Origin of the sequence: Clostridium chauvoei, from assembly GCF_002327185.1 — a bacterium.
GTDB classification, from domain to species: Bacteria; Bacillota; Clostridia; order Clostridiales; family Clostridiaceae; genus Clostridium; species Clostridium chauvoei.
On record NZ_CP018624.1, the window covers coordinates 922,745 to 1,038,087 of the forward strand.

Genomic DNA, 115,343 nt, shown 5'->3' on the forward strand with positions numbered 1-115,343 from the left:
GAAATTACAATAAAGAGGTTTATAGATTATTATATTAGTAAAGTAATTTTAGAAAGAATTTTGAGGTGTAATTATGGATAATAATAATAAAGAAAGTAAAATATTAAAGCTTTCAGTAATAAGTACAATGTTTTTTGCAGTTTTAGGAGTAACATGGGGTTGACTGATAAAATCTGAAATGATAATGTTTGATGGGTTATATTCCTTTATAAGTGTAATATTATCATTAGCAGCTTTAGCAGTATGTAATATCATAAAAAAGAGAGATAATAAGGATTTTCCTTTCGGTAAATATATATTAGAGCCGTTAGTTATAAGCGTTAATTCAATAGTTTTAATTATAATGTGTTTATACTCACTAAATGGAGCCTATAAAGCTTTAATTTCAGGTGGAAATTCAATAAATGCAGGATCAGCTATTATATATTCGATTATATCAGTTGTTGGATGTGGATTGTTTTATTTAGTTATAAAAAAAGTTGGAGATGAAACTAATTCAGAGCTTATAAAATCTCAAAGTATGCAATGGCTTATGGATGGAGTAATAAGTGCAGGGGTATTAATAGGTTTTATTGTTGTAGAAATAATATTAAAAACTTCATTAGCACCATTAGCAAGATATATAGATCCTATTATGGTTATAATAACATCTGTAGTTTTCTTAAAAACACCTATAAATATATTAAAGTGTAGTTTTAAAGAGATTATTGGTGCGAAAATTCCAGAGGAAATTAGTGTGGAAGTAGAAAAGCAAGTTCAAGTTATAAAGAAAGAATATAATTTTATACAAGCAGTTACTAAAGTTTTAAAAATAGGAAGAAGTGTAAAAATAGAAGTTAACTTTATATTAAGTGATGAAAATATAGATATTTCTTTAGAAGATATGAATAGTATTAAAGCTAAGCTTTATGAAGATATAGATAGTGAGAACTACTTTAAGGATATGAAAGTTTTATTTAGTACTAATAAAACAGTTATAAAGATGGCATAAAAAGAAAGCTCTAATAGTATAATAAAATATCATTAAACTATAGGGGTGAAGTTGTGTCTATAAAAGAAATTGAATATAGGTTACCAGATGATCTTATAGAAATTTTGGAGAAAATATTTACTAGATGTCAGTTAGATACAATTTACAAAAGTTATGAAAATGGAAGAAATACTACATTTAGAGTTAATAAGCTTAAAGGAAATACTAAAGAAGTTATGGATGAACTAAATAGGTATAAAATAAAGGCAGTTAACTATGCTAAATTAAATAATACTTTTATCATAAAAGGTAGTAAGGAGAGTAGTTTAAGGAAACTTAAGATATATGATGACGGAAAAATATATCTACAAAATATTTCCTCTATGCTACCTCCTTTATTTTTAGATATAAAAGAAGGACAAACTATATTGGATATGTGTGCAGCACCAGGTGGAAAAAGCCTTCTTATGGCAGATATAACCTCAAATAAAGCTACTATATTTGCAAATGATATAAATGAGATAAGGAGAGAGAGATTAAGTTATAATGCCTTAAAACAAGGAGCTAAATCAATTATTGTATTAGGAACAGATGGACGCACTATAGGAAAACGTTTAAATAATTATTTTGACAGAGTACTTTTAGATGCTCCATGTTCTGGTGAAGGAACTATTCATATTAGAAATTCTAAAAGATTTAGTGGATGGTCGGAGAAAAAAGTAAAACATTGTGTTAAATTACAAAAACAATTAATAGAAAGTGGATATAATGCGTTAAAAGATAATGGAGTAATGGTATATTCAACTTGTACATTAAATCCATTTGAAAATGAAGAAATTGTAGAATATATATTAAATAAACATAGTGATTTAAAGATAGAAAAGGTTTCTTTAGATATACCTAATTCAATAAATGGATTGACTAAATATAGAGAAAAAATTTATAGAGAAGAAGTTAAAAACACTATAAGAATTATTCCAAATGAAAATATGGAAGGATTTTTTATTGCTAAGTTTAGAAAAAATAAAATTGATTAAAAAAATAAGATTAGTAAAGCTTTTATACTTTACTAATCTTATTTTTAATAATGAACATGAATTAAATGAAATTTAATATTAGAATTACTCCAACCTAAATCATAAGGAACCAATAGTCTATCAGTATTATGACAGGTTACAAGTGGATAGCCTTTAGAATCAAAGCCTGTTACAGTAGATATATGGGTTATTCTACCTTTTTTCTCATAGGCTACAAAATCACCAGGTCGCATATTAAAAGCTGCTTTATATATTTGATTATAGCTTCCTTTAGCTATATAAGAAGCTCTTCCACTACCTAACATATAGTTTTTAAACCCTTGAGCATTTAACCAAGCTTTAGTACCATCATTTCCAGCATAATTCCAAGCACCATTCTTTTTAAAGCCACCACCTTCATGAAGAATTTGAGAGGCGAAATTTGCACAATCACCACCATCAGGATTATGATTTTTATACTTAGAATTATATTTAAAAGTAAATTCTTCATTTTCAGAAACACCACAATATGTATGAGCATAATTAATTGCGTTTTTTAATCTTTCATTAGGGTTAAAGTCAGGTGCTATTTTTGATACAATATAGTCTTTAATTTCATCAGATTTTATATTATCCATATCTAAAGAGTCAGCAAAGGGGTCTGTATACCATTCTTTTGTTATTATGTATCTATCTCCATCTTTTTTTAAGTTTAAATAGTGATTAGTACCTAATCTAAAATGATTTAAAAGATCAGGAGTATCTAAATAAGAATAATTAAAGTCTGTTGCAACATCACATATTATTCCAAAAACATTAGGTTCTTTTTCAACAACTTTTCTTATTTTAACAGTAGATTTTAAATCTTTAAATTGTACTGATTGTTTTTCGGACCAATTTATTAAATATTGAGTCTTTTTAGCTTCACTTTCATAAGCCCAAAGACTAACTTTTATATTTAAATCATAAAAATTCTTCAAAAGTTCACAGTCACCACAAACTATTGCGGCATTCCTATCTGCGAATAACTTTTCTAAAAGTCCTTTAAACTCAGTTTTTACTTCTTCAGAAGTTCCACAATCTAAAGAGTTATCCAAGATTTTGATTTCTTCAGTAGTAAAAGTAGAGTCTTTTATATTAGTATCTGCCATAATTTTGGAAATTGGTGATAAAACTAGTATTGAAACTATTAAATAGGATAAAAGTTTAAACTTTTTAGCCACATTATTTGCACTCCTTTATTTTTAAATTTTTCCCATGAGATTAGTTTGTACAAAAATCAACTATATTATATATATTTAAAATAAAAAATAATAAAAAAATCACAATAAAACTCTAGATTGAATAATATATTATGTTATTAATAATTATGGAGTTTTTATGTTTAGAAAATTAAATTGTTTATATGATACAGCTAAGGAGATTGAGTTTGATAATAGTTCAAAATTAGTATTTATATCAGATGTTCATAGAGGAGATTGTACTTATTATGATGCACAATTACCAAATAAAAATTTATATAAAGCCGCATTGTACCACTATTATAAAAAGGGGTTTACATATGTGGAAGTAGGGGATGGAGAAGAACTTTGGAAAAATAAAAATTGCAATGATATTTCATATTGTTATGAAGATATTTTTAAAATACTTAATAAGTTTAAGGAAAATAATAGAATTTTTATGATTTATGGAAATCATGATATAATAAAAAAAAGAGGGAATTTTTATGCTAAGCAATATAAAGCTTTAAAAAAAGTTGGAGCTGATTATGGAAAAGAATTTCTCATTTTTATAAAAGAGTTAAAGTTTTATGAAGCTTTAAACTTTAAATACATGCCTATAAATGAAAAGTTTTTAGTTACCCATGGTCATCAAGTAGATTTTATTAATTCATCTCTTTGGATGTTATCTAGATTTTTAGTAAGATATGTTTGGAAATTTTTAAATGGATTAGCAGGGTTTAAAGACCCAACTAGTCCAGCTAAAAGTAATACTAAAGGAAATAAGGTTGATAGAAAACTTGAAAGATGGGCAAAAGAAAATGGGAAAATGATTCTTTGTGGTCATACTCATAATAGTAGATTACCAGGAAAATACGAGCCGCCATATTTAAATGATGGATGTTGTGTATTACCATATGCTATGACATCTATAGAAATTGAAAATGGGAAAGTATCATTAATTAAATGGGGTGTAGAGGTACAAGAAGAAGGGAATTTATGTGTAAAAAGAAGAGTAATTTATGGACCTTTAAATGTAGAGGAATATCTACTATGGGCACGAAAAGAACGAGATAGAATGCTTAGGGAAGCTGAAAGTGAAAAAAATAAAAAAAGAAAGTAGGAATTAGAAAAATGACAACAATTGATTTACATTGTGACACAGCCAGCAGATTATTATATGAAAATTTAAATTTAAAGGAAAGTATTTGCAAGGTAGATATACAAAAACTTAAAAAATCTAAAGCATTAGCACAAGTTTTTGCAAATTTTATAGAACTTAATATAGTAGATGATCCATATAAAGAATTTATAAAAATGTATAATAATCTTATAAAAGAGATAGATAAGAATTCAAAGGATATAACTTTAGTTAGAAATTTACAAGAGTTAGAAGAAGCTAATAAAATAGGGAAAATAGGAGCTTTTTTAGCTATTGAAGAAGGAGAGGTACTTCAAGGAAAAGTAGAAAGAGTTAAAGAAATTTATGAACTTGGAATAAGATTTTTAACTTTAACGTGGAATTTTAAAAATAGTATAGGGTACCCAAATAAAGATTTTAAATATAAAGATATGGGTTTAACAGAGAGAGGAAAAGAAATAGTTTGCGAAATGGAGAGATTAGGTATAATACCAGATTGCTCACATTTATCAGATGGAGGATTTTATGACTTAGTTGAAATATGTAAAAAACCATTTATAGCAACACATTCAAATGCTAGAGCAATTACCAATCATTCAAGAAATCTAACAGATGATATGATAGTTAAGCTTTCAAATAAAGGCGGAGTAATGGGATTAAATTTCTGTGCACCATTTTTAGGAGAAAAAGATATACCCAAAATAGAAGATATGATAGCACATATAAAGCATATAAAAAATATAGGGGGAATAGATGTTTTAGCTATAGGAACTGATTTTGATGGTATAGAAAATGAAGTAGAAATTAAAAATATAGGAGAAATGGGGATTCTTGCAGAAGCTCTAATTAGAGAAGGCTTTAAGGAAAGTGAAATAGATAAAATATTTTACGGAAATGTAAAAAGAGTATTAAAAGAATGTTTATAATATAGGAGAAAAAAATGGGAAACTTACAAGGAAAAGTGGCTTTAGTTACTGGGGCTTCAAGAGGGATAGGTAAAGCAATAGCTATTGAATTAGCAAAAGAAGGAGCTTCAGTTATAATAAATTATTCAAAGGATGATAATGGAGCAGAGGTAACATTAGCAGAAATAATAGCAAAAGGTGGATATGGAAAACTTTTAAAAGGTGATATATCTTCTTTTGAAACAGCTAGAAACATAATAGACCAAATTATTGAGAGTTTTGGAAAGATAGATATAGTTGTAAATAATGCAGGTAGATCAACTATCGGATTATTCATGGATTCGTCTTTTGAAGATATAAATAATTTAATAGGAACTAATCTTCTAGGAGCAATGTATTTAAGTAAACATGCACTTCCACATATGATAAGAAGAGGCCAAGGAAATATAATAAATATCTCATCTATGTGGGGAGAAGTTGGAGCATCTTGTGAAGTAGTTTATTCAACAACTAAAGGTGGAATAAATTTATTTACTAAAGCTTTAGCTAAAGAAGTTGCACCTATGGGAGTTAGAGTAAATGCTATAGCACCAGGAGTTATTGATACAGATATGAATTCTTTTTTAGGGGTAGATGAAAAAAAAGAATTAGAAGAAGAAATACCTTCAGGTAGATTTGGAAAAACATCAGAAATAGCTAAAGCAGTAATATTTTTATGTAATGACCAATGTAATTATTTAACTGGTCAAATAATAAGAATTGATGGGGGATTAATATAAAAATAGTCCCTAAAAGTATAATTGTATATGTATATTATATTGATAAATAAAAAGGTGGATATATTACAATGATACATAATGTAGAAAAAGACTTGGGGAAGGACTATAAAGGGAATATTAATCAATTAATAGAGGAATATATGCCTTTTATTATTAAGGCTATATCAGAGACAACAGGAAGATATGTATCTTTAGAAAATAGTGAAGAAAAAAGAGGTTACTAATAAAAAAAATATCCTTACGATTTACTGTAACAGAAAAAGTAATAAAAAGAAGTAAGAAGTTTATTACTACAGTAGTGATTATTTATTATAAAAATTTTAGAAATCTAAAATTATGGATAAAAGGATAGGAGGATATTTATGTTTAAAGGACTTGTAATGGAGATAAAGAATAATACTGCTATAGTTATGAAGGATGATGGAAGTATTATAAAAATTAAATACAAAGATGGTATTAATGTTGGAGATAAGATAATTTTTTTAAAGGAAGATATTATAGATATTAAAAATTATGGATATAAAAAAATTTTAAGTATTGCCGCGTTATTTATGGTAGCTATTTTATTATATTTAAACTTTAAACCTACAGATTTATATGCTGTAGTTAGTTTAGATGTTAATCCAAGTATCGATTTAAAGTTAGATAAAAATTAAAATATAATTGAAGTAAAGGGTATTAATGATGACGGAAAAATTATTGATTTTAAAGATATAAAAGGTAAAAATATAAATGATGGGATGCTAGAAATAAAACATAAATTAATAGAAAAGAATTATATTTCTAAAAATAAAACAATACTCTTTGGATTTGCTTTTAATAGTAATTCTGATGATATAGAATATGAAGATAAAGTAAAAATGATTATAAAAAATAACTTTAATGATAATAAGATTGCCTTTTTAAAAGGAGATAGCAATAGTATAAATAATGCTGATAATAAAGGTATATCTTTAGGAAGATATGAAGCATCTTTAGATTTTCATGATGATAAGTTAGAAGATATGATAGAAAATCTATCTGTAGAAGAAATATTAAATGCAATAAAAAATAAAGATAAGTATATATTCTGGAATAGTGATATTGAAGAAGAGCTTAAAGATGAATTAGAAGATAAAAACGACGTTGATGATAATAATGATGATTTAGAACATAATGAAAATGATGATTTAGATTAATAACTTTAGACAGGAAATAAAATTTATTTCCTGTTTTTTTTATAAAAATATATAAAAAGGTACCTAAATTTATTTTCATATAGGTATTATATATTGAAAGTTAGTAACATGAAAAATTAGGAGGAATAATATTATGAAAAAAGGATTAATAGCTTTAATTTTAGGTACAATAATTATTGGTGGAGGAACAGTAGGAGTAAATGCTTTATCAAATAATGATTTTAGAAAAGAAATAGAAAACAAAAGTTATTCAGACGATATAGATGATAAGTTAGAAGATGAAATGGAAAGAAAAGCATTAGAAGAAATAAAAGATAGATTAGGAATAAAAGATAATGAGTGGAGAACATATGATGAATTAGAAGATATAATTGAAAATAAATTAGGTATTGAGGATATTGAAGATTTAATAGAAAAAGAATTAGGTTTAGATAATAATGATGACATAGATGATATAGATTAAGATAGATAGCTATAAATTTGGGTTTTATTACTTGGATTTATAGCTTTTAAATTTTAAAAATAAATATAATATATTATTTCAGAGATACTATTTAGTATAAAGTTTTATAGTATGGAGGATATTATATGGAGCAAGAAAATATAAATAATAAAATTTTTAGAAAATATATTATAGATTATCTAGGAAAATATCATTTTTATGATGAAGAGGAGTTTAAAAAATCAAGAGATGATTGGGAATATATTTTAGATAATTTAAAGGAAAGTAACAGATTTGATTATAATGGATCATCCTTTACTTTTACTAAGTTTGGAAGCATATCAGAAGGAAAAACAGAAAAAGATGTAAGCATAGAGGTTGAAGATAATAATATAAATGTAAAAATAAATAATGAAACTGTACATTTAGATTTAATATATAAATTAGAAGTTAAAAAATTGGAAGATCATTTTAGAATTGCTACTAGAATAAGTGAAAAAGGAGACTCCATTTCTTGTTTATTATATATTAATTTAGAAGAGGGAGAAGATTTTATAGATTCATTAAATTATATAAAAAAATTACAACAAGAATATGCAAAACCTAGATAATAAATGTCTTAAAAATGAGAATAAAAGAGAATTTTATTAATCGTAACATTTACATTGCCTAAAAATAAGATATAATAGGATATTTTAATATTGAATATTTATTTTTAGGGAGTATAATAATTCTATTACATAAAGATTAGGGGGATTAACTTAATGAAAAGAATAAAAGGAGTACTTAGCTCTATAATAATAGCTATGGTTTCAATAACATTAATTTCTTGTTCAGGCCCTATAAATGCACCAGAGGAAAAGCCTAAAAAAGAAGAAGCATCAAGTGATGCAGCTATATTTGAAAAGGTAAATGAAGTAATAGATAGTAAAAAAATATCTGAAAAAAAAGAAGAAATTAAAAATAAACTTAATGAAAATCAAAATGAAACTAAAGATATTATAAATATTGATGATATTGATGAATTAAAGAGTACGTTGAAAGATACAAAAAAAAGTGTAGATAAATTAAAAACTTTTAATGATAAAGAAAAAATTGAAGCTAACATAAATAACATAACTAATAACATTGATACTTTAAAAGAAAAAGTACAAAAAGATGGGAAAATAGATAGCAATATAAAAAGTGAAGTTGATGATTTAAAAAAATCAATTGAAGAAGTAACATCTAAGTTAGATAAAGAAAAAATTGATACTAATAAGTTAAATGAAATAAAAAATAAATTAGAAGATATAACCAATTAGTAAAAGCTATAGATCTTTAATAGGTCTATAGCTTTTTATTTTAATTAGAAAAGTTGATTAAATAACTTTTACATAGTACTATGAAGTATAGACGTTAAGAGAAGGAAGGAATTTATAATGGGAAAAATATTAGTTTTAGCAGAAAAACCAAGTGTAGGTAGAGATATTGCTAAGGTTTTAAAGTGTAATCAAAATAAAGGTTCATATATTGAAGGAAATAAATATATAATAACATGGGCATTAGGTCATTTAGTAGGTCTTCAAGATCCAGAAGGATATGATAATAAGTATAAAACTTGGAGTATGGATACGTTACCTATGTTGCCTAAATATATGAAATTAACAGTTCTTAAAAAGACAGGAAAGCAATTTAATGAAGTAAAAAAGGTTATGACTAGAGGAGATGTAGATGAAATAATTATAGCAACAGATGCTGGAAGAGAAGGGGAACTTGTAGCACGTTGGATTATAGAAAAGATAGGATGTAAAAAGCCAATTAAGAGATTATGGATATCATCTCAAACTAATAAAGCTATTTTAGATGGATTTAATAATTTAAAGCCAGGAAAAGCCTATGAAAATCTTTATAAAGCAGCAGTATGTAGAGCAGAAGCAGATTGGATTGTTGGTCTTAATGTAACAAGAGCGTTAACATGTAAATATAATGCACAACTTTCAGCAGGAAGAGTACAATCACCAACTTTAGCAATGATAGTAGAAAGAGAAGAAGAAATAAAGAGCTTTAAACCTAAAGAATATCATACTATAAATGCAAAGTCAGATAAGTGTAATTTTACTTGGGTTAATAAAGATAATAATGGAAGAATTTTTGACTTAGAATTTAGTAAAAAGGTTGAAAATAAACTTAAAGGTTCAAATATAAATATAGTAAATGTTAATAGTAAGGATAAAAAAGCTTATCCTAAACCACTTTATGATTTAACAGAACTTCAAAGAGACTGTAATAGACTTTGGGGATTTTCTGCAAAACAAACTTTAAATGTAATGCAAAGATTATATGAAAATTATAAGGTTTTAACATATCCAAGAACAGATTCAAGATATATAACTACAGATATAGTAGGAACTTTAAAAGATAGAATAAAAGCAGTAGGTATTGGAGAATATAGAGCAATTTGTGAAAATCTTTTAAGAAAAGATATTAAAGGAAACAAGAGTTTTGTAGATAATTCAAAAGTATCTGATCACCACGCTATAATTCCAACGGAAGAAAGAGGAAACTTAGCTCTTTTAAGTTCAGATGAAAGAAAAGTTTATGATTTAGTAGTAAAAAGATTTTTAAGTCATCTTATGTCAGCATATATTTATATAGAAACTACTTTAGAAGGAGAAGTAAACGGAGAAAGACTTCTAGCTAAAGGAAAAATAGAAAAGGATAAGGGATGGAAAAAGCTTTACGATAAAGTAGCTGAAGATGAATCTTCAGATGATATAAAAGAACAAACTCTTCCTGTTATAAATAAAGGAGAAGTTTTAAAGATTAAAAATATAGAAGTCAAAAAGAACTTTACAACGCCACCAGCTAGATTTAATGAAGCTACATTACTTTCAGCAATGGAAAATCCACAAAAGTATGTTAATGTAGATAAAGCCTCAGCTAAAACATTAAACGAAACAGGTGGACTTGGAACGGTTGCAACAAGAGCTGATATTATAGAAAAGTTATTTAATTCCTTTGTTATAGAAAAGAAAGGAAAGGATATATATCCAACTTCAAAAGGAAAGCAACTTATAGAATTAGTTCCAAGGGATTTAAAATCTCCATTATTAACTGCTAAATGGGAAAAAAGATTAGATGAAATAAGTAAAGGTAAATCAAACTCAAATGATTTTATGAAAGAAATGAGAAATTATTCAATCACTCTTGTTAATGACGTAAAATCAGCTAATAGTAAATTTGTTCATGATAATAAGACAGGAAAGAAATGTCCTAATTGTGGTAAATATCTTCTTGAAGTTAAAGGGAAAAATGGAATAATGAATGTTTGCCAAGATAGAGAGTGTGGATATAGAGAAAGTGTAAGTAGAAATACTAATGCAAGATGTCCTGAATGCAAGAAGAAGTTAGAGCTTAGAGGGCATGGTGAAGGTCAAATATATGTATGTCCAAATAATAATTGTACTTTTAGAGAAAAAGCATCAGTATTTAATAAAAGATTTGATAAAAAATCAGATAAAATGAATAAAAGAGAAGTTAATAATATAATGAAAAAAATGAAAAAAGATGCAGAAGAGGATATAAATAATCCGTTTGCAGAACTTTTAAAAGGATTAAAATAAATTTATATTGACAGATGAGTTTTACTAATGTAATATTAGTTAGTCAATGAAATATAGAATTTGTTAGGTGAGGCTCCTATAAAGAAATACGTTGCTACCCAGAAAAATCTAGAGATTCCAATGGGTTAACAGAAATCATCGCGAAGGTGATTTTTAATGTAACTGACGATTGTCTACGCTCTATAGTGCTAAAGCTCTACGAAATAGAAGGATTGTATAAGACTTTTTGTGTAGAGCAAAAAGTCTTTTTTAATTTTTAAAGAAAAAGGAGATGGTATTAATGGACTCGTATCTGGAGAGAAATTTGGATTTTAATAATTATTGGGGAGAATCTATTTATACCATGTATAATTTATTATCCCTAAATTAAGGGAGGAAAATTATGAAATTAGAAATGAGTAAAGACGAGTTAAGAAGATTTTTATTACATGCACCTCAAGATAAAATTATGAACTATATAGAAGAAATACATCCTGTAGATATATTAGATATATTAAGAGAAGATATAGAAGAGAGAAAAGATATATTAAATAGATTATCAGAAAAATTTATAGCAGCTATTATAGATGAAGCTGATGCAGAAGAAAAATATGACATACTTATGGAGTTTTCAGAAAATAAGCAAAAAAATATAGTTGAAGCAATGTCATCAGATGAATTAACAGATTTGCTTGGAATATTAGATGAGAGTCAAGCGAATAAAATTTTAGCTAAAATGACTGATGAAGACGCAAGGATGGTACGTCAACTTCTAAGTTACGATCCTGATACAGCTGCAGGTATAATGGCTACTGAATTTATATCAATAAAAGAAAATATGACAGTAAGAGAAACTTTTAAATATTTACAATTAACAGCTAAGGATACAGAAAATATATATGATTTATATGTAATAAATTCTTTAGATAAGTTAAAAGGTGTAGTTTCTTTAAAGGATATAGCTACAAGCAATTTTGATACTTTAATTTCAGATATAGTACAAGAAAATTTAGAGAGTATTCCTTATAATATGGATAAGGAGGAAGTAGGACATAGATTTGAAAAGTATGGTTATTTAACAATGCCAGTTGTAGATAGCTTTAATAGACTTTTAGGAATAATAACAGTAGATGATGTAATGCAAATTTTAAGGGATGAAAATACAGAAGATATACATCGTCTTGGTGGAGTTGCAGAAGGAGAAAAGATTAACGGAACTTTGGAGGAATCTATAAAGAGTAGATTACCATGGCTTTTTATAAATCTTTTAACTGCTATTTTAGCATCATCAATAGTAGGAATATTTGAAGGAACTATTGAAAAAGTAGTTTCACTTGCAACATTTATGCCTATAGTTGCAGGAATGGGTGGAAATGCAGGAACTCAAACATTAACAATTATAGTTAGAGGATTAGCCCTTGGAGAATTAAATTATAAAAATGTAAAGCGTGTATTATTTAAAGAGATAGGTGTGGGTGCAGTTACAGGTTTAGTTATAGGATTGATAATTGCAATTTTAGGTTATTTCTGGGAAGGAAAAATTATATTTGGAGTTGTAATAGGTATAGCTATGCTTTTAAATATGATTGTTGCAACTATTTCAGGTTTCTTAGTTCCAATTATATTAAAGAAACTTAAGGTGGATCCAGCTTTAGCTTCATCAGTATTTGTTACTACATTTACAGATGTTTTAGGATTTTTCTTCTTCCTAGGATTAGCAACAATATTTATACATCAATTGATGTAAATTATTTAGTATTTACAATAGAAAAAATATATAGTACAATATATAAATATTATATAGGTGATGGAGTTCACCATTAAATGCTTAAGAAGCTAATGACTCCTACTCTTTTTAAAAAGGGTAGGAGTCTATTTTTTTTAGATAAAATAATACAATAGAAGGAGATAAATATATGACATTTTTAATTTCAATTTTAAGTTTAATAATTATTGGAGTATTAGCATCTTATAGTGGAAAATTAGTAGAAAAAATAAAGCTACCATCATTAATAGGAATGATGATAATAGGGATGGTTATAGGGCCAACATTTTTAAATTTAGTACCTGTGGAGGTAATAAATATTTCTCCTATTATAAAAGATATTGCATTAGTAACTGTTCTTTTTATAGGAGGTCTTGGAATAAGTTTAAGTCAAATGAAAGAAATAGGAAGACCAGCTATTTTGTTAAGTATAATTCCAGCTACTTTAGAGGGACTTACAATAGCATTTTTATCTACGTATTTATTAGATTTTACTTTCATACAAGGAGCTATTTTAGGTTTTATAATTGCAGCTGTAAGTCCAGCTGTGTTAGTTCCATCTATGATTTCATTAATTGATAGAAAACTTGGTGAAGATAAAGCTATTCCTCAAATGTTATTAGTAGGTGCTTCTGCTGATGATACAATAGCAATTACATTATTTACAACATTTTTAGGTGTATATGTACAAGGCCTAGATGGGAAAAATATTTCTATAATGAAACAAATAAGCATGATTCCAATTACTATAGGATTAAGTATTTTTATAGGATGGTTTTTGGCTAAAATAACAACATATTTATTAAAGTACATAAATAGAAAATCTATAAAGGTTTTATTTGCCTATGCTTTATGTATTGCAATGAGGGTAATAGAAAAAAAGTTTGAAATTCAATTATTTAATTCGCTACTTACAATAATGATTTATGGCTTTTTCTTAAGAAATTATGTGGAAGAAGTATCAAGGGATATAATTAAGGTAATGAATAAAATATGGTCTATAGGGAAAATATATTTATTTGCATTTGTTGGAATGGCTATAAATCCAAGTTTAGTAGGAGAGTTTTTTGTTATTGGGATAGTTCTATTAATTTTTTCTTTAAGCATTAGGTCTATAGGAGTATTAATTTCGCTTTTAGGAACCAATCTTAATAAAAAAGAAAAACTTTTTTGTATTATAGCTTATTTACCTAAAGCAACAGTACAATCAGCAAAAGCAGGAATTCCACTTCAAATGGGTGTAGTAGGAGGAGAAATAATGCAAGCTATAGCAATTTTAAGTGTTTTAATAACTGCACCTATAGGAGCAATTGGAATTAAATTAACTTCTGGAAAGTGGTTAAGCAAAGGACAGAAAATGATTACAATTAAAATAAATATATAAAATTTATACTAATTAAGGAAAAAAAGATATAAAATGGTATACAAATTTTAAAAGTGTGATAAAATATATAAGTATTTAATTTTTGATAAAAAGAGAAATAGGAGTGGTATGGTTTATGAAAAATAATAATTTATCTTTTCAATGTAATAAGTGTGGACATATTTTAAATAGTACAGGAAAAAATAGTTTAGTTATGTGTCCAGAGTGCAAAAATATAAAGAAGGTAGAGAATATTAATTATGTGGAAGGGTAAAAAGCAAGTAGTAGATTTAAACTTTTAAATCTACTACTACTTTTTTATAGAATATCTTTAGCTTTATCAAGAGAAAAAGAGAATTTAACACCAAAATCTGTATTTTTTATAAAATACTCACTTTTATGATTTAAAAGTATCCTTTTAACTATAGCAAGACCTAATCCATTACTATTATCAGATCTATTTCGTGATTTATCTAATCTATAGAATTTAGTATAAATATTTTCAAGTTCATCTTCAGGAATATGGCAACCTGTATTTTCAATAGAAATAAAATACTTATTTTTTTCTGTATCTTCAATAATGGAAATTATAACTCTTTCATTATTTGGACTATATTTAAATGCATTAGTCAATAAATTAGTTATAACATGCTCTAATTGAAATACATCACCAAGTACATAGGCATATTCAAGTTTATTATTGAAAATAACTTCTATAGATTTAGAATTAAAGTCTAAGGATAATTTTTTTATTGTCTTTTGGATTAATCTTATTATATTAAACTCTTCAAAGTTGAGTTCAATAGTATCAGACTCTAACCTAGAAAGCTCTAACATATTGGAAACTAGTTGACTCATTTTTTTAGATTCGTCTATTATAGTATCTAAATAAATTAAAGCATTTTCTCCAGTTGCAACACCATCTTTTAAACCTTCTGCATAGCCAGCTATAATTCCAATAGGAGTTTTTAGTTCATGAGAAACACCAGCTACAAAGTCTTTTCTTAGAGTCTCTAATTTTCTTTCCTTTTCTATATCCTTTTCTAATTGAAGATTTTTTTGTTTTAAATCCTCTAATGCACTATTAAGATTTGAAGATAAGAAATTTAGAGTTTTTCCAAGATTACCAATTTCATCATCAGAGTTAACTGTACATTTAGCACTAAAATCCATGGAAGACATCTTTTTAGCTACTTTATTTATTTTAAGAAGTGGCTTAGTAATTAAGTTTGCATAAATTGAAGATAAAATTATTCCAATTATAATAAATCCAATAGCAAGATATTTATAAAAATCTTTTATTACTAATGCTGCTTCTTGAATAGGTTGAATTGAAGAAACAGATATAATAATAGAATCATTTTTATATTTTAATGACATAGGAGAAATAATTCCTATTTTTTTTAGTCCACTACTTTTATTTTCAAATACGGTAGATTTAGTTTTTCCTGAAGATAAAACATCATAAATTAATTCTTTATTATTAAGAAGTTCAGAACAAAATTGAGTTAATGTTTGTAAATCATCTATTCCCTTTCTATAATCAGATAAATAGCTAAGATCACCATTTACAGAAAATATAGCAATTCTAGAGTTGTTTTCTTGCTCATATCTAGCTAAAGCAGAATTTAAAGTTTCGTCACTATATATTTGGAAAGAATACATTTCTTTAAACTTATTAACTTCATTACCTAAATCTCGAGTTTTATGTTTTAAGTAGTATTGTTCAAAAAACATTACTTGAAAGAGTACACTAGAAAATATAACTACAATGATTAAACCAAAAGTAATAGTAAATAGTTTTTTTGAAATACTTTTATTCATTTTTTGCTTCAAAACGATAACCACTTCCTCTAACAGTAACTATAAAATTAGATTTATCACCTAGTTTTTCTCTAAGTCTTTTAATATTAGTATCAACAGTTCTAATATCACCATAATAATCAAGGCCCCAAACATGATCTAAAATATTATCTCTAGATAGTGCTATACCTTCGTTATCAGCAAGATAAGTAATAAGCTCAAATTCTTTAGGTGAAAGATTTATTATATTACCATCTATTTTAACTTCATGTGATAGTTTATTTATTATTAAACCATTAAAATCCTTATTGATAGTATCTTCAACTTCAGAAGTTCTTTTTAGTAATGCTTTAACTTTTGCTATAAGAACTTTAGGGGAGAAAGGTTTTGTTATATAGTCATCAGCACCCATTTCATATCCAAATAGTTTATCTTCTTCTTCACCCTTAGCAGTAAGAAGTATTACAGGAACATTAGAAGCTTCACGTATAGTTTCTAAAACTGTTATACCATCAATTTTAGGCATCATTATATCTAAAATTACCAAATCTATTTTATTATTAGAAAAAGCTTGAATACCTTCATCACCATCACTAGCCTCTATTATGTGAAATCCTTCCTTAAGGAAATAATCTCTAAGTAAAAATCTAATTCTTAATTCATCTTCAACAATTAAAATGTTTTTAATCATACTATCCTCCTATAAGTGTAGATATTATCATTATAAATCTCAAAGTAAAAAGGGTAAAGAGTCATTAAAAGTAATATTATCTATAAGATAGTAAATAGTTAAAGTTATTTATATATAAACAAAAATTTTATAAAGAGAAATCTGTTTATAAAGTATAAGAAATAATATATAATCATAATATTAGTTAAAGAGTAAGGGAATAGGTGCAAAGATATATGTTAAAACTGAATTTTGATGTTAAAAGACATTTTTTAGATAATGGTTTAGAGGTAATTACCATAAAAAAGGATACAAAAATAGCAGCGATAAATGTAGGAATAAAAATAGGAGCTCTTTATGAAAGAGAAAATGAAAAGGGGATATCCCATTTCATTGAACACATGCTTTTTAAAGGAACTAAAAATAGAAATAATGAAGAGGTTAATGAGGAACTGGAATTTTTAGGTGGAGAATATAATGCATACACAGATTATGCAGTTACTGTATATACCATAAGTTGTTTAGAAGAAGAAATAAAAAATGGAATAGAACTATTAGGAGATATGATAATATCATCAACATTTAGTGAAGAAGAAATTGAAAAGGAAAGAGGCGTAATATTAGCAGAAATAAGAACTAGTAAAGATGATATAGAAGATTTTAGTTTTAAAAGAGCAAATGAAGTTGCTTTTAATAAAAGTCCTTTACGTTATGATATTGCAGGGTTAGAAAAGACAGTTAAAAGTTATAATAGAGATAATTTAGTGAATTTTTATAACAAACATTATGTAGCTAATAATTCGGTAGTTACAATAGTATCATCCTTTGAGCATGAAGAGGCTCTTTTAGAAGTGAAAAAAACCTTTGGCAAATGGAAAACAGGGGATATTGAAAAAATAACCGTAATAGAAGAAAAAAATAAAAAAGTAAAAAAAATAACAAATAAAAAGAATATAGAGCAAAGTACTATAGTATATTTATATACTTTTTATGGTTTAGATAGAAATCTTGAATTACCTTTTAGGATTTTAAATCATAGATTAGGTGAAAGTGCAAATTCCTTATTATTTAGGGAGGTAAGAGAGAAAAGAGGACTTGCTTATGACATATATACTAATTTAGATATGACAAAAGGAGTAAAAACTTTTTCTATATATACAGCAGTAAGCGAAGATGATATAGATAATGCTTTAGAAGCTATTGATGAGACTATTTTAGGCGTTAAAAATGGAAATATAGAAATCGGAGAGAGAGATTTAACTCTTATGAAAAAAATTCATAAGACAGCAGTAATAACAACTCTTGAAGATCCAGCAGAACTTTGTAACTATATGTTACATCAAGCTTTAGATAAAGAAGATTTATATGAATTTGTTAAAGATATGGATAGATTAAATGAACTAGATATAAATAAAATATATAAGGTAGCAAATAAAGTTTTAGAAAACCCTACAATTCATATTTTAAAATCATAATAAGGTGGGAATAATTATGAATGTTATAACAAAAATTGAGGTGCAAAAGAAAAATAAAGATAGGGTAAATATATATATAAATGAAGATTATGCTTTTTCATTAAGTGCAGAGCTTGTATATAAAGAAGGACTAAAAGTAAAGCAAAGCATTGATATAGATAAAATTAAAAAAGTAGCACTAGAAGATGATTATATGAAGTGTAAGAATTCCGCTTTAAGAATAGTTGAAAAAAATTATAAGACTAAAAAAGAAATTATAGATAAATTAACTTTAAAGGGTTATGATGAAAATACTATAAATAGAACAATTGAATTCTTAAAAGAATATAATTTTATAAATGATGAAAATTACGCTAGAATGTATGTTAATGATAAAATTAAAAATCATGGAGCAAATAAGATAAAATATGATCTTATTAGAAAAGGTATAAGTGAAGACTTAATAAAAAATCAAATTTCTAACATTGATGAAAATGCAGAAAGAGAAGTAGCATATTCACTAGCATTAAAAAAATATAATTTACTTATAAAAAGAGAACAGGATAATTATAAATTATCGCAAAAATTATATAGATTTTTACTATCTAAAGGTTATAGTTATGATGTTACATCAGAAATAGTTAAAAAGGTAACTAGTAACGAAGAAATATATTAAGGAGGGGTTAAATGAGTACGTATTTATCCTATGGACTGTGTCTTTTAATAATGATATGGGCAGTTAAGGGTAGTACTATTACATCATTTCAAGAGAGAGATGCTAAATATGCTTTAAATAGGTTAATTTATTACTTTTCCATATTTATTTCGCTTTTAGTTATAATATTAAACTTAGATAAGTTAATTATAAAAATACTAGAGATAGGAAATAAGGAAATATTAAAAAATTTTAATGTCAATTTATTTAACATTATCTGTTTAGCTATTTGTTTCTTTTTAATACAATTTTTAATATATCAAAGTTTAAAATTTTTATGTAGACCCTTTATTGGAGGATATTCAAAGGTTTTAAAGGGTGGAAAGTTAAAGACATTAGCTTTTTCTACAGTATTTGGAATGTTAAAAGGTTTTGTTATAATATTAATAGTATTTATAGCTATAGTAACCTTTAATAATACAATAACTAGAGGAACCAAAATAACTATTTTTGATAATTTAAAAGCATATGCTAGATTAGAAGGTTTGATTTCTATAAATAAGCCTGTACTCTCTAATAATGATGTATCTAATTATTCCGTAGGAAACTCTAATTTTATAATTTATTATAATGGAGTTACTTTAGAAGAAGGAATAAAGTCTACAGAAAAAATTGATAATAAGGCTCTAGAATTAACTTATGATGCAAAGTCGGATAGAGAAATAGCAAAGAATATATATTCATGGATAGGTAGTAACATAGAATATGATGTATATAAAGCAGAGAAAGCTTTAAATAATGAAGGAAAATATAAAAGTGGAGCTATAGAAGCATTTGAAAGCAGGACGGGAATATGTTTTGATTATGCTTGTCTTTATGTAGCAATGGCTAGAAAAGTTGGTTTAAAAGTTAGACTTATTACAGGTCAAGGATTTGATGGAAAAAGCTTTGGACCACACGCATGGAACGAAGTATATTTATCTGATGAAGACAAATGGATAAAAGTTGATTCAACATTTTACAAGTCGGGAGATTACTTTGATACTGAAGGTTTTGATAAAGAGCATATAAAAGAATCAGTAGCAGGAGAATGGTAAAAAGAGAGACAGTAGATAGTTTTGTGTAAAAATAAAACTATATACTGTTTTTTTGTATTAACAGTTGGAAGTTTTGGAATAATATACTATATAAATTAGGAGGAATTATTATGACAAGAAAAATTGATACCAACTTTGATTACAATGAGGAAATTAAAAGATGTAAAACAATCGATGATGTAATGGGTAAAAACGGATTAATACAAAGATTAGTTAAAGATGTCCTTGAAAATATATTAGAAGGTGAAATGGAAGAACATCTAGGAAGAAATAAATATGAACGTGTAGAAGCAGTTGATCAAACTAAGAAGAACTACAGGAATGGTTATAGTCGCAAGAATTTAAGAAGTTCCTTCGGTGACGTCGACCTAGACGTACCCCGTGATAGAAATGCTGAATTTGAGCCACAAATTATAAAAAAATATGAAACTGTGTGTACTGAGTTAGATAAAAAGATTATATCTTTATATGCTAAAGGTATGTCAACATCTGATATTCAGGCTGAAATTGAAGACTTATATGGAATAACTATATCACCATCGATGGTATCTAAAATAACTGATAAAGTGCTTGCTAGCGCCGCCGAATGGCAAAATAGAGTATTAGATAAAATATATCCAATAGTTTATTTAGATGCTATGTACTTTAAAGTTAGAAGTAATGGAAAGATAGTTAACAAGGCTGTCTATATATGCTTAGGATACACTATGGAAGGATATAAAGATATTTTAGGTATATGGGTTGATGAAGCAGAAGGTGCTAAATTCTGGTTAGGAATTTGCAATGATTTAAAAAATAGAGGTGTAAAAGAAATTTTAATTGCTTGTATGGATGGATTAAAAGGTCTTCCACAAGCTATAAAAACAGTATTTCCATCAGTAAATATTCAAACATGTATTGTTCATCAAATAAGAAATTCAATAAAATACATAGCTTCAAAAGATAAAAAAGCATTTATGAAAGATTTGAAGGAGGTTTATAAGGCTACAACAGAGGAACTTGCGTTAGCACAGCTAGATAATTTAAAGGAGAGATGGGGAGATAAATATGGAATAGTAATAGATTCCTGGTATAACAATTGGAGTAACCTTTCAACATTTTTTGACTTCTCTCCAACTATAAGAAAGATGATTTATACTACAAATATCTTAGAGGGTTTTAATCGTCAAATACGTAAATTCACTAAAGTTAGAGTCATATTCCCAACTGATGAATCTTTAAATAAGTGTGTTTACTTAGCAACAATGGAGATACTAGAAAAATGGACTCAACCTATACATAATTGGGGTGCTACGCTAGCGGAGCTATCAATAATATTTGAAGATCAATTAAAAGATGAATTAGCTTAAAAGCTTGTACTTTTTATAAATTATATGCATACTATTAGATTTTTTTGAAATACTAAAAAAGGTAATAAGAAACATTATTAGTATTTCTTAAATATAAAAAAATATTACTGGAAATGAAAATTTCCAGTAATGTTAAAATAATAAAAATGATAATTACACAGAATTATCTATTCTCTCAAAAAAGAACCTATATGAATAGACTCTCTTTTATAAGTGTCTATCTTATAGGTTCCATTTTATTTTATAAGGCTTTCTTTTTTTTAGATATAATTAAATTAATAGCTTTTTCACAGTCTATATCGCTATCATCTAAAGACCATGCTATATTAAAATATATTAAAGCTTTATTAGATTCTTGTTTCATAGCATAACAATATGCTAGATTAAAAAAGTATTTACTTTCTTTTTGAATTTCTAAAGCTCCTTTTATCATAGAAATAGCATTATCGAAATCTTTCAATTTTATATAGCAAACTCCACAGTTATAGAAGGAGCAAGCTGTATTATCATATTTATCAATAGATTTTTTATAACAACTAATAGCATTTTTATAATCTTTTAAATTGTAAAATTTATTACCTTCATTAAAATAATCCACCATTTACCTCCAAATATAGGGAAAAATATTTTGTATATTTTAATTATAGACTGTATATTTAAAATATATTCAATAAAAAGTATATATAAATAAAGAAAATATAATAACTTTATTAAGTATTATATTTTTAAAACTTTAGATATCTTCAAAAGTAAAGGGTTTCGACAAAGTTTTCAAATTTCCCTTTATTTTTTACTCTTTCTCTAATATAATATAATTATATGTTTATTAATGTAACGGAATTTAACGAGCAGGAGAGATAGTATGATAAATAAAAATCCTTATAGATTATTATTAGGAGCCTCTATAGTAGATATTATAGGTTTTAGTAGAAAAAAATATAGTCCTAAGGATTCTATTCCAGGAAATATAAAAATATCTTTAGGCGGTGTATGTAGAAATATTGCAGAAAATTTAGCTAGAGTTAATGTTAATACTGAATTCATTTCTATATTAGGAGATGATGAACAAGGAAGAAACATATTAGATAACGCAAGAAAAATTGGATATAATATGAATAATTCTTTAATATTAAAGGATGAATATACACCTACATATATGGCTATTTTGAATGAAGATGGAGAAATGGAATCAGCGATAGTTGATATGGATAGCATAGAGAAAATGGATACTTCTTTTATTGATTCTAAAGCTGATATAATAAAGAATGCAGAATATACTATATTAGATGCAGATAATCCAGAGTTAATGAAGTATATTTTAGAAAAATTTCATGGCCAAACGAAATTTATTTTAGATCCAGTTTCAGCTAGTAAAGCAGCTAAAGTAAAACACTTAATTAAATATTTCCATACAATAAAACCTAATAGATTAGAAACAGAAATGTTATGTGGATTTAAAATTAATGGAACTGAAGATTTAAAAAAGGCTGGAGAATATTTTAACAGTTTAGGAGTTGAAAATATTTTTATAAGTCTTGATGAAGATGGAATTTATTATAAAAGTCCTAAAGAAGAAGGAAGAATAGCATCTTCTAAAGTTAAAGTTAAAAATGTAACAGGTGCAGGAGATTCTTTTGTTGCAGGTATTGGATATGGATATATGAATGGAATTTCTTTAAAAGAAACTGTAAAATATGCAATTACTATGTCAGTAATTACTATATCTCATGAAGAAAATATAAATCCTGATATGAGTGAATCTTATGTAAATGAGTTTATTGATACAATACAATGGAGAGAAAACTTTTAAAAGTGGCGAAAGCCACTTTTTTACTTTATTTCTTTACATTAAATAAAATAAATAAAGAGATTTAGCACAAAATATATATGAAAGAAATTTATAAATGAGGTGATATATAATGAGTGCTAAAAGTAAAAATAGTCATAAAAAGCATGTAAATCATAATCCGCAAGTAGAAAGTGTTAAAGCATGTTTTGGAGAGCCAAAAGCAAAAGAACATGATAAAAAAGACTTTAAGATTTAGGGAGTGAAAAATAATGAATAATAATAAAAATAGACTAAAAGATAGACCAAAATCTAATGCGGAAGAGAGAAAAATGCATCCTAAAGATAATTCAGATTTAGGGATAATAAATGGAGAAAAGATAGGAGCTCATGCTCAATCAAAAAATCCACATAAAACATATGAATGGTTAAACAATTAATTAATATAGAATATTGACAAATACTATATTATATTATACTATATCCTTACAAAATCTAATATTTTTAAAAGCAGTGAAAAAGAGGAGTAAGGAATATTACATATTAAAGAGAAGAAGGTCTAGGCTGAAAACCTTCCATATAAAATATCCTGAAGGTAGCTTTTGAGTATCTTTGTTGAAACTAAGTAGGCAAAGACGGCTTTCTTAGTCGTTATTATATAAAGAGCCCAAAATTATAATATAAATTTGGGAAAAAAGGTGGTACCGCGAGTCTTCGTCCTTTTGTGATGAAGGCTCTTTTTATTTTACTTAAAATTAATATTTAAATTAATATATGAACCTTCAACCATATTATTAATTTACATAATTATAAGTTAATTATATGAACACTTCAAATTAAATACCATTACTCTTTATAATATATAAAAAGCTTCTATTAGCTGTTTTAAAGTTAGACAAGGAGGAGAAAAATGACAGAAAACAAGAACTTATCCACAACATATAATCCTAAAGAATTTGAAGAAAGAATTTATAAAACTTGGGAAGAAAAAAAATATTTCACTCCTGTAGTTGATAAAAATAAGAAGCCTTTTTCAATAGTTATGCCACCACCAAATATAACAGGAAAACTTCATTTAGGTCATGCATTAGATAATACATTACAAGATATGTTAATAAGATTTAAGAGAATGCAAGGTTACTGTACGCTGTGGCTTCCAGGTCAAGATCATGCAAGTATAGCTACTGAAGTTAAGGTTGAAAATGAACTTCTTAAAAAAGGTTTAGTTAAAAAAGAAATGGGCAGAGAAGCCTTCTTAGAAAAAGTATGGGAATGGACTGATGAATACAGAGAAAGAATAAGAACTCAGCTTAAGAAAATGGGATGTTCAGCAGATTTTACTAGAGAAGCATTTACAATGGATGAAAATCTAGATAAAGCTGTTAAGCATGTATTTGTTAAGTTATATAATGAAGGTCTTATTTATCAAGGAAATAGAATAACTAACTGGTGTCCAAAGTGTACAACAGCTTTATCAGATGCAGAAATAGAATATCAAGAACAAGAAGGTAACTTCTGGCACATAAACTATCCATTAGTTGATGGAAGTGGATATTTAGAAATTGCAACTACAAGACCAGAAACATTACTTGGAGATACAGCTGTAGCAGTTAATCCAAATGATGAAAGATTTAAAGATTTAATTGGAAAAAAATTAAGATTACCATTAACAGATAGAGAAATTCCAATAGTTGCTGATGAATATGTAGATATAGAATTTGGAACAGGAGCTGTTAAGATAACACCTGCTCATGATCCTAATGACTATGAAGTTGGTAAGAGACATGGTTTAAAAGAAATAAAAATAATGGATGACCATGGTGTTATTAATGAATTAGGTGGAAAATACCAAGGTTTAGATAGATATGAAGCTAGACGTCAAATGGTTAAGGATTTAGAAGATGAAGGATTATTAGTTAAAGTTAAACCTCATGTTCACAATGTAGGAACTCATGATAGATGTGGTACTGTAATAGAACCAATTATATCTAAACAATGGTATGTTAAAATGGAATCTTTAGCAAAACCAGCTCTTGACGTTGTAAAGAATAAAGAAACTAAATTTGTTCCAGAAAGATTTGAAAAAACATATTTCAATTGGATGGAAAATATTCAAGATTGGTGTATATCAAGACAATTATGGTGGGGACATAGAATTCCAGTTTGGTACTGTAATGAATGTCAAGAGATAATAGTATCAGAAGAAACACCTTGTAGTTGTCCAAAATGTTCATCAAAGAATTTAAGACAAGAAACAGATGTTTTAGATACATGGTTCTCATCAGCTTTATGGCCTTTCTCAACATTAGGTTGGCCAAATAAAACAGAAGATTTAGAGTATTTCTATCCAACAAATGTATTAGTAACAGGCTATGATATAATATTCTTCTGGGTAGCTAGAATGGTATTCTCAGGTCTTCATAATATGGGAGAAACACCTTTTGATACAGTATTAATTCATGGAATCATAAGAGATTCACAAGGTAGAAAAATGAGTAAATCTCTTGGTAATGGGGTAGACCCACTAGAAGTTATAGAAACTTATGGAGCAGATGCTTTAAGATTTATGTTAGTTACAGGAAATGCTCCAGGAAATGATATAAGATATTTCCCAGAAAGAGTTGAAGCTGCAAGAAACTTTGCAAATAAAATCTGGAATGCATCAAGATTTGTTATGATGAACTTAGATAGAGAAACCATGGATAAATACAAAGATGACAAAGATTATAGTTTAGCAGATAAATGGATATTGTCACATTTAAACACATTAGTTAAAGAAGTAACAGAAAATATGGATAAATACGAATTAGGAATTGCTCTTCAAAAGGTTTATGACTTTATGTGGACTGAATTCTGTGATTGGTATATAGAACTTGTTAAACCAGTATTATATGGAGAAGATGAAAAACAAAAAGGTATAGTTTATAATGTACTTTATAATGTTCTTAGCACAGGACTTAAGTTACTTCATCCTGTAATGCCATTTATTACAGAAGAAATATATACTACTTTAACAGATGGAGAAACAATAACAATTTCAGCTTGGCCAGAATTTAATGGAGCGATAAAGGATGATAAGGCAGAAAAAGATATGTCATATATCATAGAAGCTATCAAGGGATTAAGAAATGTAAGAGCTGAAATGAATGTACCACCATCAAGAAAAGCTAAGGTAATTAGTTATATAACAGAAGAAGCTAAGGATGCTTTTGTGGCAGGCGCAAGTTATATTGAAAAATTAGCTTCAGCATCAGAGGTTACATTTATACAAGATAAATCAGAAGTTCCAGCAAATGCAGTATCTTTAGTTGTTAAAGGTGGAGAATTATTTATGCCACTTTTAGATTTAGTAGATAAAGAAAAGGAACTAGAAAGATTAAATAAAGAAATGAAGAAGCTTAAAGGGGAAGTAGAAAGAATAGATAAAAAACTTTCAAACCAAGGCTTCGTAGCTAAAGCTCCAGAAGCAGTAATTAATGGAGAAAAAGAGAAGAGAATAAAATATCAAGAAATGCTTGATGCAGTTTTAGTAAGAATTGATGCATTAAAATAATAATTTATATTTAATATGGCAAAACGCTATACAACAATATTTTTGCCAAGTTATTTTAAAGTTAAAAAAATTATTTAAATGATTTAAACGCTATACAACAAATTGAAAAATTGTTTAGATAAATTTAAAAAATGCAAATATTTTTTGACAGAATAAAGACATTTATGTATTTTTATGATATTATATTTATAAATGATATTTAAGATGAAAGAATGATAAAAGGCACTAAGGGCTCTAGTTTTACTAGAGCCCTTAGTGTATTTAAAATTACATAGGGATAAATTTTTATTAAGGAGTAAAATTAGTATTTATATTAGGAATAAAAATAGTATATAATTTATTTTATAGAAAATTTAAAGCGAGGTTTAATATGAAATATGAAGAAGCAATGAAATATATAACGGAAGTAGGTAATTTTGGTTCGAATTATGGCTTAGATAGAACATATAAATTATTAGAATTTCTAGGGAATCCTCAAAAGGAGTTAAAATTAATTCATATAGCAGGAACTAATGGAAAAGGTTCAACTACGGCAATGATTAGTAAAATACTAGTTGGACATGGATATAAGGTTGGCATGTATACATCACCATTTTTAGAAGAATTTGAGGAACGAATTCAAATAAATGGAGAAAATATTCCTAAAAATACTTTGTCTAAACTTATGGATGAAGTTAAAGCAGCAGTGGACAGAGTAATAAAAGAAGGTTATAATCATCCTACTGAATTTGAAATAATAACTTGTTTAATGTATTTATATTTTTATAGAGAAAAAATTGATTTTGGTATAATTGAAGTTGGGCTTGGGGGAAGATTGGATTCTACTAATGTTATAACACCAATACTTTCAATTATAACATCTATTAGTTTTGATCATGTTAATCTTCTAGGTAATTCTCTACAAAATATAGCTAAAGAAAAGGCAGGGATAATCAAAGAGAATATTCCGGTAGTTATATATCCTCAGGAAAAGGTAGTATTTGAAGTTATTAAAAATAAATGTATGGAACTTAATGCACCACTATATACTATATTTGAAGAAGATTATAAATTAGTAGATATAATAAAAGAGAGAGAACATTATCAAGTAATAAATGTAAAATTAGAAAATGAAAATTTTAATATTGATTTACCGTTGTTAGGAGAACATCAAATATTAAATTTAGCTATAGTTATTAAAGCTCTAGAAATATTAAAAAGAAAGTATATGTTAAAAATTTCCAAGGAAATAATAAAGACTTCTTTAAAAGATATTACTTGGAAAGGTAGATTAGAGGTTATGAGAGATAATCCATTAATTGTAATAGATGGAGCTCATAATATACAAGGTATAACTACTTTAAAAAAGAATATAGAAAAGTACTTTACATATAAAAATTTATACTTGATTTTAGGAATATTGGCAGATAAAGATATAGAAGAAATGGTAAAGGTAATAGTACCTATGGCCAAAAAAATATATGCAGTAACTCCAAATTCAACAAGAGCTGAATTGAGTGAGGATTTAAGAAGAGAAGTTATAAAATATAATTCTAATTGTATGTCTTATGAAGATTATAATAATGCTTTAAAAGAAGCTTTAAAGGAATCTAATAAAGAGGATTTAATAATAGCCTCAGGATCTTTATATATGATAGGTGATATGAGAAAACTTATTAGAAATATCTTATAGGTTATTTGCTAAATATTAGGTAATATAATATTAAATGTCCAAAAATGTTAAAAATAATTTAAAACCCCATTTATTTATAAACTATAATATGATAACATTAAATTGATATAAAAAAAGGAGGTCTTTTATTATGGCGACACATTTACACATCATGGCAAATGAGGGAGATATAGCAGAAACAGTATTACTTCCAGGGGATCCATTAAGAGCAAAATTTATAGCAGAAACATATTTAGAAAATCCAGTATGTTATAATACTGTTAGAGGGATGTATGGATATACAGGAACTTACAAAGGAAAAAAAGTTTCCGTACAAGGAACAGGAATGGGATTACCATCACATTCTATTTATGTAAATGAATTAATTAGATTTTATGGTGCTAAAAGACTTATTAGAATAGGGTCAGCAGGTTCTATGAATGAAAATGTTAATGTTAGAGATATAGTTTTAGCTCAAAGTGCTTCAACTAATTCAGGGATAAATAAAAGAAGATTTAAGGGTATGGATTATGCTCCAACAGCCAATTTTGAACTTTTATTAGAAGCTTATAATAAGGGAAAAGAAAAGGGTTTAGATATAAAGGTAGGTAATGTTTTATCATCTGATCTTTTTTATGATGACACAGATGTTGGCATTAAGCTTTGGGCTGATTATGGATGTTTAGCAGTTGAAATGGAATCAGCTGAATTATATACAGTAGCTGCTAAATACGGAGTAGAAGCTTTATCAATTTTAACAATTTCAGACCATATATTTAAGGGGATTGAAACAACTCCAGAAGAAAGACAAAAAAGTTTTACAGATATGATGGAAATTGCCCTTGAATTAGCGAAATAATATTATATAAAGACAGCCTTCAGGTTGTCTTTTTTATTAGATAAAAGGTAAAATCAAAATTCATATTACACTTTATGGAAATATATTTGTAAAAGAAAAAGTGAATACTATAAATAAAGAATATATTTAAATAAGAGGTGAATTAAATGATTGATATGTGTTTATTAGGTTCTGGTGGAGGTATGCCTATGCCTTGGAGAAATCTATCTTCAACACTAATAAGCTATAAGGGAAGAAAAATATTAATAGATTGTGGAGAAGGCACCCAAGTATCTATGAAAATGGTTGGATGGGGCTTTAAAACTATAGATATAATATGCATAACCCATGTTCACGGAGATCATATAATAGGGTTACCCGGATTATTATCAACTATAGGAAATAGTGGTAAAACATCTAAACTTACAATTATAGGTCCAAGAGGAATTACAAAAGTAGTAAATGGACTTAGAGTGATAGTGGAGTATTTACCATATAATTTAGAAATCATAGAAGACCCTTCCATGGTAAATTTTAAATTAAAAAAAGATGGATTAGAGTCAGATAATACAGAAGGAAACATAATATTACATACTTTAAATTTAGATCATTCAAGTCCTTGCATAGGATATAAATTTATCTTTAAGAGAAATAGAAAGTTTGATTTAAAAAAAGCAATGGAAAATGATATTCCAAAAGTTTTATGAAGTAAACTTCAAAAAGAAGAAGATGTATCATATGATGGGAAAAAATATAATAGCAACATGGTTTTAGGAGAGGAAAGAAGAGGAATCTATTTAAGTGTTATAACTGATACTAGACCTATAGAAAGTATAAAAAAATTTATAAAAGATAGTGATTTATTTATATGTGAAGGAACTTATGGAAAAGATGAGGATATAGAAAAGGCTATAAAAAATAAACATATGACCTTTAGAGAGGCTGCTAATTTGGCTAAAGAAGCTAAGGTTAAAAAAATGTTATTAACTCATTTTACACCTGCTATGCTAGAGCCTGCTGAATACTTAGAAAATGCAAAGGAAGTATTTGAAAATACAATAATTGGTGAAGATAGAATGATATTTAATTTGAATTTTGAAGAAGATAAGAATTTTCAGCAGAAATAATAAAAAAATATTATAATGACATTTATTATGTAGTTAATTAGGAAAATATCCCCTTCGATGAGGACTTGTTTTGAAAAAAGAAGTTATGATATAATGGAAAAAAATGGAATAGAGAGAAGGGGAAGTGTGATTAGAAAAACTAAAGGTATATTAGTTAAAGATAAGTGGTGGAATTACTTATTTATAGTTATGCTAATTATAGCTGTTTTATGTACTATAAATTATTTTAGATATGATATTATGAATATTTATAAGGTTAGTTATAGGAAAATGTATCAAAAAAATTTAGCAGAAGATAAGTTAAATGAGATAAGAAATAACCTTAATATTCAAGATATAGATTATGAATGGGGAGAGGAATTAAACTATGTAAATGTTCCTAAAAAAATAATATATCATCATGCTGCGGCTAATGGATTTACAGCCGAAAGCATACATGAATCTCATAAGAAAAAAGGATGGGGAGGAATAGGATATCATTATTATATTAGAAAAGATGGAACTATATATAGTGGAAGACCAGAAACAGCAGAAGGAGCTCATACAAAAGGAAAAAACAAAGAGTCTATTGGCATATGCTTAGAAGGTAATTTTGAGGAAGATAGATTAAGTTTAGAACAGTTAGAAAGCCTTTATGAGTTATCAGTATATATAGGGTTAAAATACGATATATATGAAATCGTTGGGCATAGGGATCAGTGGAATACTCTTTGTCCAGGAAAAAACTTTCCAGTAGAATCTATAGCTAAAAAAGTTGTTAATGGTATTAGAGATTTTGATGTAGAAGAAAATAAGATTATACCAATTTTAGAATAAAACTTAGTTTATAAGTTTATTTAACTAGAATTAAATTGACATAAAGTATATAATGAAATGTAATATAAAAATCAAAGGAGAAAAATAATGAATAATTTTAATGAACTTAAATTAAATTCAGATATAGTAAAGGCTTTAGAAAAACAACAAATAAATATTCCAACAGATATACAAATGAGAGCTATACCATCATTACTTGAAAATAAAGATTTAATTGGAGAAGCACATACAGGAAGTGGGAAAACTTTAGCATATTTATTACCTATCTTTGAAAAGGTTAATAGTGAAAAAAGAGAGATGCAAAGTATAATTCTAGCTCCAACTCACGAACTAGTTAAGCAAATAGAAGAACAAATTAAGCTTTTAGCAAATAATTCAGGATATCCTATAACATCATTAGCTATAATGGGAGATGTTAATATTGATAGACAAATTAAAAAAATTAAAGAAACAAAACCACATATAATTGTTGGTTCTCCAGGAAGAGTACTAGATCTTATAAGAAAGAAAAAAATCACTGCACATACTATAAAAACTATAGTAATAGATGAAGGTGATAATTTATTAGATAAAAACAACTCAAAAGTTATATTAGATATAGTAAAGTCTACTATGAGAGATAGACAGCTTATGGTTTTCTCTGCTACAATAAGCGAAAATACTATGAAGGTAGCAAAAGGATTAATGGAAGATCCTATAATAATTAAAGAAAGTAAAGTTCCTCAATTAAATCCTAACCTTACACATATGTATGTAGAAGGGGATAGAAGAGATAAGTTTGAAATATTAAGAAAACTTATAGCTGCAATAAACCCTAAAAAATCTATAGTATTTGTAAATAATAGTATAGATATAGACATAATAACTCAAAAGCTAAATTATCATGGAAAACCAGCTTTCAATATTTCATCACATATATCAAAAGAAGCTAGACAAAAATCACTTCAGGATTTTAGAAGTGGAAAAATAAATATATTAGTATCATCAGATCTTTCAGCAAGAGGATTAGATATTCCAGATGTTACACATATATTTAATTTAGATTTCCCTGTTAATGCAAATGATTATCTACATAGAGCAGGTAGAACTGCAAGAGGAGAAAGTGAAGGGGTAGCTATATCAATAGCAACAGGAAAGGACTTAGCTGGTATAAGAGTTTATGAAAGAGAATTTAATATAAAGATACATCCAATGAAGATTTACAATGGAAAACTTATGGATATAAAATAATAAAAATCCACCTATTTTTAAATAGGTGGATTTTATTGCTTTAAAATATATTATAAGTTTTTAAGCTCTTCTAAAGCTTTAGCTAATTGATCAGGGCAAGAAGTATCCTTATTTCCACATTTTATACCTTTTAACTTAGCGATGGCAGAATCTATTTCCATTCCTTTTACTAAACTTGAAATTCCAAATAAATTTCCAGGACAACCTCTTACAAATTCAACATTTTTTATTTTGTTATCTTCAACATCTATATGAATTTCAGTTGAACATACCCCACTTGTTTTATATACAAACATATATTATCCCTCCAAAAAAGTATTTCCTTATTTATTATATATATTTTGTCAGTATAAATGAAGCCTAAATGTGGAAATTTGAATTAAAACATAAAAAAGTGTCCCATTTAATAACTATTTTCATACATTATAAGTATATATCAAGTGTTTAAATACCCTTATATTAAAAGAATTTTTCTTTTCTAAAAGGAGGTGCAAAATGAATTCTGTAGTAGTATGTAATACTGGAAGTGATTCTATCTCAAAAATAAATATTTCAGATTTATCACTAGAAAATTTGTCCTTAGATTTTGAGGAGAAACCTATAGGGCCACATGGTATATATGCAGTAAATAATAAAATATATACAGCTAATAATTATAATAACTCTATATCTATAATAAATGGTAATACATTTAAGGAAGAAAAATCTATATATATAGGACCATATCCTAATGACATAGTAACTTTAAAAGATAAACTTTATATAACTTGTGGAGAAGGGAATACTTTGATTGTTTATGATGGTGTAGGAGAAAAAATATTATTTGAAGTTCCAGTTGGTAAATGGCCACATAATATAGCTATTTATAAAGAAGCTCAGATGCTATTTGTATCAAATTTAGAAGGAAATTCTTTATCAGTTATTGATGGTATTGATAATAAGGTTATAAAAACAATTTCTACTTTAGAATACCCAACGAAGGTTATAGTATCTAAAGATAAAAGTAAACTTTATGTTTGTGAAAGCTATATAGGGGAAGACACTTGTGGTTATATAGAAATATTTTCAACTAGAGATTTAATGCCAATAAAAAGAATAAAAGTAGGTAAATCTCCTTTAGATATGTGTGATGATGGGAAAAATTTATTTGTATCTAATTTTAGTGAAGGAACTATAAGTATTGTAGATACAGAAGCATTAAAAGAAGTTAAGAAAATATATATAGGTAGTATGCCAAAGGGGATATTAAAGTATGATGATAATCTATTTATTGGAGATTATTTAAAAGGAAGATTTATTTCATTAGATTTAAAAACTGAAAAAATAAAAGCCATAACAATAGGGAAAGAACCTAATGCTATGACTTTATATTAATCTTCATCACTAAATAGTGTATTGATAATAGTTGTATAAATTTTAGAAGGATCTTCTTTCCATCTATTGCAAAGAGAAACAGCTTGCTTTTTAGAAGGAACAGAAACCTTTAATTCCATTAGAAGAATATCATCTTCTAATGCTTTTAAATCCACTAAAAAAGAGTCGTTTTTACCAAGGGTATAGTCACTATGAATAGTAAGTTCTCTCTTTATTGAATCAATAATAGTTAGAAGATAGTCGTCGATTATCTTCTTTTTTATTGGAGAAATTCTATCTATAAAAAAGGATAGAACATTATCACCTTTTTCGGTTATATTAATAAGATTCTTATCATTCACTAATACATATTTTAAAAAATCAGATGATATAAGTTCACTTATATATTGTTGAAGAGTAAAATAATTTATAAAATTGTTTTCAAGTATTATTTCCGTTAATTGTGTATTTGTAATTGGACGTTTTAAAGATTTAATAACATATAATACAAGAAGTTTGTTTTCAGCTAATTCAGTTGAATTTTCGTACATTTTTAAACCTCCATTTTAGAAAGTGTCTATCTAATTATATCATAAAATTTATAAAGTGGAATAATATAGTCATGAATATTATCGTAAAGGAATATAAATTTAATAACATTATATATAAGAGGTAAGGAGAAGTGAGGAGAAGAAATCGTGTAATTATAACAATTGGGCTATTAGCTATAACTGTTGTAACATCTATTTTTTTTAGACAAAATGAAAATTTAGTATTTGCATTTTTAGAAAAGGAACAGCCTATTTTTAGAGTGAATAGAGAGGATAAAGCAGTTTCATTAACTTTTGACGTGAATTGGGCTGAAGAAGAGTACTTACAGGACATATTAAATGTACTTGAAAAATACAATGTAAAAGCTACATTTTTTGTTATGGGAAAATGGGTAAATTATCCAGAGGGAAATAAGGAAAAATTGATAAAGATAAATGAAGGAGGGCATGAAATAGGTAATCATAGTTATGTGCATCCTATGTTTCCTAAAATAGATGATGCTAGAATTAAAGAAGAACTTGAAAAAACAGATCAAATAATAAAAGATACTATAGGTGTTGAACCTACTAAATTATTTAGGTTTCCAAGCGGAGATTATAATGGGAAAAGTTATAATACAGTATCAAACTTAGGTTATATACCAATTCAATGGGATGTTGATTCAGTAGATTGGAAACAAAGCAACGCAGATACAGAGTATCAAAGAGTGATGAAAAAAGTAAAACCAGGATCAATAATATTATTTCATAATAATGCGAAATACACACCAGGTAACTTAGAAAAAATAATTCCTGAACTTCAAAATCAAGGATATAAATTTTTACCTATAAGTGAACTTATTTATAATGAAGAATATTACATTAATGAAGAAGGAGAACAAAGAAAAAAATAAATACTGAAAAAATATTGAAAAAAGAGCATGTATTGTATTATAATGGAAATGTACCGTGTGGGGATTATATGGTGGAATCGATTAAAATTTAAATACTAAGGGAGAGAGGGGTTATGATGGACAACTTGATGTTAAATAACAAGATTTATTTAGAAGGAAAAGTAGTTTCAGAATTAGAATTTAGTCATGAAATGTATGGAGAGGGTTTCTATACATTTTCAGTAGAAGTAATGAGATTAAGTGATTCAGTAGATATTTTAAATATAACTGTTTCAGAAAGATTAATTTCAAACATGGATTTATCAATTGATAAGGAAATTATTATTGAAGGACAGCTAAGATCATACAATAAGTTTGTAGATGGTTCTAATAAGCTTATATTAACAGTATTTGCAAGAAATATAGAACCATGTATTGAAAGGAGTAAAAACCCAAATGAGATATTCTTAGATGGGTATATTTGTAAAGAGCCAGTTTATAGAACAACTCCTTTTGGTAGGGAGATTGCAGATGTGTTATTAGCTGTTAATAGAGCTTATAATAAATCAGACTATATTCCTACTATAGCTTGGGGAAGAAATTCAAGGTTCTGTCAAACTCTTGAGGTTGGAGACAATATTAGAGTTTGGGGAAGATTACAAAGTAGAGAATATCAAAAAAAGATTAACGATACAGAAGTAATTAAAAAGGTTGCCTATGAAGTTTCAATTTCTAAAATGGAAAGGGTTGTTGCTGAAGAACAATCTGAAACAGAAGAAATTATAGGTGAAGAAGGCGCTATGTAAAATTTTTTAATAAATGAAGCCAAGCTTATGCTTGGCTTCATTTATTTTATTTAATATTATAAATCAAGCCATTAATTGTGCTAATATCTTAGAATGATATGAAGGAATAATGAAAAAAATGCAATTGTCAGAAAAAAACTTGAAAATTTCATGATGAAAATATTTTAAAATTAAACAAATATTGTATGTGAAATACGGACAAATCTTAATAAATGTCCATATTTTATAAAATATATAATAATAATCCAGTTATTAAAAACGAAAAAATTATAATAATAAGAAAAATGAAAGATGCATAAATATTCCTGCATAAACCTTCTAAAAAAGCAAGTGTAAGCGTTTACTAATAAAATGGCGTTATTTTAACAAATTAAAAATAAAAAGGTATTCATATTGATATATTGTTAAAATAGACTTATAAAAATTAATAGAGTTCATTGACAAAAAATAATAATATACTATAATTAATAATAACTACAAAATGTAAGTAGATGGAAACAATGAATGGGGGTTATAAACAAATGGTAAAGTACATAGGTAAAAGAATTTTAACTAGTATTTTGACAATATGGGTCGTTATCACCTTAACCTTTTTCCTAATTCGTATGATGCCAGGGGGACCTTTTAATACTGACAAAATGACGCCAGAAATAAAGGCCAACTTAAATGCTAAATATGGATTAGACAAGCCTATAGGTGAGCAGTACACAATTTATATGAAAAATCTTTTAAAAGGTGACTTTGGTGAATCAATGATTTTCAAAGGAAGACAAGTAAAGAATACAATTAAGTATTCAGCACCAAAATCTGCAAAGGTTGGAGCAGTTGCAATACTTGTTTCATTAGCAGTAGGAGTATGTTTAGGTATTATATCAGCACTTAATGCAGGGAAGTGGCCAGATAGATTGTGCATGATTTTAGCCACATTAGGTATAACTATACCAAGTTTTGTAATAGGTGCAGTGCTTATATATATCTTTACTGTTAAACTTAAACTATTACCAGCTACGGGGTTAAGTAGTTGGAAAAATTACGTAATGCCAGTTATTGCATTATCATTATCATCAATGGCATTTATAACAAGATTAACAAGAAGTAAATTAATAGACGTTTTAAAATCAGACTATATAAGAACAGCTAAAGCGAAAGGATTAAGTGGAAGAACAGTTATCTTTAAGCATGCTTTAAGAAATTCACTAATCCCTATAGTTACTTATTTAGGACCTTTAGTTGCAGGTGTATTAACAGGAAGTTTCGTTATAGAAAAGATATTCCTTATACCTGGACTTGGAAATGAATTTACATTAACAGTTTTAAATAGAGACTATAGTGCACTTCTAGGGGTACTAGTATTTTATAGTACATTAATAGTAGTAGCAAACTTAATAGTAGATATATTATATGTAATAATAGATCCAAGAATAAAATTAGAAGGCTAAAAGGGGGTAAATTTATGGAAAACAATTTTGATATGGACAAAGCACTTTTTACTCCTCTAAGCGAAGATGAAAAACAATTTGAGCAGGTAGTAAGACCAAGTGTTGGTTATTGGAAAGATGCATGGACAAGGCTTAAAAGAAATAAAGTAGCACTAATTTCTTTAGTAGTAATTATTTTAATAATTATAGCAGCAGCAGTAGTACCTAGTATGTCAAAGTTTGCATATGATGCAACAGACTTAGCAAAAACAAATGTAAGACCAAATGGGACTAATTGGTTTGGTACAGATGCTTTAGGTAGAGATTTATTTGTAAGAGTAATGTATGGTGCTAGATATTCACTGATTATTGCTTTTGCAGCAACAGTTATTAACTTAGTAATAGGTGTAATTTATGGTGGAGTTGCAGGCTTTATAGGTGGAAGAGTAGATAATTTAATGATGAGAATAGTAGATGTTCTTTATTCAATACCTACTCTTATATATGTAGTTTTAATTATGGCTGCATTTTATGATCCAACTAGTGGTAAAAGTGGAATATCTACTATTATATTAGCTCTTTCTATATCATACTGGGTAGGAATGGCTAGAATAGTTAGAGGAGATATTCTTCAATTAAAGCAACAAGAATTCGTTTTAGCTGCTAAAACATTGGGAGCTTCAAAAGTCAGAATATTGTTTAAACATTTAATACCAAACTGTATAGGATCAATTATAGTTACAATGACACTTTTAGTACCACAAGCGGTATTTACAGAAGCTTTTTTAAGCTTTATAGGACTTGGAATAAATCCTCCACTTGCATCTTTAGGAACACTAGCAAATGATGCAATGGGAGCTATATATGTTCATCCATATCAGTTAATATTCCCAGCAGCAGCAATATGTTTAATAATATTATCATTTAACTTACTAGGTGATGGATTAACAGAAGCATTAGATCCAAAGCATAAAAGATAGGGGGAGAATAGACAATGAGTAAATTATTAGAAGTAAAAGAATTAAGAACCTCCTTTTCAACACATGCTGGTGAAGTACAAGCAGTAAGAGGAGTTACATTTCACTTAGATAGAGGGGAAGCATTAGGAATAGTTGGTGAATCAGGTTGTGGTAAATCTGTAACTATGATGTCTATAATGAGATTACTATCAGATAACGGAAAACTTGTTAGTGGTGAAATACATTTTGATGAAAAAGATATTTCATCAGCAACAGAAAGAGAAATGGAAACAATAAGAGGTAATGACATAGGTATGATATTCCAAGATCCTATGACATCTTTAAATCCAGTTTTTACTGTTGGGGATCAGCTTATAGAACCTCTTATAAAACATAGAAAGTTAAGTAAAAAAGAAGCTAAAGAGAAAGCTATAAAAATGCTTGATTTAGTTGGAATACCTAGTCCTGAAAGCAGAATGAAACAATATCCTCATGAGTTTTCAGGTGGTATGAGACAAAGAGTTATGATAGCTATGAGTTTAATATGTGAACCAAAGCTAATAATAGCTGATGAACCAACTACAGCTTTAGATGTTACAATTCAAGCACAAATATTAGATTTAATGAAGGGTTTAAAAGAAAAGCTAAATACTTCTATTATATTAATAACACATGATTTAGGAGTAGTTGCAGATCTTTGTACAAGAATTAATGTTATGTATGGTGGAGTAATTGTAGAGACGGGAACAACAGAAGATATTTTCTATAGAGGAAAGCATCCATATACATGGGGACTTTTAAATAGTGTTCCAAATCCAAAGAGTGATATTAAAGAAAAATTACAACCGATAGAAGGTCAACCACCAGATCTTTTAAAACCACCTGTTGGATGTCCTTTTGCTGCAAGATGTAAATATGCAATGAAGGTGTGTTTAGAAAATCAACCTCCTTTATTTCAAGTAGGTGAAGGTCATAAGACAGCATGCTGGTTATGCCATGAAAATGCACCAAAGGTAGAATCACCTATTAGGAGGGAAGAATAATGGAAGATAAAAAAGTACTTTTAGAGGTAAAAGATCTTTGTAAGTACTTCCCTGTAAATAAAGGAGTATTTGCTAAGAAAAGTTATGTAAAAGCAGTAGATAGAGTATCTTTTACTATAAATAAAGGAGAGACTTTAGGTTTAGTTGGTGAATCAGGTTGTGGAAAAACTACAACAGGAAGAACTGTATTAAACTTATATGAAGCAACAGCAGGACAAATTATATTTGATGGTAAGGATATTACTAAATATTCACCAAAAGAAATGCTTCCTTTAAGAAAGAGGATGCAAATGATTTTCCAAGATCCATATGCTTCTTTAAATCCAAGAATGACAGTTGGAGACATTATAGGAGAAGCTATAGATATTCATGGACTTATGAAGGGTGAAAAAAGAACTGAAAGAATAAGATATCTTTTAAACAAAGTTGGTTTAAATGGAGATCATATAAATAGATATGCTCATGAATTTTCAGGTGGGCAAAGACAAAGAATAGGTATAGCAAGAGCTTTAGCAGTTGAACCAGACTTTATAGTTTGTGATGAGCCTATTTCAGCCCTTGATGTATCCATTCAAGCACAAGTAATAAATATGTTAGAGGAGTTACAAGAAGAATTTGGATTAACTTATCTTTTTATAGCTCATGACCTTTCAATGGTTAAACACATATCAACTCATATTGGTGTTATGTATTTAGGTAGAATGGTTGAAAAAGGACCAAGTAATGATGTTTATTCAAATCCTAAGCATCCATATACTAAGGCTCTTTTATCAGCAGTGCCAATACCAGATCCAGATGTTGCAAAATCAAATAAAAGAATAGTATTAGAAGGTGACATTCCATCTCCAATAGATCCACCTCCAGGGTGTAGATTTAAAGGAAGATGTAGATATGCAAAACCTATATGTGGAGAAGTAGATCCAGAACTTAAAGAAATAGAACCAGGTCACTTCGTAGCATGTCATCTTTTTGATTAGTTATAATTTGCTAAGAGCAAATGATATAAACATTAAATAAAGGGGGATAATACAATGAAATCAAGCAAACTTAAAAAGATTTGTGCTGTTGCTCTAACATTTGCGTTAGGAATGACAGTGCTTGCAGGCTGTAGTGGCAATAAAGCTGATGCTGGCCAAACTTTAATCTATAACTTAGGAGCAGACCCGAAAACTATCGATCCAGCATTAAATGAGGCTGTAGATGGTTCAACAATTATAGTTAATACTTTTGAAGGTCTTTGTAGATTAGATGAAAATGAAAAGGCAATTCCGGGGGTTGCAAAGGAATGGAAGATTTCAGATGATGGGAAAGTATATACTTTTAATTTAAGAGATGATGCTAAATGGTCAGATGGTCAAGCTGTAACTGCTAAAGATTTTGAATATGCTTGGAAAAGAGCATTAGATCCAAAAACAGCAGCAGCCTATGCATACCAATTATACTATATTAAAGGTGCAGAAGCTTTTAATACAGGGAAAGGTAGTGCAGATGATTTAGGAATTAAAGTTATTGATGATAAAACATTAGAAGTAACATTAGAAAATTCTACTCCGTACTTCTTAGAACTTATGGCATTTGCAACTTATATGCCTGTAAGACAAGATATAATCGAAGCTAATGGAGATACATGGACACAATCACCAGAAACTTATGTTTCAAATGGACCTTTCAAAATGCAAGAATGGGCTATGAAAGAAAAAATAGTTCTTGGAAAGAACGAAAATTATTGGAATAAAGATTCAGTTAAATTAGATACTCTTGATATTAGATTAGGAACTGATGAAGTATCAGCTTATGCTGAATTAAAAGCAGGAAACTTCCATATGACTGATACAATTCCAGTTGAAGAAATGGAACAAGCTAAAACAGATGGATTATATCAACAATATCCAAATCTTGCAACTTACTTCTTCTGCTTTAATGTTGGAAATAATGTAGATAAAATTGATCCAGCAATAGAAAAAGCATTAGGAAATAAGAAGGTAAGACAAGCTCTATCTATAGCTATTGATAGACAATCAATCGTTGATAATATTACTAAAGCTGGTCAAGTACCTGCATATAGCTTTGTACCAGAAGGTATTGAAGTAGTTGCTGGAAAAGATTTTGCAGATAAGAAATACTATGATGTAAAAGGTGATTTAGAAAAGGCAAAAGCTTTACTTGTTGAAGCTGGATATCCAAATGGAGAAGGTTTCCCTAAGATGACTATATTAATAAATTCAGAAGGAACTGGACACAAAAATATTGCTCAATATCTTCAAGATACTTGGAAGAAGATAGGAATTGATGTTGAAATACAAAACCAAGAATGGCAAGTATTCCAAAGTACAAGAAATGAAGGTAACTTCCAAATTGCTAGACATGGTTGGTCAGGAGATTATGTTGATCCAATGACATTCTTAGATATGTGGACTTCAGCAAGCGGAAGTAATGATGTTGGACTTAAAAATGCTGAATATGATGAAACTATAAAGTTAGCTAAGGGTGAAGCAGATCCAGCTAAAAGAGCTGAGTTATTCAGAAAAGCTGAAGATATCCTTATGGATGAAGCAGCAGTAATTCCACTTTATTACTATACTAAAGTAAAAGGTGTTGATCCTAAGGTTAAAGGATTTAGAGTTTCAACATTAGGTCAAGTTTACTTTGATGAAGCATATGTAGAAGCTAAATAGAAACTAAAAAAGAGCCAATTATCGGCTCTTTTTTATTGGATTAATTAATATGTTGGCTTTGATGACCTTCTCTTTTTATAGAATGTTTTTTAGCATTTTTATTGTGATTTTCAGCTTCTGCTGTAATAGGAGTTTGATAATTACATTTTTCCATTCTTGCTTTTTTATTGTCAGGTTGACTATCCTTTGGCATAAAAATACCTCCTTTAATTTATTTTGTACAAAAGTAGTATTCTCAATATTTTTTTATAATATAACTTGAAAAAAATTGGAGCAGCTAATTTTAAGCTGCTCCAATTTTAAGATTTTATAGTCCTAAAACATCATCCATATTATAAAGTCCAGGTTCTTTTATATAACCCATATAGGAGCAAGCCTTTAATGCACCTATTGCAAAAACTTCTCTTGAAATTGCTTTATGGTTAAGTTCTAGTACTTCACCAGTTCCAGCAAAAATAACATCATGATCTCCAACTATAGAGCCACCTCTTATAGCATGAATACCTATTTCATTTTTTTCTCTTTTTTTATGACCATATCGTCCATTTATAAAGAAAGTATCTTCAATTATAGAATCTTTAATTGTATCAGCTAATAAAATAGCAGTACCACTTGGAGAATCAAGTTTTTGATTGTGATGTTTTTCTATAATTTCTATATCATAATTTTCATATAATAATGGTGTTACTTTTCTTAATAATGAATTTATAAGATTAATTCCAAGAGACATATTAGCAGATCTAAATAATGGTAAACTTTTGCTTTTAGTATCTATAAGCTTTAAATCATCTTCATTATAACCAGTAGAACACAAAATTAAAGGTTTTTTAGTTTTATCTGTTAATTTTAATAAGTCTTTAAGAGCATCAGCTCTAGAAAAGTCTAGTAAAACATCATAATCTATAGACAAATCATCTACTGATTTGAAAACAGGGTATGGATAATTGCTAGGGTATTTATCTATACCACCTATAATCTCTAAATTATTAAATTCTTTTGCGCATTCAGTGATAACTTTACCCATTTTACCACTGCATCCATTTAAAATAACTTTTATCATAAAAACTCCTTATAGTAATTTATAAAATTTTAGTGATTCTTTTAAAATTTCTTCATTTTTAGTATCCATTTCACATAAAGGTAATCTAAATGGTCCAACTTTCATTCCCATTAAATTTAAAGCTGTTTTAACAGGAACAGGATTAGTTTCTATAAAAAGATTGTTACATAAATCTAAAGTATCTAATTGAAGCTTTAACGCCTCTTTAACATTACCATTAAGATAAGCATGTGTCATTTTATGAACCGTATTTGGAAGCACATTAGCAAGGACTGAGATTACTCCAATAGCACCTAAAGAGAGAATAGGGATAATTTGATCATCATTACCTGAATAGATATCTATATTATCACCACATAAAGCTTTCATTTTAGCTATTTGGCTAATGTTTCCGCTAGCTTCTTTTATTGCTGTTACGTTTTTAAATTTTGAAAGTTCTAGAAGCTGATTAGGAGTTATATTAACACCAGTTCTAGATGGAACATTATAAAGTATAATAGGAAGATTTACAGCATCATTAATTGCTTTAAAATGCTTAATTAGCCCTTTGTTAGTGGTTTTATTATAATATGGTGTAATAACTAAAATAGAATCAACACCAACCTTTTCTGCATATTTACTCATTTCTATAGCAGCAGCAGTATTGTTACTACCAGTACCAGTTATAACTGGAATACGTTTATTAACTATATCAACGGTAAATTTAATAGTTTCTTTTTTTTCTTTTTCAGTCATAGTGGTAGCTTCACCTGTAGTACCACATATAACAATAGCATCTGTACCTTCAGATATATGCCATTCTAGTAATTCTTTAAGTTTTTCAAAATTAACTCCATTATTATTAAATGGGGTTACTATAGCTACGGCAGAGCCTTTAAAAATTGCCATCTAAAAACCTCCTAAGATTAAATTTAAAAAATTTTACTTATCTTTTATAAGTAATTCTGCGATTTGTATTGCATTAAGTGCGGCACCTTTTCTGATGTTATCGGCAACTACCCATAAGTTAATACCATTTTCAATACTAAAATCTCTTCTTATTCTTCCAACAAAAACATTATCTTGTCCAGAAACTACAAGAGGAGTTGGATATTTTAATTCATTTACATTGTCATATACAGTAAGACCTTTAGCATTTTCAAATAATTTTAAAACATCTTCTAATTTATAGTCAGTATTTAACTCAATATTAATACTTTCACTATGACTATTTAAAACAGGAACTCTAACTGTTGTTGCAGTAATTTTTAAATCAGGTTCGTGAAATATTTTTCTTGTTTCTTCAATCATTTTAACTTCTTCTTTTGTATAACCATTTTCCAAAAACACATCGATATGAGGAAGACAGTTACCAGCTATAGGATAAGGAAATTTTTTTGGAGAAACTCCATTTAATCCATCTTTTAAGTCGGCTATTCCTTGCATTCCAGCTCCAGATACAGCTTGATAAGTAGAGTAAACTATTCTTTTTATTCCATAGTTATCTAGAAGAACTTTTAAAGGTACCATAGCTTGGATAGTAGAACAGTTTGGATTAGCTATAATTCCTTTATGCAATTTAATATCTTCAGGATTAACTTCAGGTACAACTAGTGGAACATCTTTATTCATTCTCCAAGCGCTGGAATTATCTATTACAACGGCACCATAAGAAACGAATTTTGGAGCAAATTCTAAACTTACACTTCCACCAGCTGAAAATAGAGCAAAGTCAATTTTTTTATTTTTAATATTTTCTTCACAAGTTTCCTCAACTAGTATTTTTTTATCTCTAAATTTAAGAGTTGAGCCTGCAGATTTTTTTGAAGCAAAAAGATATAAATTTTTTATTGGAAAATTTCTTTCCTCTAAAATCTCTAAAAACTTTCTACCTACATTACCGGTAGCCCCTACAATTGCAATGTTATACATAACACATTCCCCCTATACTCAATTGCATAAATATTACAATTTATCTATGTTATTACTATAGATAAATATTTGAAAAAATACAATACTTTACTAATAGTATATACAAAAAACAACAATAGTTAAAATAAATTAGAAGAAAAATTGAAAAAAGTTATATGTATAATAGATATTCTTTTGGGGAAAATATTAATATTAATTTTTTAGGGGGTATTTATTATGAGCAAAACACCATTAAAGAAAATAATAAAATCTAAATTAAAATCAAATAAAGAATTATCAGAAGCTGAAATTCTTAGAGAAAAAATAAAATATGAAATAGCGGATGAATTAGGATTAAAAGATAAGGTTGACGAATATGGTTGGGGTAGTCTTACAGCAGAGGAAACAGGGCGTATTGGTGGTATTATGACTAAAAGAAAAAAACAACTTAAAATTCCAACTAATGATGAAATACTTGGAAGAAAATAATTATTTGACTAAAGTAAAATTTACCTTTAATATAATTGTAGAAATTTATATAATATAAGAACAAAATAGTTCACGGGGGAGAGATATGGCATACGGAGAATTTGCTAAAATATATGATGAACTAATTAATGAAGATATTAATTATGATAAAATGGTTAATAGAATTATTGAAGTTTGTAAGAAGTATGATGTAGACTTTATTAATTATTTAGATGTTGCATGTGGAACAGGTAATGTTACTGTAAGGTTAGCAAAATATTTTAAAAAAAATTATGCAGTAGATCTTTCAGAAGATATGTTAAGAGAGGCTTTTGAAAAGTTTAAAGATAATAGAATAAGATGTAAAGTTATATGTCAAGACATGGCTGAACTTAGTTTAAACAAAAAGTTTAACTTAATAACCTCTGTATTAGATTCAACTAACTACATAATAGAAGAAGATCAATTAAGAAATTACTTCGAGGGTGTTAAAGAACATTTAAATGATGATGGAATCTTTATATTTGATATAAACTCATATTATAAGCTTTCACAGATATTAGGAAACAATATTTACACCTATAGTGAGGAGGAAGTGTTTTATACATGGGAAAACACTTTTGAAGATGATTTATTAAGTATGTTCTTAACTTTTTTTGTTAAGCAGGGAGAGCTTTATGAAAGATTTGAAGAAGAACATTTAGAAAGAGCTTATAAAGAGGTATATTTAGAAAGAATATTAGAAGAAGTAGGCTTAAAGGTTTTAGAAAAATTTGAAGGGTACTCTGATAAAACAGTATCTGATAATAGTGAAAGAATAATGTATATAGTAAAAAAAGAATTAAAGTAATATTTAAGATTTAAATGTTTGGAGGTAAATTTTATGGATAAAATTATAAGAGCAACAGCTAAAGCTGGAATGATAAGAATTATAGCAGGAGAAACTACTGCTTTAGTAGATGAAGGAAGCAGAATTCACGAATGTACACCTGTTGCTGCAGCGGCATTAGGAAGAATGTTAACAGCTGGAGCATTAATGGGAATAACTTTAAAATCAGAAAAAGAGGTTATGTCTTTAAAGATCAATGGTGGTGGAGAAGCTAAAGGTATAACTATAACTTCATATGAAGGAGCAAGGGTTAAGGGGTTTATAGGAAACCCTTATGGAGATTTACCTTTAAATTCAAAAGGAAAACTTGATGTAGGTGGTTATATAGGAAGAGAAGGAGACTTTATAGTTATAAAAGATTTAGGCATGAAGGATCCTTATGTTGGTCAAGTTCCAATATTAACAGGAGAAATTGCAGAAGACTTAGCGTATTATTTTACTGTCTCTGAGCAAACACCTTCAGCAGTTTCTTTAGGAGTATTAGTAGATAAAGATTTATCTATAAAAGTAGCAGGTGGGTTTATAATTCAAATGATGCCTAATGCTGATGAATTATTAGCTGATTTAATTACATATAGATTAGAAGAAATTCCGTCAATAACTAAAATGTTAGAAGAGCATGGAAGTATAGAAAAAGTTTTAGAATTTATTTTTGAAGGAATGGATTTGAAAATTCTAGAGGAAGTTGAGCCTAAATATACTTGTGATTGTTCAAGAGATAGAGTAGAAAAAGCTCTAATATCAATTGGAGAAAAAGAATTAACTGAAATATATAATGAAGGAAAAGAAGAAGAAATAAAATGTCATTTCTGTAATAAAGCTTATAAATTTTCTAATAGTGAAATAGGAGAAATTTTAAATAAAGCAAAAAATAAATAATTTTACAAAAAATAGGTGCTAGAATTGATTTTCAGAATCAATTCTAGCTTTTTTTTATTTGTTTTTAAATAATAGTTAAAAATAAATACTATTATTTACATAAAGGAAATGTTAAAGAAAAAAAAGAATGTAACCGTTGGCAAGTGGTGTTTGGTGAAATTATATTGCTTTAAGAGTATTTTAGCAGACTTTTTTATTCCGTATGATGTGATATAATTTGAAAACATAAAAAAGGTGTCGAAAAATGTCTTAGGTAAAATGAAAGCAATGTACTTGATTTTAAAATGCGTCTTATAGGAAAAATGTATAATTAATAGAAAAAATAGGAAAAATTAACAACGAGTAATTAAATCTGAAATTATGCAAGATATAGAGGTTTTGATAATAAAGAAATACATGGTAAAATATGTAAGTAACTTCGAAACTTTTATCCATATAAGATTAAAAAAGGAGTTGTAATTATATTATGCTACAGAATTTAGGTATGCTAAGTGTTGTAATGTTTTTATTAAATTTATCGCCTCAAAATATTAACGTTACATTAGATAAGATTCAAGATAAAAATCCAAGAGTAATATCAGAGATGTCAGCGAAAGTTGAAACTATAAAAGAAGAAAGTAAAAAAGCTAATTACAAAGACATAACAGTTTATATAACATATTATACAAATATTGATGACGAATTACAGGGTGGTCATAATGATAGAAAAGGAGTACCTTTAATAGCTCATAGTGAGAATGTGATAGCTATGCCATCAAATGTACCATACGGTTCTTATTTAGATATAGAAGGTATGGGAGAATATAAAGTTGTAGACACAGGGGGAGCTATAGTGTGGCTAGATGATAATACATGTAAAGTTGATGTATTTATACCTGATGTTAGTTATGAATGGATATATACAAACACTGAGAATGAAGTCAGAAAAGCAAGGTTATATTTAAATGAGGAAAAATAAAATATATACATAGTGTATATTAAAAATAGAAAATCAGCATGAATCTGGACTTTTCCTATCTATTAGATAAGAAAAGTTCAAAGGATGCTGATTTTTTATTTTAAACTTAATGACTAAAATTTATTAATGTATAATAAAAAGCAAGTAACTTAATTTGAAATAAAGGTTACTTGCTTTTTATATGGAGGCGCCACCCAGATTTGAACTGGGGATAAAGGTTTTGCAGACCTCTGCCTTACCGCTTGGCTATAGCGCCTTAATCTTATTAAGTTTTGTTTATATTATATCATATGCAGTTATTTAAGTTTTGATACCTAATTTTAATAATTTTAAATATTAAAAGAAATAATAATACTATAAAATATGAGGAGGATTGAAAATGAGTGACAAAAAAGTGTTTTATGAAATAGATAAAGTTTTAACTTCCAAAGGAGAACCATCTAAATTTTTAAATGAAATAAGAGTAAAAAAAGAGTTTAGGGAAAGTAAATTTGATATATTAAATAAGTTAGAAAATATAGAACAGGAAAAGAAGTTTCATCCTGAAGGAAATGTTTGGAATCATACATGTATGGTTACAGATAAAGGGGCTGAACTTTATAAGTTTGCAGAAGACAGTAGAAGCTTTATCTGGGCAACACTTTTACATGATGTAGGAAAAGTAACCAATACTAAATGGATTAGAGGTAGATGGAGATCATATGATCATGATACCGCTGGAGCTAACATAGTAAAAGATTTATTGAAAAGTGTTTCAGAAGATAAGGTTTTTAATTCTAAGGTAGAAGAACTTGTAAGGTTTCATATGCATCATATATATATAGATAAAAATTTACCTTTTGGAAATATTGAAGCACTTATTAATACTAACAGAGTAAGAGATATAATTCTTATTTTTACTTGCGATAAGTTAGGGCGAGGTAATCAAAGCACAAAAGATAAAGAGAAAATATTTTTTGAACTTACATCTATATTAGACAAAATAGAAGGGAAAGCTAAAAAAGAATATAAAGATATAAGAGATATGCTATTAAAGATAAAAGAAAAAGAGTGTAGCTTTAAATAATATTTTCATTAAGATTTATTATCAACTTTTATGCTTGAATTACGTACTATATAAGGTAGTTAGAGTATTAAAAGACTACCTCTATCATTTAATTTACCATTAGATAAATATATTGGTTTAACATTATATTTATCTAAAAATTTCTTTACTTCTGAACCGTATAAATAATTATCTAGATTTCCGAAAAAAGCCATACAGTTATCAGAAATCATTCCACCTACCCCTCCAATGAAGCCGTAATTTAAGCCAGGGAGTAAGATATCGCCAGGTGGGACTAGAAGAACGTCAAATTTATTAGAAATAAGTTCTTTATATATTGATATATCGCTAGTGATTATAGCTTTTTCATTTACTGGAAGGCAGGAACATTTAGTATAGCCTTGATTAACGTGTATTACTTTTTTTGTTTCTTGAAGCTTTAGCAGTATAGGATCTGTATATTTTAAGTTATGGATAAAATAATTATCTAATATTAATGAGTTTATAATAATATCTTTAGGATATTTATTAGAAAGTGAATTGATAGTTTCAATGTAATTAATATTGTTTTCTTGAAGTTGTAACTTAAAAGACTCATCTATATCTTTATGGATGATAACTTCTTTTTTAGTTTTATTTAAGATATTTAATTGAATATCAACATGACCATCTATAGCTGGATATAGAGAAGTACACTTTGGTATTTCTATACAAGTAAAGCCAAGTTTTTTTAGGTTTTGTTTTTCTGTTTGTGTAGTTCTGTAATCTATAAAGCAAAACATATTATTACTCCTTACGTATATTATATTTCAATTTTAAGCTATTTATAATTTAAAATAAACTATTTCAAGTAGAAAATAATTTTGAATAGAGTAAAAATTTTAATACATACTAATATTAAGAAGGGAGTGTAATCCATGATCGTACTAAAGCTTGTATACAATGATGACTTAGACTTTATTAGAGAGATTCAGGATTTAAGGGCTATTCTTAAGAAGAAAGATGTAACAATTGGAGTTGTAGAAAGTGTTCAAGTAAATACACACATTGTTAAAATCCTTTGTGATGACCATGATTATAGTGATAAAGTAAAAAACATTATTAATTTATATATAAGTAATATACTATATAGAATTGTTATAGAAAAATACAAAGAAAGAGAAATGTTTGATTTTTTAATAGATAATTATTTCTTTTTAAAACAAGAAGAGTTATTGGAAGTAGAAAATCAAATAATGAAGGTTTTACTATGTGAAGAATCTATAAATGATGAAAATCTTGTATATTGTATGAATAAAATGAATTCAGTAATAGAAAAGATTAAAGATTGCTTAGAAGAGAATTTAGAAATAAACATTGATGGATTTATTACTTTTAGAATGAAAGAATTACGAGGAGATATAGAAGAAATTATAGATAAAGTAATAGAAAATTATATGGTAGAAAAGGAATATAAAGAATTTGTAAAGTTACTAAAATACTTTGTTGAAATTCAAGAAAGTAAACTTGAAGAAGTTAATATTTTTGTAAAAGAAGGTGGAGGTTATTCTATAACAGATCATTTTGGAAATAACATATTCGATGAATTTTTAAAGGAATTATCTGAATGTAAAATAGATACAGATGCAAAGATGGAGGATATAATTATAAGTGGACTTATAACTAATGCTCCAAAAAGAATAATAATACACAAAAAAGAAAATTGTATTAATAAAGAGTTTTTAGAAACTATAGTAAATGTCTTTACAGATAGAGTAAGATATTGTGATGGCTGTAATATATGTAGTGTTGAAAAAATAAAATTTTAAAAAGTGTTGACAAAGAAAAATAATGATGATAGAATAATACTTGTCAAGAAGAAACACAGCCGTTTCTCACCTTACGGCGAAGCTTAGTAAGGTAATTATCTGTAGAGTAACAACTGGATTGTTAATCCGGTATGATATAGGATAATAAGGACGGCGTATGCCGTCCTTTTTATTATACAGTGTTTTTTCATTGGTACACTTTATCGGAGGTGAATAATATTAATAAAAATTATTCTGTTAATGAAAATATAAGAGAGAGAGAAGTAAGAGTTATAGATGCAGATGGAAGTCAATTAGGCGTTATAGCTACTACGGAAGCTCTTAAGATTGCAGAAGAGAAAGAGTTAGATTTAGTAATGATTTCTCCAAGTGCTAAGCCACCAGTATGTAAAGTTATGGATTTAGGTAAATTTATATATGAGCAATCTAAAAAAGAAAAAGAAGCCAAAAAGAAACAAAAAATTACTAATGTTAAAGAAGTAAGATGTAGTCTTAACATTGAAGAACACGACATAGCAATTAAAGCTAAAAATGCTAGAAAGTTCCTATTAGACGGGGATAAGGTTAAAGTTACTGTCAGATTCAGAGGTAGAGAAGCAGAATTAGGACATTTAGGAAAGAAAATCCTTGATAATTTTGCATCAAAACTTGAAGAAGTTTGTATAGTTGAAAAACCAGCTAAACAAGAAGGTAGAAATATGACAATGATTTTAGGCCCTAAAAAAGCATAATCTGAGAGGAGGATTTTTATCATGCCAAAAATGAAGACACATAGAGGTGCAGCAAAAAGATTTAAGAAGACAGGTACTGGAAGACTTAAAAGAGCTAAAGCTTTCAAGAGCCATATCTTAACAAAGAAAAGCGCTAAGAGAAAGAGAAACTTAAGAAAAACTGCTTATGTTTCAACAACTCAAGAAAAAGCAATGAAGAAATTATTACCATATCTATAATATAGGTTTACAGGAGGATTAAAATATGGCAAGAGTTAAAAGAGCAGTAAACGCTCGTAAGAATCACAAAAAAGTTTTAAAGCTTGCAAAAGGATATTACGGTGGAAAAAGCAGATTATTTAAGACTGCTAATGAATCAGTAATCAGAGCTTTAAGAAATGCTTACGTTGGAAGAAGATTAAAGAAGAGAGATTTTAGAAGACTTTGGATAGCAAGAATAAATGCTGCTACAAGAATGAATGGTCTTTCATACTCAAAATTCATAAATGGAATCAAATTAGCTGGAATTGATATGAACAGAAAGATGTTATCAGAAATAGCTATAAATGATCCAAAGGCATTTGCTGATTTAGTAGAAGTAGCTAAGAGCCAATTAAATAAGTAATATAAATGCGACCTTTGGGTCGCATTTTTTGTTAATATTTTTAATGATAGAAAATTCAAAAATAAACTTATACTTTTCCAGAAATGGTGTATAATAGTTAAGGAAGTTATAAAATAATATTACATAATACCTTTGAGGTGAGTATATGCAGTTCAAATTGAAAAAAGAAATAAAACTAAATGGAGTCCAGATTTTAGCACTAGGATTTTTAACAGTTATTTTTTTAGGTGCTATTATCTTATCACTACCTATTTCATCAGCAAATAGAGAAAGTACTAGTTTTTTAGATTCTTTATTTACATCTACATCAGCAGTATGTGTTACAGGTCTTGTAACATTAAATACAAGTGCTCATTGGAGTGTCTTTGGGCAAACTGTAATAATGATGTTAATTGAAATTGGAGGGTTAGGGTTTATGTCCTTTACCACCCTTATTGCTATTGTAATAGGAAAGAGAATTACATTAAGAGAAAGATTAGTAATGCAAGAAGCAATGAATACATTTAGCATTCAAGGGCTTGTTAGCATGGTAAGATATGTTTTTGGATTTACTTTTGCAGTACAACTTTTTGGAGCACTTTTAATGTCAACGCAATTTATACCTAAGTATGGACTAAAAACAGGAATATTTTACAGTATATTCCATTCAATTTCAGCTTTTTGTAATGCTGGTTTTGACTTGTTTGGTAATAGTTTAGTTGGATATTCAGACAATATTGTAATAATATTAGTTATAAGTGCGTTAATTATAATAGGTGGTATTGGATTTACAGTATGGCTTGAGATATATCACTATAAAAGTGGTAAAAGGTTAACAGTTCATGCAAAGATTGTAATACTAATGTCAGTAGTTCTTGTATTTGGTGGAGCGATTTTAATGTTTATATTTGAATGTAGGAATCCTGAAACCTTAGCTGGGATGAACTTTAAAGATAAAGTATTAAATGCATTTTTTGCATCTGTAACACCAAGAACAGCAGGATTTAATAGTATTTCAATTAATGGAATGACTATGGCTGGTAAGTTTTTAACTATATTACTTATGTTTATTGGGGGTTCACCAGGTTCTACAGCAGGAGGATTAAAAACATCAACATTTGGTATAATTATATTAACCGTAATTTCTGTAATAAAAGGAAGAGAAGATACAGAAGTATTTGGAAGGCGTTTTGCCAAAGAGTTAGTATATAAAGCCTTTGCATTATTATTTATAGGTGTTGGACTAATAATAGTAGTAACCATGATGTTATCTTATACAGAAGTAGGAGCAACATTTATGGATTTACTATATGAAACAACATCAGCTTTTGGAACAGTAGGGTTAACTACTGGATTAACTCCAAATTTAAGTAACATAGGAAAGGTGTTAATTATGTTAATGATGTACTTTGGAAGAGTAGGTCCATTAACAGTAGCGCTAGCACTAACAAGAAAAAGAAAGAAAACTGGATATAAATATCCAGAAGGAAAGATTTTAATTGGTTAGGGGAGAAAAAATATGGCAAATAAACAATTTGTAGTATTAGGTTTAGGTAGATTTGGTCATTCAGTAGCTAAAACTTTATATGCTTTAGGTAATGATGTATTAGCGATAGATATGGATGAAGATTTAGTTCAAGAAATTTCAGATAGTGTAACTCATGCAGTTCAATTAGATGCAACTGATGAAAATGCTTTAAGATCTTTAGGAATTAGAAATTTTGATGTAGCAGTAGTAACAATAGGTTCAAACATTCAAGCTAGTGTAATGGCAACATTACTAGTAAAAGAATTAGGCGTTAAATATATAATAGCAAAAGGTCATAGTGATTTACACGCTAAAGTTTTATATAAAATAGGTGCAGATAGAGTTGTATTACCTGAAAAAGATATGGGGGTAAGAGTTGCACATAATCTAGTATCTGCAAGCATATTAGACTATATAGAACTTTCTCCAGATTATAGTATCATGGAAATACAAGCGTTAGATGAGTGGGATGGAAAAACTCTTGATGAGTTAAGACTTAGAAGTAAGTATGGAATAAATGTAATGGCTATAAAAAATGGTGATGAAATTAATTTAACACCATCTGCAGATGATAGAGTTAATGCTAAAGATGTAATAGTCGCTATTGGATCAGCTGAAGACTTAAGTAAATTAGAAGGCGTAATTGTTAAATTAAATTAACGAGGTGCAAATTGATTTATATAGAAAGTAAAGATAATGCTTTATTTAAAGCAACTAAGAAATTAAAAGAAAAGAAAAATAGAATTAAAGAAGGTAAATATATAATTGAAGGCTTTAGGTTAATAGAAGAAGCTTTTAAGGCAAATTTACAAGTTGAATATATTATTTTATCAGAAGATTCTAAAGAAAAGTTAAATGAATACTTAGAAGAATATATAGATAAAGATAGTAAAATATATGTTGTTAATAATAATTTAATAATGCAACTTACATCTACGGAACATCCACAAGGTGTTGTTGCAGTTGTAAAAAATAGAGAATTACCTCAAGAAATAAAGGGAGATTTCTATCTTTTATGTGACAAGGTTCAAGATCCAGGAAATCTAGGAACTATAATAAGAACAGCTCATGCTGCAGGAGTAGATGGAATAATATTAACTAAGGGCACCGTTGACATATATAATGACAAAACTATAAGATCAACAATGGGATCTATATTTTATGTGCCAATAGTATATGAGGATGAAGATTTAACATTTTTAAAAAAGCTAAAGGATAATGGATTTAAACTTGTAGCAACATCCTTAGAGGAATCTAAGGACTTCTTTAAGGAAGATTTAAAAGGAAAGATAATTTTATCTGTAGGAAATGAAGGAAATGGAATAAGTGATGAAATTTTTTCAAAAGCAGATAAAAAAGTTAAAATTCCTATGCCAGGTGGAGCAGAATCTTTAAACGTGGCAATTGCTACATCTATTATATTATTTGAAAAAGTTAGACAAAATCTACAATAGTTTATTATATAAAAAGTTTCTATTGAATTTAATTAGCTTTATTTGTATAATAAGTTGTAAATAAATATGTAAAGACAGTGAATGAGAGAGTAGATATAATAAATTTTTCAGGGAGAAATGGTCTTAGACTGAAAGCCATTTTAAAAGGAATTATATTGAAGTTCCCTCAGGAGTCCTAGCTATGAAATTATAGTAGTTGCTAGCGGTAGTACCGTTATTTAAATTAAGTTGGGTTTTAAATATTATAAATTTAAAACCAATTAGGGTGGTAACGCGGATACTCCGTCCCTTTATAGGGATGGAGTTTTTTTATACGCAAAATTAATTATTAAAACTGTTTTTAGTATTAATTAATAAATAAGGAGGACATAAAAATGCAAGAAAAACTAATAGCAATTAAAGAAGCTGCATTTAAAGAATTACAAGAAGTTAATAATAGTGCAGCACTTGAAGAAATTAGAGTTAAGTATTTAGGTAAAAAAGGAGAATTAACTACTATATTAAGAGGCATGGGAGCTTTATCAGCTGAAGAAAGACCAGTTGTAGGTAAGCTTGTAAATGTAGTTAAAAAAGAAGTAGAAGATAAAATTGAAGATACTTCAAGACAAATTAAAGAAAAGGAAAAGAATGCTAAGCTGGCATCAGAGGTAATAGATATATCTCTTCCAGGTAAGAAAAATGTTATAGGTAAAAGACATCCATTAGATTTAACACTAGAAAGTATGAAGAATATCTTTATATCAATGGGCTTTACAGTAGAAGAGGGGCCAGAAGTAGAGTTAGACCATTATAATTTTGAAGCTTTAAATATACCAAAGAATCATCCTGCAAGAAGTGAACAAGATACTTTTTACATAAATGATAGTTTAGTATTAAGAACTCAAACTTCACCAGTTCAAATAAGAGTTATGGAAGATCAAAAACCACCAATAAAGATGATAGCACCAGGTAAAGTATATAGATCAGATGCTGTTGATGCAACACACTCTCCAATTTTTTATCAAATGGAAGGTCTAGTTATAGACAAAGGAGTAACTTTTGCAGATCTTAAAGGAACTTTAGAATTATTTGCAAAGAAAATGTTTGGAGATAAAGTTAAAACTAAGTTTAGACCACATCATTTCCCATTTACAGAACCATCAGCAGAAATGGATGCTACATGTTTCGTATGTCAAGGTGAAGGATGTAGAGTATGCAAAGGTAGTGGATGGATAGAACTACTAGGATGCGGTATGGTTCATCCTCAAGTTTTAAGAAATTGTGGAATAGATCCTGAAGTGTACAGTGGATTTGCTTTTGGATTTGGTGTAGATAGAATGGTTATGCTTAAATATGGAATAGATGATATTAGATTATTATATGAAAGTGATATGAGATTCTTAAATCAATTTTAGTAGGAGGTAAAAGAGATGAAAGTACCATTTAATTGGTTAAAAGATTACGTAGAAGTAAATATAGATGCAAAAGAATTAGGAGATAAATTAACTTTATCAGGTTCAGCAGTAGAAGAGGTAATAATACAAGGAGATACAATAAAAAATGTTGTAACTTGTAAACTTGTAGAAATAACTCAACATCCAGATGCAGATAAGTTAAAGATATGTCAAGTTGATATAGGAGCTGAAGAGCCTATACAAATAGTTACAGCAGCAACTAATATGAAGGAACAGGATATAGTACCTGTAGCTCTTCATAAGTCAATACTTGCTGATGGAACAGAAATTAAAAAAGGTAAATTAAGAGGTATAGTTTCAAATGGTATGTTCTGTTCAGAAGAAGAACTTGGAATAGCTGGAGATGAACCAGTACATGGATTAATGATTTTACCACAAGATGCACCTATAGGAATGGATATTAAAGAATATTTAGGACTTAATAAGGCGATATTAGATTTTGAGATAACATCAAATAGACCTGATTGTTTAAGTATTTTAGGTATGGCAAGAGAAACAGCTGCTACAATAAGATCAACTTATAAGATGCCAAACTTTACTTATACTGTTAAAAATTCAGCTAACATTAATGATGAATTAAAAGTAGAAGTTAAAGATGAATTATGTAAAAGATATATGGCAAGAGGAGTTAAGAATGTAAAAGTAGCTCCATCACCATCATGGATGCAAGAAAGACTTTTAGAAGCTGGAGTTAGACCTATAAACAACATAGTTGACATAACTAATTTTGTTATGCTTGAACTAGGGGAACCAATGCATGCTTTTGATAAGAGAGAAATAAAAAGCAATAAAATAGTTGTTTCTAGAGCTAATGCAGGAGAAAAATTTACAACTTTAGATGAAATAGAAAGAGAATTAGATGAAAGTTTTTTATGTATAAAGGATGATAATAATACAATAGCTTTAGCTGGAATAATGGGTGGATTAAACTCAGAAATAAAAGAAGATACTACAGAAGTTGTATTTGAATGTGCAAACTTTGATGGTACTAATATAAGAGTTAATTCAAAGAAATTAAATTTAAGAACTGAAAGTTCATCAAGATTTGAAAAAGATATAGATCCAAATTTAGCTGCTTTAGCTTTAGATAGAGCTTGTGCTTTAATTGAAGAATTAGAGTGCGGTGAAATAATGGAAGGCACAATTGATTTATATAATAATAAAAAAGAAGTTGAAGGTATAACAGTAGATTCAAATTGGATAAATACTTTTTTAGGAACTGATATATCTAAAGAAGAAATGAAAAGATGTTTAGATTCATTAGATTTAGATACAGTTATTGAAGGCGAAAATTTAGTTGTAACTATTCCAACCTTTAGAATTGATATAGCAATTAAAGAAGATATTGCAGAAGAAATAGCAAGAATATATGGATATGACAATATTCCTACAACTATATTTAAGGTTTCAACAGAAAGAGAGCCAAAATATAAGGAGGAATTATTAACAGAAAATGTAATAGACACTATGATTTCAAGTGGACTTAATCAATCAATAAGCTATTCCTTTGTTTCACCAAAGGTTTTTGATAAAATTAAATTACCTGTAGATAGTGAACTTAGAAATGTAGTTAAAATTAAAAATCCTCTTGGGGAAGATTACTCAGTAATGAGAACTACAACTATTCATTCAATGATGGAATGTTTAGGTAGAAACTATTCAAGAAATAATGATTATGTAAGATTATTTGAAGTTGGAAAGGTATATATTCCAAATGAAGATGAAACTAAATTACCTAAAGAGAAAAATATATTAACTATAGGTATATATGGTGAATGTGATTATCTAGATCTTAAGGGAATAGTAGAAAATGTTATAGATAGACTTGGGGTAATTAAAGCTTCATATGTAAGAGAAGCAGAAAATACAAGTTACCATCCAGGAAAGACAGCTGCATTAATGGTAGGTAAAGTTAAAGCCGGTGTTTTAGGAGAAATTCATCCAGATGTAACTGAAGAGTATGGGGTAGATGTAGATTGTTATGTAGCTGAATTAGATTTAGATGTGTTATTTAATAATTCAGAAATTACAAAAAGCTATAAACCACTTCCAAAATTCCCAGCAGTAACAAGGGATATCGCATTATTAGTTAATGATGAAACTTTAGTTCAAGAAATTGAAGATACTATAAGAAAAGCTGGTGGAAACTTAGTTGAAAAAGTTAAACTATTTGATATCTATAAGGGTAGTCAAATACCAGAAGGCAAAAAGAGTATTGCTTATGCAATAGCATATAGAGATGAGAAAAAGACATTAACTGATAAAGATGTAAATAAAGTTCATGATAAAATATTAAGAAGCCTTGAGTATAAATTAGGTGCAACTTTAAGATAATTAAAGAATAAAAGGAGTTTAATTGAAAGATAATTAAACTCCTTTTTAATTATTAAATAAAGTGATTTTACATTCTTAAATTTTCTTAAATAGTAATTTCATATATATTGGTTTTATGGTAAAATATAATAAGCTACAGTTTAAAATGTTTATGAGGTGTAATATGAATACGGTAACGATTAAGATAAATGGAGTAGAATATAATTTAAAAGGAAGAGAAAACCAAGAATACTTAGTGCAAGTTGCAAAATACGTAGATGGAAAAGTAAAAGATATTATGTCAAATAATAAAAAACTTAGTTCTACTGCAGCTGCTACCCTTGCTTCTTTAAACATTGCAGATGAATTGTTTAAAGCTGATATAGAAATAGAAGCTTTAATTAAGGAACGTAATACTAATGAAGAAAAAAAGATAATTTTTAGTGAACGAGTAAAAGAAATAAAAAATGAATGTGATAAGATAATAAGTGAAAAAGATAAAGAAATTGAAAAATTAAAAGAGATAATATCTTTAATGAAAGAAAAAGCAGAAGAGGAAGTAAAAAAAGCACAAGATAGTAATGAATATAAAGAAAAGTTTGAAAAACTTGGACAAGAAGTTACTATAATGGAAGAAGAAATAAAGAAAAATCTTAAAATGAAACAATTACTTGAACAAAGAAATAAAGAAATAAAATTCCAACTTCAAAATTCAAAGTATAAAATTTTAGATTTAGAAAATAAACTTATAGAGGCTCAAATATCTTTAGCAAAAGAAAGAAAAGATAAGAATGTGTTACTTAAGTAAAAAAGCAACTAAAGATTTGATTTAAAAAGGTAGAAAATTGAATTTCTACCTTTTTATTTATTTTATAACATCATTTCCTAGAAATCGTAAATTGTTGCAGTATCTTTTTCTAATTCGTTAACCTTAATTTGTATAGGTTTAATCTTAGATGCATCAGTAGCTTCTATTAATATAAGTTTTTCATTATTATTAGCAGTATTTTCTTCTGTATTTGCAGAAATTAAAAGTTTTGAATCTTCAATTTTAAAGTCTAAATCAATAAAAGCATTACTTTTTCCATTAAAATATAAATATTGTTTATACTCTTCAGCAATTTGAAATCCATATATTCCACGATTAGTAGATTTATTTTCAAGCAAACCTTTTAAAGAAGAGTCTGTTAAAGTATCTAAATTAATTTCTTTTATTAATAACCCATCCTTAGAAAAGTCTTTTAAAATAGTTTCGGTTTGAATCCTGCTTTTCTTTTCAGAAATTATAGAGGAGTTTTTTGAACAAGCTACAGATAGGAATAATAAAGTAATTAAAATAAAGCTAAGCAAACTTGAATTAATTAGTTTCTTCATGATAACCTCCAAATTAATTAATTTTAATAAATATAATAGCTTATGGATTAATTATACATAATTTTAAAAATAAGTAAAGTAATTATAAGAAAAGCTATGTTAATGTATGATAACATAGAAAAAAACTTTATTTTGTGTTATATATAATTAGTAGAAGTTAAAAATACCAATAAAATTATAGAGTACATTAAATAGGAGAATTTTTATGAATAGAGTTGAAATTTTAGCACCTGCTGGAAGTATGGAGAGTTTATTTGCAGCAATTAATAAAGGTGCTGATGCAGTTTATTTAGGTGGAAATAAGTTTTCAGCTAGAGCGTATGCCTCAAACTTTGATAATGATAACATGATAAAGGCTATAGATTATGCTCATAGCTATGGAGTAAAAGTTTATGTAACGATAAATACAATACTTAAAGAAAATGAAATAGAAGAAGCAGTAAGATATGTAGGTTTTTTATATGAAATAGGGGTAGATGCTATAATAATTCAAGATTTAGGTCTTGTTAAAAGAGTTAAAGAAGATTATCCAGATATGGAGCTTCATGCCTCTACTCAAATGACTATACATAATGGCGAAGGAGTACTATTTTTTAAAGAGAAGGGATTTCAAAGAATAGTTCTATCAAGAGAACTATCTATAGATGAAGTTAAACATATTTCAAAGGATCTTTGTATAGAGACAGAGATATTTGTACATGGAGCTCTTTGTATATCTTATTCAGGACAGTGCCTAATGAGTTCGATGATAGGTGGTAGAAGTGGAAATAGAGGTAGATGTGCTCAGCCTTGCAGAATGGAATATACATTAAAAGGCAATATATCAGGTGAAAAGAAAGCCTACATTTTAAGCCCTAAGGATACATGTACAATAGAAGATATGGAAGAAATAATAGAATCAGGTACATCTTCTTTAAAAATTGAGGGAAGAATGAAAAGACCAGAATATGTAGCGGGAGTTGTAGAGAATTATAGAAAAGCTTGTGATAAAGTGTTATATAATGAAAAATACAATGTAACTGAAGGAAAAAGGGAATTGCTTCAATTATTTAATAGAAGTGGTTTTTCAAAAGCTTATCTGCATAAAAATGTAGGAAGGGATATGATGAGTTATAAAAATCCTAAAAATACAGGTGTACCTTTAGGTTTAGTAGAGGGAAATGGAGAAATAATTTTAAAAGAGAATGTATCTATAGGAGATGGATTTAGATTTAGGGATAAAGGATTTAATATAAATAAGATTATATTTAATGGAGTAGAAGTAAGAGATGCAAAGAGGGGAGATAGAGTTAAATTATTTCCTACTATGTATAAAAAAGGTGATGAGTTATTTAAGTCTTTAGATAAAAAGTTATTTGATAGATTAGAAGAATTTATAAAACCATATAATAGAAAAATCTCATTAGAGGCAAAGGTTATATTTAAGGTGTTAGAACCTATGACTTTAAAAATAAATTATAATGGTAATGCCTATGAATTTAAAGGCGAAATTGTACAAAAAGCAGAAAAGAAACCTTTAGAAAAAGAAAGAATAATTGAAGCACTTAAAAAATCTGGAGATTGTACATTTAAATTAAATAAAGTAAATTTTGAAGAGTATGAGGAGGGTTTCTTAAGAGTATCTGATTTAAATACTTTAAGGAGAAATGCTTTAGAAGGAATTCAAAAAGCTATAAGCAAGAGTTATAGAAGAAAAAGACCTGATAAGATAGAGGAAGAAATAATAAACTATTCTAATGAAAGAATGGATATTTTATATAGTTGTATAACTAAAAGTCAACTTAAAGCACTTATTGAAGAAGGGAAAAAGGAAATTTCTTTAGATATATTCAATAGACATAAAGATGCTTTAAGAATAGTGGATATAAAAGAATTAAAAGATAAAAATAAAGATATAAATATATATCTAAAAGTTCCTAATATAATAAAAGGAGAATTTGATAAAGTAATAAAGATAATAGATGAAGTTAAACCATATATAAAGGGGATTATAACTTCAAATGTAGGTATAATTAGAAGATATGAAAATAAATTTTATATAATAGGTGATTATAAATTTAATATCATAAATTCTCAAGCTTTAAAGTTCTATCAAAATATAATAGATATGCCTACTTTAAGTATAGAATTAAATAGAAAAGAAATAAAAAATATGCTTAAGGGCAATAAAGGCAATGTTCAAGGGATTATTTATGGTAAACCTGAACTTATGATAAGTGAATATTGTCCAATAGGAAGTACTTTTGGAGATAAATCTTCAAATAGTAATTGTAATTTAGCATGTACAAGGGATGAATTTACTTTAGTTGATAGAATAAATGAGAAATTCAGAGTTATGACTGATATATTTTGTAGAAGTTATATTTTAAATCCAACGCCTATTAATATGATAGATGAAATAGAGGATTTAAAGAATATTGGGATAAATTCATTTAGAGTAGAATTTAGAGATGAAGATTATAACGAAGTTAAGAAGGTTATAAGAATGTTAAAGGGTAATGAAGTAATTAATAATAAAGATTATACAAAAGGCCACTATAGAAGGGGTATAGAATAACAGGAGGATAAAGATGAGTATAGGAACAATAAAACTTTCATTAATAGGTATATTTATATTAGGAGTTATAGTAATTATTTCTACAGTAAAATTAAAGACATGTCCAGGAATTAAAAAGGCTACAGATGATCAAAGAAGAAAAGGTATAGGCCTTATAAAGACATTATGGAAAAACCAAATAATAATATCATCTATGGCATTAGCTTTATATTTAATAGCTTTTATGGTAAATGATAAAACTGATGCTATGGTGTTAAAAATTATTAGTTTAATGTCTTCTGCTTTTATAGCAGTAACAGCATTTTACACTGTATTTAGTTATAATAAATTTAAAAAAAATTTTGCTAATTTAATCGAGGAAATTTATAAATAGGCTATATTTTAAAAGGAGAGAAAAATGAACGAAAAATCTCTAAGAGTATTGGAATTTAATAAGGTAAAAGAAAAATTGAAATTTTATTCTGTTACATCAGGAGGGAAAGAACTAATAGATAACTTAAAGCCATATTCAACTATATTTGAAGTTGAAAATAAACTTCAAGAAAGTGATGAAGCTTTAGATATATTAATTAGAAAAGGAGCACCTCCATTTGAGGGGTTATTTGATGTACGAGAAGCTTTAGAAAGAGCAGAAAAAGGAGGCGTATTATCACCAGGTCAATTACTTAGAATTGGTGGTATGCTTAGATGTTCAAGAAGATTTAAGGATTATATTTCAAGAACTGAAGAAGAAATTGCATATCCTAAACTAGAAGATTTAGCATATATATTAACTCCTATAAAATCATTAGAAGATGCAATAGAAAATGCTATTATTTCAGAAGAAGAGATAAGCGATAAGGCAAGTTCAACATTGCATAATATAAGAAGAAGTATAAAAGAAAAAAACTCATCAGTTAGAGAGAAAATAAATAGTATAGTTAGAGCAAACGCAAAGTATCTTCAAGATAGTTTATATACTATGAGAGGGGATAGATATGTTTTACCTGTAAAGGCAGAATATAAAGGGGCTGTTCAAGGGCTTGTACATGATCAAAGTTCAACTGGAGCTACTTTATTTATAGAACCTATAAGTCTTGTAAACTTAAATAATGAGATAAAAGAGCTAAAATTAAAGGAACAAGCAGAAATAGAAAGAATCTTAATGGATCTTTCAGAAAGAGTTTCATTAAATATAGATGATGCTAAAAGCAATGCTAAAATGTTAGTAGAATTAGATTTTATTTTTGCTAAGGGTAAATATGGATCAGCTATAAATGCAATATGTCCTAAAATAAATGAAGAAAAAGTTTTTGATATTATACAAGGAAGACATCCACTTATTGATCCTAAAATAGTTGTACCATCAGATATATATATAGGAAAAGAATTTAATACATTAATGATTACAGGTCCAAATACTGGTGGTAAAACAGTAACGTTAAAAACAGTAGGTTTATTGCATTTAATGGCATTAAGCGGTTTATTAATACCTGCAAAAGATGGGTCAAAAGTAGGATTCTTTACTAAAATATTTGCAGATATTGGAGATGAACAAAGTATAGAACAATCTTTATCAACTTTCTCATCTCATATGACAAATATAGTAAATATAATGGAAGAAGCAGATGAAAATTCATTAGTTTTATTTGATGAATTAGGATCAGGTACAGACCCAGTAGAAGGTGCTGGATTAGCAGTAGCTATTTTAGATACTTTAAGAAATAGAGGAGCAAAACAAATAGCTACAACTCATTACAGTGAATTAAAGGGGTATGCTTTAAAAACTCCAGGAATAGAAAATGCATCTGTAGAATTTGACGTTGAAACCTTAAGACCAACTTACAGATTATTAATAGGTATTCCAGGAAAATCCAATGCTTTTCAAATATCCAAAAGATTAGGTCTTAAAGATGATATTATATCTAAAGCCAAAGCTTACATTTCAGAAGAAAACCTACAATTTGAAGATTTAATAAGAGAACTTCAAGAAAAAAGTATAATTGCAAATAGAGATGCACGAGAAGCTAGAAAAATTAAAATTGAAGCTGAAGAAGTAAAAAAGAAATATGATGAAAAACTTAAAAGATTAGAAGAAGTAAGAGATAAAGCTTATGAAGATGCAAGAAGAGATGCTAAAGATATAATTAGTAGAGCTAAAGATGAAGCAGATGAAATATTAAAGGCTATGAGAGAACTTGAAAAGCTTGGAATAGAGCAAGGTGGTAGAAAAAGACTAGAAGAAGAAAGAAAGAAATTAAAGGATGCCTTAGAAGAGAGAGAAGCATCCCTTATGAAAATGAAAGAAAATCAAGGAGAAGTTATAGATAAAGTCAATTTAGGAATGGAAGCATTTTTACCATCTCTAAATCAAAAAGTTATAATTATTTCAATGCCAGATTCTAGAGGAGAAGTACAAGTAGAAGCTGGGATAATGAAAATAAATGTTAAACTTAAAGATTTAAGAAAAACAAATGATACTCCTAAGAAAAAAGAAAAGAAAAAAAGAGAAGTAAAATTAAATCTAAAATCAGTAGAAAGTAGAATAGATTTAAGAGGTATGGATTCAGAGGAAGCTTGTTTTAGAACAGATAAATATTTAGATGAAGCATATATGGTTAACCTAGGAGAAGTTGTAATTGTTCATGGAAAAGGTACTGGAGTACTTAGAAAAGCTATAAGCGATATGTTAAAAAGACATCCTCACGTTAAATCATATAGATTAGGAGTCTATGGAGAAGGCGGAGATGGAGTTACTATAGCAACTTTAAAATAATATTTTAATAAAAGAGACCCATTGTTTAGGGTCTCTTTTGTGCTATAATATTATTATAGTGAGGTGACTTAAGTGTATATAATAAGTGGGTGTTTATGTGGGATAAATTGCAAATATAATGGCAAAAATAATTTGAATTCAGAATGTATGAAGTTATTTAAAGAAGGAAAAGCTATTTTAGTTTGTCCAGAGCAGCTTGGAGGACTTTCTACTCCAAGAAGACCTGCAGAGATGATGGACAATCCTAGAGGGATAATAGAGGGAAAGGGAATATTATTAAATAATAACAATGTAGATGTTACAGAATTTTTTAAAAAAGGTGCTTTAGAAGTTTTAAATATAGCTAAAATGATAAATCCTAAAATGATAATTTTAAAAGATGGAAGTCCTTCATGTGGAGTAAATTATGTATACGATGGAAGTTTTTCAGGAAAGAAGATACTAGGACAAGGACTTACAACCTTTATTTTAAAAGAGAATGGATTTAAGGTTATTAGTGAATTAGATTTAGGAGGAGAGAAGAGTGGGATTTTGGAATCTATTCAAGAAAAAAACAAATAATACTTACTATGATGATGAAGAGCTTTATGAAGAAGAAATAGGCCAAGAGGATGAACATAAAGTCTCTTCTGTAAACATAGAATATGAATTTTCAAGCGAAATAAAAAATAGTGAAATGTTAATTGAAAAGGATATTGAAGAAATTCACTATGAAGATAGAAAATTAACTAATGAAGAGATAGATGAATTGATTACAGGTGAAATCTTAAGAGTTATAGAAAATCATGATGATTTTGAAAAATTAAAATTAAGTGCAAAAGAAGCTGTTAGAAATATAGGAGAAGAATATCTTTATTTAATACCAGGATATATTATTGATAAAATATCTAGACCTAAAAATTTAAGAAGTCAATATGATGCATTAGGTGAATGGCCAATGGTTGTTGAAAATGCAGTTTTGATGATTTTGTTTAGTTATAGAGAAACTGGAGTAGAAGCATTATCTAAAATAGCATATAAAAATTCGGCAATAAATATATCATTAAGATTAAAAGCCATTAATCTCCTTTGCAAATTAGCAGCAGATGGTGTAGAATGTGAAAATATAGTGAATAAAATAATGAATAATTTAATGGCTTTTGATGATGAAAAGAAAATCAAAATATTTGGATTTATGTCTCAAATAAAAGGTAATAATCAAGTTATTAGTTTAATTCAACATTTTTATAAAAGCTTTGTTAAGCATGGAGATGTAGAATATGGATATGAAACATTATTACATCTTATAAATGCAGCAGAAAAATTTACTACAGGACATCTAAATTTCTTAAAAATGTTAGCTTTAGGAAAAGGAACTATTAATTTAGAAGAAATTATGGGATTAGATGAAGATGAAGAAAAGATAATCTACGTAAAAGATATAGTTGAAGAGTATAAAGTTAAAGCTGCTATTACTTATTATAATTTAGAAAAAAGTGATAGTGATATTAATAGTAAGCTATATTATTGGAGTGAATACTCTTTAGATAAGAATATAAGAGAAGAAATAAAAAAAGTAATTAATGATAATTAATTTTAAAAAGGTAAAATGAAAACTTAATATTCATTTTACCTTTTAGATTTCAAAAATAATTACAAAGTAAGATATCTAGGAGGGAAATCATTGAGACAGGATAATTTAAAAACAGAATTAAATAAAGTCAAAGTGAAAAAGTTACATGAAAAACCTAGAAGGAAAAGTAAAAAAATGATAAGACGATCTATTATAGTTATGTTAGTAGGAGGAGTTATAGTAGGAATTAGTGTATATATGCCTATACAAATGAAATATAAAAATCTTTTAGAAAAAGAAGTAATTGCAGGAGAAAGATTTGATTCAAAGATAAAAGTAATTAATGACTTCAAATATATAAAAGATCATGTAGATGAAATTTATACTTCTAATGATAAAATTGAAGAGATAAAAAAGAAAATATTAGAAGCTTCAAATGAAATATCTAATGGGGTTACAGAAAAACTAGAAGGCTTAGTAGCAGACCTAAGTAACATGGTAAATGAAATAAGCGTATCTAATGAAATGGAGCTTCAAGGATTATTCGATAAAATAAATGAGGACAAACTAGAAGGTTTTAATGAAGAAGAAGTAAGTAAAGTTAATAGTTATATAAATGAATTTAATGATTGTTTTAAAAATAAACAATATAAAAAATCAAAAGAAATTTTAGATGCTTTATCAACATACATAAGTGATATTAAAAAAATAGCAAATGAAAGAAGAATAAAAGAAATTTATGAAAAAAAATCTAAGGAAGATTCAAGCTTAAGAGAGCCTAAATATATAAATGGAATATTACTTGTAAATAAAGAGTTTGGATTGCCTGATAACTTTGGAACTGGAGAAAGTCAAGAGGCAAGAGTTGCTTTTGAACAAATGAAAGCAGATGCTTCAAAGGAAGGTATATATTTACATGCTTTTTCAACTTATAGAAGCTATTGGTCACAAAATAGACTTTATTGGAACTATGCATCAAGTTATGGACAAGACCCAACAGATACTTTTTCGGCAAAACCTGGATTTAGTGAACATCAAACAGGACTAGCTTTTGATATAGGAGGCACAGATAGATCTTTATGGGCAGAGAATGATTTTAAGTACACTAAAGAAGCAGAGTGGCTTAAAAATAATTCACATAAATATGGCTTTATTTTAAGATATCCGGAAGGAAAAGAATGGAAAACGGGGTTTATGTTTGAATCTTGGCATTTTAGATATATAGGAGTAGAACATAGCAAACATTTTGAAAATAGCAACTTAACTTTAGAGGAATATTTAGGTGTTTAAAAGATAATGAAAATAGGGAATTTAGTATAGCTAAATTCCCTATTTTTTATCTTAATAATTAAATTTCAACTATCTTTATACTTGTTACTGTAGGATCTTCAGTTCCCTGAACATATAAGTTCGCTCTTTTTAAATCCTCTACATAATTAACAATTTCTTCATTTATTTTTTCACCAGGACATAATAATGGTATGCCAGGTGGATAGGCAAGAAGAAATTCTCCAGATATTTTTCCTATACTTTCTTTTAAAGGTGTGGATATTTTATCGCTATAAAAAGCTTCTCTTGGATTTATTACTTTAGGTGCAATAGAAGGTATATCTAAAAAATCTGGAATATAAGGTTTTTTTCCATAATATTCTTTAGAAATTTCTTTTAAGGCTTTTAGTAATCTTTCCATCCCTTCTCTAGTATCGCCAAAGGAACCAACAGCTAAGACATTATAAAAATCTGATAATTCCATTTGTATATGATATTTATTAGAAAGAATCATATCAAGTTCAAAGCCAGTAATACCTAGCTCCCTAGAAGATATAGTTAGTTTAGTTGAATCAAAGGAATAACATCCAGGTTTACCTAATATTTCTTCTCCAAAAGAATAAAATCCAGGTATTTTATTAATTTCATTTCTTGTATACTTACAAAGTTCTATAGTTTTATCTAATAACGTAGAACCGTTAATAGCAATTTGTCTTCTAGCGGTATCTAAGGAAGCCATTAATATATAAGAAGGAGAAGTTGTTTGAAGCAGATTTAGTATTTGCTTAACTCTTTTAGGATCAATATATTTACTTTTTACATGAAGTAAAGAACCTTGTGTTAAAGAACCAATTATTTTATGGGTACTTTGAGCACAAATGTCAGCTCCAGCTTCAAGAGCTGATGTAGGTAGTTTGTTTGAAAATGCTAAATGAGGTCCATGAGCTTCATCTACAATAAGTGGGATATTATAGCTATGAACTATATTAGCAATTTCTTTAATATCAGTTGCAACACCGTAATATGTAGGGTTTATTATTAAAACAGCTTTAGCATCTTTATTTTCTTCTAAAGTTTTTTTTACAGTTTTAGGAGTTACTCCGTGAGCAATCCCTAATTTTTTATCTAATTCTGGTTGCATAAATACTGGTACAGCACCACTTAGTATTATTCCAGCAGTAACAGATTTATGGACATTTCTAGGAACTATAATTTTATCTCCATCAGTTACAGTTGACATAATCATAGCTTGTATAGCACCCGATGTTCCATGAATTGAGAAAAATGATGCATCAGCACCATAGGCATCAGCAGCTAATTCTTGAGCTTTTTTTATAGGTCCTGTTGGATGATGTAAACTATCTACTGACTTAAAAACAGTAACATCTATTTTAAATGGATTTTCCCCAATGAAATTTTTAAACTCCTCATCTATGCCTACGCCTTTTTTATGTCCAGGAACATGAAATGGTAAAGTATCATAATCTACATATTTTAGCAAGGCATTAAAAAGAGGAGTTTCTTTTTGATTCATTTTATACACTATAGACACCTTCTTTCAATAATATTTTCTATTAATAAATATATTTTATGCAAGCATAAATATTATATTTTAACAATATTGATTATTTAATAAAATTCTTTAAAGGAAATAAAAATACAATAAGGTAAATAGATAAAATATGTATAAAATTTTACTTTAAAGTAAAGAATACAAAAGAGAGTGTTAAAATACATAATTTTTAGGAGGTAATTATCTGTGACAAATTTAGAATTAAATAAGAGAGATAATAAAGTTTCAAATAGTGCTAAGAAAGCAAGAAGAAATGGAAAGGTCCCAGGTGTTTTATATGGAAAAACAATCAAGAGTTTAATGTTTGAAGTAGGAGAGTTAGAATTAGCAAGAGAAATAGCATGTGAAGGAGAACATGGTATATTAAATTTTAATTTAACCGGAGAAAATCATAAAGCATTAGTTAAGGATGTTCAAAGAGATCCAGTATCTCATAAAATAATACATTTAGATTTAGAAGAATTACAAGGAAATCAAAATATAATATCTTCAGTACCAATTCATTATGTTGGAGAAGAGATATTAACTAAAAGAGGAATTGTTCTTCAAAAAGAAAGAGATAGTGTAAAGGTAGAATGTGCAGCTGATCTATTACCTAAATATTTAGAAGTTAAAGTAAATAGAGGGGGAGTAGGTTCAGTTTATAAGTTTGGAGATTTAGAAGTAGCATCTGAAATTTCAATAGTAGACGATTTAAATTCTGTAATAGCATCTATTAGCTATGAAAGAAAAACTGTAGCTGATGATATGGAAGCTGTAGTAGAATCAGAAGAAAAAGATCTAAATAAGTAATAATTACTATATTTAAGTTATGATAGTAAGAGTTATAGCGATTTTTTTTGTTATAGCTCTTTATATTTTATGTTTAAATAGTTTATTATTTATTGTATAATAATATCTGATTATTAAATTAAGGAGGGGTATTTATGTTATTTATGGAAAAATACCAACATTGGTTAGATTCAACAATAGTTGATGAGGAAATTAAAGAAGAGTTAAGAAATATAAAAGATGAAAAAGAATTAGAAGATAGATTTTATAAAGAACTTGACTTTGGTACTGGAGGATTAAGAGGAATAATTGGAGCAGGTAGTAATAGAATGAATATATATACTGTTTCAAAAGCAACTCAAGGATTTGCTAATTATTTAAATGGAAGATTTGAAAATCCATCAGTTGCAATAGCTTATGATTCTAGAAATATGTCAAAAGAGTTTGCAAAATCAGCAGCTTTAACTCTTTGTGCAAATAACGTAAAGGTTTATCTTTTTGAAGATTTAAGACCTACACCGATGCTTTCATTTGCAACAAGATATTTAAATTGCTATGGTGGAATAGTTATAACTGCTTCACATAATCCAAAAGAATATAATGGATATAAAGTTTATGATGAATTTGGTGGACAAGTTACAGATGAAAAAGCAAATATAATCATAAATGAAGTTAATAAAATAAAAGACTTTAACGAAATTAAGAATATGACAGAAGAAGAAGCTTTACATAAGCAATTATTAGTGTATATAGGTGAAGAAGTTGATAAAGCTTATATTGAATCTGTTAAAGGATTAAGTATAAGAACTAAGCTTGTTAAAGAAAAAGCTAATGAATTAAAAGTAATATATACTCCGATACATGGGTCTGGTAATGTTCCAGTAAGAAGAGTTTTAAAAGAACTTGGATATACTGGAGTTAAAGTTGTTAAGGAACAAGAAGCACCAGATGGAAATTTCCCAACAGCTTCATATCCAAACCCGGAAGAACCAGCTGTATTCAAATTAGCGTTAGATATGGCTAAAACAGAAAATCCAGATGTTATTTTTGCAACAGACCCAGATGCAGATAGAATAGGTGTTGTAGTTAAAGATAGTACAGGAGAATATAGAGTTTTAACTGGTAATCAAACAGGATTATTATTAACTCATTATATTTTAGATGCCCTAAAAGAAGAGGGTAAGCTACCAAAAGATGGAGTAATAATTAAAACTATAGTTACTACTGAAGGAGCTAGAAAGATAGCTGAAGATTATAATGTTGAGTTAATGGATGTATTAACAGGATTCAAATATATAGGTGAAAAAATTAGAGAATTTAAAGAAGCAAAAAATAAAACATATCTTTTTGGATTTGAAGAAAGTTATGGATATTTAGCAGGAGATTTCGTAAGAGATAAGGACGCTGTTATTGCATCTATGTTAATAGCAGAAATGACTTTATTCTATAAAGAACAAGGAAAGAGTCTATATGATGGATTAATAGATTTATATGAAAAATATGGATACTTCAAAGAAAATTTAGTTTCATTTGGCTTAAAAGGAAAAGAAGGTCAAGAAAAAATAGCTAAGTGTATAGATTCATTAAGAAATACTAAATTAACTGAAGTTAATGGCGTAAAAGTTAAAACTAAATTAGATTATAAATTAAGTATTGAAGAAGATGTGATTACAGGAGAAAAGAAAAATATAAATCTTCCAAAGTCTAATGTACTTAAGTTTATATTAGAAAATGGTTCATATTTTGTTATAAGACCATCAGGAACTGAGCCAAAAATGAAAGCATATCTTGCTGTTAAGGGTAATAGCTTAAAGGGTGCAGAAGAAGATTTAGAAACATTTAAAGAAAATGTAGTTTCATTAATAAATGAAAAATTAGCATAATAAACAGCAAGGAACTTAGAGATATCTGAGTTCCTTTTTAAATATAATCTTGAAAAAATATATTTATTAAGGTACTATGATAAGATAAGTAAAAGCAAGGAGGGTTTAACTTGGATTACAATTCAGTATTTAAAGAGAAACTTGGTAAAATGTTATTTTTAGAAATAAATGAAGAAGGCTTTAAAAAAAGTATTAGTATGCCTAGTTATGTAACTTTAAAAAATAAGGATTTATATATACCGGTATCCTCAGAATATGTTACAGAGAATGCAAATAATGAATTAAAGATGAAGAACTTACCTATATATTATTTTGTTGAAGGTATGTTTTTAGCATTAGGTGCAGATGAAAAATTAAGATTCAATGATGATTATGAAACAATTCTTACATATATAAAAGATGCAGAGGTTTGTATAAAGAGTATAGTATCTAAAAAGATAAAAGAGGATAAATTAGTAGATGCGTATTTATTATTAAAAGGATTATATAAGTATGCAAATGATTTAGATGTTATGAAGAAGCTATTATTAGTTGGAGAAACTATAAGAGAAAAAGATAATGGATTTAAGGGAATATTACTTTCAGATATAGAATACTGTGAGAAGAAATTGTTAAAAATACCAGAGGCATATCTTTATAAGACTCTTATTTTAAAAGATGATGGAGACTTTAAAGCAGCAAGAGTTTCTATTAATGAGTATATAAACCTTGGAGGGCCAGTTACTGAAGAAATAAATGTAATAATGGAAGATATAAGTAATATATCAGATTATGAACAAGCTATTGAATATTTAAAGGATGAGCCAGCTAAGTCTATAGGTATTTTATTAAATTTATCAGAAAAGTTTAATGATAATCCGTTAATATATTATTATTTAGGTGTAGCTTATAGAAAATTAGAAAACTATGAAAAAGCTATATACTATTTAAATGAAAGTATATCAAAGGAAAGTGGAATACTAGAGGTTGTAGTAGAACTTGGAGTAAATTATGCATGTATTAATGATTTTGAAACTGCTATAAAATATTTCAAAAAAGCTTTTGAAGCAACTAAGGAAGTTGAAATATGCACAAATATAGTAATGTGCTATATTAATTTGAATAATATTGAACAAGCAAAATTACATTTAGATATAGCTAAAAAACTAGCTCCAGAAGATGAAATTGTAAAAGAATTAGAGATTATATTAAAAAAGCAAAGTTAAATATGAAAAATCAAAAAGTAGTTAATTATTTTTAGCTACTTTTTTGAATCTTGAAGTGGGATTTAAGTTAGGTATTTCAATGGAACATTTAAAATATAAGTGAATACTATAAAATTATAGTATATCTAGGAGGATTAATTTTAAATGAACGGATATGAACTAATTATGAAACTTCAAGAAAAGATGCAAGATCCAAGATTTGCAGAAAAGTTTAACAGAATACAAGCAGACCTTAATAATATACCAGGATTGCAACAGGAAGTAATGAGAATAGCACAAATAGATAATGAAAGAAGTAGACAAAAGGCTATAGATAGATTGCCAGATAGAGCTAAAAGAGCAATGAAAGAAATACTTAAGATGTTAGATATGTAATATAAATTAAAAAAGGTAGTTGTGAAAAAATATAACTACCTTTTTGTATAATTAAGTATTGAAAAAAAATAGAAAATATTATATACTGATTAAGTATTTTAAAAACTAAATAAAAAGACCAGGTTAACCTGGGAGAGGTTCGTAACCATCCCTCTATAAAAAACTAGGAATATAATATGTATTTTTTTATACATATTTCTAATGAAATTATTCTAAGATTTTATAAGAGCCTCTAAGGATATTCCTTAGAGGCTTTATTTATAATAGTCTAATAATAAATAATTTTATATTTAAAAGGATGGTGTTGCCATCCTTTTTATTTTGTAATTAAAAAGGAATGGAGAAATGTATATGAAAAAAAAGGTAATAATTGATTGTGATCCAGGTATTGATGATTCTTTAGCATTAATATTAGCATTAAATTCACAAGAATTAGAGATTTTAGGAATAACTATAGTTTCTGGAAATGTTAAAGCACAACAAGGTGCTAAAAATGCTTTAAAAGTATTAAAACTTTTAGGAAGAGAAGATATTAAGGTATTTATAGGAGAGGAATATCCATTAGTTAGAGACCTTATTACAGCAGAAGATACTCATGGAGAAGATGGTCTTGGGGAAACTGGATATGAGGATGCAGATGGTGAAATTTATTATGGAGGAATTGATTTTATACTAGATAAGGCAAAAGAAGGGGATTTAAGTATAATAGCTTTAGGGCCCTTAACTAATTTAGCTAAGGCAATAGAAAAGGATAAAGATACATTTAATAATATTGTAGAAGTTGTATCTATGGGAGGAGCCTTTAAATCTCATGGAAATTGTTCTCAAGTAGCAGAATTTAATTATTGGGTAGATCCCCATGGTGCTAAAAAGGTATTTGATGATATAGAGGTACCTTTTACTATGGTTGGGTTAGATGTTACAAGAGAAATAATATTAACACCTAACTATATAGAACTAATAAAACAAATAGGTGGTAGCGTAGCAGAATTTATAGTAAACATAACTAGATTCTATGTTGATTTTCATTGGAATCAAGAAAGAACATTAGGTTGTGTAATAAATGACCCATTAGCAGTTGCATATTTTATAGATAGAAGTTTATGCAAAGGCTTTACATCTTATGTGGATATGGTTACTGAAGGGGTAGCTATAGGACAAACATTAGTAGATGTAGGTGAATTTTATAAAAGAAATCATAATGTTTTAGTACTAACAGAAGTAAATCCTAAAGATTTTATGAGATTCTTTTTAAATAGAGTTTTCAAAGATAATAAAAAAGATATAGACCTTATATTAAGTAATTCAAAATATGGATTATAAGTTTAAAAAGAAGGAGAATCAAAATGAAAAAAAATGACTCATTTAAAATTATATTGATGTCTTTATGTGCAGCTTTTAACATAGTAGTTGGATTTTTAGTAGTTGGATTAAAGCTACCTATATATTTAGATACAATTGGAACTTTTTTTGCAGCATTTTTCTTTGGACCAATAGCAGGAATGATAACAGGTATAGCTACAGCTACAATTAGTGGGTTATCCTTTGATCCAGTATCATTATATTTTATACCAGTACAAGCAATAATAGGCTATATAGCAGGTAGCTTATATAAAAAAGGTTTTTTCAAAGGGAAATTAATACCTGTAGGAATTATAATAGTAACTATAATATCATCTATTGTTGCTGCGACAATAGCAGCCTTTGTTTTTGGAGGAATAACATCTTCAGGTAGTTCACTTATAGTATTTTACTTAAAAGAAACAGGAGTAAATTTAGTAACAAGTGTATTTTCAACACAAATATTAACAGACATTTTAGATAAAAGTATTTGTGTGATTTTAGTATTGACTATTTTAAAAGGAATACCTAATAGATTAAAAGATAAATATGAACTTTGCAAATAATAAAGAGGGTTAAAAGTGATATGGAAAGATACAATAAAATTAGAGAAAAAAATAATAGAGAAATAGTATTATTAAAAGGATTTCCTTGTATATGGGGAAAATGTGCTTTTTGTGATTATATTCATGATAATGGAGAAAATGAAGAAGAGTTAATTAATATTAATAAGGAAATACTAGATAAAATAGATGGAGAGTTTGGAGTTTTAGAAGTAATTAATTCAGGAAGTTGTTTTGAGTTACCTAAAGAAACTTTAAAGTATATAAAAAAGATAATAGATGAAAAGGGTATTAAAAAGTTATTTTTAGAAAGTCATTGGTGTTATAGAAAGAGATTAGAAGAGATGAAGTCATTTTTCAATATTCCTATAGTCTTTAAGATAGGAGTAGAAACTTTTGATAATGATTTTAGAAATAAAGTTTTAAATAAAAATGCAAACTTTAAAAATGAAAAAGAAGTAAAAGAGTATTTTCAATCAGTTTGCATAATGGTCGGAATACAAGGTCAAACAAAAGAAATGATAAAAAGAGATATAGAAATAATTTTAGAAAACTTTGATTATGCAACTATAAATGTATTTATAGAGAATTCTACAAATATAAAAAGAGATGATGAGTTAATAAAATGGTTTTGTAAAGAATATAAGTTTTTAAATGAATATAAAACTATAGAAATACTTTATAATAATACTGATTTTGGAGTTGGAGATTAAAACTAAAGCTAATAAATTATCTTCTTTTAAAAATTAAAAAAAAATTATATAATTTGGAAAAAAGTCTGTTGAAAAAAGAAAAAATTTAAATTTTTTATAAAAAAACAGAATTTATTATCAAAATATATTTATATACGTAAGTTTTTAGTATATACTGTTATTAATTAAGTATATACTGAAGTGTAAAGGAGATAAGTAAATGAGCGAATTAAATCATGATCTTGGGATAATAGCATTAGAAAGTTGCATAGAGTTAGGTAACCATGTAGATAAGTATATTCAAAATAAAAGAAATACAAATGAATCATTTTTAATACCTATTAATGAAATAAGATTTTCTAATGGTGAAGGAAAAGTTAAAATTTCAGAAACTGTTAGAGGTAAAGATATATATATTTTATGCGACGTTGGAAATTATAGCTGTACATATAAAATGTTTGGATTTACAAATCATAAAGGCCCAGATGAACATTTTCAAGATATAAAAAGAACAGTATCAGCTATTAGGGGTAAGGCAGCAAGCATTACTGTAATAATGCCACTTTTATACGAGTCAAGACAACATAGACGTAAGGGTAGAGAATCTTTAGATTGTGCATTAGCACTTCAAGAATTAGAAAGATTAGGAGTTAATGAACTTCTTACATTTGATGTTCATGATCCAAATGTTCAAAATGCAATTCCGTTACTTTCATTCGAAAATATATATCCAACATATGATATAGTAAAATCACTTATTTGTAATGAAGAAACATTAGAGTTAAATAAGGAGAAATTACTTGTAATTAGTCCAGACACAGGAGCTATGGATAGAGCTATTTACTATTCAAGTGTTTTAGGAGTAGATGTAGGATTATTCTATAAAAGAAGAGATCATTCTTTAATTATCAATGGAAAAAATCCTATTGTTCAACATGAATATATGGGAAGAGAAGTAGAAGGTAAAGATGTTTTAATAGTTGATGATATGATAGCATCAGGAGAATCTGTACTTGATATAGCAACAGAATTAAAATCTAGAAATGCAAGAAATGTATATGTTGCAACAACTTTTGCTTTCTTTACAGAAGGGTTAGAAAAGTTTGATGAATATCATAAAAAAGGAATAATAACAAAGGTTTACTCTACTAATTTAACTTATATACCAGATGAGTTAAGAAATGCTGAATGGTTTACAGCAGTTGATATGTCAGAGTTTATATCAAGAATAATAAATAGATTAAATTATGGAAACTCAATTGCTAAATATATGGATGCAACTGAAGTTATACGTAGTTTGATAAAAGAATAGAATAAAAAGTATTCTGTATTTTAAAATACAGAATACTTTTTTATTAATGGAGTATAAGTTAAAGCTAGATTAACTTAATTAAATTAAAAAAAATAATTTTAAAGAAAATATAATAAAATTAAAAATTGAAATAGTATATATAAAAAAATTACGATAAAATAAGTAAAGCTATGTATTAATTTAGAGATTATTTATTATAAAGAGGTGGTTTAAAATATTCAGATAAAATGGAATAATTAATCATTTTTAATGTTAATTATTTTGTTGTATTATATAGTAAGGAAACAAATAATTAAATAGTATGTTAAAGGAGAAGAGAGATGAAAGTTTTAGTAATTAATTGTGGTAGTTCTTCTTTAAAGTATCAATTAATTGATATGACAACAGAAGAAGCAATGGTTCAAGGGTTAGTTGAAAGAATAGGAATAGAGGGATCTGTTCTAATTCAAAAAGTAGAAGGAAGAGATAAGTATATAATAAATACAGAAATTAAAGATCATAAAGCTGCTATAAAATTAGTTTTAGGAGCAATAATTGATAAAGAACACGGTGTAATTAGTTCAATGGATGAAATTAAAGCAGTTGGACACAGAGTTGTTCACGGTGGAGAAAAATATTCAGAGTCAGTAATTATTACAGACAAGGTTTTAGAATCAATTAGAGAATGTATTGCACTTGCACCTTTACACAACCCACCAAATATTATAGGAATAGAAGCATGTAGAGAATTAATGCCAAACACTCCTATGGTAGCGGTATTTGATACAGCTTTCCATCAAACAATGCCAAAAGAAGCTTATATATGTCCAGTACCATATGAGTTATATGAAAAATACGGAATAAGAAAATATGGTTTCCATGGAACTTCTCATAAATATGTTGCAAATAAAGTTGCAGAGGTTATGGGAAAAGATATTAAGGATTTAAAAATAGTAACTTGTCACTTAGGAAATGGTTGTTCAATAACAGCTGTTAAAGGTGGAAAGTCAGTAGATACATCAATGGGCTTTACTCCTCTTGCTGGAGTTATGATGGGGACAAGATCAGGAAATATAGATCCATCAGTTATAGGGTTCTTAATAAAAGAGCAAGGATATACTATGAAAGAAATTGATGAAGTATTAAATAAAAAATCAGGTATCCTTGGAGTATCAGGAATATCTTCAGACTTTAGAGATGTAAGAGAAGCTTTCTATAATGGAAATGAAAGAGCTAAGTTAGCTTTAGATATTTTCCACTATAAGATAAGATCACAAATTGCAGCATATGCAGGAATAATGGGTGGTGTAGATGCTATAGTATTTACAGCTGGTATAGGAGAAAACTCTTCTTTAACTAGAAAAGAAAGCTTAAAGGGTCTTGAATTCTTAGGTTTCCAAATAAATGATGAAAAGAATGAAATTAGAGCTGATGTTCAAGAAATTTCTGATGAAGGATCAAAAGTTAAAGTATATGAAATTGCAACTAACGAAGAATTAATGATTGCAAGAGATACTAAAGCATTAGTAAAGTAATTTTATTTTAAAAGCTAACATTTTTATGTTAGCTTTTTATTATTATCTAAGAATTTTGATAAAAGTGTTAAGAATTTTGTATGGATATTAATGTAAAAACTTACTATAATTTAAATTGTAAACGATAACTTAATATTGTATTTACTGTAAAGGGGAGGATTAAAATGAAAAAGATAAAAAAATTATTAGTAATGGCTATGGCTACTGTTATGGTGGCAGCTTCATTAACAGCATGTGGTTCTAAAACAGAAGGTGGTGACAAAACAGCATCAGGAGACAAGGTTAAAGTAGGTGTATGTTTATACAAATTTGATGATACTTATATTTCAACAGTAAGACAAAGCTTAGAGGAACTTCAAAAAGAAAATTCAGATAAAGTTGAATTTACTTTTTATGATGGAAAAGGTGACCAAGCTACTCAAAATGATAGTATAGATACATTACTTCAAAAGGATGTAGATCTTTTATTAGTAAATTTAGTTGATACAGGGGCAGCTCAAACCGTTGTTGATAAAATAAAGGGTTCAGAAGTTCCAGTAGTTCTATTTAATAGAGAACCAAGTACAACAGATGCTATAAAATCTTATGATAAATCTGTATTTGTAGGAACAAATGCAAAAGAAGCTGGAGAATTACAAGGAAAAATTCTTGCAGATTTATGGGCAAAGGATCAAAAAGCTATTGATAAAAATGGCGATGGAAAAATGCAATATGTAATGCTAAAAGGAGAACCAGATAATCCAGAAGCAGTTGCAAGAACTAAATTCTCAGTTTCAACTATAAATGATAAGGGAATTGAAACTGAAGAACTTGCTAATCAAGTTTGTAACTGGGATCAAGCTTTAGCTCAAAATGCTATGGAAGCATGGTTTGCAAAAGATGGTGAAAAGATAGAAGTAGTAATTGCTAACAATGATGGTATGGCTCAAGGAGCTATTGCAGCTTTACAAGCTCAAGGTTATAACAATGGAGATGCAGCAAAGACAATCCCAGTAGTTGGAGTTGATGCAACATCAGCAGCACAAGATTTAATAGCTAAAGGTCAAATGACAGGATCAGTTCTTCAAGATGCTCCTGCTATGGCTAAAGCTCTTTATGAATGTGGAATGAACTTAGTAGATGGTAAAAAGGCTAATGAAGGAACAGAATATAAGTTTGACGACACTGGAGTAGCAATTCGTATTCCATACCAAGAATATATCAAAAAGTAATTAATTTAACTGCATAGCAATTTATAAATTGCTATGCAGTTTATAAATAAATAGAAAAGTGGTGAAGGAAGCTATGGGAGACACAAAATACGTTCTTGAAATGATTGATATATGTAAAAATTTCCCGGGAGTAAAGGCGCTAGATGGAGCTAAACTAAAAGTAAGACCAGGAACTGTACATGCTCTTATGGGTGAAAATGGAGCTGGAAAATCAACTCTAATGAAATGTTTATTTGGAGTATATATTGAAGATAGTGGTGACATATTTATTGAAGGAAAGAAAATAAATTTTTCTAATCCAAAGCAGGCTATGGAAAATGGAGTAGCCATGGTACATCAAGAGTTAAATCAAGTTTTGCAAAGAGATGTTATGGATAATATATGGCTTGGAAGATATCCAGGTAATGGAGGCATAGTTAATTCGAAAAAAATGTTTGATGAAACTAAAAAGGTTTTTGATGAATTAGAGATAGATGTAAATCCAAAGACAAAGATGGCAAAATTATCTGTTTCGCAAAGACAAATGGTAGAAATAGCAAAAGCAGTATCTTATAATGCTAAAATACTAGTTCTTGACGAACCAACATCATCATTAACTCAAGAAGAAGTTAATCATCTTTTTAAAATAATAAATAAACTTAGAGATAGAGGATGTGGAATAATATATATTTCGCATAAAATGGAAGAAATACTTCAAATATCTGATGACGTTACAATAATGCGTGATGGTCAGTGGATAGATACTATAGATGCTAAAAATCTTACAACAGATAAGATTATAAAGCTTATGGTTGGACGTGATTTAACAAACCGTTTTCCACCTAAAACAAATAAACCTGAAGATGTAATATTAAAAGTTAATAATTTAACTGGATTATATCAACCTTCAATTCAAAATGTTTCTTTTGAATTAAGAAAGGGAGAAATTTTAGGAGTAGCAGGACTTGTTGGATCTAAAAGAACAGAACTTTTAGAAACGATATTTGGAATAGCTCATCATAGTGAAGGTGAAATTTACTTACATGGTAAATTAGTGAAAAATACTACTTCACAAAAAGCTATTGAAAATGGATTTGCTTTATTAACAGAAGAACGTAGAGCAACAGGTATATTTGGTCAATTATCAATAAAGTTTAATACTGTTATTGCTAATATAGATGGATATAGTAAGTTTGGTGTATTAAATAATAAAAAAATGACAGAAGATACTAAATGGACTATAGATAGTATGAAAGTTAAAACGCCAAGTCAAAAAACTGCAATAAGAACTTTATCAGGTGGTAACCAACAAAAGGTTATTATTGGAAGATGGCTATTGACTAATCCAGAAATTCTTCTTCTTGATGAACCTACAAGAGGAATAGATGTTGGAGCAAAATATGAAATATATCAATTAATAATTGATTTGGCTAAAAAAGGAAAAGGTGTTATTGTTGTATCATCTGAAATGCCAGAATTAATAGGAATTTGTGATAGAATACTTGTTATGTCTAATGGAAGAGTTGCAGGTTGTGAAAATACAAATGAATTGACACAAGAAGATATTATGGCTATGGCAGCAAAATATATTTAGAGCGGGGTGGAACTTATGGAAAATACCAAATTTGATAAGAAAAAAATAGAGGACTTTTTGTTAAACTATGCATTATATATTGTTTTATTTATGATGATTATATTCTTTGTTGTAAAGGAGCCAGGATTTCTTTCATTAAAGAATTTTACGAACATATTAAGTCAAGCATCTACACGTGGTATATTAGCTCTTGGAGTAGCAGGGCTTATAGTATTACAAGGAACTGACCTTTCAGCAGGACGTATCTTAGGTCTTACTGCGATAGTATCAGCATCATTATTGCAGTCATCAACTTATGCGTCAAGAATGTATCCAAATCTTCCAGAATTACCTTTAATAATTCCACTTATAGGGGCTGTTATTATAGGTGCAATATTTGGAGCAATTAATGGATTTGGGGTAGCCAAGCTCAAGGTGCATGCATTTATAATTACTTTAGGTACTCAGCTTATTGCATATGGTGTATCTTGTCTTTATATAGATAGACCACCACTAGGTGCTCAACCAGTTGCAAACCTTGATGCACGTTATACAAATTTTGTAACAGGATCTTTAAAATTAGGAAGTGTACAAATTCCTTATTTAATATTCTACCTTGCAATAGTTGCACTAATTATGTGGTTTATATGGAATAAAACTAAACTTGGTAAAAATATGTTTGCAATAGGTGGAAATCCAGAAGCAGCAGCAGTTTCAGGTGTAAACCTTGTTAAAAACATTATGATAATATTTGTAATTTCAGGAGTTCTTTATGGACTAGCAGGATTCTTAGAGGCTGCTAGAGCAGGTTCTACAACAACAGCTACAGGTTTTAACTATGAACTTGATGCAATATCTGCTTGTGTTGTTGGTGGTGTATCATTTACAGGTGGTGTAGGAACTATTCCAGGAGTATTAATCGGTACTGTTTTACTTCAAGTAATCAATTATGGATTAAACTTTATAGGAGTAAATGCTTATTGGCAATATATAATAAGAGGTCTAATTATAATAGTTGCAGTATCTCTTGATGTAAGAAAATATATAGCTAAGAAATAATTTCTTTGGAGAAATAATATGGATAATAATTGTGAAAATAATAAAAAGACAGTTAGAGATACTTTATATGGTCGTATAAATGTATCAGTTAAAACCATGGATTATATAATTGGGGCATTATTAGTTGCTTTAGCAGTGTCAATTGTTTTCGGAGTACTATTATAAAATTAAATAAAGAATATTTAAAGAATAGGTAATCTAAAAGTAGATTATCTATTCTTTTTTATTATGGTATATTATATAATATAAGTAATAAAAAGTATAATCAATATGGTATAACAAGGTTAAAATAATCATTTCCATACACCAAAGATTAAAATAATAAATAAAAATTATTATTAGTTATAAACTCATTTTTACAAATAGGAGGATTACAAATGAGCTTATATAGAGTACTGGTTGTAGACGATGAAGAAGATGTGAGACATGGGATAATAAAAAAAATTAATTGGGAGGAAAATGGATTTCTAGTAGTAGGTGATGCTGAAAATGGACAAGATGCTCTTGAAAAAGCAGAAAAATTACAGCCTGATATTGTAATTACAGATATAGCAATGCCTTTTATGGATGGGCTTGAGTTAGGCAAGAGACTTTCAGTATTAATGCCATCTACAAAAATTATAATATTTTCAGGAGCAGATGATTTTGAATATGCTCATAAAGCTATAAAAATAAACGTAATAGAGTATATTTTAAAACCTGTTAATTCAATTGAATTAACAGAAAGTTTAAAAAAGGTAAAAAAGCAATTAGATAATGAGTATGACGAAAAAAGAAATGTAGAGATATTAAAAAAACATTATGAAGAAAGTTTGCCAGTTATTAGAGAACAATTTTTAGTAGGGGTTTTAGAAGGTCGGATAAGTGAAAATCAATGGAATGAAGAATATAGAAAGTTAGGGTTAGATTTTATATCAAAAAATATATCAGTAGCTCTTATACATTTAGATGATATTTCTACTTTGAAAGAAGTGAATGATAATCCTTTAAGAGAAGAAACTGCTTTAATAACTATTTCTATAAAAAAGTTAGTTGATGATGACTTAAAGAACTATTGTAAATTTATTAGTTTTCCGTATTCAGATATGGTAGTAATTATAACAAGTCTTGAAAAAAAAGAAGATATTACATATTTTATTAAAGGAATAAATGAAATTTGCATGAGTTTTAAACGAATTATGAATATTAGTATTTCAGCAGGAATTGGACATATATATGACGATTTTAAAAATATAAGATTTTCTTATAGGACAGCAAAAGATGCATTAGGATATAGATTAGTATTAGGTACAGGAAAAGCTATTTATATTGATGATGTGGAACCAGATAGTTCTATTCACTTAGAGTTTGAAGAGGAAGAAGAACGATTAATACTAAATGCTATTAAAGTTTCATCAAAAGATGAAATTGCAGGTATAATAGATGGAATATTCAAGAAAATAGAAAATTCTTTATTACCGGTTAATGAATATAGAATTTATTTAATTGAAGTAGTTATATCTTTATTGAAATTAGTACAAGCATATAATTTAGATGTAAACGAAATATTTGGAGAAAATTTCAATTGTTATAGTTATTTAGAAACCTTTAATTCATTAAAGGAAATGAAAAGATGGCTTATAGAGAATACACAAAAAATAAATGTTCTTATAAAAAAGAAACGTATAAATTCATCAAAGTTACTTATAGAAGAAGCTAGAAACTATATAAGCTTAAACTATGATGATTGCGAATTATCTGTAGAAAAACTATGTTCAAAATTACATGTTAGCCCAACTTATTTTTCTACTGTTTTTAAAAAGGAAACAGGAACTAGTTTTGTAAATTATCTAACCAATATAAGATTAGAAGAAGCAATTAAACTTTTAAATACAACTGATGATAAAACCCATGTAATAGCCACTAAGGTAGGATATTCACAAGCTAATTATTTTAGCTATGTCTTTAAAAGAAATTTTGGGGTATCACCCTCAAAATATAGAAAGAATTGAGTGGGTTTATTATGCTTAAATTTTTAAAATATAGAATGAAAATCATAAGTAACTTTTATAAACATATAAGTATTCAGTATATTATATCAATTTCATTTACTGTAATTGCTATGATTGGAATGATAATTGTAGGCGGGGCATTTTATTTAAGATTTGTAAATTCAACAGAAGAGATGATATCTGAAAACAATAAAATTATTTTAGAACAAGTAAATTTAAACTTAGATAGTTATTTAAGAAAAATGATGAAGGTTTCAGATACGATTTATTATAAGGCAATAAAAAAGAAAGATTTACAAGTAGAAGACATCAGTAGTGAAATGGATTTATTATATGAAGAAAATAAAGATTCTTTAATTAGTATATGTTTATTTTCAGAATATGCTGAAGTGTTAGCATCTTATCCTTTAACACAACTAAAAGAAAGTATTGAACCTAGAGATACTGAATGGTTTTCTAGTGCAGTAAATAAAAAAGAGAATTTACATTTTTCAACTCCACATGTTCAAAATTTATTTGTAGAGCCAAATTATAAATATAGATGGGTAGTATCTCTTAGTAGATCTGTAGAGCTTACTATTGATGGGAAAACTAGCCAAGGGGTTTTGCTTGTAGATATGAATTTTAGTGGAATTGAGCAGATTTGCAAAAATATAAATATAAGTAAAAATGGATATGTATATCTGATAAATAGAGATGGTGAAGTTATATATCATCCAAGACAACAATTACTTTATTCAGACTTAATAGAAGAAAATAACAATATAGCAGCAACTTATGAAGACGGGACGCATATAGAAAAGTTTAATGGTGATGAGAGATTAGTTACAGTAAAGACAGTTGGATATACTGGGTGGAAAATAGTAGGAATAACCCCCATGTCAGATATTACTTCTGATTATTACGAAATAAGAGTATTTTTAGTATTTATAATAATATTTGCTATATTTTTATTAACCTTTGTTAATATGCTTGTTTCATCACGTATAGCAAATCCTATAAAAGCTTTAGAGAATTCAGTTAAAAGATTAGAAGATGATATTAGGGATGTAGATATTTCTATTAGTGGGTCTTATGAGGTAAAGCATCTTGGTAAAGCTATTAAATCTTTGGTAACTCAAATGCATATTCTTATGGATAATATAGTTATTGAACAAGAATCAAAAAGGAAAAGCGAACTTAATGCGTTACAGGCACAAATAAATCCACATTTTTTATATAATACCTTGGATTCTATCATATGGATGATAGAAAATGAGAATTATGAAGGGGCTATTACTATGGTAACAGCTTTGGCAAGATTTTTTAGAATTAGCTTAAGTAAAGGGAAAAATATAATAACTGTAAGAAATGAACTTGAACACGCACGTAACTATTTAACAATTCAAAAGATAAGGTATAAAAATAAATTTAGTTATAATATAGAAGCAGAAGATGATGTTTTGAATTGTACTAGCATTAAGTTAATAGTACAACCTTTAATTGAAAATGCTATTTATCATGGAATGGAATTTATGACTGGAGAAGGTGAAATTCTAATAAAAGCTTACAAGAAAAAAGAAGATGTATATATAGATGTTATAGATAATGGTCTTGGGATGTTAGAAGAAGTTTCAGAAAGTCTTTTAACAAATTATTGTAAAGAAAAAGGTAAAGGATCAGGAATAGGACTTAAAAATGTTCACGAAAGAATTCAATTATATTTTGGTGAAAATTATGGGCTTGAAATTTATAGTGAATTAGATGAAGGAACCACTATTAGAATCCATATACCATATATAGATTTTTATAATAATGAAGGAACGGAGAATGAAATAAAGTGAAAAGAAAAAAGAAACAAATTCTTATAATTATATTTTTATTACTTATGTTATCTTTATTATTTTTTATAAGTGGAATATTGTTTAAAGGTAAGGATGTAGAAGGATATAATATTTCAATTATAGTACGTGGAAAGAATAGTGAAAGTTGGATGATAATGAAGCAAGGGATGGAGCAAGCAGCGTCAGAAATGAACACTAATATAAGATTTATAACATTAACAGATGAAAATAATTTAAATGAACAAAAGGATTTAATTGAAAGAGAAGCTACAGAAGGAGCTGATGCTATAATTATATCACCAGTAGATTATGAAAAAATGAAGGAAGCTATAGAAAATACCATTAAAGATATACCAGTTATATTAATAGAATCAACCATATATTCAGATAAAGAAATTCCTTATATTTCATGTGATAACTATAAGCTTGGGAAAAGTCTTGCGGAGGAATTAATTCAAAGAGGAAATACAAGAAGTAGAGTAACGGTTATGAAAAAAGATCTACAATGTAGTAGCATAATGGAAAGATATAAGGGGTTTATTGATACTATAAAAGAAAGTAAAAATACTTATGATTTATTAGATATAGAAGGTGGGGATCAATCTGTATATGATAAGTCAAAAGATATAATAGAAAATAATAAATCTGATGTAATAGTAACATTTGACCCAGATGCTTTAGAGTTAGTAGGAAAAGCAAAAAAGGATTTAGGCTATTCAAAAAAGGAAGGAATAAATGTTGAAATTTATGGTGCAGGAAGTACAAGTAAAGTTATTTCATTTTTAGAAGAAGACATTATAAATGCAGTTGCAGTACAAAATGATTTTAATATTGGATATCTTGGAGTAAAGACAGCGGTAGATAAAATTAAAGGTAATAGGGGAGAAGAGAAAATAATAAATTCAACTGTTATTAATAGTAGAAATATGTATTCAGATGAAAATCAAAGGTTACTATTTCCGTTTATAAGATAAAATAAATTCTTTAGGAGGATAAAGAATGAAGGTATTTAAAAAAATTATAGGAATTATACCAATAACTTTTATTATTGCATCCTTATGTTCCTGTAATAACGAGGCTAAATTAACAGATGATGAAATAAAAATAGGTGTAACATTATATAAACAAGAGGATACCTTTATATCTAGCATAGCAAATAATCTTGAAGATATAGCTAAAAATAAAGATAATTACAAAGAGTCTAAAGTTACTATAGATTTTGTAGATGCAAAAGGAAGCTTAATAAACCAAGGAAATCAAGTGGACACATTTATAAATAAAAATTATGATGTAATTTGTGTGAATTTAGTAGATAGAACAGCAGCATCAACTATTATAGATAAATGTAAAACGGCTAATATACCAGTTATTTTCTTTAATAGAGAATTGGTAGAAGAGGATATGAATAGATGGAATAATATATATTATGTTGGTGCACAAGCAAAACAATCTGGAGAGTTGCAAGGTGAAATAATAATAGATGAATATAAAAAAATCCTAGTAATGTAGATAAAAATGGAGATGGAAAAATTCAATACGTAATTCTTGAAGGAGAGCCAGGTCATCAGGATACAACCCTAAGAACAGAGTATTGTACTAAGGTTATAATGGAAAGCGGTATAGAATTAGAAAAGCTAGCAAGTGACACAGCAAATTGGCAAAGTGATCAAGGAAGCGCAAAAATGACACAATGGCTTGGTGAATTTAAAGATGAAATAGAAGTTGTGTTTAGTAATAATGATGAGATGGCTTTAGGTGCTATACATGCTTTAAATAAAGAAAATGAAATTAGAAAACCTTTAATAGTAGGAATAGATGGAATAGAAAGTGCATTAGAAGCGGTGAAAAATGGAGATATGATAGGAACTGTTATAAGCGATTCTAAAATGCAAGCTGATGCTATTTTCAATATTGCTTATACCTTAGCAACTAAAGGTGATATAAAATCTATTAAATATCTAGAAGATAGTAGATATGTAAAAACACATCACACCAAGGTTACTATAGATAATATAGATAAATATTTGAATAAATAAAAAATAATAAAACCCCAGTATATTAAATTTTATACTGGGGTTTTATTATTTAAATATTACCATTGAAGTGGTTTATAAGCTGAAGCTGGACATTCAACAACATTTAAGAAAATTGAAACATTACCAACAACTGCTTTGTCAATAAAGTCTGTACGAACTTTATCATATGGAGTATGAGCATATTGCTCTTGCATTGGAGAATATCCGATGGTTGGTTTTCTATCGATTCCAGCAGTTTTACTTGCATCAGTACCAAAGTCCCAATAACCATATTTAACAGGTTGATTAACATCTGTTAAACCTTTAGCAGCAGCTAAAACAAATGGATGATCCTCAGCAATCTTCCAAGGCATCATATCTTTAGGAACTGTGTATTCAACTCCAGTATATGATTTATGAACTCCATCTTTAACCTCAACAACAGCTTTAAATTCAGCATCAGTTTTTTGTATTTCACTAATAATATCTCTAACTTGTTTTAGAGCAAGTTTAGCATCTTCTCCAGGAATAGTTCTTCTATCAATGGAAAGCATACATTTATCAGGAACAATTGATAAAGCTCCAGGAGAACATTCAATTATATTTAATGATATAGATGCTTGACCAAGCTTGTCATCAGTAGGTAAACTTGGATAAAGTTCATCCTTTAATTTATTTATTAATGGAATAGATTTATAAATAGAGTTAATTCCAAGCCATGGGGCACTACCATGAGAAGTTCTACCTAAAACAGTAGCTAACATTTCAGTTCTACCTCTATGGCCACAATATAATTTTAATGAAGTTGCTTCGCAAGATATCATAGCATCATAAGTTAAACCTTTTTCAGCAAAGGTTTTATCAATTAGGTGAGTCATTCCAACTGTTTCAGCTGGTTCTTCTTCAACAACTCCTGTAAACATATAATTACCTTTAAATTTAAAACCTTCTTTTTTTAGTTTAACAAGAATTCCTCCGGAGTAAACTTGAGCAGCTAGTCCTGCTTTAACGTCTGAAGCAGCACGACCATGAATACATTCAACTAAATCTTTAGTAGTTTTATCTTGATTATCTATTTCACAAACATCTATAGTTGCTGCATAAGGATCGTATCCTTCCCAGTTGTTAACATCTCCAGCGCTAACATGATCCATATGTCCATTATACATTATAGTAGGACCTTCTAAAGAGCCCTTTACAATTCCTACAACATTACCCATAGAGTCTCTAAAGACTTCATCATATCCAAGTTCGGTCATTTTATCTAATAATAAATCAGCTACGCCTTTTTCATTGCAACTTATACTTGGATTTTGAATAAGCTTTTGAGTAAATGATATTACATCATTATGAAATTCTTTTCCTAATTCATTGATTCTTTCAACATAATCTATCATAATCAATATCTCCTTTGAATTTAAATTTTATTTGAAAACCTTTTACAGTATAATATATTAATATTTTTTATAAATATTATAAAAATTTTAAAAAATAGAAAATAAAATCCGCATAAAAAAACAAATTAGAACTATAAATGATAGTAGCAAGTTAATAGATAACTAACTCTTAAAATAAATAATTCAAAATAGGAGGGAATATTGTGAAGTTATTTGATGTTGTAATTAAGAATGGTACTATTGTTAATGCTTCAGATGTTTATAAGGGAGATATAGGTATAAAGGACGGTAAAATATCGGCTATTGCTAAAAATTTAGAAAATGATTCTAAAGAAATTATTGATGCTACTGGAAAATATATTTTCCCAGGGGGGATAGATCCACATACACATATGGAAATGCCATTTGGAGGGACCTTTTCAAGTGATGATTTTGAAACAGGAACAAAAGCAGCAGCTTGTGGAGGAACAACTACAATTATAGATTTTGCTGTTCAGCCTAAAGGAAAAACATTAAATGAAACTGCTAATATGTGGAGACAGAAATCAGATAATAAAGCTTGTATAGATTATGGAATTCATATAGTTATTACAGATATGAATAAAAATATAATGAATGAAATTCCAGACGTAATAAATAAAGGATATTCTAGTTTTAAGGTATTCATGACATATGAGGGAATGAGAATAGATGATGAAACATTAATGAAAACTTTAATTAAAGTTTCAGAAAATGGTGGTTTAACTTGTGTTCATGCAGAGAATTATTATGTTATAAAATATCTTACAGAAAAATTATTATCAGAAGGAAAAACAGAACCATTATATCATGCATTATCTCGTCCAAATTTATGTGAAGCTGAAGCTGTTTCTAGAGCAATTAAAATGTCAGAATTATGTAATACTCCATTATATATAGTTCATAATAGTTGTAAGGAATCAGCTGATGAAATAAAGAGAGCTAGGGAAGAGGGATATAACATAATGGGAGAAACTTGCCCACAATATTTATTATTATCAACAGATAATTATAAGGAACCAAATTTTAATGGTGCTAAATATGTTATGTCGCCACCATTAAGAGATAAAGATAATTGGACTTATATGTGGGATGCTTTAAAGAAAAATACTTTACAAGTAGTAGCTACAGATCATTGTCCATTTTTTATGAATCAAAAGAAAATGGGATTAAATGATTTTACAAAAATACCAAATGGAGCTCCAGGAGTAGAGCTGAGAATGGCATTAATGTACACTTATGGTGTTTTAGAAAATAATATGAGTTTATCTAAATTTGTTGAGGTAACATCTACTAATGCGGCTAAAGCTTTTGGATTATATCCAAAGAAAGGAACAATAGTAGTAGGTAGTGATGCTGATTTAGTAGTGTTTGATCCAAATAAAGAGTTAATAGTTAGAAAGCATATATTAAATGAAAATGTAGATTATACACCTTATGAAGGATTTAAGTTAAAAGGTTATCCGGAATTAACTTTATCTAGGGGAGAAATTATAGCTAAAGAAGGAAAGTATGTAGGAGAGGATAAGAGAGGTAAATTCATAAAGAGAGGAGCTCCAAAGCTACTATAGGAGGTAAGCTATGAGTGAAATATTTACTTTATCATTAATGACAGCAATACTTTGTGGTGGCTGGGTACTAGGTTGTGATTTAACAGGTCTTATAGGGTTTGCAGGATTTGCAGGATGCACAACATTTTTTGCAGCAGGAGGAAAAAAAGAAGGTTTTAAAACTGCTATTTTTACTAATTTAAGTGGAATATTTTGGGCGGTTATAATGTTGAAATTATCATCTTTTTTAGGGTTTCCTCATGCAGGAGCAGTAATGACTGGTATAGTAACCTTTGCAATGTGCTATCAATCAAAAATAAAGTATTTTACATTTATTCCAGGAACATTCATGGGATGTTTTACAACCTGTGCAGCTAATGGAAATTGGCAAGGGGTTTTACCATCTATGTTATTAGGAGCAGTTTTAGGAGTTTTATGTGAATCTACAGGCAAATGGCTATATGAAAAATTAGGTAATAAAGAGAAATGGATACTATAGTTGTAAATATCTGAGGAGGAAGAAGTTAATGGATTTCAATTTATCACAAGAACAAGAATTAGTTAAACAATTAGTCAAAGATTTTGCAGAAAAGGAGATAAAACCTGTAGTAATTGATTATGATGAAAAAGGGGAATTTCCGATGGATATATATGAAAAAATGGCATCTATAGGATTGATAGGAATACCTTATCCTGTAGAATATGGTGGAGCTGGAGGAGATTATTTATCTTATGCAATAGCTATTGAAGAAATATCAAAAGTATGTTCTTCATTAGGAATTGCTCATTCAGTTGTAACTTCATTATGTTCAGGTGCTATATATTACAATGGAACAGAGAAACAAAAGAAAAAATACCTTAAGGACTTACTTCAAGGAAAGAAGATAGGTTGTTTTGGATTAACAGAAAGTAATGCAGGTTCTGATGCAGGTGGACTTCAAACTATAGCTATTAAGGATGGAGATAATTATATTTTAAATGGAACAAAAACTTTTATAACTAATGCACCATTATCAGATATATTTATAATAGTGGCTATAACAGATAAAACAAAGGGATCAAAAGGGGTATCTGCATTTATAGTAGAAAAAGATTTTCCAGGTATATCTATAGGGAATATAGAAAATAAATGTGGAATAAGATCAGCACAAGTAAGTGAAATATTAATTGAAGATTGTATTGTACCAGCTGAAAATTTACTTGGAAAAGAGGGACAAGGTTTGAAGATTGCTCTTTCAACACTAGATGGTGGAAGAATTGGAGTTGCGGCTCAAGGCTTAGGTATAGCAGAAGGAGCTTTTGAAGAAGCAAAGAATTATATGAAGCAAAGAAAACAATTTGGAAAACCTTTATTTAAAAACCAACATCTTTCATTTAAAATGGCAGAGTTAGAAATTGAGATAGAGCAAGCTAAATATATGCTTTATAAGGCAGCTTTAGATAAACAACAAGGAAAACCATTTGGAATATCAGCAGCTAAAGCAAAGGTTTGTTGTACAGATGCTGCAATGCATGTAACTACTGAGGTTGTACAAATGTTTGGTGGATATGGTTATATGAAAGATTATCATGTTGAAAGAATGTTTAGAGATGCTAAAATAACACAAATATATGAAGGAACAAATGAAATTCAAAAGTTAATTATTAGCGGATCTTTATTTAGATAAGATAAGAATATAACAAGGAAGAGATTTAATAAATGATGGGAGAGATGATTAAATGTCAAAAGCATTACAAGGAGTAAAAGTATTAGATTTAACACATGCATATAATGGACCTTTCTGTACAACTCTTTTAGCAGATAACGGGGCAGACGTAATTAAAATAGAACCTCCACAAGGAGATCAGTGTAGAACTTGGGGACCAATAGATACTAAAAGTGGAGAAAGTGGATTCTATGCATTTTTAAATAGAAATAAAAGAGGGATAACATTAAATTTAAAGACAGATAAAGCAAGAGAAATTTTTTATAATATGGTTAAAGATGCTGATGTTGTTGTAGAAAATTTTAGAGGTGGAGTTTCAAAAAAACTAGGAGTGGATTATGAGACTTTAAAAAAGATTAATCCTAAAATAATATATGCATCAGGATCTGGCTTTGGTCAATATGGACCATTATCTAATAGACCTTGTTATGATATAGTAGCACAATCAATGGCGGGAATGGTTAATTTAACAGGATTTCCAGATTCACCTCCAACTAAAGTTGGTCCTTCAATAGCAGATAATGTTACAGGGATATATCTGTGTGTTGGGGTACTTTTAGCTTTATATAATAGAGAAAAAACTGGGATTGGACAATCTGTTGATGTAGCTATGTTAGATACTATATTTACATTACTTGAAAATTCAATTGTAACTAATACAATGACAAATGAAATACCACAAAGACAAGGAAATATAGATCCATCAATAGCACCATTTGATATATATATGTCAAAGGATGGATATATAGCTATAGGTGTAGGTAATGATAAATTATGGACAAAATTCTGTAAAGTAATGGATAGAATTGACCTTTTAGAAGATGAAAGATATAAAACAAATGATTTAAGATGTAAAAATTATGTTCCGGATTTACAAAATGCAGTTAGAGAATGGGCAAAAGTTAGAACTAAGAAGGATATAGAAAATATATGTGCAGAAGCAGGAATTCCATGTGGTCCTGTATTAGATATGAAGGAAGCTATAGAACATCCTCAAATTCAAGCGAGAGAAATGATGGTTCATATGGAACATCCCCTTATTGGAGAAATGTATTTCCAAGGTGTACCAATTAAATTATCAAAAACTCCAGGAAGCGTAGATACGCCAGCACCTACATTAGGTCAGCATAATACTGAAGTTTATAAAGAATTCGGCATTAATGAAAAGGATTTAGAGAATTTAAGAAAACAAGGAATAATTTAAAATATGCAATTTTAAATTAGTAAAAATAAATAGAATTTTATGGAGGTTTAATTTATGAGAAAAGAAGCTGTATTAAGCTATAAAATGACTACTGCAGATGCGAATAATCCAGGAGGAATTGTTCCATTAGGAAGACAATTTGATATGTGGGGAGATGCAGAAACAGAACTTATGATACTAAATGATGGAGATGAATCTCTATGTTTAGGTTATTCAAATGTTAAATTTTATGAAGATATCTATTGTGGAGATCATATAGATTTTAAAGCTACTTTAGTTAAAGTTGGAAATACTTCACGTAAATGTAAACTTCAAACTTTTAAAGTTGCAACTTCAGCTAAAAATGCAGGGATTGTAAATGCTAAAGCTACTGATATGGTTTATTTTGATACACCAAAGTTAGTAGGAGAAGCAGATGTTGTGTTAGTTGTTAAAAAAGAAGTTCAAAGAGGTATTCAACCAGATGGTATTGTTAAGAATCCGTGGAGAGAGATTCAATACTAAACCAAGAATTAATAAGGGTATTTTAGGAGGGAATAAAATGAGTTTTGTAAAACCAGAAAAGAACTATGAAACAAAAATTCGTTATAGAATGTCTTCAAGAGATGTTTATTATGGAGGAGGAATTGTAAATGGAGCACGTTCAATTACAATCTTAGGTGATGTAGCGGAAAAACTTATGTGTGAAGTTTATGGAAACTTTGGAAAGTGTATGGAGTTAGAACATGTTAGATTACATGCACCAGTATATGCAGGCGATTATATAGAATTTATAGGTAGAGTTGTAGAAGTTGATGGGGATGTAGCTAAAATAGAATGTAGATCCTATAAGATTGCAGCTATTCCAAAAGAACCAGAATTTGAAAGCTCAATAGAAATTTATGAAGATCCAACTTTATCAGCATCATTTGTAGGATATTTTAAATCAAGATAATAAATAATCCATTAAGATTTAAAGGTCTAAAAGGGTATTTTAATTACTCTTTTAGACCTTTTTGTATAATTTTACAAATAACAAACAAAAAGTTAATTATAGTTTATAATATAAATGTTAAACAATAAACGAATTTATTAAGGGGGATAGACTATGAGAAAAATAATTTTTATAAATAACAATTGGTTATATAAAGAAGATTTTAAAAGTGAATATTTAGTAAAAGACTTTGATTTTAAAGAGTTTAAAAGTATTGATTTACCACATACAAACAAGGAGCTTCCTTATAATTATTTCGATGAAAAGGATTATCAGTTTATATCATGTTATGCTAAGACTTTAAATATAGATTACGGATATAAGGGCAAAAGAATTTATTTAGATTTTGAAGGAGTTATGTTAGCTTGTGATATTTACCTTAATGGTACGCATTTACTTAACCACAAAGGTGGATATACTCCTTTTTCAGTAGATATAACAGATTATGTAAATTATGAAAAGGAAAATACTTTAGTAATTGTAGTAGACTCAACAGAAAGAAAAGACACACCACCTTATGGAAATGTAGTAGATTATTTAACTTATGGAGGAATATACAGAGAAGTATCCTTAAGGATTGTAGAAAATACACATATAAATAAAATATATTCAAGAGCATACAATTGTCTACAAGATAAAAAAACTTTAGAAGTAGAAGTAGAGTTAGAAAAATATAATTCAAATAAAGAATTAGAGATATTAATAGAATTATTAGATAAAGAAAGAGTAGTAGCTTTAGCCAATAAAAAAATAAATGATAATAAAGAGGGGAATAAGACTTTAATTACTATAAATGATATAAAGGGTGTAGAGCTATGGGATTTAGATAATCCTAAATTATATAATATAAAAGCAACTTTAAAAGATAATAAGGATATAATAGATGTTTATAGTGATAAATTTGGATTTAGAGAAGCTATATTTAAACCAGAGGGTTTTTATTTAAATGGAAATTTAATTAAATTAATAGGGTTAAATAGGCATCAATCTTATCCATATGTAGGTTATGCAATGCCAGAAAGAGTCCAAAAGAAAGATGCAGATATTTTAAAATATGAATTAGGTCTTAATATAGTTAGAACGTCTCATTATATGCAATCAAGACATTTTTTAGATAGATGTGATGAAATTGGTTTATTAGTATTTGAAGAAATTCCAGGATGGCAATATATTGGAGATAAAGCATGGCAAGATATTTCTCTTAGAGATGTTGAAGTTATGATAAAACGAGATTACAATAGACCATCTATAATATTATGGGGAGTTAGAATAAATGAATCGTTAGATAATCATGATTTTTATACAAAGACTAATTATATAGCAAAAAAACTAGATACAGTAAGGCAAACAGGTGGAGTTAGATATATTCATAAGAGTGATTTTTTAGAGGATGTTTATACTTTAAATGATTTTGTTCATGATGGTGGAGAAAAGGTTTTAATAACACAAAAAGAGGCAACAGGATTAGAACGAAAAGTACCTTATTTAGTAACTGAAAGTAATGGTCATATGTATCCAACAAAAATGATTGATAATGAAGCAAAATTAGTAGAACATGCAAATAGACATTTAAGAGTTGTAAATAGAGCTTTAGGTGCAGAGGATATAAGTGGTTCTATAAGTTGGTGTGCTTTTGATTATAATACTCATAGCTGTTTTGGATCAGGGGATAAGATTTGTTATCACGGGGTAATGGATATGTTTAGAAATAGCAAATATGCAGCGTACTCATACTCATCACAAAAGGATTCTAAATATGGTATTGTATTAGAGCCACTGACTTTAGCTTGTAGAGGAGAAAGAGCTGGAGGTGGAATATTACCCTTTACTATATTAACAAATTGTGATTATGTAAAAATATATAAAAATGGAGAATTTATAGATGATTATTATCCAGATATAGAAAATTACCCTAATTTATATCATCTACCAGTAAATGTTTATCATATGTTACCAGTTAATTTAGATTTACCTATTTCAGAAAAAGATAAAAGTGATATAAGAAATTTTGTGATAAATAAAATCAAACAGGGGAATTTAGAAGATTTAACAGAAAAAGATAATGACTTCTTTAAGAAAATAGCAGATAGATCAGGAATTAGTGTATCTATGATTTTAGGTTTAATATTTAGATTAGCTGGTGGTTGGGGTGAAGAAGAAAATATGATAACCATTAAAGGCTATATAAATAATGAACAAGTAATTTCAAAAGAAATAGGTGAATTGAAATCAAGAAATAGATTAGAAGTAATACCAGATGATTATAAATTATCATTAAATAAGACAAGCTATGATGCAACAAGAGTAGTAATTAAACTTTTAGATAATATGAATAATTTGCTTCAATTTAATAATGAATTTATTGAAGTACAAATAGAAGGGCCAGCTAAAATTTTAGGACCAAGTAAATTTGGTATTCAAGGAGGAATTACAGCTTTTTGGATAAGAACTATCGGGGAAGCTGGAAAGGTTAAAGTAAAAGTAAAAGGAATGTATTTTCAAACAGAAACTATCATAGAAGTTGAATAATAAAAATACACAGACTGGAGTGTTTTTTTGTTTATCTTCAATATATTCCTTAGTAAATAAATCTTCTTTGGTTTCACATTTGGGGGAGCCAATAATAGGAAGCAAGCTAAAGCTATGAATTTAGGAATTTTACAGCTTAGTTTAGAAAATTAAAGTATTGTGAATTAATAAAGGTTGGTAGTATAGCTGACCTTTATTTTTCTATTTAAACGTAATTTAATAAATAGAGATTTGATGACAAAAGTCTAAATTTGTATTATTAGAGCAGGGATTTCTTTTAGTAATATAGACTAATTCAAAAAAACATGATATAATTTACCAGTAAACGTAATCAAGGGTAACAAGGTATATAAAGAATGGGAATTTTTTGGGAGGAATAAAAATGAGCGAAAAAATGTTAACACCAGATTTTGCTATTGAGGAATCATCAAGATGTTTATTATGTCATGATGCACCATGTTCAAAAGCATGTCCAGTAGGAACTGATCCAGCAAGATTTATTAGATCATTAAGATTTAGAAATCTAAAGGGTGCAGTAGAAACTATAAGAGAAAATAATGTATTGGGAGGAATATGCGCAAGAGTATGTCCTACAGCTAAGTATTGTGAAGGAGCTTGTAGCAGATCCGGAATTGATAGACCAATAGAAATTGCAAAGATTCAAAGATATTTAACAGATTATGAAAAAGTATTAGGTCTTCAAATTTTAGAGCCAGTAGAATTAAATAAAGAAAAAGTTGCAATTATCGGTTCAGGTCCAAGTGGATTAGGAGCTGCAACTAAATTAGCACTATTAGGTTACAAGGTTACTGTTTTCGAAGGGAAAAATGAATTAGGTGGATGGTTAACTTATGGAATACCAGAAGAAAGATTACCTAAGGAAGTTATAGAAAATGAAATTTCATATATAAGAAAATTAGGCGTAGAGTTTAAAACTAATTGTAATATTGGAAAGGATAAAACTATTGAAGAATTACAAAAAGAAGGTTTTAAAGCTATATTAGTATCAGTAGGAATGCAAAAAAGTAAAGATATAGAAATTATAGGAGCTAATTTAGAAGGTGTAATCAAAGGAACTGATTTATTAAGTGAAGTTAAAGTTCTAAATAAAAATAAATTAGGAAATAAGGTTATAGTTATTGGTGGAGGAGATGTTGCAATTGATTGTGCAACAACTGCAAAACTTTTAGGTTGTGATGTTAAATTAGTTTATAGAAGAACTATAGATAAGATGCCAGCAGACAGAGCTAGCATAGATTATCTGCAAAGTTTAAATATCCCTATTTTTACTGGATTTAAGCCAGCAGAAATATTAGGGAATGGCAAAAAAGTAGAAAGATTTAAAGCTGTTGGAATGTTTGATGATTCAACAATAGAGTTACCAGCAGATAATATTATTTTTGCAATAGGTCAAGAACCAACTAATGTTAATAATATAGCAAAGCTAAATGTTAATAATAATGGAATTATAATTACAGAAAATTACAAAACAAATATAGAAGGCATTTTTGCTTCAGGAGACATAACAGAGGGAGATAAGACTGTTGTATTTGCTCTTAAGGAAGGAAAAGAAGCTGCTGAAGCTATAGATAATTATTTAAGAAAAGCAGATAGTATGAAGGAAGGTGCCAAATAATGAAGAAAAAGGATTTATCAATAGAATTTTGTGGAGTAAAGTGTGAGAATCCATTTTTCCTATCATCATCACCAGTAGGTAATTGTTATGAAATGTGTGCAAAAGCATTTGAAACTGGTTGGGGAGGAGTAGTATTTAAAACAATAGGATTCTTTAAACCAAATGAAGTTTCACCACGTTTTACTAATTTAAGAAAAGAATCTACATCATTTGTTGGATTTAAAAATATGGAACAAATAGCAGAACATTCATTAGAAGAGAATTTAGATGCTTTAAGAAGACTTAAAAAGAATTATCCAACAAAGATTGTTGTTGCTTCAATTATGGGACAAAATGAAAAAGAATGGGAAGATCTTGCTAGACTTGTAACAGAGGCAGGATCAGATATTATAGAATGTAATTTTTCATGCCCTCAAATGACTAGTCATGATATGGGGTCAGATGTAGGACAAAACCCAGAATTAGTTAAAAAATATTGTGAAGCTGTAAAGAGAGGAACTAATATTCCAGTATTAGCTAAAATGACACCTAATATAGGAGATATGACAGTTCCAGCTATAGCTTCAATAGAAGGTGGAGCTGATGGACTTGCAACTATAAATACAATAAAGAGTATAACTCAAATTGATTTTGATAATATGGTAGCACTTCCAATAATAAATGGTAAATCATCAGTATCAGGATATTCAGGAAAAGCTGTAAAACCAATAGCTTTGAGATTTATATATGAATTGAGAAAAAATCAAAAATTAAAAAATATCCCAATAAGCGGTATAGGTGGTATAGAAACTTGGGAAGATGCTTTAGAATTTATATTATTAGGCTCAAGTAATCTTCAAGTAACTACAGCAGTTATGCAATATGGATATAGAATAGTTGAGGATATGATAAGTGGTTTATCACATTTTATGGATGAAAAAGGATTTGATAAACTTGAAGATATGGTGGGATTAGCAGTTAAAAATATAATTCCAGCAGAGAATTTAGATAGAGGATATGTTATATATCCAGCATTTAATGAAGAAACATGTGTAGGTTGCGGAAGATGTTATATATCATGTTATGATGGGGGACATCAAGCAATAGAATGGGATGAAGATAATAGAAAACCTATGTTAAATAAAGATAGATGTGTAGGATGTCATTTATGTGCAAATGTTTGTCCAACTGAAAGTATTTCAAAAGGAGAAATAAAATTTAAAGAGGGAGAAAAGGAAAGACCTATAGTTTTCTAATTAAATTTTATTGTAATAAGGCATATAAATTATACTAATAATAAGGGTACTCTTAGAGAGTACTCTTATTGTTTCCATATTTTCTTTAAAACAAGGTTTTATATATTAAAATTTTAAATTTAGGAGGAAAACAATGGATTTGTTAACGATGGTATCTATAAGTGTAGGTATATTATCAGGAGTTTGGGGGTTTGTAAGCGTTAGTCTAGGTCTTATTACTTGGGTAGGATTTATAGGATGTACTAGTTATTATGCATCTGGTGGAGAGTTTAGTGGATTTAAAAAATCTATTTATGCAAATATGACAGGAGTACTTTGGGCAATGTGCATTATACTTTGTTCATCAAAGTTTGAAACGTCATATTGGTCATATATATTTACAGGTATTTTTTCTTTTGTAATGTGTATACAAGCTAAGTGTAAAAAATTAGAATTTATACCAGGTGCATTTTGTGGTTCGTGTTGCACCTTTGGAACAGGAGGAAACTGGCAAGCAGTAATTATTGCACTACTATGTGGTGCAGTTTTAGGATATTCTTCCGATAAGGGTGGACAATATTTATATAAATTAGTGGAAAAAGTACGAGTTAAAAAATAAAAGAATAGTTTATTACATAATATATAAAAATATAGCAACCTATCTGAGATATGAGATTTTAGATAGGTTATTTTTACATAATATAAGAAGTGTTTCAGTTATTATGAAAAATATGTTATTATAATTATTATATAAAATTTAATAAAATATTAATTGCAAATAGCATTAAAGGGAGTATATATGGAGTCAAAAGATTTTATTGATATTTTAGGGTACAAAGTTTACAAGAGAAGTTTAAAAGAGTGTTTAAGTTATATAGAATCATTAAAAAAAGTTCATATAATTTCAGGAAACCCTGAGGTTTTATACACAGGTTTAAATAATAAAGAATTACTTCATAATTTTAGATCTAAAGAAGCTTTGATTATCCCTGATGGAGTAGGAACTCAAATAGCTTCTAAAATATTAAAAGAAAATGTAAAGGAAAAGATAGCTGGTATTGAACTTATGAAAGCTATCATTAAAGATTGTGAAAATAGGGGGAGAGGAATATATTTACTTGGAGCTTCAGAAGATAGTTTAAAGGCATGTGTTGCGAATCTAGTAACTAATTATCCTAATTTAAATATTGTAGGCTACAGAAATGGATTCTTTGATATAAATAGCTGTAATGAAATAATAGAAGAAATAAATACAAAAAAACCATATGTTGTTTTTGTAGCAATGGGTTGTCCAAGACAAGAACATTTTATAACTAGATATATGGATGTATTAGATACAAAAATTCTTATGGGCGTAGGTGGTAGTTTTGATGTTATAGGGGATAAAGTTAAAAGAGCACCTAAATGGATGATAGATATAGGTCTTGAATGGTTTTATCGTGTATCTAAAGAACCTTGGAGAATTAAGCGTCTTGGAAGTATACCTAAGTTTTTATGGTTAGTTATTAAAGAGAAAAAGGTGAAATGATGAGTAGCAAAAAACTATTTAAAGCAACATTTATTGTAATGATAATGACAATAATAAGTAGATTTTTAGGTTTTGGACGTGACATTTTAGCAGCATATCATTTTGGAGCTGGGCAAACTTATGATATATATAGTGCAGCTGTTGCTATACCAGACTCTGTTTTTATGATAGTAGGCCTTGCTATATCCACTACATTCATTCCAATATTAAGTGAGATTAAACATAAAAAGGGCAAGGCAGATATGTTTAATTTTTCTAACAATGTAATTACAATTTTAGGGGTTTTATCTATTATAATATTTATTTTAGGAATGATATTTACAGAAAATATTGTTAAGGTTTTTGTATCAGGATTTAATGCAGAGCAAATACAAGCAACTACATTTTTGACAAGGATAAGTTTAATTAATATATTTTTCTTATGTATAAATGCTTGTTTCTTATCTATTCTTCAAGTTTGTGAAGATTTTGTAATGCCTTCAATACTTGGGTTATTTTTTAACTTACCAATTATAATATATCTTTTAGTATTTAATAATGTAAGTATTTTAGGGTTAACTATTGCAAATGTACTTGGAAATATATTAAGGGTTTTAGTTCAACTACCATCTTTATATAAGCAAGGATATAGAATAAAATTATTTATAGATTTAAATGATGAAAAAATAAAAAGAATGCTTATACTTATTTTACCTGTAATTATAGGAGCAGGAGCTAATTCATTAAATATGATAGTAGATAAAAATCTTGCTTCAGGATTAATAGCAGGAAGTATTTCAGCTTTAGAATATTCTCAAAAAATAATAGTATTTGCTAATACAGCAATTACAACTTCTATAGTATCAGTTATGTATCCAGTAATGGCTAATAGATTAAATGCAGGAGATAAAAAGGGGTTTTTACAATATTTATCTAAATCTATTGTAATTATAAGTTTATTTTTAATTCCAATAATGATGGCATTTATTTTATTAAGAAGTGAAATAGTAGATGTATTTTATTCAAGGGGAGCATTTAATAATGAAGCAGTAATGCTTACATCACTAGCGTTTTTAGGTTATTCTATTCAATTACCTTTTTTTGGAGTAAGAGATATATTAAATTCTTCTTTATTTTCAATGCAGAAAACTAAAATAACTACAATAAATGGTGTTATTGGAGTATGTGTAAATATAGTATTAAGCATTATATTATCTAAATATATAGGGGTTGGAGGTATAGCTATAGCCACATCTATAGCAGCAGCAGTTACAGCTATATTATTATTTAATTCAACTAGAAAATTAATAGGAGATTTCAATTTGAAACCTATGATTTTTAAGGTGTTTAAAATTACATTAGTATCTTTAGTTATGATTATAATTTTATATGTTATAAATAAAATTATAAATATAAATAATTCCTTTATAATTATAGGGTTAGATGCTTTAATAGGTGTAATAATTTTTGTTTTAGGATGTTTATTATTGAAAATAGATGAATTTACAGAAGTTTTTTATATGATAATAAATAAATTAATAAGGAAGAGTGTATAGGAGAAAATATGAAAATATTATTTATTGCTTGTTATTCACCACTTATAAATAATTCTGCGTCAATAGAGACTCTTCAATATCTAAATAATTTGGTGAAGTTTGAAGATAATGAAGTACATTTATTAACAGTTAATTTTCCTTCAAATTCTATATATTATGATAAAGATATATTTAATATGTTAGATAAAAAGGTTAAGGTTCATATTATTTCTGGTGGTAAAATATTTGAAAAAATCATGCCAAAGAAAAGTAATAGTATAAATTTAAATGAAGGAAAAACAAAACCTTCAAAAGTTAAACAAAGTTTAAGAAAAATTAAGCAAGTTTTTGCAATACCAGATATGTATTTATATTGGGCTTTAAAAGCATCAAAATACGGGAATATATTAATGGAGAAGGAAAATTTTGATGTTATTTTTTCAATGCACGAGCCTCCATCAAGTCATATCTGTGGATATGATATTAAAAAGAAATACAAAAACGTTCCATGGATAACTTATTGGAGTGATCCGTGGCTTAAAGATTCAACTAGAGAAAATGCTGGATTTATAAGAAAGAATATAGAAGCAAAATTAGAGAAAAAGGTAGTTTCTTTAGCGGATAAATATATTTTTGTTACTGAAGCTAATAGAGAAGATTATATTAAGAGTTATAATATACCTAAAGAAAATACATTTGTAGTAACTAGGGGATATGATGAAAAAATTTATAAAGAAATAGAAAAAGAAGATAAACCAAAGCTTCTTTCAGATAATAAAGTAAACATAGTTTATGCAGGTGAAATATTTACAAAATTAAGAGATATAAGACCTTTTATAGAGGCTTTGGATTTAATTAGAGAGAAAAATAAAGAACTTTATGAAAAGCTAAATGTATTATTTTTTGGGAATATAGATGATGAATCTATAAAACATAAACTTTCTAATATATCTATAGTAAATGTATCAGGGAGAATTCCATATAAGGATGCATTAAATTATATGGTAAAAGGTGATGTTTTACTTTTATTTGGAAATAAGAACTCTAAACAAATACCTGCTAAAATATATGATTATTTTGGTTGTTATGGTTATATACTTGTTATATTGGGAGATGAAAATGATCCGATAATAGATGTTGTAAAGGATAAAGAAAAATGTATAGTTGTTTTAAATAATATTTCCAATATAGAAAAAGCATTAATAGAGTTATCAGGTAAAATTGAAAGAGGAGAAAAATCAATACCTGTAGTTGAATATGAATGGAAACAAATTTCGAAAAAATTAAATGATATCTTAAAGGGGTAAAGTTTATGCATATAATGTTTGTGCCTTCTTGGTATAATAATGCTAGAAATAAGGTTCATGGAAGCTTTTTCAAAGAACAAGCAATGGCACTTCAAGAGGCAGGAGTAAAAATAACAGTTGCTTATAATGAAATATGGCCACTAACCTTATTTGGAAAGGTTAAGGAAAAATCAGGTTTAAATATAAATGTAGAAGATAGTCTTAAAACTTATAGATATAAAAATTATAATTTTATACCTAAAAGCCCATTAATGTTTAAAGTTTTTAATAGAAGAATGGATAAGATATATAAAGAAATTGTAAAAAGGGAAGGAAAGGTTGATGTTATTCATGCTCAGTCATCTCTTTGGGGTGGAATAAGTGCAGCATATGTAGCTAAAAAGTATAATATTCCTTTAGTAATTACAGAACATTCTTCAGTAGAAAGAGGAAAGTATCTTAGGGAAAGTTATAAGCCTTTTATAAAAGAATCGTATTTATTAGCAGATGAATTAATAGTTGTAGGAAATGGACTAAAAAAAGAGCTTTCTAAATTTAGTGGAAGAAATGATATAAAGGTTATACATAATTTAATCCATTTTGATTTATTTAATATAAAAAAGGTTACAAATAAAGAATTTGTGTTTTTTTCCTTAGCATTTTTAGAAGGGGAAAAAGGAATGGATACATTAATAAAATCCTTTAGCAAGGGATTTAAAGATACCAATTGTAAACTTAAAATAGGTGGAGATGGAAGTCAAAAGGAAGAACTTATGAATTTAGCTAAAAAATTAGGTGTAATAAATCAAGTAGAATTCTTAGGAGCTTTATCAAGAGAAGAAGTTTCTAAAAATATGAGTGATTGTAATGCATTTGTTTTAGCATCTAAATATGAAACTTTTGGTGTTGTATATATTGAAGCATTAGCTTCGGGAAAACCTGTTATAGGAACATTTAATGGTGGAGCTGAAGATATTATTAATTCTAGTAATGGTATACTTGTAAAAGTTGATGATATAAATGGTTTAAAATATGCAATGGAATATATAAAAGAAAACATAGATAAATTTAGTCCAAATAAAATAAGACAAGATTGTGAAAATAGATTTAGCAAGAATATAATAGTAGAAAAAATACTAGAAGTGTATAAAGAAGTTATGAAAATTTCATAGAGGGGTGAGATATAATGTTATTTAAAGAATATAGTGTCAATCAGTTTATTGAAGAATTATCATCAGATGCTCCATCACCAGGTGGAGGAAGTACAGCAGCCTTAGTTGCAGCTTTAGCTTCAAGTCTAAATTCAATGGTATATTCATTGACTGTTGATAAAAGAGCCTTTGAAAAATTAAAGGATGAAGAAAAAAAACAAATGTTAGACTTTCAAAAGAAAGCATATGATTTTACTAAATTTTCACAGGAATTTATGGAGAAAGATAGACAATACTTTATTGAATTAATGGCATCTTTTAAGTTAGCTAAAGATACAGAAGAAGAAAAAATACAAAGAAGTAAAGCTATAAAAGAAAATACTTTAAAGGCAATGGAAGTTCCATTAAATTTAGCTAGAGAGGCTTTACGCTTTTATAAAAACATAGAGTTTGCTGTGGAATTTGGAAATAAAAATCTTATATCAGATGCAGGTGTAGCGGCTATACTCTTAAATGCATCAATAGAAAGTGCAATAATAAATGTTAAAATTAACTTGAATTCACTAAGGGGAGAAAGTTTTTCAAAAACTATAGAAAGTGAATGTGATGAGATTTTATTAAAATCATTGAATAAAAAAGATATAATAGCTAAAAAAGTAAATAAAATTATATATCCAAATTAATAAAAAAGACTATCTTAACTATTAAATAGAGTAAGATAGTCTTTTTTGCTAACGTTCAGGTAATTCATTAAGAGACTTAAATTCATAGCCTTCTGCTTTAAGTTTTTCAATAATAGTCTTTAAAACTTTAACATTTGTATCAGATACAGCATGTAATAACATAATTGAACCATTATGAGCACCATTAGTTATTTTTTTTACAGCAGCATCTTCAGAAGGCTGATTATCTACAAGCCAATCTTTATAAGCAAAGCTCCAAAAAATTGTTTTGTATCCTAAATCTTGAGTCTTTTTTAATGAATTTTTTGAATACTTACCCATTGGAGGTCTAAAGAACTTAGGCATTTCTTTTCCTGTAATTTGTTTATATTCATCTTCTACATCAGTAAATTCCTTATTAAATTTTTCGGAATCAATTATTTTTGCCATAGAAGGATGATGAGAAGTATGATTACATACTAAATGACCTTCTTCTTCCATTCTTTTTACAATATCAGGGCATTCCTTTATATATGGTTTAACTACAAAGAATGCCGCAGGAACTTTTTCTTCCTTTAGTATGTCTAAAATCTTTGGAGTATTTCCATTTTCATATCCTTCATCAAAAGTAAGATATAATACCTTTTCATTAGTATCACCTACGTAATATGCACCTAAACTTTCAAAAAAATCTGCAGATTCTTTTGGACATTCAGGAGTTGTACCATTTTGTCTATTAACAAAATACCAGTTTAATTCCTCGTCATCAGAAACTAATGCATTAACAGGAGTAAAACAAGGCATTAAAATTAATAAAACTGCTAAAAATAATGGAATAATTATTTTTAGTTTTTTCATTATATCACCGCCTATTATTTATTGTTCATAGTTATTATTAACAAAGTTAAATATATTAAACTTAGTAATTTAAAGAATGATTTGCATAAATTGGAGAGTTATAAGGTGTTTGTGTGTTGAAATAATTATTATTGTAGAGTATAATTTTAAAGATACGATTTAAGGAAAGAAAGGAATGTACATAGATGAATTTAGGAATTGTCGGGTTACCAAATGTAGGTAAGAGTACTTTATTTAATGCTATAACTAAAGCAGGAGCAGAATCAGCTAACTATCCATTTTGTACAATAGAACCAAATGTAGGTGTTGTTAGCGTTCCAGATAAGAGATTAGATGTTTTAGAAAAAATGTATAATACAAAGAGAAAGGTTTATACTTCAGTTGAATTTTATGATATTGCAGGATTAGTTAAAGGAGCTTCAAAAGGTGAAGGTTTAGGAAATAAATTTTTATCTCATATAAGAGAAGTTTCAGCTATAGTTCATACAGTAAGATGTTTTGAAGATGAAAATGTTGTTCACGTTGAAGGTTCAGTTGATCCTATTAGAGATATTGAAACTATAAACTTAGAACTTATATTTGCAGATCTAGAAGTTTTAGAAAGAAGAATGGAAAGATCAATGAAGCAAGTAAGATCAGGAGATAAGAAAGCTAAGCAAGAATATGAGCTAATGGAAAGAGTAAAAGCTCATTTAGAAAAGAACCTTCCAATTAGAACAATGGACTTTGTAGAAGAGGAAGAAGAGTTAGTAAAAGGATTATTTATGATTACTTCTAAACCTGTACTATATGCATGTAACATTTCAGAAGATGATATGATGAGTGGTAACACTAATAATGAATATGTTCAAAAGGTTAGAACTTATGCAGAAGCAGAAAATTCAGAAGTAGTTGTTGTTTGTGCAAAACTTGAAGAAGAATTATCAGGTCTTGAAGATGAAGAAAAAGCTGAAATGCTAGAAGAATATGGACTTGAAGAATCAGGTTTAGATAAGCTTATAAGAGCAAGCTATAAATTATTAGGTCTTATGAGTTACTTAACAGCTGGAGTTCAAGAAGTAAGAGCGTGGACAATAAAAGCTGGTACAAAAGCACCACAAGCTGCAGGAAAGATACACTCAGATATTGAAAGAGGATTTATAAGAGCAGAAGTTGTTGGATATAATGATTTACTTGAATGTGGATCAGAAGCAGCAGCTAAGGAAAAAGGTCTTTATAGATTAGAAGGAAAAGACTATGTAATGAAAGACGGAGATGTAGTTAATTTTAGATTTAATGTTTAAAAATAATATTAAAAAAGGGTTGGATTCTCCAATCCTTTTTTTATTTTTATTATTAAAAACCACTTTACACTACTAAATATTGGGTTAATATGGAATAGTGCTAGAGCTAAGTGTTTTCAATAGATAGAAAAGATAATTATTACAAAAAATTTTCAAAAAAAAGTAAATATTACTTGAAGAATAGCTCTAAATTTTATAAAATATATAGTATAAAGTGGTTTGAAGTGGTGTTAAGTAGTTTGAAAGTTAGAGGTAGGGGTTAATATGTTTATAGGTGAATATCAACATGCTCTAGATACCAAAAACAGAATGATAGTTCCAGCTAAGTTAAGAGAGGGATTAGGAAATAAATTTGTTATTACTAAGGGGCTAGATGGATGTTTATATGCCTACCCAGAAAATGAATGGAAGGTATTGGAAGAAAAACTAAAAAATTACCACTAACCAATAGAGATGCACGAGCTTTTGTAAGATTTTTTTTCTCAGGAGCTTGTGAGATAGAGACAGATAAACAAGGAAGAGGTTTAATTCCTCAAAATTTAAAAGAATATGCAGGTATAGAAAAGGAAATAGTAAGTATAGGAGTATTGAGTAGAGTAGAGATTTGGAGTAAAGAAAAATGGCAAGAATATAACGAATCAGACGTTGATTTTGGTTCGATTGCTGAAAAAATGAGTGATTTAGGAATATAAGGAGTATTAATATGGAATTCAAACATGTTTCTGTACTTTTAAATGAGTGCATAGAGGGATTAAATATAAAGCCAGACGGAATTTATGTAGATGGAACCTTAGGAGGCGCGGGACATTCATCACATATAGTTAAGAAACTATCAGATAAAGGAAGATTAATAGGAATAGATCAAGATAAAGATGCTTTAAAAGCAGCAGGAGAAAGGTTACAAAATTATAAAAATGTTACTTTAGTTCATAGTAATTTTTATAACATTATTAATGTTTTAGATAATTTAGAAATAGATAAAATTGATGGTATGCTATTAGATCTTGGAGTTTCATCATATCAGTTAGACACAGGAGAAAGAGGATTTAGTTATATGCAAGATGCTCCTTTAGATATGAGAATGAATAGAGAAAATTCTTTTTCAGCTTATGAGGTTGTAAATGATTATACAGAAGAAGAGCTTTATAGAATAATAAGAGATTACGGTGAAGAGAAATTCGCCAAAAGAATTGCTCAATTTATTATTAAAAGAAGAGAAGAAAAAAATATAGAAACTACATTAGAGTTAGTTGAAATAATAAAAAATGCGATTCCAGCTAAAGCAAGAAGAGAAGGACCACATCCAGCAAAAAGAACTTTTCAAGCTATAAGAATAGAAGTAAATAGTGAATTGTCAATTTTAAATAAAACAATAGAGGATGCTGTAAAAAGATTAAACAAAGGTGGAAGAATGGCAATAATAACATTCCACTCTTTAGAAGATAGAATAGTTAAATTAAAATTTAAAGAATTAGCGACTAGTTGTACATGTCCAAAAGAATTCCCAGTTTGCATATGTGGTGGCACAGCAGAAGTTAAGCTTATATCAAGAAAAGCAATTGACCCTACCAAGGAAGAAGTTGAAGAAAATCCAAGGAGTAGAAGTGCAAAGCTTAGAATTATAGAAAAACTTTAAAAAGTTAAGTAAAATGTATGGGGGATGTAATAAAATGGGAGAAAGAGAATATGATTATATAAGAGGTAACACAGCTATTAATCCGAGAAGAGATTATGGTAATCCAGCGAAGGATAAAAGTGTTAGAGAAAAGCAAAAGATAAAAAGACAAAAGAATAAACATATTCAAAAAGTAAAAAATAATAGAACCAAAGGTATTTTACAATTATCAGCTGTAATATTTATCTTAGGAGTAGCTACAATATCAAGAAATGGACAAATTTATAATATGCAACATGAGCTTACAACTTTAAAAGGTGAGATTAAAAAAGAAATTTCTAATGGAGAAGCTATAAGAGTAGATCTTTTAAAATACGCTTCTTTAGATAAAATAAGATCCTCAGCAACAGGAACTTTAAAGATGACTGCTCCAGATAAGAACTCTACTATAACAGTTGATATATCAAAAAATTATTTTCCTAATATAACAGATGAAACAAATACTCAAAAAGAAAGTAAGAATATTTTTTCAAAGCTTATGGATGCACTAAATTAGATGCATCCTACATGTTTTTTTAAAAGAAAATGGGGGAATGAAGGTGAAAAAGAAGAATTATAGGGATAAGGCATTAATGAGGAAACGGATGTCATTAGCCTTGACAGCATTGACATGCTTATTTGCCCTGTTAATGATTAGACTATCTTACATAATGATAGTAAAGAGAGGAGATTATGCAGCAAGAGCAGAAGAACAATGGACAAGTGAAGTTAAAATTGATGCAAGAAGAGGGAGAATATTAGATAGAAATGGAGTTGAACTTGCAGTTTCAGCTAACGTTTATAGAGTGGATTTTGATTTAAATTCAATTAGAGCATATTTAAGGAAAGAGGAAAAAACTAATGATGATATAGCTCCTTTAATATCAAAAGCTCTTGAAATGGATAATGCTAAGGTTCTTGATGCATTAAATACAAAGCTACCAAGTGGAGCAGATGCAGGATCTGCAACACTTGTAAGAAGAATAGAAAAAGAACAAGCTGATAAGGTTAAAGACTTAGGAATTCATGGTGTAATAGTATCTCCTGATACAAAAAGATACTATCCAAATGGTAATTTTTTAGCTCATGTTTTAGGTAGTACAAATGTAGATGGACAAGGACTTACAGGAGCAGAATTACAATATAATGAATATTTATCTGGAGTTCCAGGGCTTAGAATTTCAGAATTAGATAAATATAATGATGAATTACCGTATACAATATCTAAATTTACACCTCCGATAGACGGAAAAGATGTTACCTTAACAATAGATGAAAACTTACAAGCTTTTGCAGAAAAAACGGCAGAAAAGGGTTATATAGACAATAAAGCTAAGCAAGTATCAATTATGATAATGGATCCTAATACAGGAGAAATTTTAGCTATGGCAAATAAACCGGATTTTAACCCAAATGAACCTTATGATGGTGTGGAAAAATTTGAAGGGGAGACATATGGTGATAGATTACAAAAAATGTGGAGAAATCATTTAGTAAATGATACTTTTGAGCCAGGTTCTATATTTAAAGTTGTTACTATGATAGCAAATATGGAAGAAGGGTTAGTAAAAGAATCTGATACATTCGTTTGTAATGGAGGACTTCAAATAGGACCACATAGAATAAAGTGTTGGAAAACATCAGGTCATGGAGTTGAAACATTACCAGAGATTCTACAAAATTCATGTAATGTAGGCTTCATGGAAATTGGTAAGAGAATAGGAGCAGAAAAGTTAAATGAATATATAAGAAAACTTGGATTTGGTAAAGTTAGTGGAGTTGACTTACCAGGAGAAGCTAGAGGAATAGTTAAAAATACTGAAGATATAACAGAGGCTGACCTTGCAACTATATCCTTTGGACAAACTAATACTCTTAATGCTGTACAATATATGACAGCTTTTAACTCAATAGCAAATGGGGGGAAACTTATACAACCTCATGTTATGAAGGAAATATCTCATGTTGATGAAAATGGTGTTAGAGTAATAGATGAAACTTTTACTCCGGAAACAAAAACAGTTTTAAGTGAAGGAAATACAGCAACGTTAAGAGATTATCTTGAAAGAACCGTTACTCAAGGGGGAACTAGTAAGTCTTATGTTGAAGGATATCATATTGGGGGTAAAACAGGTACAGCTCAGAAAATAAATCCAAATGGTGGAGGGTATGAAGCTGGAAAGTATATATCTTCATTAGCAGCATTTGCTCCAGTAGATAAGCCTAAAATTGCTGTCTTTATATCAATAGATGAACCAAGTGCAGGAGCGTATTATGCAGGTCAAGTAGTTGCACCTTTAGCTAATATATTATTTACAGATATATTCAATTATATGGAAGCAGAATTCTCAAAAGATAATATTGATAGCATAGTTAAAGATGTAATTATTCCAGAAATACGAAATTTAAATGTTGATGAAGCAAAAAAGATATTAAAAGAGAACAAATTAGAGTATAATATTGAAGGGAATGGTACTATAATAACAGATATAAAACCATACCCTGGATATACAGTCAAAGAAGGCACAAAGATTAATCTTTACACAGCAACTACAGGGAATTATAATAAAAATGTTGTTATGCCTGATTTAAGAGGATATTCTTTAGAGTCTGCTACTAAAGTTCTAAATGATTTAGGTATAAGCTTTACTACAGAAGGAGAAGGCGTTGTAATGAAGCAAAGCATTCCAAAAGGTGAGCTTATAAATAAAGGAACAGAAGTTAAATTAGTACTTAATGCAGAGTATGGCGATTAGATTAAGAATTTCCATTTTATTTAGCATGTGGGAATATCACATGCTAAATTTTTATACAAATACCATTATTGGAGGTTCTTCGTATAATATTAAGGAGATGGTGAGATGAAACTAAAAGAATTATTAAATGGAGTCGAATATGAAGTATTAAAAGGAACTTTAGATAAGGGGGTAGATCATCTTCAATATGATAGTAGAAAAATAGTTGAAGGTGATATGTTTGTTTGCCTAAAAGGATTTGAAGTAGATGGGCATAATTATGCAAATAAAGCAATAGAGCTTGGAGCTAAGGTTATAATTTGTGAAAGAGATATTGAAGTAGACAAGGAAGATGTAACAGTTATTAAGGTAAAAGAAGGAAGAAAAGCTTTAGCTACTATGTCAGCAAATTATTATGGAAATCCTTCAAAGAAACTTAAACTTATAGGTGTTACAGGTACAAATGGAAAAACAACAACTGTATATTTATTAAAATCTATTTTAGAAAAGTCAGGTAAAAAAGTTGGTTTAGTAGGTACAGTTGCAAATTATATAGGAACTAAGAAGCTTAAATCAGAAAGAACTACACCAGAATCTTTAGAATTACAAAAATTATTTAAAGATATGGTTGATGAAGAATGTGAATATTGTGTAATGGAAAATTCGTCACATTCATTAGAATTAGATAGAGTATATGGTTGTGAATATGAAGTTGGAATATTTACAAATTTAACAAGAGATCATTTAGATTTCCATAAATCTTTTGAAAATTACTATAATGCAAAATTTAAGTTATTTGAAAGAAGCAAAAATGTAGTTATAAATGTTGATGATAATTATGGATATAAAGTTTTAAATGACGTTAAGAAATTAAATAATAAAAATATAAGCACTTATTCAATTAATAATGATAGTGATTTAAAAGCAAG

109 protein-coding genes, 1 tRNA gene, 2 pseudogenes, 3 riboswitches and 2 other annotated features (1 of these 117 cut by a window edge) are annotated in these 115,343 nt (G+C 27.9%); of the genes and pseudogenes, 96 read left to right on the top strand and 16 right to left on the bottom strand.

Annotated features, from left to right (window positions below; translation table 11 throughout):
- Positions 1-178: 178 nt before the first annotated feature.
- Complete coding sequence (locus BTM21_RS04285; RefSeq protein WP_079481441.1) at positions 179-991, top strand: cation efflux transmembrane domain-containing protein; 813 nt, start codon at positions 179-181, stop codon at positions 989-991.
- Positions 992-1,044: 53 nt separating this feature from the next.
- The gene (locus BTM21_RS04290) at positions 1,045-2,007 is read left to right on the top strand and encodes an RsmB/NOP family class I SAM-dependent RNA methyltransferase (protein ID WP_021875950.1); all 963 of its coding nucleotides are present in this window, start codon (positions 1,045-1,047) and stop codon (positions 2,005-2,007) included.
- Positions 2,008-2,051: 44 nt separating this feature from the next.
- On the opposite strand, the gene BTM21_RS04295 is transcribed toward BTM21_RS04290, so the two are convergent.
- On the bottom strand, positions 2,052-3,209 hold the full coding sequence (locus BTM21_RS04295) for an amidase domain-containing protein (RefSeq protein ID WP_021875949.1): 1,158 nt from the start codon (positions 3,207-3,209) through the stop codon (positions 2,052-2,054).
- 157 nt (positions 3,210-3,366) lie between these two features.
- Here BTM21_RS04295 and BTM21_RS04300 point away from each other — a divergent pair, with 157 nt between their 5' ends.
- The 13 genes from BTM21_RS04300 (at position 3,367) to BTM21_RS13655 (ending at position 14,637) form a co-directional block, all read left to right on the top strand.
- Positions 3,367-4,329: a metallophosphoesterase gene (locus BTM21_RS04300; protein ID WP_021875948.1), complete on the top strand. Its 963-nt coding sequence runs from the start codon at positions 3,367-3,369 to the stop codon at positions 4,327-4,329.
- An 11-nt stretch (positions 4,330-4,340) separates the two neighbouring features.
- Entirely contained in the window at positions 4,341-5,273 is a 933-nt protein-coding gene (locus BTM21_RS04305) for a dipeptidase (protein WP_021875947.1), read from the top strand.
- A 14-nt stretch (positions 5,274-5,287) separates the two neighbouring features.
- Entirely contained in the window at positions 5,288-6,031 is a 744-nt protein-coding gene (gene ymfI, locus BTM21_RS04310) for an elongation factor P 5-aminopentanone reductase (protein ID WP_021875946.1), read from the top strand.
- 68 nt (positions 6,032-6,099) lie between these two features.
- Complete coding sequence (locus BTM21_RS13910; RefSeq protein ID WP_021875945.1) at positions 6,100-6,255, top strand: hypothetical protein; 156 nt, start codon at positions 6,100-6,102, stop codon at positions 6,253-6,255.
- Between the two features lie 138 nt (positions 6,256-6,393).
- On the top strand, positions 6,394-6,687 hold the full coding sequence (locus tag BTM21_RS04320) for an anti-sigma factor domain-containing protein (RefSeq protein WP_021875944.1): 294 nt from the start codon (positions 6,394-6,396) through the stop codon (positions 6,685-6,687).
- Positions 6,688-6,693: 6 nt separating this feature from the next.
- Positions 6,694-7,209 carry an anti-sigma-I factor RsgI family protein gene (locus BTM21_RS04325; RefSeq protein WP_423236782.1) on the top strand — a complete coding sequence of 172 codons (516 nt, stop codon included), beginning with the start codon at positions 6,694-6,696 and terminating at the stop codon, positions 7,207-7,209.
- Between the two features lie 133 nt (positions 7,210-7,342).
- Positions 7,343-7,672, top strand: coding sequence for a hypothetical protein (locus tag BTM21_RS04330; protein WP_021875942.1), 330 nt, complete (start codon positions 7,343-7,345; stop codon positions 7,670-7,672).
- Between the two features lie 125 nt (positions 7,673-7,797).
- Positions 7,798-8,262, top strand: a complete 465-nt coding sequence (locus tag BTM21_RS04335; RefSeq protein WP_021875941.1) for a hypothetical protein — start codon at positions 7,798-7,800, stop codon at positions 8,260-8,262.
- Between the two features lie 153 nt (positions 8,263-8,415).
- Positions 8,416-8,955 carry an AAA family ATPase gene (locus BTM21_RS04340; RefSeq protein ID WP_021875940.1) on the top strand — a complete coding sequence of 180 codons (540 nt, stop codon included), beginning with the start codon at positions 8,416-8,418 and terminating at the stop codon, positions 8,953-8,955.
- A 117-nt stretch (positions 8,956-9,072) separates the two neighbouring features.
- Positions 9,073-11,256 (top strand): DNA topoisomerase III, encoded by a 2,184-nt coding sequence (locus BTM21_RS04345; protein WP_021875939.1) that lies wholly within the window; start codon positions 9,073-9,075, stop codon positions 11,254-11,256.
- Between the two features lie 52 nt (positions 11,257-11,308).
- Positions 11,309-11,470: riboswitch (M-box (ykoK) riboswitch) on the top strand.
- A 168-nt stretch (positions 11,471-11,638) separates the two neighbouring features.
- Positions 11,639-12,982, top strand: a complete 1,344-nt coding sequence (gene mgtE, locus BTM21_RS04350) for a magnesium transporter (RefSeq protein WP_021875938.1) — start codon at positions 11,639-11,641, stop codon at positions 12,980-12,982.
- 47 nt (positions 12,983-13,029) lie between these two features.
- Positions 13,030-13,091: riboswitch (Fluoride riboswitch) on the top strand.
- Positions 13,092-13,151: 60 nt separating this feature from the next.
- Positions 13,152-14,384 carry a cation:proton antiporter gene (locus BTM21_RS04355; protein WP_021875937.1) on the top strand — a complete coding sequence of 411 codons (1,233 nt, stop codon included), beginning with the start codon at positions 13,152-13,154 and terminating at the stop codon, positions 14,382-14,384.
- Positions 14,385-14,499: 115 nt separating this feature from the next.
- Positions 14,500-14,637 (top strand): hypothetical protein, encoded by a 138-nt coding sequence (locus tag BTM21_RS13655; protein WP_161493098.1) that lies wholly within the window; start codon positions 14,500-14,502, stop codon positions 14,635-14,637.
- A gap of 44 nt (positions 14,638-14,681) precedes the next feature.
- On the opposite strand, the gene BTM21_RS04360 is transcribed toward BTM21_RS13655, so the two are convergent.
- Entirely contained in the window at positions 14,682-16,187 is a 1,506-nt protein-coding gene (locus BTM21_RS04360; protein ID WP_079481847.1) for a HAMP domain-containing sensor histidine kinase, read from the bottom strand.
- Entirely contained in the window at positions 16,180-16,857 is a 678-nt protein-coding gene (locus BTM21_RS04365; protein WP_021875934.1) for a response regulator transcription factor, read from the bottom strand. Before BTM21_RS04365 ends, BTM21_RS04360 begins: the two co-directional genes overlap by 8 nt.
- A gap of 215 nt (positions 16,858-17,072) precedes the next feature.
- Here BTM21_RS04365 and BTM21_RS04370 point away from each other — a divergent pair, with 215 nt between their 5' ends.
- From BTM21_RS04370 to BTM21_RS04385, 4 genes are all read left to right on the top strand, one after another.
- Complete coding sequence (locus BTM21_RS04370; protein WP_021875933.1) at positions 17,073-18,311, top strand: M16 family metallopeptidase; 1,239 nt, start codon at positions 17,073-17,075, stop codon at positions 18,309-18,311.
- Positions 18,312-18,327: 16 nt separating this feature from the next.
- Complete coding sequence (gene recX / locus BTM21_RS04375; RefSeq protein WP_079481440.1) at positions 18,328-18,966, top strand: recombination regulator RecX; 639 nt, start codon at positions 18,328-18,330, stop codon at positions 18,964-18,966.
- A gap of 11 nt (positions 18,967-18,977) precedes the next feature.
- A complete protein-coding gene (locus BTM21_RS04380; RefSeq protein WP_079481439.1) occupies positions 18,978-20,042 on the top strand; it encodes a transglutaminase-like domain-containing protein in 1,065 nt (354 codons plus the stop codon).
- Positions 20,043-20,152: 110 nt separating this feature from the next.
- Positions 20,153-21,391, top strand: coding sequence for an IS256 family transposase (locus tag BTM21_RS04385; RefSeq protein ID WP_079480999.1), 1,239 nt, complete (start codon positions 20,153-20,155; stop codon positions 21,389-21,391).
- 241 nt (positions 21,392-21,632) lie between these two features.
- Here the strand turns inward: BTM21_RS04385 and BTM21_RS04390 are convergent, their stop codons facing one another.
- On the bottom strand, positions 21,633-21,989 hold the full coding sequence (locus tag BTM21_RS04390) for a tetratricopeptide repeat protein (RefSeq protein ID WP_079481438.1): 357 nt from the start codon (positions 21,987-21,989) through the stop codon (positions 21,633-21,635).
- A gap of 264 nt (positions 21,990-22,253) precedes the next feature.
- Between BTM21_RS04390 and BTM21_RS04395 the strand changes: the two genes are divergently transcribed.
- From BTM21_RS04395 to BTM21_RS04425, 9 genes and pseudogenes are all read left to right on the top strand, one after another.
- Complete coding sequence (locus BTM21_RS04395) at positions 22,254-23,201, top strand: carbohydrate kinase family protein (protein ID WP_021875929.1); 948 nt, start codon at positions 22,254-22,256, stop codon at positions 23,199-23,201.
- 109 nt (positions 23,202-23,310) lie between these two features.
- Positions 23,311-23,436 (top strand): CPC_1213 family protein, encoded by a 126-nt coding sequence (locus tag BTM21_RS14070; RefSeq protein ID WP_021875928.1) that lies wholly within the window; start codon positions 23,311-23,313, stop codon positions 23,434-23,436.
- A gap of 13 nt (positions 23,437-23,449) precedes the next feature.
- Complete coding sequence (locus BTM21_RS13755) at positions 23,450-23,617, top strand: hypothetical protein (RefSeq protein ID WP_021875927.1); 168 nt, start codon at positions 23,450-23,452, stop codon at positions 23,615-23,617.
- Between the two features lie 64 nt (positions 23,618-23,681).
- Positions 23,682-23,902 (top strand) — a binding site (T-box leader).
- Positions 23,903-24,087: 185 nt separating this feature from the next.
- Positions 24,088-26,730, top strand: coding sequence for a valine--tRNA ligase (locus tag BTM21_RS04400; RefSeq protein WP_021875926.1), 2,643 nt, complete (start codon positions 24,088-24,090; stop codon positions 26,728-26,730).
- A gap of 370 nt (positions 26,731-27,100) precedes the next feature.
- Positions 27,101-28,402 (top strand): bifunctional folylpolyglutamate synthase/dihydrofolate synthase, encoded by a 1,302-nt coding sequence (locus BTM21_RS04405; RefSeq protein ID WP_021875925.1) that lies wholly within the window; start codon positions 27,101-27,103, stop codon positions 28,400-28,402.
- 130 nt (positions 28,403-28,532) lie between these two features.
- Positions 28,533-29,240, top strand: a complete 708-nt coding sequence (gene deoD / locus BTM21_RS04410) for a purine-nucleoside phosphorylase (protein WP_079481437.1) — start codon at positions 28,533-28,535, stop codon at positions 29,238-29,240.
- Between the two features lie 146 nt (positions 29,241-29,386).
- Positions 29,387-30,346 (top strand): annotated as a pseudogene (locus BTM21_RS04415) (ribonuclease Z).
- A 126-nt stretch (positions 30,347-30,472) separates the two neighbouring features.
- On the top strand, positions 30,473-31,162 hold the full coding sequence (locus BTM21_RS04420; RefSeq protein WP_161493123.1) for an N-acetylmuramoyl-L-alanine amidase: 690 nt from the start codon (positions 30,473-30,475) through the stop codon (positions 31,160-31,162).
- Between the two features lie 87 nt (positions 31,163-31,249).
- Positions 31,250-32,392, top strand: coding sequence for a DEAD/DEAH box helicase (locus BTM21_RS04425; RefSeq protein ID WP_021875920.1), 1,143 nt, complete (start codon positions 31,250-31,252; stop codon positions 32,390-32,392).
- Between the two features lie 50 nt (positions 32,393-32,442).
- Here the strand turns inward: BTM21_RS04425 and BTM21_RS04430 are convergent, their stop codons facing one another.
- Positions 32,443-32,688, bottom strand: coding sequence for a TIGR03905 family TSCPD domain-containing protein (locus BTM21_RS04430; RefSeq protein ID WP_021875919.1), 246 nt, complete (start codon positions 32,686-32,688; stop codon positions 32,443-32,445).
- Between the two features lie 199 nt (positions 32,689-32,887).
- On the opposite strand from BTM21_RS04430, the gene BTM21_RS04435 reads away from it, so the two are divergent.
- A complete protein-coding gene (locus tag BTM21_RS04435) occupies positions 32,888-33,766 on the top strand; it encodes a YncE family protein (protein WP_021875918.1) in 879 nt (292 codons plus the stop codon).
- On the opposite strand, the gene BTM21_RS04440 is transcribed toward BTM21_RS04435, so the two are convergent.
- Positions 33,763-34,296 (bottom strand): DUF4364 family protein, encoded by a 534-nt coding sequence (locus tag BTM21_RS04440; protein ID WP_079481435.1) that lies wholly within the window; start codon positions 34,294-34,296, stop codon positions 33,763-33,765. The genes BTM21_RS04435 and BTM21_RS04440 overlap by 4 nt on opposite strands.
- 131 nt (positions 34,297-34,427) lie before the next feature.
- On the opposite strand from BTM21_RS04440, the gene BTM21_RS04445 reads away from it, so the two are divergent.
- The 7 genes from BTM21_RS04445 to BTM21_RS04475 all read left to right on the top strand — a co-directional run bounded on the left by BTM21_RS04445 (position 34,428) and on the right by BTM21_RS04475 (position 42,069).
- Positions 34,428-35,189 carry a polysaccharide deacetylase family protein gene (locus BTM21_RS04445; protein ID WP_021875917.1) on the top strand — a complete coding sequence of 254 codons (762 nt, stop codon included), beginning with the start codon at positions 34,428-34,430 and terminating at the stop codon, positions 35,187-35,189.
- Between the two features lie 116 nt (positions 35,190-35,305).
- Positions 35,306-35,974 carry a single-stranded DNA-binding protein gene (locus BTM21_RS04450; RefSeq protein ID WP_079481845.1) on the top strand — a complete coding sequence of 223 codons (669 nt, stop codon included), beginning with the start codon at positions 35,306-35,308 and terminating at the stop codon, positions 35,972-35,974.
- Between the two features lie 521 nt (positions 35,975-36,495).
- The gene (locus BTM21_RS04455; RefSeq protein WP_079481434.1) at positions 36,496-37,413 is read left to right on the top strand and encodes an ABC transporter permease; all 918 of its coding nucleotides are present in this window, start codon (positions 36,496-36,498) and stop codon (positions 37,411-37,413) included.
- Between the two features lie 14 nt (positions 37,414-37,427).
- Entirely contained in the window at positions 37,428-38,372 is a 945-nt protein-coding gene (locus BTM21_RS04460; protein WP_021875914.1) for an ABC transporter permease, read from the top strand.
- Positions 38,373-38,386: 14 nt separating this feature from the next.
- A complete protein-coding gene (locus BTM21_RS04465; RefSeq protein WP_021875913.1) occupies positions 38,387-39,394 on the top strand; it encodes an ABC transporter ATP-binding protein in 1,008 nt (335 codons plus the stop codon).
- Positions 39,394-40,371 carry an ABC transporter ATP-binding protein gene (locus BTM21_RS04470; protein ID WP_021875912.1) on the top strand — a complete coding sequence of 326 codons (978 nt, stop codon included), beginning with the start codon at positions 39,394-39,396 and terminating at the stop codon, positions 40,369-40,371. Before BTM21_RS04465 ends, BTM21_RS04470 begins: the two co-directional genes overlap by 1 nt.
- Positions 40,372-40,425: 54 nt before the next feature.
- The gene (locus tag BTM21_RS04475) at positions 40,426-42,069 is read left to right on the top strand and encodes a peptide ABC transporter substrate-binding protein (RefSeq protein ID WP_079481433.1); all 1,644 of its coding nucleotides are present in this window, start codon (positions 40,426-40,428) and stop codon (positions 42,067-42,069) included.
- Positions 42,070-42,109: 40 nt separating this feature from the next.
- Here the strand turns inward: BTM21_RS04475 and BTM21_RS13760 are convergent, their stop codons facing one another.
- From BTM21_RS13760 to BTM21_RS04490, 4 genes are all read right to left on the bottom strand, one after another.
- Complete coding sequence (locus BTM21_RS13760) at positions 42,110-42,262, bottom strand: hypothetical protein (RefSeq protein WP_021875910.1); 153 nt, start codon at positions 42,260-42,262, stop codon at positions 42,110-42,112.
- 114 nt (positions 42,263-42,376) lie between these two features.
- A complete protein-coding gene (dapB, locus tag BTM21_RS04480; protein WP_021875909.1) occupies positions 42,377-43,129 on the bottom strand; it encodes a 4-hydroxy-tetrahydrodipicolinate reductase in 753 nt (250 codons plus the stop codon).
- Between the two features lie 9 nt (positions 43,130-43,138).
- Positions 43,139-44,017: a 4-hydroxy-tetrahydrodipicolinate synthase gene (gene dapA, locus BTM21_RS04485; RefSeq protein ID WP_021875908.1), complete on the bottom strand. Its 879-nt coding sequence runs from the start codon at positions 44,015-44,017 to the stop codon at positions 43,139-43,141.
- A 33-nt stretch (positions 44,018-44,050) separates the two neighbouring features.
- A complete protein-coding gene (locus BTM21_RS04490; protein WP_021875907.1) occupies positions 44,051-45,040 on the bottom strand; it encodes an aspartate-semialdehyde dehydrogenase in 990 nt (329 codons plus the stop codon).
- A 216-nt stretch (positions 45,041-45,256) separates the two neighbouring features.
- On the opposite strand from BTM21_RS04490, the gene BTM21_RS04495 reads away from it, so the two are divergent.
- The 4 genes from BTM21_RS04495 (at position 45,257) to BTM21_RS04510 (ending at position 48,213) form a co-directional block, all read left to right on the top strand.
- Positions 45,257-45,508 (top strand): alpha/beta-type small acid-soluble spore protein, encoded by a 252-nt coding sequence (locus BTM21_RS04495; protein ID WP_021875906.1) that lies wholly within the window; start codon positions 45,257-45,259, stop codon positions 45,506-45,508.
- Positions 45,509-45,593: 85 nt separating this feature from the next.
- On the top strand, positions 45,594-46,337 hold the full coding sequence (locus tag BTM21_RS04500; protein ID WP_021875905.1) for a class I SAM-dependent DNA methyltransferase: 744 nt from the start codon (positions 45,594-45,596) through the stop codon (positions 46,335-46,337).
- 33 nt (positions 46,338-46,370) lie between these two features.
- On the top strand, positions 46,371-47,255 hold the full coding sequence (gene hslO, locus BTM21_RS04505; protein ID WP_096145354.1) for an Hsp33 family molecular chaperone HslO: 885 nt from the start codon (positions 46,371-46,373) through the stop codon (positions 47,253-47,255).
- A 466-nt stretch (positions 47,256-47,721) separates the two neighbouring features.
- The gene (locus BTM21_RS04510) at positions 47,722-48,213 is read left to right on the top strand and encodes a hypothetical protein (protein ID WP_079481432.1); all 492 of its coding nucleotides are present in this window, start codon (positions 47,722-47,724) and stop codon (positions 48,211-48,213) included.
- 182 nt (positions 48,214-48,395) lie between these two features.
- Here BTM21_RS04510 and BTM21_RS04515 read toward each other — a convergent pair.
- Positions 48,396-48,469: transfer RNA gene (locus BTM21_RS04515), tRNA-Cys, on the bottom strand.
- A gap of 123 nt (positions 48,470-48,592) precedes the next feature.
- On the opposite strand from BTM21_RS04515, the gene BTM21_RS04520 reads away from it, so the two are divergent.
- Positions 48,593-49,279 (top strand): HD domain-containing protein, encoded by a 687-nt coding sequence (locus tag BTM21_RS04520; RefSeq protein ID WP_021875902.1) that lies wholly within the window; start codon positions 48,593-48,595, stop codon positions 49,277-49,279.
- 59 nt (positions 49,280-49,338) lie between these two features.
- Here BTM21_RS04520 and BTM21_RS04525 read toward each other — a convergent pair whose 3' ends face one another.
- Positions 49,339-50,040 carry a DUF6873 family GME fold protein gene (locus tag BTM21_RS04525; RefSeq protein ID WP_021875901.1) on the bottom strand — a complete coding sequence of 234 codons (702 nt, stop codon included), beginning with the start codon at positions 50,038-50,040 and terminating at the stop codon, positions 49,339-49,341.
- 135 nt (positions 50,041-50,175) lie between these two features.
- Here BTM21_RS04525 and ytxC point away from each other — a divergent pair, with 135 nt between their 5' ends.
- The 10 genes from ytxC to BTM21_RS04575 all read left to right on the top strand — a co-directional run bounded on the left by ytxC (position 50,176) and on the right by BTM21_RS04575 (position 59,937).
- Positions 50,176-51,066 (top strand): putative sporulation protein YtxC, encoded by an 891-nt coding sequence (gene ytxC, locus BTM21_RS04530; protein ID WP_021875900.1) that lies wholly within the window; start codon positions 50,176-50,178, stop codon positions 51,064-51,066.
- 209 nt (positions 51,067-51,275) lie between these two features.
- Positions 51,276-51,797, top strand: a complete 522-nt coding sequence (gene infC, locus BTM21_RS04535) for a translation initiation factor IF-3 (RefSeq protein ID WP_021875899.1) — start codon at positions 51,276-51,278, stop codon at positions 51,795-51,797.
- Positions 51,798-51,818: 21 nt separating this feature from the next.
- Positions 51,819-52,016, top strand: coding sequence for a 50S ribosomal protein L35 (gene rpmI / locus BTM21_RS04540; protein WP_079481431.1), 198 nt, complete (start codon positions 51,819-51,821; stop codon positions 52,014-52,016).
- A 25-nt stretch (positions 52,017-52,041) separates the two neighbouring features.
- The gene (rplT, locus tag BTM21_RS04545; RefSeq protein WP_021875897.1) at positions 52,042-52,401 is read left to right on the top strand and encodes a 50S ribosomal protein L20; all 360 of its coding nucleotides are present in this window, start codon (positions 52,042-52,044) and stop codon (positions 52,399-52,401) included.
- A 145-nt stretch (positions 52,402-52,546) separates the two neighbouring features.
- On the top strand, positions 52,547-53,887 hold the full coding sequence (locus tag BTM21_RS04550) for a TrkH family potassium uptake protein (RefSeq protein WP_079481430.1): 1,341 nt from the start codon (positions 52,547-52,549) through the stop codon (positions 53,885-53,887).
- Positions 53,888-53,899: 12 nt separating this feature from the next.
- A complete protein-coding gene (locus BTM21_RS04555) occupies positions 53,900-54,568 on the top strand; it encodes a potassium channel family protein (RefSeq protein WP_021875895.1) in 669 nt (222 codons plus the stop codon).
- An 11-nt stretch (positions 54,569-54,579) separates the two neighbouring features.
- Complete coding sequence (locus BTM21_RS04560; protein ID WP_021875894.1) at positions 54,580-55,362, top strand: TrmH family RNA methyltransferase; 783 nt, start codon at positions 54,580-54,582, stop codon at positions 55,360-55,362.
- A 68-nt stretch (positions 55,363-55,430) separates the two neighbouring features.
- Positions 55,431-55,655 (top strand) — a binding site (T-box leader).
- Between the two features lie 81 nt (positions 55,656-55,736).
- Positions 55,737-56,756 carry a phenylalanine--tRNA ligase subunit alpha gene (gene pheS / locus BTM21_RS04565; protein WP_021875893.1) on the top strand — a complete coding sequence of 340 codons (1,020 nt, stop codon included), beginning with the start codon at positions 55,737-55,739 and terminating at the stop codon, positions 56,754-56,756.
- A gap of 15 nt (positions 56,757-56,771) precedes the next feature.
- Complete coding sequence (pheT, locus tag BTM21_RS04570; protein ID WP_021875892.1) at positions 56,772-59,150, top strand: phenylalanine--tRNA ligase subunit beta; 2,379 nt, start codon at positions 56,772-56,774, stop codon at positions 59,148-59,150.
- A 163-nt stretch (positions 59,151-59,313) separates the two neighbouring features.
- The gene (locus BTM21_RS04575) at positions 59,314-59,937 is read left to right on the top strand and encodes a cell division protein ZapA (RefSeq protein ID WP_021875891.1); all 624 of its coding nucleotides are present in this window, start codon (positions 59,314-59,316) and stop codon (positions 59,935-59,937) included.
- Between the two features lie 77 nt (positions 59,938-60,014).
- Here BTM21_RS04575 and BTM21_RS04580 read toward each other — a convergent pair whose 3' ends face one another.
- Positions 60,015-60,503, bottom strand: a complete 489-nt coding sequence (locus BTM21_RS04580) for a hypothetical protein (RefSeq protein ID WP_021875890.1) — start codon at positions 60,501-60,503, stop codon at positions 60,015-60,017.
- A 205-nt stretch (positions 60,504-60,708) separates the two neighbouring features.
- Between BTM21_RS04580 and BTM21_RS04585 the strand changes: the two genes are divergently transcribed.
- The 6 genes from BTM21_RS04585 to BTM21_RS04610 all read left to right on the top strand — a co-directional run bounded on the left by BTM21_RS04585 (position 60,709) and on the right by BTM21_RS04610 (position 68,657).
- Complete coding sequence (locus tag BTM21_RS04585; RefSeq protein ID WP_021875889.1) at positions 60,709-63,060, top strand: U32 family peptidase; 2,352 nt, start codon at positions 60,709-60,711, stop codon at positions 63,058-63,060.
- A 13-nt stretch (positions 63,061-63,073) separates the two neighbouring features.
- A complete protein-coding gene (locus BTM21_RS04590) occupies positions 63,074-63,433 on the top strand; it encodes a hypothetical protein (protein WP_021875888.1) in 360 nt (119 codons plus the stop codon).
- Between the two features lie 24 nt (positions 63,434-63,457).
- A complete protein-coding gene (locus tag BTM21_RS04595; protein ID WP_096145355.1) occupies positions 63,458-65,815 on the top strand; it encodes an endonuclease MutS2 in 2,358 nt (785 codons plus the stop codon).
- Between the two features lie 72 nt (positions 65,816-65,887).
- The gene (locus tag BTM21_RS04600) at positions 65,888-66,376 is read left to right on the top strand and encodes a 2-thiouracil desulfurase family protein (RefSeq protein ID WP_079481429.1); all 489 of its coding nucleotides are present in this window, start codon (positions 65,888-65,890) and stop codon (positions 66,374-66,376) included.
- The gene (locus tag BTM21_RS04605; RefSeq protein ID WP_079481428.1) at positions 66,339-67,388 is read left to right on the top strand and encodes a hypothetical protein; all 1,050 of its coding nucleotides are present in this window, start codon (positions 66,339-66,341) and stop codon (positions 67,386-67,388) included. The genes BTM21_RS04600 and BTM21_RS04605 overlap by 38 nt, the downstream gene beginning before the upstream one ends.
- Positions 67,389-67,478: 90 nt before the next feature.
- Positions 67,479-68,657: a M15 family metallopeptidase gene (locus tag BTM21_RS04610; RefSeq protein ID WP_242944817.1), complete on the top strand. Its 1,179-nt coding sequence runs from the start codon at positions 67,479-67,481 to the stop codon at positions 68,655-68,657.
- 58 nt (positions 68,658-68,715) lie between these two features.
- On the opposite strand, the gene BTM21_RS04615 is transcribed toward BTM21_RS04610, so the two are convergent.
- Entirely contained in the window at positions 68,716-70,179 is a 1,464-nt protein-coding gene (locus BTM21_RS04615) for an aminotransferase class I/II-fold pyridoxal phosphate-dependent enzyme (RefSeq protein WP_172000985.1), read from the bottom strand.
- 216 nt (positions 70,180-70,395) lie between these two features.
- Here BTM21_RS04615 and BTM21_RS04620 point away from each other — a divergent pair, with 216 nt between their 5' ends.
- From BTM21_RS04620 to BTM21_RS14080, 18 genes are all read left to right on the top strand, one after another.
- Positions 70,396-71,001 carry a 50S ribosomal protein L25 gene (locus BTM21_RS04620; RefSeq protein WP_021875881.1) on the top strand — a complete coding sequence of 202 codons (606 nt, stop codon included), beginning with the start codon at positions 70,396-70,398 and terminating at the stop codon, positions 70,999-71,001.
- Between the two features lie 134 nt (positions 71,002-71,135).
- Positions 71,136-72,863, top strand: a complete 1,728-nt coding sequence (locus BTM21_RS04625; RefSeq protein ID WP_079481427.1) for a phospho-sugar mutase — start codon at positions 71,136-71,138, stop codon at positions 72,861-72,863.
- Positions 72,864-72,973: 110 nt separating this feature from the next.
- Positions 72,974-74,068, top strand: a complete 1,095-nt coding sequence (locus BTM21_RS04630) for a tetratricopeptide repeat protein (protein WP_172000984.1) — start codon at positions 72,974-72,976, stop codon at positions 74,066-74,068.
- A 144-nt stretch (positions 74,069-74,212) separates the two neighbouring features.
- Positions 74,213-74,443 (top strand): hypothetical protein, encoded by a 231-nt coding sequence (locus BTM21_RS04635; protein WP_079481426.1) that lies wholly within the window; start codon positions 74,213-74,215, stop codon positions 74,441-74,443.
- Positions 74,444-74,571: 128 nt separating this feature from the next.
- Positions 74,572-74,616, top strand: a riboswitch (PreQ1 riboswitch).
- 178 nt (positions 74,617-74,794) lie between these two features.
- The gene (locus BTM21_RS04640; protein ID WP_079481425.1) at positions 74,795-75,766 is read left to right on the top strand and encodes a nucleoside hydrolase; all 972 of its coding nucleotides are present in this window, start codon (positions 74,795-74,797) and stop codon (positions 75,764-75,766) included.
- Positions 75,767-75,789: 23 nt separating this feature from the next.
- Positions 75,790-76,350: an ECF transporter S component gene (locus tag BTM21_RS04645; RefSeq protein WP_079481424.1), complete on the top strand. Its 561-nt coding sequence runs from the start codon at positions 75,790-75,792 to the stop codon at positions 76,348-76,350.
- Between the two features lie 20 nt (positions 76,351-76,370).
- On the top strand, positions 76,371-77,060 hold the full coding sequence (locus BTM21_RS04650; protein WP_021875875.1) for a radical SAM protein: 690 nt from the start codon (positions 76,371-76,373) through the stop codon (positions 77,058-77,060).
- Between the two features lie 199 nt (positions 77,061-77,259).
- Complete coding sequence (locus BTM21_RS04655) at positions 77,260-78,351, top strand: ribose-phosphate pyrophosphokinase (protein ID WP_021875874.1); 1,092 nt, start codon at positions 77,260-77,262, stop codon at positions 78,349-78,351.
- A gap of 320 nt (positions 78,352-78,671) precedes the next feature.
- Entirely contained in the window at positions 78,672-79,865 is a 1,194-nt protein-coding gene (locus BTM21_RS04660) for an acetate/propionate family kinase (protein ID WP_021875873.1), read from the top strand.
- Positions 79,866-80,029: 164 nt separating this feature from the next.
- On the top strand, positions 80,030-81,076 hold the full coding sequence (locus BTM21_RS04665) for a galactose ABC transporter substrate-binding protein (RefSeq protein ID WP_021875872.1): 1,047 nt from the start codon (positions 80,030-80,032) through the stop codon (positions 81,074-81,076).
- A 73-nt stretch (positions 81,077-81,149) separates the two neighbouring features.
- Positions 81,150-82,649 (top strand): galactose/methyl galactoside ABC transporter ATP-binding protein MglA, encoded by a 1,500-nt coding sequence (gene mglA / locus BTM21_RS04670; RefSeq protein WP_079481423.1) that lies wholly within the window; start codon positions 81,150-81,152, stop codon positions 82,647-82,649.
- Between the two features lie 15 nt (positions 82,650-82,664).
- Positions 82,665-83,687 (top strand): galactose/methyl galactoside ABC transporter permease MglC, encoded by a 1,023-nt coding sequence (gene mglC, locus BTM21_RS04675; RefSeq protein WP_079481422.1) that lies wholly within the window; start codon positions 82,665-82,667, stop codon positions 83,685-83,687.
- An 18-nt stretch (positions 83,688-83,705) separates the two neighbouring features.
- Positions 83,706-83,852 (top strand): hypothetical protein, encoded by a 147-nt coding sequence (locus tag BTM21_RS13765; protein WP_021875869.1) that lies wholly within the window; start codon positions 83,706-83,708, stop codon positions 83,850-83,852.
- A 212-nt stretch (positions 83,853-84,064) separates the two neighbouring features.
- Entirely contained in the window at positions 84,065-85,678 is a 1,614-nt protein-coding gene (locus BTM21_RS04680) for a response regulator (protein ID WP_079481421.1), read from the top strand.
- An 11-nt stretch (positions 85,679-85,689) separates the two neighbouring features.
- Positions 85,690-87,501, top strand: coding sequence for a cache domain-containing sensor histidine kinase (locus tag BTM21_RS04685; RefSeq protein WP_079481420.1), 1,812 nt, complete (start codon positions 85,690-85,692; stop codon positions 87,499-87,501).
- On the top strand, positions 87,498-88,475 hold the full coding sequence (locus BTM21_RS04690; RefSeq protein WP_079481419.1) for a substrate-binding domain-containing protein: 978 nt from the start codon (positions 87,498-87,500) through the stop codon (positions 88,473-88,475). Before BTM21_RS04685 ends, BTM21_RS04690 begins: the two co-directional genes overlap by 4 nt.
- A gap of 25 nt (positions 88,476-88,500) precedes the next feature.
- Positions 88,501-89,010: a substrate-binding domain-containing protein gene (locus tag BTM21_RS14075; protein ID WP_278336957.1), complete on the top strand. Its 510-nt coding sequence runs from the start codon at positions 88,501-88,503 to the stop codon at positions 89,008-89,010.
- Positions 89,011-89,042: 32 nt separating this feature from the next.
- On the top strand, positions 89,043-89,537 hold the full coding sequence (locus BTM21_RS14080) for a substrate-binding domain-containing protein (protein WP_278336959.1): 495 nt from the start codon (positions 89,043-89,045) through the stop codon (positions 89,535-89,537).
- Between the two features lie 56 nt (positions 89,538-89,593).
- Here the strand turns inward: BTM21_RS14080 and BTM21_RS04700 are convergent, their stop codons facing one another.
- On the bottom strand, positions 89,594-90,913 hold the full coding sequence (locus BTM21_RS04700; RefSeq protein ID WP_021875864.1) for a M20/M25/M40 family metallo-hydrolase: 1,320 nt from the start codon (positions 90,911-90,913) through the stop codon (positions 89,594-89,596).
- A gap of 203 nt (positions 90,914-91,116) precedes the next feature.
- Between BTM21_RS04700 and hydA the strand changes: the two genes are divergently transcribed.
- The 15 genes from hydA to BTM21_RS04775 all read left to right on the top strand — a co-directional run bounded on the left by hydA (position 91,117) and on the right by BTM21_RS04775 (position 107,905).
- A complete protein-coding gene (hydA, locus tag BTM21_RS04705) occupies positions 91,117-92,502 on the top strand; it encodes a dihydropyrimidinase (protein ID WP_021875863.1) in 1,386 nt (461 codons plus the stop codon).
- 10 nt (positions 92,503-92,512) lie between these two features.
- Positions 92,513-92,980, top strand: a complete 468-nt coding sequence (locus BTM21_RS04710; protein WP_021875862.1) for a DUF1097 domain-containing protein — start codon at positions 92,513-92,515, stop codon at positions 92,978-92,980.
- Positions 92,981-93,008: 28 nt separating this feature from the next.
- Complete coding sequence (locus BTM21_RS04715) at positions 93,009-94,148, top strand: acyl-CoA dehydrogenase family protein (protein ID WP_021875861.1); 1,140 nt, start codon at positions 93,009-93,011, stop codon at positions 94,146-94,148.
- A 52-nt stretch (positions 94,149-94,200) separates the two neighbouring features.
- Positions 94,201-95,391, top strand: coding sequence for a CaiB/BaiF CoA transferase family protein (locus BTM21_RS04720; protein WP_021875860.1), 1,191 nt, complete (start codon positions 94,201-94,203; stop codon positions 95,389-95,391).
- Between the two features lie 54 nt (positions 95,392-95,445).
- The gene (locus tag BTM21_RS04725; RefSeq protein WP_021875859.1) at positions 95,446-95,895 is read left to right on the top strand and encodes a hypothetical protein; all 450 of its coding nucleotides are present in this window, start codon (positions 95,446-95,448) and stop codon (positions 95,893-95,895) included.
- 37 nt (positions 95,896-95,932) lie between these two features.
- Positions 95,933-96,325: a hotdog fold domain-containing protein gene (locus BTM21_RS04730; protein WP_079481418.1), complete on the top strand. Its 393-nt coding sequence runs from the start codon at positions 95,933-95,935 to the stop codon at positions 96,323-96,325.
- Positions 96,326-96,478: 153 nt separating this feature from the next.
- On the top strand, positions 96,479-98,893 hold the full coding sequence (locus tag BTM21_RS04735; RefSeq protein WP_096145356.1) for a glycoside hydrolase family 2 protein: 2,415 nt from the start codon (positions 96,479-96,481) through the stop codon (positions 98,891-98,893).
- Positions 98,894-99,275: 382 nt separating this feature from the next.
- On the top strand, positions 99,276-100,529 hold the full coding sequence (locus BTM21_RS04740) for an FAD-dependent oxidoreductase (RefSeq protein ID WP_079481417.1): 1,254 nt from the start codon (positions 99,276-99,278) through the stop codon (positions 100,527-100,529).
- Complete coding sequence (gene preA / locus BTM21_RS04745; RefSeq protein ID WP_021875854.1) at positions 100,529-101,764, top strand: NAD-dependent dihydropyrimidine dehydrogenase subunit PreA; 1,236 nt, start codon at positions 100,529-100,531, stop codon at positions 101,762-101,764. The genes BTM21_RS04740 and preA overlap by 1 nt, the downstream gene beginning before the upstream one ends.
- A 133-nt stretch (positions 101,765-101,897) precedes the next feature.
- Positions 101,898-102,362, top strand: a complete 465-nt coding sequence (locus BTM21_RS04750) for a DUF1097 domain-containing protein (protein WP_079481416.1) — start codon at positions 101,898-101,900, stop codon at positions 102,360-102,362.
- A 180-nt stretch (positions 102,363-102,542) separates the two neighbouring features.
- Positions 102,543-103,271 (top strand): WecB/TagA/CpsF family glycosyltransferase, encoded by a 729-nt coding sequence (locus BTM21_RS04755; RefSeq protein ID WP_021875852.1) that lies wholly within the window; start codon positions 102,543-102,545, stop codon positions 103,269-103,271.
- Positions 103,271-104,806 carry a murein biosynthesis integral membrane protein MurJ gene (gene murJ, locus BTM21_RS04760; protein ID WP_096145357.1) on the top strand — a complete coding sequence of 512 codons (1,536 nt, stop codon included), beginning with the start codon at positions 103,271-103,273 and terminating at the stop codon, positions 104,804-104,806. The genes BTM21_RS04755 and murJ overlap by 1 nt, the downstream gene beginning before the upstream one ends.
- Positions 104,807-104,814: 8 nt before the next feature.
- The gene (locus BTM21_RS04765; protein ID WP_079481414.1) at positions 104,815-106,092 is read left to right on the top strand and encodes a glycosyltransferase; all 1,278 of its coding nucleotides are present in this window, start codon (positions 104,815-104,817) and stop codon (positions 106,090-106,092) included.
- Positions 106,093-106,097: 5 nt separating this feature from the next.
- Positions 106,098-107,243, top strand: a complete 1,146-nt coding sequence (locus BTM21_RS04770; protein WP_079481413.1) for a glycosyltransferase — start codon at positions 106,098-106,100, stop codon at positions 107,241-107,243.
- A 14-nt stretch (positions 107,244-107,257) separates the two neighbouring features.
- The gene (locus tag BTM21_RS04775; RefSeq protein WP_021875848.1) at positions 107,258-107,905 is read left to right on the top strand and encodes a cyclodeaminase/cyclohydrolase family protein; all 648 of its coding nucleotides are present in this window, start codon (positions 107,258-107,260) and stop codon (positions 107,903-107,905) included.
- Positions 107,906-107,953: 48 nt separating this feature from the next.
- On the opposite strand, the gene pdaA is transcribed toward BTM21_RS04775, so the two are convergent.
- Positions 107,954-108,742: a delta-lactam-biosynthetic de-N-acetylase gene (pdaA, locus tag BTM21_RS04780; RefSeq protein ID WP_021875847.1), complete on the bottom strand. Its 789-nt coding sequence runs from the start codon at positions 108,740-108,742 to the stop codon at positions 107,954-107,956.
- A gap of 185 nt (positions 108,743-108,927) precedes the next feature.
- On the opposite strand from pdaA, the gene ychF reads away from it, so the two are divergent.
- The 6 genes and pseudogenes from ychF to BTM21_RS04810 form a co-directional block, all read left to right on the top strand.
- Positions 108,928-110,025, top strand: a complete 1,098-nt coding sequence (ychF, locus tag BTM21_RS04785) for a redox-regulated ATPase YchF (RefSeq protein WP_021875846.1) — start codon at positions 108,928-108,930, stop codon at positions 110,023-110,025.
- A 264-nt stretch (positions 110,026-110,289) separates the two neighbouring features.
- Positions 110,290-110,717: pseudogene (gene mraZ, locus BTM21_RS04790) on the top strand (division/cell wall cluster transcriptional repressor MraZ).
- Positions 110,718-110,728: 11 nt separating this feature from the next.
- Complete coding sequence (gene rsmH / locus BTM21_RS04795; RefSeq protein WP_021875844.1) at positions 110,729-111,661, top strand: 16S rRNA (cytosine(1402)-N(4))-methyltransferase RsmH; 933 nt, start codon at positions 110,729-110,731, stop codon at positions 111,659-111,661.
- 34 nt (positions 111,662-111,695) lie between these two features.
- Positions 111,696-112,196 carry an FtsB/FtsL family cell division protein gene (locus tag BTM21_RS04800; RefSeq protein WP_079481412.1) on the top strand — a complete coding sequence of 167 codons (501 nt, stop codon included), beginning with the start codon at positions 111,696-111,698 and terminating at the stop codon, positions 112,194-112,196.
- Between the two features lie 43 nt (positions 112,197-112,239).
- The gene (locus tag BTM21_RS04805) at positions 112,240-114,435 is read left to right on the top strand and encodes a stage V sporulation protein D (RefSeq protein ID WP_079481411.1); all 2,196 of its coding nucleotides are present in this window, start codon (positions 112,240-112,242) and stop codon (positions 114,433-114,435) included.
- 105 nt (positions 114,436-114,540) lie between these two features.
- Positions 114,541-115,343: the 5' portion of a UDP-N-acetylmuramoyl-L-alanyl-D-glutamate--2,6-diaminopimelate ligase gene (locus BTM21_RS04810; RefSeq protein WP_021875841.1), read on the top strand. The gene runs 640 nt beyond the window's last position; only the first 803 of its 1,443 coding nucleotides appear in the window; it begins with the start codon at positions 114,541-114,543; its stop codon lies beyond the right edge, outside the window.

What these genes read in the sequence shown, in the direction of transcription:
- BTM21_RS04285 (WP_079481441.1), top strand. Translation starts at nt 179, where the DNA reads ATGATAATGTTTGATGGGTTATATTCCTTTATAAGTGTAATATTATCA.
- BTM21_RS04300 (WP_021875948.1), top strand. Translation starts at nt 3,367, where the DNA reads ATGTTTAGAAAATTAAATTGTTTATATGATACAGCTAAGGAGATTGAG.
- BTM21_RS04305 (WP_021875947.1), top strand. Translation starts at nt 4,341, where the DNA reads ATGACAACAATTGATTTACATTGTGACACAGCCAGCAGATTATTATAT.
- ymfI (WP_021875946.1), top strand. Translation starts at nt 5,288, where the DNA reads ATGGGAAACTTACAAGGAAAAGTGGCTTTAGTTACTGGGGCTTCAAGA.
- BTM21_RS13910 (WP_021875945.1), top strand. Translation starts at nt 6,100, where the DNA reads ATGATACATAATGTAGAAAAAGACTTGGGGAAGGACTATAAAGGGAAT.
- BTM21_RS04320 (WP_021875944.1), top strand. Translation starts at nt 6,394, where the DNA reads ATGTTTAAAGGACTTGTAATGGAGATAAAGAATAATACTGCTATAGTT.
- BTM21_RS04330 (WP_021875942.1), top strand. Translation starts at nt 7,343, where the DNA reads ATGAAAAAAGGATTAATAGCTTTAATTTTAGGTACAATAATTATTGGT.
- BTM21_RS04335 (WP_021875941.1), top strand. Translation starts at nt 7,798, where the DNA reads ATGGAGCAAGAAAATATAAATAATAAAATTTTTAGAAAATATATTATA.
- BTM21_RS04340 (WP_021875940.1), top strand. Translation starts at nt 8,416, where the DNA reads ATGAAAAGAATAAAAGGAGTACTTAGCTCTATAATAATAGCTATGGTT.
- BTM21_RS04345 (WP_021875939.1), top strand. Translation starts at nt 9,073, where the DNA reads ATGGGAAAAATATTAGTTTTAGCAGAAAAACCAAGTGTAGGTAGAGAT.
- mgtE (WP_021875938.1), top strand. Translation starts at nt 11,639, where the DNA reads ATGAAATTAGAAATGAGTAAAGACGAGTTAAGAAGATTTTTATTACAT.
- BTM21_RS04355 (WP_021875937.1), top strand. Translation starts at nt 13,152, where the DNA reads ATGACATTTTTAATTTCAATTTTAAGTTTAATAATTATTGGAGTATTA.
- BTM21_RS13655 (WP_161493098.1), top strand. Translation starts at nt 14,500, where the DNA reads ATGAAAAATAATAATTTATCTTTTCAATGTAATAAGTGTGGACATATT.
- BTM21_RS04360 (WP_079481847.1), bottom strand. Translation starts at nt 16,187, where the DNA reads ATGAATAAAAGTATTTCAAAAAAACTATTTACTATTACTTTTGGTTTA.
- BTM21_RS04365 (WP_021875934.1), bottom strand. Translation starts at nt 16,857, where the DNA reads ATGATTAAAAACATTTTAATTGTTGAAGATGAATTAAGAATTAGATTT.
- BTM21_RS04370 (WP_021875933.1), top strand. Translation starts at nt 17,073, where the DNA reads ATGTTAAAACTGAATTTTGATGTTAAAAGACATTTTTTAGATAATGGT.
- recX (WP_079481440.1), top strand. Translation starts at nt 18,328, where the DNA reads ATGAATGTTATAACAAAAATTGAGGTGCAAAAGAAAAATAAAGATAGG.
- BTM21_RS04380 (WP_079481439.1), top strand. Translation starts at nt 18,978, where the DNA reads ATGAGTACGTATTTATCCTATGGACTGTGTCTTTTAATAATGATATGG.
- BTM21_RS04385 (WP_079480999.1), top strand. Translation starts at nt 20,153, where the DNA reads ATGACAAGAAAAATTGATACCAACTTTGATTACAATGAGGAAATTAAA.
- BTM21_RS04395 (WP_021875929.1), top strand. Translation starts at nt 22,254, where the DNA reads ATGATAAATAAAAATCCTTATAGATTATTATTAGGAGCCTCTATAGTA.
- BTM21_RS14070 (WP_021875928.1), top strand. Translation starts at nt 23,311, where the DNA reads ATGAGTGCTAAAAGTAAAAATAGTCATAAAAAGCATGTAAATCATAAT.
- BTM21_RS13755 (WP_021875927.1), top strand. Translation starts at nt 23,450, where the DNA reads ATGAATAATAATAAAAATAGACTAAAAGATAGACCAAAATCTAATGCG.
- BTM21_RS04400 (WP_021875926.1), top strand. Translation starts at nt 24,088, where the DNA reads ATGACAGAAAACAAGAACTTATCCACAACATATAATCCTAAAGAATTT.
- BTM21_RS04405 (WP_021875925.1), top strand. Translation starts at nt 27,101, where the DNA reads ATGAAATATGAAGAAGCAATGAAATATATAACGGAAGTAGGTAATTTT.
- deoD (WP_079481437.1), top strand. Translation starts at nt 28,533, where the DNA reads ATGGCGACACATTTACACATCATGGCAAATGAGGGAGATATAGCAGAA.
- BTM21_RS04425 (WP_021875920.1), top strand. Translation starts at nt 31,250, where the DNA reads ATGAATAATTTTAATGAACTTAAATTAAATTCAGATATAGTAAAGGCT.
- BTM21_RS04430 (WP_021875919.1), bottom strand. Translation starts at nt 32,688, where the DNA reads ATGTTTGTATATAAAACAAGTGGGGTATGTTCAACTGAAATTCATATA.
- BTM21_RS04435 (WP_021875918.1), top strand. Translation starts at nt 32,888, where the DNA reads ATGAATTCTGTAGTAGTATGTAATACTGGAAGTGATTCTATCTCAAAA.
- BTM21_RS04440 (WP_079481435.1), bottom strand. Translation starts at nt 34,296, where the DNA reads ATGTACGAAAATTCAACTGAATTAGCTGAAAACAAACTTCTTGTATTA.
- BTM21_RS04450 (WP_079481845.1), top strand. Translation starts at nt 35,306, where the DNA reads ATGGACAACTTGATGTTAAATAACAAGATTTATTTAGAAGGAAAAGTA.
- BTM21_RS04455 (WP_079481434.1), top strand. Translation starts at nt 36,496, where the DNA reads ATGGTAAAGTACATAGGTAAAAGAATTTTAACTAGTATTTTGACAATA.
- BTM21_RS04460 (WP_021875914.1), top strand. Translation starts at nt 37,428, where the DNA reads ATGGAAAACAATTTTGATATGGACAAAGCACTTTTTACTCCTCTAAGC.
- BTM21_RS04465 (WP_021875913.1), top strand. Translation starts at nt 38,387, where the DNA reads ATGAGTAAATTATTAGAAGTAAAAGAATTAAGAACCTCCTTTTCAACA.
- BTM21_RS04470 (WP_021875912.1), top strand. Translation starts at nt 39,394, where the DNA reads ATGGAAGATAAAAAAGTACTTTTAGAGGTAAAAGATCTTTGTAAGTAC.
- BTM21_RS04475 (WP_079481433.1), top strand. Translation starts at nt 40,426, where the DNA reads ATGAAATCAAGCAAACTTAAAAAGATTTGTGCTGTTGCTCTAACATTT.
- BTM21_RS13760 (WP_021875910.1), bottom strand. Translation starts at nt 42,262, where the DNA reads ATGCCAAAGGATAGTCAACCTGACAATAAAAAAGCAAGAATGGAAAAA.
- dapB (WP_021875909.1), bottom strand. Translation starts at nt 43,129, where the DNA reads ATGATAAAAGTTATTTTAAATGGATGCAGTGGTAAAATGGGTAAAGTT.
- dapA (WP_021875908.1), bottom strand. Translation starts at nt 44,017, where the DNA reads ATGGCAATTTTTAAAGGCTCTGCCGTAGCTATAGTAACCCCATTTAAT.
- BTM21_RS04490 (WP_021875907.1), bottom strand. Translation starts at nt 45,040, where the DNA reads ATGTATAACATTGCAATTGTAGGGGCTACCGGTAATGTAGGTAGAAAG.
- BTM21_RS04495 (WP_021875906.1), top strand. Translation starts at nt 45,257, where the DNA reads ATGAGCAAAACACCATTAAAGAAAATAATAAAATCTAAATTAAAATCA.
- BTM21_RS04500 (WP_021875905.1), top strand. Translation starts at nt 45,594, where the DNA reads ATGGCATACGGAGAATTTGCTAAAATATATGATGAACTAATTAATGAA.
- hslO (WP_096145354.1), top strand. Translation starts at nt 46,371, where the DNA reads ATGGATAAAATTATAAGAGCAACAGCTAAAGCTGGAATGATAAGAATT.
- BTM21_RS04510 (WP_079481432.1), top strand. Translation starts at nt 47,722, where the DNA reads ATGCTACAGAATTTAGGTATGCTAAGTGTTGTAATGTTTTTATTAAAT.
- BTM21_RS04520 (WP_021875902.1), top strand. Translation starts at nt 48,593, where the DNA reads ATGAGTGACAAAAAAGTGTTTTATGAAATAGATAAAGTTTTAACTTCC.
- BTM21_RS04525 (WP_021875901.1), bottom strand. Translation starts at nt 50,040, where the DNA reads ATGTTTTGCTTTATAGATTACAGAACTACACAAACAGAAAAACAAAAC.
- ytxC (WP_021875900.1), top strand. Translation starts at nt 50,176, where the DNA reads ATGATCGTACTAAAGCTTGTATACAATGATGACTTAGACTTTATTAGA.
- rpmI (WP_079481431.1), top strand. Translation starts at nt 51,819, where the DNA reads ATGCCAAAAATGAAGACACATAGAGGTGCAGCAAAAAGATTTAAGAAG.
- rplT (WP_021875897.1), top strand. Translation starts at nt 52,042, where the DNA reads ATGGCAAGAGTTAAAAGAGCAGTAAACGCTCGTAAGAATCACAAAAAA.
- BTM21_RS04550 (WP_079481430.1), top strand. Translation starts at nt 52,547, where the DNA reads ATGCAGTTCAAATTGAAAAAAGAAATAAAACTAAATGGAGTCCAGATT.
- BTM21_RS04555 (WP_021875895.1), top strand. Translation starts at nt 53,900, where the DNA reads ATGGCAAATAAACAATTTGTAGTATTAGGTTTAGGTAGATTTGGTCAT.
- pheS (WP_021875893.1), top strand. Translation starts at nt 55,737, where the DNA reads ATGCAAGAAAAACTAATAGCAATTAAAGAAGCTGCATTTAAAGAATTA.
- pheT (WP_021875892.1), top strand. Translation starts at nt 56,772, where the DNA reads ATGAAAGTACCATTTAATTGGTTAAAAGATTACGTAGAAGTAAATATA.
- BTM21_RS04575 (WP_021875891.1), top strand. Translation starts at nt 59,314, where the DNA reads ATGAATACGGTAACGATTAAGATAAATGGAGTAGAATATAATTTAAAA.
- BTM21_RS04580 (WP_021875890.1), bottom strand. Translation starts at nt 60,503, where the DNA reads ATGAAGAAACTAATTAATTCAAGTTTGCTTAGCTTTATTTTAATTACT.
- BTM21_RS04585 (WP_021875889.1), top strand. Translation starts at nt 60,709, where the DNA reads ATGAATAGAGTTGAAATTTTAGCACCTGCTGGAAGTATGGAGAGTTTA.
- BTM21_RS04590 (WP_021875888.1), top strand. Translation starts at nt 63,074, where the DNA reads ATGAGTATAGGAACAATAAAACTTTCATTAATAGGTATATTTATATTA.
- BTM21_RS04595 (WP_096145355.1), top strand. Translation starts at nt 63,458, where the DNA reads ATGAACGAAAAATCTCTAAGAGTATTGGAATTTAATAAGGTAAAAGAA.
- BTM21_RS04625 (WP_079481427.1), top strand. Translation starts at nt 71,136, where the DNA reads ATGTTATTTATGGAAAAATACCAACATTGGTTAGATTCAACAATAGTT.
- BTM21_RS04635 (WP_079481426.1), top strand. Translation starts at nt 74,213, where the DNA reads ATGAACGGATATGAACTAATTATGAAACTTCAAGAAAAGATGCAAGAT.
- BTM21_RS04640 (WP_079481425.1), top strand. Translation starts at nt 74,795, where the DNA reads ATGAAAAAAAAGGTAATAATTGATTGTGATCCAGGTATTGATGATTCT.
- BTM21_RS04645 (WP_079481424.1), top strand. Translation starts at nt 75,790, where the DNA reads ATGAAAAAAAATGACTCATTTAAAATTATATTGATGTCTTTATGTGCA.
- BTM21_RS04650 (WP_021875875.1), top strand. Translation starts at nt 76,371, where the DNA reads ATGGAAAGATACAATAAAATTAGAGAAAAAAATAATAGAGAAATAGTA.
- BTM21_RS04655 (WP_021875874.1), top strand. Translation starts at nt 77,260, where the DNA reads ATGAGCGAATTAAATCATGATCTTGGGATAATAGCATTAGAAAGTTGC.
- BTM21_RS04660 (WP_021875873.1), top strand. Translation starts at nt 78,672, where the DNA reads ATGAAAGTTTTAGTAATTAATTGTGGTAGTTCTTCTTTAAAGTATCAA.
- BTM21_RS04665 (WP_021875872.1), top strand. Translation starts at nt 80,030, where the DNA reads ATGAAAAAGATAAAAAAATTATTAGTAATGGCTATGGCTACTGTTATG.
- mglA (WP_079481423.1), top strand. Translation starts at nt 81,150, where the DNA reads ATGGGAGACACAAAATACGTTCTTGAAATGATTGATATATGTAAAAAT.
- mglC (WP_079481422.1), top strand. Translation starts at nt 82,665, where the DNA reads ATGGAAAATACCAAATTTGATAAGAAAAAAATAGAGGACTTTTTGTTA.
- BTM21_RS13765 (WP_021875869.1), top strand. Translation starts at nt 83,706, where the DNA reads ATGGATAATAATTGTGAAAATAATAAAAAGACAGTTAGAGATACTTTA.
- BTM21_RS04680 (WP_079481421.1), top strand. Translation starts at nt 84,065, where the DNA reads ATGAGCTTATATAGAGTACTGGTTGTAGACGATGAAGAAGATGTGAGA.
- BTM21_RS04685 (WP_079481420.1), top strand. Translation starts at nt 85,690, where the DNA reads ATGCTTAAATTTTTAAAATATAGAATGAAAATCATAAGTAACTTTTAT.
- BTM21_RS14075 (WP_278336957.1), top strand. Translation starts at nt 88,501, where the DNA reads ATGAAGGTATTTAAAAAAATTATAGGAATTATACCAATAACTTTTATT.
- BTM21_RS04700 (WP_021875864.1), bottom strand. Translation starts at nt 90,913, where the DNA reads ATGATAGATTATGTTGAAAGAATCAATGAATTAGGAAAAGAATTTCAT.
- BTM21_RS04710 (WP_021875862.1), top strand. Translation starts at nt 92,513, where the DNA reads ATGAGTGAAATATTTACTTTATCATTAATGACAGCAATACTTTGTGGT.
- BTM21_RS04715 (WP_021875861.1), top strand. Translation starts at nt 93,009, where the DNA reads ATGGATTTCAATTTATCACAAGAACAAGAATTAGTTAAACAATTAGTC.
- BTM21_RS04720 (WP_021875860.1), top strand. Translation starts at nt 94,201, where the DNA reads ATGTCAAAAGCATTACAAGGAGTAAAAGTATTAGATTTAACACATGCA.
- BTM21_RS04725 (WP_021875859.1), top strand. Translation starts at nt 95,446, where the DNA reads ATGAGAAAAGAAGCTGTATTAAGCTATAAAATGACTACTGCAGATGCG.
- BTM21_RS04730 (WP_079481418.1), top strand. Translation starts at nt 95,933, where the DNA reads ATGAGTTTTGTAAAACCAGAAAAGAACTATGAAACAAAAATTCGTTAT.
- BTM21_RS04735 (WP_096145356.1), top strand. Translation starts at nt 96,479, where the DNA reads ATGAGAAAAATAATTTTTATAAATAACAATTGGTTATATAAAGAAGAT.
- BTM21_RS04740 (WP_079481417.1), top strand. Translation starts at nt 99,276, where the DNA reads ATGAGCGAAAAAATGTTAACACCAGATTTTGCTATTGAGGAATCATCA.
- preA (WP_021875854.1), top strand. Translation starts at nt 100,529, where the DNA reads ATGAAGAAAAAGGATTTATCAATAGAATTTTGTGGAGTAAAGTGTGAG.
- BTM21_RS04750 (WP_079481416.1), top strand. Translation starts at nt 101,898, where the DNA reads ATGGATTTGTTAACGATGGTATCTATAAGTGTAGGTATATTATCAGGA.
- BTM21_RS04755 (WP_021875852.1), top strand. Translation starts at nt 102,543, where the DNA reads ATGGAGTCAAAAGATTTTATTGATATTTTAGGGTACAAAGTTTACAAG.
- murJ (WP_096145357.1), top strand. Translation starts at nt 103,271, where the DNA reads ATGAGTAGCAAAAAACTATTTAAAGCAACATTTATTGTAATGATAATG.
- BTM21_RS04765 (WP_079481414.1), top strand. Translation starts at nt 104,815, where the DNA reads ATGAAAATATTATTTATTGCTTGTTATTCACCACTTATAAATAATTCT.
- BTM21_RS04770 (WP_079481413.1), top strand. Translation starts at nt 106,098, where the DNA reads ATGCATATAATGTTTGTGCCTTCTTGGTATAATAATGCTAGAAATAAG.
- BTM21_RS04775 (WP_021875848.1), top strand. Translation starts at nt 107,258, where the DNA reads ATGTTATTTAAAGAATATAGTGTCAATCAGTTTATTGAAGAATTATCA.
- pdaA (WP_021875847.1), bottom strand. Translation starts at nt 108,742, where the DNA reads ATGAAAAAACTAAAAATAATTATTCCATTATTTTTAGCAGTTTTATTA.
- ychF (WP_021875846.1), top strand. Translation starts at nt 108,928, where the DNA reads ATGAATTTAGGAATTGTCGGGTTACCAAATGTAGGTAAGAGTACTTTA.
- rsmH (WP_021875844.1), top strand. Translation starts at nt 110,729, where the DNA reads ATGGAATTCAAACATGTTTCTGTACTTTTAAATGAGTGCATAGAGGGA.
- BTM21_RS04800 (WP_079481412.1), top strand. Translation starts at nt 111,696, where the DNA reads ATGGGAGAAAGAGAATATGATTATATAAGAGGTAACACAGCTATTAAT.